The 112,528-nt window shown below is 64.5% G+C and carries 105 protein-coding genes and 1 pseudogene (1 of these 106 running past the window's edge); 44 read left to right on the top strand and 62 right to left on the bottom strand.

The window, feature by feature from the left end; all coding sequences use genetic code 11:
* The 8 genes from scpA to AC0L2J_RS07585 all read right to left on the bottom strand — a co-directional run.
* A protein-coding gene (gene scpA, locus AC0L2J_RS07620; protein WP_473388278.1) for a methylmalonyl-CoA mutase crosses the window boundary here: on the bottom strand, positions 1 to 706 show its 5' end (the start). It extends 1,451 nt beyond the left edge of the window; 706 of the gene's 2,157 nt are visible here — the first part of the coding sequence; its start codon is at positions 704 to 706; its stop codon lies beyond the left edge, outside the window.
* Between the two features lie 23 nt (positions 707 to 729).
* Complete coding sequence (locus tag AC0L2J_RS07615; RefSeq protein ID WP_007608185.1) at positions 730 to 1,194, bottom strand: GFA family protein; 465 nt, start codon at positions 1,192 to 1,194, stop codon at positions 730 to 732.
* Positions 1,191 to 3,062 (bottom strand): methylmalonyl-CoA mutase family protein, encoded by a 1,872-nt coding sequence (locus tag AC0L2J_RS07610; protein ID WP_473388274.1) that lies wholly within the window; start codon positions 3,060 to 3,062, stop codon positions 1,191 to 1,193. Before AC0L2J_RS07610 ends, AC0L2J_RS07615 begins: the two co-directional genes overlap by 4 nt.
* An 81-nt stretch (positions 3,063 to 3,143) precedes the next feature.
* Positions 3,144 to 3,635, bottom strand: coding sequence for a 2-amino-4-hydroxy-6-hydroxymethyldihydropteridine diphosphokinase (gene folK, locus AC0L2J_RS07605; protein WP_473388271.1), 492 nt, complete (start codon positions 3,633 to 3,635; stop codon positions 3,144 to 3,146).
* Position 3,636: 1 nt separating this feature from the next.
* Positions 3,637 to 4,005 (bottom strand): dihydroneopterin aldolase, encoded by a 369-nt coding sequence (gene folB / locus AC0L2J_RS07600; RefSeq protein ID WP_007593547.1) that lies wholly within the window; start codon positions 4,003 to 4,005, stop codon positions 3,637 to 3,639.
* Positions 4,002 to 4,862 carry a dihydropteroate synthase gene (folP, locus tag AC0L2J_RS07595; protein ID WP_473388268.1) on the bottom strand — a complete coding sequence of 287 codons (861 nt, stop codon included), beginning with the start codon at positions 4,860 to 4,862 and terminating at the stop codon, positions 4,002 to 4,004. The genes folB and folP overlap by 4 nt, the downstream gene beginning before the upstream one ends.
* A 274-nt stretch (positions 4,863 to 5,136) precedes the next feature.
* Positions 5,137 to 5,544 carry a DUF4332 domain-containing protein gene (locus tag AC0L2J_RS07590; RefSeq protein ID WP_007608193.1) on the bottom strand — a complete coding sequence of 136 codons (408 nt, stop codon included), beginning with the start codon at positions 5,542 to 5,544 and terminating at the stop codon, positions 5,137 to 5,139.
* A 26-nt stretch (positions 5,545 to 5,570) separates the two neighbouring features.
* The gene (locus tag AC0L2J_RS07585; protein WP_247399217.1) at positions 5,571 to 5,936 is read right to left on the bottom strand and encodes a DUF2267 domain-containing protein; all 366 of its coding nucleotides are present in this window, start codon (positions 5,934 to 5,936) and stop codon (positions 5,571 to 5,573) included.
* A gap of 346 nt (positions 5,937 to 6,282) precedes the next feature.
* On the opposite strand from AC0L2J_RS07585, the gene AC0L2J_RS07580 reads away from it, so the two are divergent.
* The 3 genes from AC0L2J_RS07580 to AC0L2J_RS07570 all read left to right on the top strand — a co-directional run bounded on the left by AC0L2J_RS07580 (position 6,283) and on the right by AC0L2J_RS07570 (position 10,821).
* Complete coding sequence (locus AC0L2J_RS07580) at positions 6,283 to 7,911, top strand: helicase HerA-like domain-containing protein (RefSeq protein ID WP_007608195.1); 1,629 nt, start codon at positions 6,283 to 6,285, stop codon at positions 7,909 to 7,911.
* Between the two features lie 133 nt (positions 7,912 to 8,044).
* Positions 8,045 to 9,373, top strand: coding sequence for a glycosyltransferase family 87 protein (locus AC0L2J_RS07575; protein WP_473247463.1), 1,329 nt, complete (start codon positions 8,045 to 8,047; stop codon positions 9,371 to 9,373).
* Positions 9,374 to 9,426: 53 nt separating this feature from the next.
* Positions 9,427 to 10,821 carry a M20/M25/M40 family metallo-hydrolase gene (locus AC0L2J_RS07570; protein ID WP_473388262.1) on the top strand — a complete coding sequence of 465 codons (1,395 nt, stop codon included), beginning with the start codon at positions 9,427 to 9,429 and terminating at the stop codon, positions 10,819 to 10,821.
* 197 nt (positions 10,822 to 11,018) lie between these two features.
* Here the strand turns inward: AC0L2J_RS07570 and AC0L2J_RS07565 are convergent, their stop codons facing one another.
* Both AC0L2J_RS07565 and AC0L2J_RS07560 read right to left on the bottom strand, forming a co-directional pair.
* The gene (locus AC0L2J_RS07565) at positions 11,019 to 11,798 is read right to left on the bottom strand and encodes a class II aldolase/adducin family protein (protein ID WP_007593534.1); all 780 of its coding nucleotides are present in this window, start codon (positions 11,796 to 11,798) and stop codon (positions 11,019 to 11,021) included.
* Between the two features lie 180 nt (positions 11,799 to 11,978).
* Positions 11,979 to 13,628: an ArnT family glycosyltransferase gene (locus AC0L2J_RS07560; protein WP_473388258.1), complete on the bottom strand. Its 1,650-nt coding sequence runs from the start codon at positions 13,626 to 13,628 to the stop codon at positions 11,979 to 11,981.
* A 313-nt stretch (positions 13,629 to 13,941) separates the two neighbouring features.
* Here AC0L2J_RS07560 and AC0L2J_RS07555 point away from each other — a divergent pair, with 313 nt between their 5' ends.
* A complete protein-coding gene (locus AC0L2J_RS07555; protein WP_473388254.1) occupies positions 13,942 to 14,814 on the top strand; it encodes a DUF308 domain-containing protein in 873 nt (290 codons plus the stop codon).
* Positions 14,815 to 14,973: 159 nt separating this feature from the next.
* Positions 14,974 to 15,390, top strand: a complete 417-nt coding sequence (locus tag AC0L2J_RS07550; protein WP_007608200.1) for a Ros/MucR family transcriptional regulator — start codon at positions 14,974 to 14,976, stop codon at positions 15,388 to 15,390.
* A gap of 5 nt (positions 15,391 to 15,395) precedes the next feature.
* Here the strand turns inward: AC0L2J_RS07550 and AC0L2J_RS07545 are convergent, their stop codons facing one another.
* Both AC0L2J_RS07545 and AC0L2J_RS07540 read right to left on the bottom strand, forming a co-directional pair.
* Positions 15,396 to 15,827: a SufE family protein gene (locus tag AC0L2J_RS07545; RefSeq protein ID WP_007608201.1), complete on the bottom strand. Its 432-nt coding sequence runs from the start codon at positions 15,825 to 15,827 to the stop codon at positions 15,396 to 15,398.
* 68 nt (positions 15,828 to 15,895) lie between these two features.
* Positions 15,896 to 16,321 (bottom strand): DUF5330 domain-containing protein, encoded by a 426-nt coding sequence (locus tag AC0L2J_RS07540; RefSeq protein WP_007608202.1) that lies wholly within the window; start codon positions 16,319 to 16,321, stop codon positions 15,896 to 15,898.
* 384 nt (positions 16,322 to 16,705) lie between these two features.
* On the opposite strand from AC0L2J_RS07540, the gene AC0L2J_RS07535 reads away from it, so the two are divergent.
* From AC0L2J_RS07535 to AC0L2J_RS07525, 3 genes are all read left to right on the top strand, one after another.
* The gene (locus tag AC0L2J_RS07535; protein WP_473388250.1) at positions 16,706 to 18,637 is read left to right on the top strand and encodes a PAS domain-containing sensor histidine kinase; all 1,932 of its coding nucleotides are present in this window, start codon (positions 16,706 to 16,708) and stop codon (positions 18,635 to 18,637) included.
* Positions 18,630 to 19,340 carry a peptidoglycan-binding domain-containing protein gene (locus tag AC0L2J_RS07530; protein ID WP_007608208.1) on the top strand — a complete coding sequence of 237 codons (711 nt, stop codon included), beginning with the start codon at positions 18,630 to 18,632 and terminating at the stop codon, positions 19,338 to 19,340. The genes AC0L2J_RS07535 and AC0L2J_RS07530 overlap by 8 nt, the downstream gene beginning before the upstream one ends.
* A 67-nt stretch (positions 19,341 to 19,407) precedes the next feature.
* On the top strand, positions 19,408 to 19,752 hold the full coding sequence (locus tag AC0L2J_RS07525; RefSeq protein WP_063993082.1) for a DUF1491 family protein: 345 nt from the start codon (positions 19,408 to 19,410) through the stop codon (positions 19,750 to 19,752).
* Here AC0L2J_RS07525 and AC0L2J_RS07520 read toward each other — a convergent pair.
* Positions 19,749 to 20,608: pseudogene (locus tag AC0L2J_RS07520) on the bottom strand (DUF2336 domain-containing protein). The gene AC0L2J_RS07525 and the pseudogene AC0L2J_RS07520 sit on opposite strands and share 4 nt — an antisense overlap.
* A 252-nt stretch (positions 20,609 to 20,860) precedes the next feature.
* Between AC0L2J_RS07520 and AC0L2J_RS07515 the strand changes: the two are divergent.
* From AC0L2J_RS07515 to AC0L2J_RS07495, 5 genes are all read left to right on the top strand, one after another.
* A complete protein-coding gene (locus AC0L2J_RS07515) occupies positions 20,861 to 21,049 on the top strand; it encodes a hypothetical protein (RefSeq protein ID WP_007608215.1) in 189 nt (62 codons plus the stop codon).
* Positions 21,050 to 21,064: 15 nt separating this feature from the next.
* Entirely contained in the window at positions 21,065 to 21,826 is a 762-nt protein-coding gene (locus tag AC0L2J_RS07510; protein ID WP_063993080.1) for a hypothetical protein, read from the top strand.
* A 229-nt stretch (positions 21,827 to 22,055) separates the two neighbouring features.
* Positions 22,056 to 25,466 carry a CHAT domain-containing tetratricopeptide repeat protein gene (locus tag AC0L2J_RS07505; protein ID WP_473388247.1) on the top strand — a complete coding sequence of 1,137 codons (3,411 nt, stop codon included), beginning with the start codon at positions 22,056 to 22,058 and terminating at the stop codon, positions 25,464 to 25,466.
* A 25-nt stretch (positions 25,467 to 25,491) separates the two neighbouring features.
* The gene (locus AC0L2J_RS07500; RefSeq protein ID WP_473251295.1) at positions 25,492 to 25,935 is read left to right on the top strand and encodes an Ig domain-containing protein; all 444 of its coding nucleotides are present in this window, start codon (positions 25,492 to 25,494) and stop codon (positions 25,933 to 25,935) included.
* 196 nt (positions 25,936 to 26,131) lie between these two features.
* Positions 26,132 to 26,896 (top strand): hypothetical protein, encoded by a 765-nt coding sequence (locus tag AC0L2J_RS07495; protein WP_007608222.1) that lies wholly within the window; start codon positions 26,132 to 26,134, stop codon positions 26,894 to 26,896.
* An 8-nt stretch (positions 26,897 to 26,904) separates the two neighbouring features.
* On the opposite strand, the gene AC0L2J_RS07490 is transcribed toward AC0L2J_RS07495, so the two are convergent.
* Positions 26,905 to 27,507, bottom strand: a complete 603-nt coding sequence (locus AC0L2J_RS07490) for a hypothetical protein (protein WP_473388244.1) — start codon at positions 27,505 to 27,507, stop codon at positions 26,905 to 26,907.
* On the opposite strand from AC0L2J_RS07490, the gene AC0L2J_RS07485 reads away from it, so the two are divergent.
* Complete coding sequence (locus AC0L2J_RS07485) at positions 27,491 to 27,739, top strand: hypothetical protein (RefSeq protein WP_473388240.1); 249 nt, start codon at positions 27,491 to 27,493, stop codon at positions 27,737 to 27,739. The two genes, AC0L2J_RS07490 and AC0L2J_RS07485, sit on opposite strands and share 17 nt — an antisense overlap.
* A 9-nt stretch (positions 27,740 to 27,748) precedes the next feature.
* On the opposite strand, the gene AC0L2J_RS07480 is transcribed toward AC0L2J_RS07485, so the two are convergent.
* From AC0L2J_RS07480 to AC0L2J_RS07460, 5 genes are read right to left on the bottom strand one after another with little or no spacing between them, the layout of a single operon-like run.
* On the bottom strand, positions 27,749 to 27,940 hold the full coding sequence (locus AC0L2J_RS07480; protein WP_473388295.1) for an amino acid synthesis family protein: 192 nt from the start codon (positions 27,938 to 27,940) through the stop codon (positions 27,749 to 27,751).
* Between the two features lie 21 nt (positions 27,941 to 27,961).
* Complete coding sequence (arsC, locus tag AC0L2J_RS07475) at positions 27,962 to 28,363, bottom strand: arsenate reductase (glutaredoxin) (protein ID WP_473388239.1); 402 nt, start codon at positions 28,361 to 28,363, stop codon at positions 27,962 to 27,964.
* Complete coding sequence (locus tag AC0L2J_RS07470; protein ID WP_007608225.1) at positions 28,360 to 29,061, bottom strand: aquaporin; 702 nt, start codon at positions 29,059 to 29,061, stop codon at positions 28,360 to 28,362. The genes arsC and AC0L2J_RS07470 overlap by 4 nt, the downstream gene beginning before the upstream one ends.
* Positions 29,061 to 29,588, bottom strand: a complete 528-nt coding sequence (locus tag AC0L2J_RS07465) for an arsenate reductase ArsC (protein ID WP_035973932.1) — start codon at positions 29,586 to 29,588, stop codon at positions 29,061 to 29,063. The genes AC0L2J_RS07470 and AC0L2J_RS07465 overlap by 1 nt, the downstream gene beginning before the upstream one ends.
* Positions 29,569 to 29,943, bottom strand: coding sequence for an ArsR/SmtB family transcription factor (locus AC0L2J_RS07460; RefSeq protein WP_007608231.1), 375 nt, complete (start codon positions 29,941 to 29,943; stop codon positions 29,569 to 29,571). Before AC0L2J_RS07460 ends, AC0L2J_RS07465 begins: the two co-directional genes overlap by 20 nt.
* A 133-nt stretch (positions 29,944 to 30,076) precedes the next feature.
* Between AC0L2J_RS07460 and AC0L2J_RS07455 the strand changes: the two genes are divergently transcribed.
* From AC0L2J_RS07455 to AC0L2J_RS07445, 3 genes are all read left to right on the top strand, one after another.
* Positions 30,077 to 30,394, top strand: coding sequence for an ArsR/SmtB family transcription factor (locus AC0L2J_RS07455; protein ID WP_063993077.1), 318 nt, complete (start codon positions 30,077 to 30,079; stop codon positions 30,392 to 30,394).
* 53 nt (positions 30,395 to 30,447) lie between these two features.
* Positions 30,448 to 31,818 carry an NAD(P)-binding domain-containing protein gene (locus AC0L2J_RS07450; RefSeq protein WP_473388233.1) on the top strand — a complete coding sequence of 457 codons (1,371 nt, stop codon included), beginning with the start codon at positions 30,448 to 30,450 and terminating at the stop codon, positions 31,816 to 31,818.
* A gap of 115 nt (positions 31,819 to 31,933) precedes the next feature.
* Positions 31,934 to 33,127, top strand: coding sequence for an MFS transporter (locus AC0L2J_RS07445; RefSeq protein WP_473388291.1), 1,194 nt, complete (start codon positions 31,934 to 31,936; stop codon positions 33,125 to 33,127).
* Positions 33,128 to 33,163: 36 nt separating this feature from the next.
* Here the strand turns inward: AC0L2J_RS07445 and AC0L2J_RS07440 are convergent, their stop codons facing one another.
* The 5 genes from AC0L2J_RS07440 to AC0L2J_RS07420 all read right to left on the bottom strand — a co-directional run bounded on the left by AC0L2J_RS07440 (position 33,164) and on the right by AC0L2J_RS07420 (position 37,696).
* The gene (locus AC0L2J_RS07440) at positions 33,164 to 34,183 is read right to left on the bottom strand and encodes a DUF1254 domain-containing protein (RefSeq protein WP_473388229.1); all 1,020 of its coding nucleotides are present in this window, start codon (positions 34,181 to 34,183) and stop codon (positions 33,164 to 33,166) included.
* A gap of 10 nt (positions 34,184 to 34,193) precedes the next feature.
* Positions 34,194 to 35,153 (bottom strand): subclass B3 metallo-beta-lactamase, encoded by a 960-nt coding sequence (bla, locus tag AC0L2J_RS07435; protein WP_473388226.1) that lies wholly within the window; start codon positions 35,151 to 35,153, stop codon positions 34,194 to 34,196.
* A 227-nt stretch (positions 35,154 to 35,380) separates the two neighbouring features.
* On the bottom strand, positions 35,381 to 36,412 hold the full coding sequence (locus tag AC0L2J_RS07430; RefSeq protein WP_473388223.1) for a Cj0069 family protein: 1,032 nt from the start codon (positions 36,410 to 36,412) through the stop codon (positions 35,381 to 35,383).
* Between the two features lie 369 nt (positions 36,413 to 36,781).
* Positions 36,782 to 37,195 carry a nucleoside diphosphate kinase regulator gene (gene rnk, locus AC0L2J_RS07425; protein WP_473251303.1) on the bottom strand — a complete coding sequence of 138 codons (414 nt, stop codon included), beginning with the start codon at positions 37,193 to 37,195 and terminating at the stop codon, positions 36,782 to 36,784.
* A gap of 9 nt (positions 37,196 to 37,204) precedes the next feature.
* Positions 37,205 to 37,696, bottom strand: a complete 492-nt coding sequence (locus tag AC0L2J_RS07420; RefSeq protein ID WP_473388221.1) for a GreA/GreB family elongation factor — start codon at positions 37,694 to 37,696, stop codon at positions 37,205 to 37,207.
* A gap of 511 nt (positions 37,697 to 38,207) precedes the next feature.
* Here AC0L2J_RS07420 and AC0L2J_RS07415 point away from each other — a divergent pair.
* From AC0L2J_RS07415 to AC0L2J_RS07405, 3 genes are all read left to right on the top strand, one after another.
* Entirely contained in the window at positions 38,208 to 38,633 is a 426-nt protein-coding gene (locus AC0L2J_RS07415; RefSeq protein ID WP_473388218.1) for a hypothetical protein, read from the top strand.
* Positions 38,634 to 38,945: 312 nt separating this feature from the next.
* Complete coding sequence (locus AC0L2J_RS07410; protein WP_473388216.1) at positions 38,946 to 39,323, top strand: response regulator; 378 nt, start codon at positions 38,946 to 38,948, stop codon at positions 39,321 to 39,323.
* A 33-nt stretch (positions 39,324 to 39,356) separates the two neighbouring features.
* Positions 39,357 to 39,791, top strand: a complete 435-nt coding sequence (locus AC0L2J_RS07405; RefSeq protein WP_473388214.1) for a response regulator transcription factor — start codon at positions 39,357 to 39,359, stop codon at positions 39,789 to 39,791.
* Positions 39,792 to 40,842: 1,051 nt separating this feature from the next.
* Here the strand turns inward: AC0L2J_RS07405 and AC0L2J_RS07400 are convergent.
* Genes AC0L2J_RS07400 through AC0L2J_RS07390 form a run of 3 tightly spaced genes read right to left on the bottom strand, consistent with a single transcriptional unit; the run spans position 40,843 to position 44,316 of the window.
* Positions 40,843 to 41,427 (bottom strand): DUF1254 domain-containing protein, encoded by a 585-nt coding sequence (locus tag AC0L2J_RS07400; protein ID WP_007608261.1) that lies wholly within the window; start codon positions 41,425 to 41,427, stop codon positions 40,843 to 40,845.
* Positions 41,424 to 42,002 carry a DUF1214 domain-containing protein gene (locus AC0L2J_RS07395; protein ID WP_007593444.1) on the bottom strand — a complete coding sequence of 193 codons (579 nt, stop codon included), beginning with the start codon at positions 42,000 to 42,002 and terminating at the stop codon, positions 41,424 to 41,426. Before AC0L2J_RS07395 ends, AC0L2J_RS07400 begins: the two co-directional genes overlap by 4 nt.
* 25 nt (positions 42,003 to 42,027) lie before the next feature.
* Entirely contained in the window at positions 42,028 to 44,316 is a 2,289-nt protein-coding gene (locus AC0L2J_RS07390; protein ID WP_473388212.1) for a transglycosylase domain-containing protein, read from the bottom strand.
* Positions 44,317 to 44,610: 294 nt separating this feature from the next.
* On the opposite strand from AC0L2J_RS07390, the gene AC0L2J_RS07385 reads away from it, so the two are divergent.
* Positions 44,611 to 45,126, top strand: a complete 516-nt coding sequence (locus tag AC0L2J_RS07385) for a YcgN family cysteine cluster protein (protein WP_063993066.1) — start codon at positions 44,611 to 44,613, stop codon at positions 45,124 to 45,126.
* Positions 45,127 to 45,295: 169 nt separating this feature from the next.
* Positions 45,296 to 46,876, top strand: a complete 1,581-nt coding sequence (locus tag AC0L2J_RS07380) for an MDR family MFS transporter (protein ID WP_007608265.1) — start codon at positions 45,296 to 45,298, stop codon at positions 46,874 to 46,876.
* A 6-nt stretch (positions 46,877 to 46,882) separates the two neighbouring features.
* Here AC0L2J_RS07380 and AC0L2J_RS07375 read toward each other — a convergent pair whose 3' ends face one another.
* Both AC0L2J_RS07375 and AC0L2J_RS07370 read right to left on the bottom strand, forming a co-directional pair.
* Positions 46,883 to 49,384, bottom strand: a complete 2,502-nt coding sequence (locus tag AC0L2J_RS07375; RefSeq protein WP_473388210.1) for a GAF domain-containing sensor histidine kinase — start codon at positions 49,382 to 49,384, stop codon at positions 46,883 to 46,885.
* Between the two features lie 114 nt (positions 49,385 to 49,498).
* Entirely contained in the window at positions 49,499 to 51,154 is a 1,656-nt protein-coding gene (locus AC0L2J_RS07370; protein WP_473388290.1) for a thiamine pyrophosphate-requiring protein, read from the bottom strand.
* A gap of 262 nt (positions 51,155 to 51,416) precedes the next feature.
* On the opposite strand from AC0L2J_RS07370, the gene AC0L2J_RS07365 reads away from it, so the two are divergent.
* Entirely contained in the window at positions 51,417 to 53,927 is a 2,511-nt protein-coding gene (locus tag AC0L2J_RS07365; protein ID WP_473388208.1) for a cation-translocating P-type ATPase, read from the top strand.
* 38 nt (positions 53,928 to 53,965) lie between these two features.
* Here AC0L2J_RS07365 and AC0L2J_RS07360 read toward each other — a convergent pair whose 3' ends face one another.
* The 4 genes from AC0L2J_RS07360 to AC0L2J_RS07345 form a co-directional block, all read right to left on the bottom strand.
* Complete coding sequence (locus tag AC0L2J_RS07360; RefSeq protein ID WP_007608273.1) at positions 53,966 to 54,292, bottom strand: hypothetical protein; 327 nt, start codon at positions 54,290 to 54,292, stop codon at positions 53,966 to 53,968.
* A gap of 123 nt (positions 54,293 to 54,415) precedes the next feature.
* Entirely contained in the window at positions 54,416 to 56,011 is a 1,596-nt protein-coding gene (locus tag AC0L2J_RS07355; RefSeq protein ID WP_473388206.1) for an MBL fold metallo-hydrolase, read from the bottom strand.
* Entirely contained in the window at positions 56,008 to 56,943 is a 936-nt protein-coding gene (locus AC0L2J_RS07350) for a ribose-phosphate diphosphokinase (protein ID WP_063993060.1), read from the bottom strand. The genes AC0L2J_RS07355 and AC0L2J_RS07350 overlap by 4 nt, the downstream gene beginning before the upstream one ends.
* The gene (locus AC0L2J_RS07345) at positions 56,925 to 58,466 is read right to left on the bottom strand and encodes a thymidine phosphorylase family protein (protein WP_473388202.1); all 1,542 of its coding nucleotides are present in this window, start codon (positions 58,464 to 58,466) and stop codon (positions 56,925 to 56,927) included. Before AC0L2J_RS07345 ends, AC0L2J_RS07350 begins: the two co-directional genes overlap by 19 nt.
* A gap of 243 nt (positions 58,467 to 58,709) precedes the next feature.
* On the opposite strand from AC0L2J_RS07345, the gene AC0L2J_RS07340 reads away from it, so the two are divergent.
* Entirely contained in the window at positions 58,710 to 60,155 is a 1,446-nt protein-coding gene (locus tag AC0L2J_RS07340) for a hypothetical protein (RefSeq protein ID WP_473388199.1), read from the top strand.
* A gap of 1 nt (position 60,156) precedes the next feature.
* On the opposite strand, the gene AC0L2J_RS07335 is transcribed toward AC0L2J_RS07340, so the two are convergent.
* The 7 genes from AC0L2J_RS07335 to ku all read right to left on the bottom strand — a co-directional run bounded on the left by AC0L2J_RS07335 (position 60,157) and on the right by ku (position 65,733).
* Positions 60,157 to 60,840, bottom strand: coding sequence for a class I SAM-dependent methyltransferase (locus tag AC0L2J_RS07335; RefSeq protein ID WP_473388195.1), 684 nt, complete (start codon positions 60,838 to 60,840; stop codon positions 60,157 to 60,159).
* 8 nt (positions 60,841 to 60,848) lie between these two features.
* Positions 60,849 to 61,844 carry a glycosyltransferase family 2 protein gene (locus AC0L2J_RS07330; protein WP_007608284.1) on the bottom strand — a complete coding sequence of 332 codons (996 nt, stop codon included), beginning with the start codon at positions 61,842 to 61,844 and terminating at the stop codon, positions 60,849 to 60,851.
* A gap of 49 nt (positions 61,845 to 61,893) precedes the next feature.
* Positions 61,894 to 63,567 (bottom strand): hypothetical protein, encoded by a 1,674-nt coding sequence (locus AC0L2J_RS07325; protein WP_473388192.1) that lies wholly within the window; start codon positions 63,565 to 63,567, stop codon positions 61,894 to 61,896.
* 175 nt (positions 63,568 to 63,742) lie between these two features.
* Positions 63,743 to 63,907 carry a Flp family type IVb pilin gene (locus AC0L2J_RS07320; RefSeq protein WP_007608286.1) on the bottom strand — a complete coding sequence of 55 codons (165 nt, stop codon included), beginning with the start codon at positions 63,905 to 63,907 and terminating at the stop codon, positions 63,743 to 63,745.
* Between the two features lie 191 nt (positions 63,908 to 64,098).
* Positions 64,099 to 64,281 (bottom strand): hypothetical protein, encoded by a 183-nt coding sequence (locus tag AC0L2J_RS07315; RefSeq protein ID WP_063993056.1) that lies wholly within the window; start codon positions 64,279 to 64,281, stop codon positions 64,099 to 64,101.
* Positions 64,282 to 64,454: 173 nt separating this feature from the next.
* Positions 64,455 to 64,691: a hypothetical protein gene (locus AC0L2J_RS07310; RefSeq protein WP_007608288.1), complete on the bottom strand. Its 237-nt coding sequence runs from the start codon at positions 64,689 to 64,691 to the stop codon at positions 64,455 to 64,457.
* Positions 64,692 to 64,749: 58 nt separating this feature from the next.
* On the bottom strand, positions 64,750 to 65,733 hold the full coding sequence (gene ku / locus AC0L2J_RS07305; RefSeq protein WP_063993055.1) for a non-homologous end joining protein Ku: 984 nt from the start codon (positions 65,731 to 65,733) through the stop codon (positions 64,750 to 64,752).
* Positions 65,734 to 65,966: 233 nt separating this feature from the next.
* Between ku and AC0L2J_RS07300 the strand changes: the two genes are divergently transcribed.
* The 14 genes from AC0L2J_RS07300 (at position 65,967) to AC0L2J_RS07235 (ending at position 83,444) form a co-directional block, all read left to right on the top strand.
* A complete protein-coding gene (locus tag AC0L2J_RS07300; RefSeq protein ID WP_007593402.1) occupies positions 65,967 to 66,122 on the top strand; it encodes a hypothetical protein in 156 nt (51 codons plus the stop codon).
* Positions 66,123 to 66,353: 231 nt separating this feature from the next.
* Positions 66,354 to 67,025, top strand: coding sequence for a response regulator transcription factor (locus tag AC0L2J_RS07295; RefSeq protein ID WP_007608293.1), 672 nt, complete (start codon positions 66,354 to 66,356; stop codon positions 67,023 to 67,025).
* A gap of 122 nt (positions 67,026 to 67,147) precedes the next feature.
* A complete protein-coding gene (locus AC0L2J_RS07290; protein ID WP_063993054.1) occupies positions 67,148 to 68,524 on the top strand; it encodes a sensor histidine kinase in 1,377 nt (458 codons plus the stop codon).
* A gap of 160 nt (positions 68,525 to 68,684) precedes the next feature.
* Positions 68,685 to 70,085 (top strand): hypothetical protein, encoded by a 1,401-nt coding sequence (locus AC0L2J_RS07285; protein WP_473388186.1) that lies wholly within the window; start codon positions 68,685 to 68,687, stop codon positions 70,083 to 70,085.
* Between the two features lie 101 nt (positions 70,086 to 70,186).
* Positions 70,187 to 70,456 (top strand): hypothetical protein, encoded by a 270-nt coding sequence (locus AC0L2J_RS07280; RefSeq protein ID WP_007593394.1) that lies wholly within the window; start codon positions 70,187 to 70,189, stop codon positions 70,454 to 70,456.
* A 131-nt stretch (positions 70,457 to 70,587) separates the two neighbouring features.
* A complete protein-coding gene (gene ccmI / locus AC0L2J_RS07275) occupies positions 70,588 to 71,703 on the top strand; it encodes a c-type cytochrome biogenesis protein CcmI (protein ID WP_063996588.1) in 1,116 nt (371 codons plus the stop codon).
* Between the two features lie 37 nt (positions 71,704 to 71,740).
* Entirely contained in the window at positions 71,741 to 72,250 is a 510-nt protein-coding gene (ccmE, locus tag AC0L2J_RS07270) for a cytochrome c maturation protein CcmE (RefSeq protein WP_473388181.1), read from the top strand.
* The gene (locus AC0L2J_RS07265; protein ID WP_473388179.1) at positions 72,247 to 74,229 is read left to right on the top strand and encodes a heme lyase CcmF/NrfE family subunit; all 1,983 of its coding nucleotides are present in this window, start codon (positions 72,247 to 72,249) and stop codon (positions 74,227 to 74,229) included. The genes ccmE and AC0L2J_RS07265 overlap by 4 nt, the downstream gene beginning before the upstream one ends.
* A 4-nt stretch (positions 74,230 to 74,233) precedes the next feature.
* A complete protein-coding gene (locus tag AC0L2J_RS07260) occupies positions 74,234 to 74,713 on the top strand; it encodes a cytochrome c-type biogenesis protein (RefSeq protein ID WP_007608308.1) in 480 nt (159 codons plus the stop codon).
* 173 nt (positions 74,714 to 74,886) lie between these two features.
* The gene (locus tag AC0L2J_RS07255) at positions 74,887 to 76,230 is read left to right on the top strand and encodes a methyl-accepting chemotaxis protein (RefSeq protein WP_007608310.1); all 1,344 of its coding nucleotides are present in this window, start codon (positions 74,887 to 74,889) and stop codon (positions 76,228 to 76,230) included.
* A 221-nt stretch (positions 76,231 to 76,451) separates the two neighbouring features.
* Positions 76,452 to 78,035: a Do family serine endopeptidase gene (locus tag AC0L2J_RS07250; RefSeq protein WP_007608315.1), complete on the top strand. Its 1,584-nt coding sequence runs from the start codon at positions 76,452 to 76,454 to the stop codon at positions 78,033 to 78,035.
* Positions 78,036 to 78,341: 306 nt separating this feature from the next.
* On the top strand, positions 78,342 to 79,022 hold the full coding sequence (locus AC0L2J_RS07245; protein WP_035974942.1) for a response regulator transcription factor: 681 nt from the start codon (positions 78,342 to 78,344) through the stop codon (positions 79,020 to 79,022).
* Entirely contained in the window at positions 79,006 to 80,460 is a 1,455-nt protein-coding gene (locus AC0L2J_RS07240) for a sensor histidine kinase (RefSeq protein WP_473249613.1), read from the top strand. The genes AC0L2J_RS07245 and AC0L2J_RS07240 overlap by 17 nt, the downstream gene beginning before the upstream one ends.
* A complete protein-coding gene (locus tag AC0L2J_RS07235; protein WP_473388172.1) occupies positions 80,457 to 83,444 on the top strand; it encodes a bifunctional [glutamine synthetase] adenylyltransferase/[glutamine synthetase]-adenylyl-L-tyrosine phosphorylase in 2,988 nt (995 codons plus the stop codon). Before AC0L2J_RS07240 ends, AC0L2J_RS07235 begins: the two co-directional genes overlap by 4 nt.
* On the opposite strand, the gene AC0L2J_RS07230 is transcribed toward AC0L2J_RS07235, so the two are convergent.
* From AC0L2J_RS07230 to AC0L2J_RS07210, 5 genes are read right to left on the bottom strand one after another with little or no spacing between them, the layout of a single operon-like run.
* On the bottom strand, positions 83,401 to 83,634 hold the full coding sequence (locus AC0L2J_RS07230) for a formate dehydrogenase subunit delta (RefSeq protein ID WP_473388169.1): 234 nt from the start codon (positions 83,632 to 83,634) through the stop codon (positions 83,401 to 83,403). The two genes, AC0L2J_RS07235 and AC0L2J_RS07230, sit on opposite strands and share 44 nt — an antisense overlap.
* Complete coding sequence (fdhD, locus tag AC0L2J_RS07225; protein WP_007608320.1) at positions 83,624 to 84,451, bottom strand: formate dehydrogenase accessory sulfurtransferase FdhD; 828 nt, start codon at positions 84,449 to 84,451, stop codon at positions 83,624 to 83,626. The genes AC0L2J_RS07230 and fdhD overlap by 11 nt, the downstream gene beginning before the upstream one ends.
* A 4-nt stretch (positions 84,452 to 84,455) precedes the next feature.
* Entirely contained in the window at positions 84,456 to 87,341 is a 2,886-nt protein-coding gene (gene fdhF, locus AC0L2J_RS07220) for a formate dehydrogenase subunit alpha (RefSeq protein WP_007608321.1), read from the bottom strand.
* A gap of 10 nt (positions 87,342 to 87,351) precedes the next feature.
* Complete coding sequence (locus AC0L2J_RS07215) at positions 87,352 to 88,908, bottom strand: formate dehydrogenase beta subunit (protein WP_007608322.1); 1,557 nt, start codon at positions 88,906 to 88,908, stop codon at positions 87,352 to 87,354.
* Positions 88,905 to 89,381 carry a formate dehydrogenase subunit gamma gene (locus AC0L2J_RS07210; RefSeq protein WP_007608325.1) on the bottom strand — a complete coding sequence of 159 codons (477 nt, stop codon included), beginning with the start codon at positions 89,379 to 89,381 and terminating at the stop codon, positions 88,905 to 88,907. Before AC0L2J_RS07210 ends, AC0L2J_RS07215 begins: the two co-directional genes overlap by 4 nt.
* Before the next feature lie 224 nt (positions 89,382 to 89,605).
* Here AC0L2J_RS07210 and AC0L2J_RS07205 point away from each other — a divergent pair, with 224 nt between their 5' ends.
* Complete coding sequence (locus AC0L2J_RS07205) at positions 89,606 to 90,499, top strand: LysR family transcriptional regulator (protein ID WP_007608327.1); 894 nt, start codon at positions 89,606 to 89,608, stop codon at positions 90,497 to 90,499.
* A 3-nt stretch (positions 90,500 to 90,502) separates the two neighbouring features.
* On the opposite strand, the gene AC0L2J_RS07200 is transcribed toward AC0L2J_RS07205, so the two are convergent.
* The 7 genes from AC0L2J_RS07200 to AC0L2J_RS07170 form a co-directional block, all read right to left on the bottom strand.
* Complete coding sequence (locus AC0L2J_RS07200; protein ID WP_063993042.1) at positions 90,503 to 92,833, bottom strand: PAS domain-containing sensor histidine kinase; 2,331 nt, start codon at positions 92,831 to 92,833, stop codon at positions 90,503 to 90,505.
* Between the two features lie 227 nt (positions 92,834 to 93,060).
* Complete coding sequence (locus tag AC0L2J_RS07195; RefSeq protein ID WP_063993041.1) at positions 93,061 to 94,434, bottom strand: cation-efflux pump; 1,374 nt, start codon at positions 94,432 to 94,434, stop codon at positions 93,061 to 93,063.
* 287 nt (positions 94,435 to 94,721) lie between these two features.
* Positions 94,722 to 95,690, bottom strand: coding sequence for a quinone oxidoreductase family protein (locus AC0L2J_RS07190; protein WP_473388165.1), 969 nt, complete (start codon positions 95,688 to 95,690; stop codon positions 94,722 to 94,724).
* Positions 95,691 to 95,715: 25 nt separating this feature from the next.
* Complete coding sequence (locus AC0L2J_RS07185; protein WP_007593350.1) at positions 95,716 to 96,711, bottom strand: NAD(P)H-dependent flavin oxidoreductase; 996 nt, start codon at positions 96,709 to 96,711, stop codon at positions 95,716 to 95,718.
* A gap of 918 nt (positions 96,712 to 97,629) precedes the next feature.
* Complete coding sequence (locus AC0L2J_RS07180; RefSeq protein ID WP_473388161.1) at positions 97,630 to 98,277, bottom strand: hypothetical protein; 648 nt, start codon at positions 98,275 to 98,277, stop codon at positions 97,630 to 97,632.
* A gap of 70 nt (positions 98,278 to 98,347) precedes the next feature.
* The gene (locus AC0L2J_RS07175) at positions 98,348 to 98,548 is read right to left on the bottom strand and encodes a hypothetical protein (protein ID WP_007608336.1); all 201 of its coding nucleotides are present in this window, start codon (positions 98,546 to 98,548) and stop codon (positions 98,348 to 98,350) included.
* A 235-nt stretch (positions 98,549 to 98,783) separates the two neighbouring features.
* Positions 98,784 to 100,475 (bottom strand): phospholipase D-like domain-containing protein, encoded by a 1,692-nt coding sequence (locus AC0L2J_RS07170; protein WP_473388157.1) that lies wholly within the window; start codon positions 100,473 to 100,475, stop codon positions 98,784 to 98,786.
* Between AC0L2J_RS07170 and AC0L2J_RS07165 the strand changes: the two genes are divergently transcribed.
* Positions 100,456 to 100,836 carry a hypothetical protein gene (locus AC0L2J_RS07165; protein WP_473388153.1) on the top strand — a complete coding sequence of 127 codons (381 nt, stop codon included), beginning with the start codon at positions 100,456 to 100,458 and terminating at the stop codon, positions 100,834 to 100,836. The two genes, AC0L2J_RS07170 and AC0L2J_RS07165, sit on opposite strands and share 20 nt — an antisense overlap.
* Before the next feature lie 151 nt (positions 100,837 to 100,987).
* Here AC0L2J_RS07165 and AC0L2J_RS07160 read toward each other — a convergent pair whose 3' ends face one another.
* From AC0L2J_RS07160 to AC0L2J_RS07130, 7 genes are all read right to left on the bottom strand, one after another.
* Positions 100,988 to 102,394 (bottom strand): hypothetical protein, encoded by a 1,407-nt coding sequence (locus tag AC0L2J_RS07160; protein ID WP_473388150.1) that lies wholly within the window; start codon positions 102,392 to 102,394, stop codon positions 100,988 to 100,990.
* Between the two features lie 283 nt (positions 102,395 to 102,677).
* The gene (locus tag AC0L2J_RS07155; protein WP_473388147.1) at positions 102,678 to 103,466 is read right to left on the bottom strand and encodes a fumarylacetoacetate hydrolase family protein; all 789 of its coding nucleotides are present in this window, start codon (positions 103,464 to 103,466) and stop codon (positions 102,678 to 102,680) included.
* Entirely contained in the window at positions 103,463 to 104,482 is a 1,020-nt protein-coding gene (locus AC0L2J_RS07150; protein ID WP_473388144.1) for a 2-dehydropantoate 2-reductase, read from the bottom strand. The genes AC0L2J_RS07155 and AC0L2J_RS07150 overlap by 4 nt, the downstream gene beginning before the upstream one ends.
* A gap of 103 nt (positions 104,483 to 104,585) precedes the next feature.
* The gene (locus AC0L2J_RS07145) at positions 104,586 to 105,011 is read right to left on the bottom strand and encodes a CBS domain-containing protein (protein ID WP_063993034.1); all 426 of its coding nucleotides are present in this window, start codon (positions 105,009 to 105,011) and stop codon (positions 104,586 to 104,588) included.
* A gap of 177 nt (positions 105,012 to 105,188) precedes the next feature.
* The gene (gene oxlT / locus AC0L2J_RS07140) at positions 105,189 to 106,511 is read right to left on the bottom strand and encodes an oxalate/formate MFS antiporter (protein WP_007608345.1); all 1,323 of its coding nucleotides are present in this window, start codon (positions 106,509 to 106,511) and stop codon (positions 105,189 to 105,191) included.
* Positions 106,512 to 106,770: 259 nt separating this feature from the next.
* Entirely contained in the window at positions 106,771 to 108,057 is a 1,287-nt protein-coding gene (oxlT, locus tag AC0L2J_RS07135) for an oxalate/formate MFS antiporter (RefSeq protein ID WP_007608346.1), read from the bottom strand.
* A gap of 246 nt (positions 108,058 to 108,303) precedes the next feature.
* Complete coding sequence (locus AC0L2J_RS07130) at positions 108,304 to 108,441, bottom strand: hypothetical protein (protein WP_007608347.1); 138 nt, start codon at positions 108,439 to 108,441, stop codon at positions 108,304 to 108,306.
* A 278-nt stretch (positions 108,442 to 108,719) separates the two neighbouring features.
* Between AC0L2J_RS07130 and AC0L2J_RS07125 the strand changes: the two genes are divergently transcribed.
* Positions 108,720 to 110,051 (top strand): Hsp70 family protein, encoded by a 1,332-nt coding sequence (locus tag AC0L2J_RS07125; protein WP_473388141.1) that lies wholly within the window; start codon positions 108,720 to 108,722, stop codon positions 110,049 to 110,051.
* 227 nt (positions 110,052 to 110,278) lie between these two features.
* Here AC0L2J_RS07125 and AC0L2J_RS07120 read toward each other — a convergent pair whose 3' ends face one another.
* Positions 110,279 to 110,722 carry an SRPBCC family protein gene (locus AC0L2J_RS07120; protein ID WP_473388139.1) on the bottom strand — a complete coding sequence of 148 codons (444 nt, stop codon included), beginning with the start codon at positions 110,720 to 110,722 and terminating at the stop codon, positions 110,279 to 110,281.
* Between the two features lie 2 nt (positions 110,723 to 110,724).
* A complete protein-coding gene (locus AC0L2J_RS07115) occupies positions 110,725 to 111,081 on the bottom strand; it encodes a hypothetical protein (RefSeq protein WP_473388137.1) in 357 nt (118 codons plus the stop codon).
* 34 nt (positions 111,082 to 111,115) lie between these two features.
* On the opposite strand from AC0L2J_RS07115, the gene AC0L2J_RS07110 reads away from it, so the two are divergent.
* From AC0L2J_RS07110 to AC0L2J_RS07100, 3 genes are all read left to right on the top strand, one after another.
* Entirely contained in the window at positions 111,116 to 111,325 is a 210-nt protein-coding gene (locus tag AC0L2J_RS07110; protein ID WP_007593324.1) for a cold-shock protein, read from the top strand.
* 97 nt (positions 111,326 to 111,422) lie between these two features.
* The gene (locus AC0L2J_RS07105; RefSeq protein ID WP_007608356.1) at positions 111,423 to 111,665 is read left to right on the top strand and encodes a hypothetical protein; all 243 of its coding nucleotides are present in this window, start codon (positions 111,423 to 111,425) and stop codon (positions 111,663 to 111,665) included.
* Between the two features lie 51 nt (positions 111,666 to 111,716).
* Positions 111,717 to 111,941 (top strand): hypothetical protein, encoded by a 225-nt coding sequence (locus AC0L2J_RS07100; protein WP_007608359.1) that lies wholly within the window; start codon positions 111,717 to 111,719, stop codon positions 111,939 to 111,941.
* A 67-nt stretch (positions 111,942 to 112,008) separates the two neighbouring features.
* On the opposite strand, the gene AC0L2J_RS07095 is transcribed toward AC0L2J_RS07100, so the two are convergent.
* Positions 112,009 to 112,191 carry a hypothetical protein gene (locus tag AC0L2J_RS07095; protein WP_007608360.1) on the bottom strand — a complete coding sequence of 61 codons (183 nt, stop codon included), beginning with the start codon at positions 112,189 to 112,191 and terminating at the stop codon, positions 112,009 to 112,011.
* Between the last annotated feature and the right edge of the window lie 337 nt (positions 112,192 to 112,528).

Raw genomic sequence — 112,528 nt, 5'->3', positions numbered from 1 at the left:
CCTGCATGTGATAGCCGGAGATCGAGATCGAATTGTATTTCGGCATTTTTTGCGAGGTGTACGCAAAAATGTCCGAGATGATCCGCATCGAGGGCGTGGGCGGATAGATGTAGGTGTTGCGCACCATGAACTCTTTCAGAATGTCGTTCTGAATGGTCCCTGAGAGCTTCTCCGGCGGCACGCCTTGTTCCTCGGCGGCCGCAACGTAGAGCGCCAGGATCGGCAGCACCGCGCCGTTCATGGTCATGGACACGCTCATCTGGTCGAGCGGAATGCCCGCAAACAGCGTGCGCATGTCGTAGATGGAATCGATGGCAACGCCGGCCATGCCGACGTCGCCGCCGACGCGCGGATGATCGCTGTCATAACCGCGATGGGTGGCGAGGTCGAATGCGACCGAAAGGCCCTTCTGTCCGGCCGCGAGATTGCGGCGATAGAATGCGTTGGAGTCCTCCGCCGTGGAGAAGCCGGCATATTGCCGCACAGTCCAGGGCTGGTTGACATACATGGTCGGGTAGGGGCCGCGCAGATAAGGCGCGATGCCCGGATAAGTCTCGAGGAAGTCGAGCCCGGCCAGGTCGGCCTCGCTATAAGCGGGCTTCACCAGAATGCCCTCGGGCGTCAGCCACGGCTCGGCGCTGCCTGATGGCGCGGCGGTGTTGGCGCGCTCGAAGGCGACGTCGGCGAAATCAGGAATGCGGGTCATGGTTTCAACCATATCATAGGCGCTCAATCATGATCGGGATGCTGATGGCTGACGATGGTCGCCATCTTCTCCGGCCCGTAATTCTGCTGCGTGGTCTGGCTCGGCAAATTGGCGATCCCGACCACCCAGCCGAGACGGGACTCGGTGCCGAACTGCCGTGTCGGCACCACGTGGTCAGGACGGTCGAACGCGCCGGTCATGATCTCGATCCGGTCGCCGTCGATACGGCCAAAGCTCAGCGGCGTGCCGCAGGCGGCGCAAAAGCCGCGCTCGGCGATGGAGGAGGAGCGGAAGAACGACGGCTTCCCCTTGGTCCAGGCGAAGTCCGTCTTGTTGATGTCGGCAAAAGAGGCGAACGGCGCCCCGCTGGCCTTCTGGCACATCCGGCAGTGGCAGATCGAAACCCTGTTCGGCGCCGTCATGACTCCAAAGCGCACTGCCCCGCATTGGCAGCCGCCGGTGAGAACGGGTTTGCCTGCTTCCGTCATGGCTGCTCCATCCGTCGATACGTGTCTTGCAGCGTCGCAAGCGCATCGCCACCGGCAAAGACGAAGCCGGTGACGCCGGCTGTACGTAGCGCCGCCTCTGCATCGGTCGGGCGGCCTGCCAGATAGATAAGCCGGGCCCCGGCGGTTTGCAGGGCCTGCGCCGCGGCTTCGGCGTGTTCCGCATACACCTTGTCGCTGGAACAAAGACAGGCGAGCCCGGCGCCGGAGGCCTTGAAGGCGGCAGCCAACTGGGCCGGATCGGCGAAGCCCTCGCTATCGACGGCCTGGATGCCACCGGTCTCGAACAAGCTTTTGGCAAAGGTCGCGCGCGCCGTGAAATCGGCGGGCGTGCCGAGATTGGCCAAAAACACTTTCGGCCGCGCGCCGTGTGCCTTCAACGCCGCATCGGATTTGTCGCGCAGCGCCTCGAACGGTTCCGCAAGCCGGATCGGCGGCAGCGCGTCGAACTTGTATTTTTGCTCGCCATAAGGCGCCAGCGCGATCGGCGTCGCCTTCAGCACCGTAGTCTCGTTCTCGTGCAGGTTCGGAAACTCGCTGGCGCCGGTCAGCACGTCGCGGCGCTTTGCGATGTTGGCGTCGCGGGCTTTTCGCGCGGCCGCGACCTTGCTCTGGAACAGGCCCTGCTGAAGCGCAGCGAAGGCGCCGCCGGCTTTCTCGCTCTCCTGGAATAGTGCCCAGGCCGCGTCGCAGAGCTGGCCGGTCAGCGTCTCGATGCCGCCTGCGCCTGCCGCGGGATCGCTGACCTTGGCGAGATTGCTCTCTTCCAGCAGCACGAGCTGCGTGTTGCGCGCCACGCGCCGCGCGAACGGATCGGGCAGGCCGAGCGCCAGCGTATGCGGCAGCACGGTGATCGCGTTGGCGCCGGCAAGTCCGGCCGCAAACGTCGCCATGGTCGCGCGCAGCATGTTCACATAGGGATCGCGCTGCGTCAGCATGCGCCAGGCGGTATCGCCGGCGAGGAACAGCGGTCTTGGCGTGAGCCCGCACGCCGTTTCGATACGCGCCCACAGCAGTCGCAGGGCGCGGAATTTTGCCATTGTAAGGAACTGATCTGCATCCGCGGCAAGCCGCGCATAGACCATGCCCTGCGCCTGCTCCAGCGGAACGCCCGCGCTCTCGATCGCGCGCAAATAGGCGACGCCGCAGGCGAGCACGAAGGCGAGCTCCTGCACCTCCGAGCCACCGGCATCGTGGATCACGCGTCCGTCGGCCGAGGCAAAGGGACCCTTGAAGCCGAGCGCGGCGAGGCCCTTGATGCCGCCAGTGATGGCCGGAACGATCTCGTCCCAGGTATAGGGGCTATGGCCCCACACCGCGGCTGCTGCGAGCGGGTCGAGCCCGAAGCGGATGTCACATGCCGCGGGATCGATGCCGTTGCTCTTCACATATTCCGCGACGTGGATCGCCGCCATCCGCGATTGGGGACCGATCTCGAGCTCCAGCCCGATGCCGGCATCGAGATGGATATCCTTCAAAATCTTTGCGACTGCGTCTGCGGTCGGTTCCAGCCCCAAACCGTGAGCGGCATTGCCGCCGGCGAACACCAGCGCCAGACCCGTCGCGCCATTTTCGAGATCGGTCAACGCCTGCGCATTCGCCGCACTTGCGTCGGGATGGTCGATCCGCTGCATGATCTGCCAGGGCGCCGCCGCCGGCCGCCCCACCACGGGCGCAACGCCGTTGGCGCGCGGATAAAGCGGATCGATCCTGATGCCGTCATAGGTCTTGCCGACCAGCTTCTCGAACGGCGCGCCCTTCAGCACGCCATCGACCAGCTTGCGCCAGTCGTCGACGGTCGCCTTGGGAAAATCCGCCGCCAGCGGCAGGTCGTCAGTCGCGGAGGTCATGCGGCGAAGGGCTCCCGAAAATCTTGTTGTTCGCAGGCGAAATTGCCACGGCCGGCCGTCCCTGCAAACGGTTGTTTTTGGTTAACCGGTATCCGGAAGCCGCTCAATGCCTTGTGTCGAGACGCTGGCGAGACCGTCACGGACACGAATGCCTGCGATCACGCGGTCGGGCGCGATCTCCGCCAGCGGCACCAGCACAAAGGCGCGCTCGAAGAGGCGCGGATGCGGCAGGGTCAGGTCGGGTTTCTGCATCGACACGTCGTCATAGGCGATCATGTCGAGATCGAGCGTGCGCGGCCCCCAGCGCCGCTCTTTATCGCGCGTGCGGCCGAATTTCTGCTCGACCTTCTGCATCACGAACAGCAACGCATGCGGATCGAGATCGGTCTCGATCTCGATGCAGGCGTTGATGAAGGGAGCCTGGTCCTCGTCGCCCCAAGGCGGCGTCGCATAGTCCGACGAGCGCGCGATCAACCCAGCCTGCGCCATGCCGCAGATATGGGCGATCGCCTTCTGGAAGGTGGCGCGGACATCGCCGACATTGCCGCCGAGCGCAATCAGGACGCTCGCCATGTCAGGGGTGCCGCGAGCGCGTCAGCATGACGCCGACGTCGTCGAAGATCGCGGCGATCGGCGCATGCGGCTTGTGCACGGTGATCTTCACGGCGCGGATACGCGGGAAGTGCGACAGGATGGCGTCGGCGACCGCGCCGGCCGCGCGCTCCAGCAGCTTGTAATTGGTGTTCTTGAAGGCCGCGGTGGTGGTCGCCACGACGTCGGCGTAGGACACGGTGTCGGCGAGCCGGTCGCTGCGGGAAGGTTCCGACAGATCGGTATAGAGTTCGAGATCGATGACAAAACGTTGGCCGACCTCGGTCTCGTGCTCCATCACGCCGTGGCGGGCATGGATCGACAGGCCGCTCACGAAGATCGTATCGGTCATGGCTTGCTCTCGATTGCGTGCGCCACTCGCAGGGCCTGCAAGGTCTCGGCGACGTCATGGGTGCGGATGATTTTCGCGCCGCGCTGCGCGGCGATCAGATGCGCGGCGATCGAGCCGGCGAGCCGCTCTGTCGGCTCCGACGGCGACACCGAGGCGATGAAACGTTTTCGCGAGGCGCCGACGAGGATCGGCAGGCCGAACATGTCGAATTCACGCAGCCGCGCCAGCGCAATCATGCTCTGTTCGGCCGTCTTGCCGAAGCCGATGCCGGGATCGAGCACGATCTTGTCGCGAGCGATGCCGGCTTTGGCCGCGATATCCAGCGAGCGCTGGAAGAACGCCTTCATGTCCGCAATGATGTCGATGGCGGGATCGACGCTGTCGCGGTTGTGCATGACAATGACGGCGACGCCCTTCGCGGCGACCATCGGCGCCATGCCGGCGTCGCGTTGCAGGCCCCAGACGTCGTTGGCGATCACAGCGCCCTGAGCGAGCGCGAAGGCCACCACTTCCGCCTTCATGCTGTCGATCGAGACCGGCACGCCGAGCGCCACGATGTCCGATAGCACCGGCTTGAGCCGAGCCAGTTCGTCTGCCGCGGTGACCGGCCGGGCGCCCTTGTAGGGCCGGGTGGACTCGGCACCGATATCGATGATGTCGACCCCGGCCTCGATCATCGCCCGTGCCCGCGCGAGCGCCTGCTCGGGCGCTATGAATTCGCCGCCGTCGGAGAATGAATCCGGGGTGACGTTGAGCACGCCCATCACCGCCGGGATCGGCCGCTCCAGCAGCGTCCGCAGCACGTCGAGCCCGACTGAACCGGCCGCCGGGACGGATGGGGAGGGCGAGGCATTCATGCGGCCCGCTTTAGCGGTCGGGAAGGGGGGATTCAAGACGGGAAGCGGTGGGTTGCCAGCGTTTCGGCACGGCGTCGCACACCCTCGCTGTCATTGCCCGCGAAAGCGGGCAATCCAGTATTCCAGAGACAGTGCCACGATACGGAGGAGCCGCGGCGTACTGGATACCCGCTTTCGCGGCGTATGACGGCGGAGTTGGGGGATGCATTGTTGCCCATCGGGCAAAACGATGCCGAGAGAGTAGCGCCCACTCCGTATCCGGAGAGCAGCAGCCCTAATACGAAATCTTCGGCGGCAGCTTCTTCGCCTTGGCGATGATGTCGCCGACCGACTTCTCCGAGGGCAGGATGCGGAGCAGCTTTTTCTTCTCGTTGGCGTCCCGCATGCTCTGGGCGAGCCTTGCCGGATTTCTGTAGGCGAGCTCGCGCACGGTGGTGACGCCGGCCGCGCGGACCAGGCCGACCTTGGCCCGGCCCATGCCGGGGATGCGCATGTAGTCGGAGACGTTGGCCCATTCCAGCAGCAACTGCTCGCTGATGCCGGTCTTGGCGGAGAGCGCCTTGCGGCCCTTCACGGTCGAAGCCGCCTCGAGCAGCGCGTCGGTGGTGCGGATACCCTGCGCCTTCAACTTGTTGGCGGCAAAGGCCGACAGGCCCTCAATCTCGGAGATCGGATATGTCATGATACTCGATGTGAAATGCGCAGGCGTCAGGCGAACTGGCTGAGGCCCGGGGTCCCCGCGATGATCTTGCCCATCTGATCCGCTCCGATTTTGTCTCGGCCGAAGCGAAAAAGTTCACGGGCGATGTTCTGAATCTCGGACATCCCAAGTCCCAGGCCCATCAGGCGCGTGCCGACCGCCATCAGGCCGCCGCCCATCAGCCGCGACAGTCCTCCGCCGCTGCGGGACGCCTCGATTGCCGCTTCTGCACCTGGAATTTGGTCGATCAGGACTTGGACGCTGTCGGAAGGACCCTCGTTGCGGAGGAAGCCCAGGATAATGCCGACCGTCTTTTCGGCGACAGCACTATCTATGCTGGCGTTTGTCGCCAGCCGCCCGATTAGCTCGTCCATATGGCCGCCCCTCAGCCGGTTCACATGCCGGAGTATTGCTTTCGAAAATGATCTTGAGCCGGTGTGATGTGAAATACAAGCGATGAACGCCATCAACGTTCCGATTCAGTCTCGAACGCGCGAGAAGTGTTGCAGTGATGCAAGAGCGGAGATGAAATCGGCAGAAAAATGCCGCGATGCGAACGCGTCGTTCCTACTTTCGGCGGATGCCACCCGCATGTTTCCGACGATGTCGCATGCCCGGAGCGCGTTGAATGGTTTCAATCAGCGTGCGACATGCGTTAAACTACGGAACTGGTGCATTCGAGTTTCGATATGCGAAACAGGGCAGAGAGATCAGAGAATAATGACCGCACAGGACAGCAAGCTCGGTGATACCGACGAGAAGATCTTCGTCGGTAAAGGAAACGAGCAGGCATGGCTGACGCTGGCGTTCGCCAATCGCCACGGCCTCGTCACGGGTGCAACCGGAACCGGCAAGACGGTCTCGCTGCAAGTGATGGCGGAAGGATTTGCGCGCGCCGGTGTTCCAGTGTTCGCGGCCGACATCAAGGGCGACCTCTCCGGCATCTCCGAGGTTGGCGAAGCCAAGGATTTCATCGTCAAGCGCGCCACCGAGATGGGCCTGACGTTCGAGCCCGACCAGTTCTCGACGGTGTTCTGGGACGTGTTCGGCGAGCAGGGCCACCCGGTGCGTGCGACCGTCACGGAAATGGGCCCGCTGCTGCTCGCACGTATGCTGGACCTGAACGACGTGCAGGAAGGCGTGCTCAACGTCGCCTTCCGCGTCGCCGACGACAACGGGCTGACGCTGATCGACATGAAGGATCTGCGCGCGCTGCTCGATGCCATCGTGCCCGATGCCGGCAAGAAGGGGACGGATGCCGAGGAGAGTCCGCTTGCCGAGATCAAGAAGGCGGCGCAGGGTTTTGGCAACGTCACCAAGGCCACGGTCGGCACCATCCAGCGCCAGCTTCTGGTGCTGGAGAACCAGGGCGCCACCAAATTCTTCGGCGAGCCGGCGCTGACGCTGAAAGACTTCATGAAGACCGACCGCGACGGCCGCGGCATGGTCAACATCCTCGTCGCCGACAAGCTGCTGCAGAGCCCACGGCTTTACGCGACATTCCTGCTGTGGATGCTGTCGGAATTGTTCGAGGAGCTGCCCGAGGCCGGTGACCTGCCCAAGCCGAAGCTGGTCTTCTTCTTCGACGAGGCGCATCTGTTGTTCAACGACGCGCCCAAGGCGCTGATGGACAAGATCGAGCAGGTGGTGCGCCTGATCCGCTCCAAAGGCGTCGGCGTCTATTTCGTGACGCAAAACCCGGTCGACGTCCCCGACCGGGTGCTCGGACAATTGGGCAACCGGGTGCAGCACGCGCTGCGCGCCTTCACCCCGCGCGACCAGAAGGCGGTCGCCGCCGCGGCCCAGACCTTCCGGCCCAACCCGAAGCTCGACACTGCGAAGGTGATCATGGAGCTCGGCAAGGGCGAGGCGCTGGTCTCGTTTCTCGAAGGCAACGGCACGCCGGCGATGGTCGAGCGGGTGATGATCCGGCCGCCATCGGCCCGGATCGGACCGATCACGCCGGAAGAGCGCAAGGCGATCATGGATGCAAGCCCGGTGAAGGGCAAATACGACACCGCCGTCGATGCAGAGTCCGCCTACGAGATGATTCAGAAGCGCATTGCCGGCACGGCTGCGACTGCCGATCCCGGCGCGGCTGGCGGAAATGGAGGCGGCGGCATCCTCGGCCAGATCGGCTCGATGGTCGGCAGCATCTTCGGTACCAACGTCAAGCGCGGCCGCCTCTCGACCGGCCAGGTCATCGCCCGCGACATGACCCGATCGGTTACCAATCAGGTGATCGGGGGGATGGCCGCCAATATCGGCAAGTCGGTCGCCGGCCAGCTTGGTGGCTCGATCGGCCGCACGCTGGTCCGCGGCGCGCTCGGCGGCTTGCTGCGCAGGTAGGCAGAAAGCCTCGTTTGAGGCAATTCGTCCGCAGACCCGCCGCTTGTGCGCGGCGGGTACAAATTCGGGTGATCAGGACTCTCCAAGCGTCCGTCGGTCTGCTAGGTGCTATGGCCCCTGACTGGACCACATCGTGACCTCACTTAAATCTTTCGTCCGACCCGGCGCATTCCGAAACCTGTCGTTGCGTGCGCCGCTCGACCTGCTCTTCCTGCTCTGCTGCTTCATCCTGGCTGCCGATGTCCTTGGTCCCGAGATCTTCGGCCACGGCAAAACCAAGGACTACGGCCTGTGGTACTGGGCCGGGCAGCAGGTCTTGAACGGTGGGCCGCTCTATCCCGCCGACATCCGCGAGTACTTCGAGTTCATCTACCCACCGCTGCCGGCGATCCTGCTGGCGATCCCGAGCTGGTTCGGCAAGATCGCGCTCTACACCGTGCTGTCGATCCTGAATATTGCGGCGTGGTGGTACACCGGGATGCTCTCCAATGCCATGACCGGTTCGGGCCGCACGCCTGGCCCCTGGCTGGAGGCGCTGCCCGCTCTCGTCACCGTGACCTTCGTGTTCGACATGTTCGATCTTGGCCAGCCGAACCTCGTCCTGCTGGCGATGATTCTCTACGGCTTCTGGAGCTTGCAGCATCAACGCTCCTGGCTCGCAGGCTTCATGTTCGCGCTCGCCACCGCTATCAAGGTGTTTCCCATTGCGGTGCTGCCCTATCTGGTCTGGCGGCGAAAGTGGGGAGCCGCTGTCGCTACGGTCGCCTTCACCGGCATACTTCTCTATATCGTGCCGGCCCCCATTCGCGGCTTCGAGCGCAACGCCGCCGAGGTCAAGACCTGGTATCAGGGCATGGTCGGGTCGAGTTCGGAAAAAGGATTTGGCCAGCGCGACGAGCAGAACTGGTCGTGGGTGAACCAGTCGCTCATTGCTGTCACGCACCGGCTGGTCCGGCCCATCAACTACAATCAGGAGGATCCGAACAAGCCGCCTCGCACAATGAACGTCATCGACGTCGATTACGGGACGGCGAACTGGATCGTGCTGGCGCTGTCGGCGTTGCTCGGATTGGGCTTCGTCGCGGTCATGCCACGGCAAATGCGGCGTACGGCGCGCTCGGACGCCGAGGAGCTCGGCATCCTGTTCTGCCTGATGACGGTGGCCTCGCCCCTGGCGCGGCAATACTACTTCATCTGGCTGTTCTTCCCGATGACGGTGCTGATGCATCGTGCCGCCTTCGACGAGCGGGCGAACGTGCGCCTGGGAACCTGGCTCGCCCTTGGCGCCGCCGGCATCCTCATGCTGCTGGCGCTGCCGTGGTTTCCCAATGTCTTGCAGGCCTGGGGCAATAACCTTGTCGCCACGGCGGTCCTCGCAGCTAGTCTCGCATGGCACATCCGGCATCCGCCGGTTGCGGCTGGCCCCAACGCCGCGGCGGCGCTAAAAGCCGATAGTTCTTGAGAAGACATCTTGAGCCCCGACGTCTTGGGATTCGAACGCAGGGAATACGACCAATGGCAAATGCGCAGCTTCAATCCGTGCTCGACCACATCGACAAGGAGTTCGACAACAGCCTGGAGCGTCTGTTCTCGCTGTTGCGGATCAAGTCGATCTCCGCCGATCCGGCCTTCGCGGCCGATTGCAAGGCGGCGGCCGAGCATCTTGCCAGGGACATCGCGAGCCTCGGCGTTGCGACTGAAGTGAGGCCGACCGCCGGCCATCCCGCGGTCGTCGGCAAGAGCGTCGCGGGCGGCCGGCCACATGTGCTGTTCTACGGCCACTATGATGTGCAGCCGGTCGATCCGCTTGAGCTCTGGCACCGTCCGCCATTCGAGCCTGCTGTGACCGACCATGCCGACGGCCGCAAGATCATCGTGGCGCGCGGCGCCGAGGACGACAAGGGCCAGGTCATGACCTTCGTCGAGGCCTGCCGCGCCTGGAAGAAAGTGACGGGGTCGCTGCCGATCGATGTCACGTTCCTGATCGAAGGCGAGGAAGAAGTCGGCTCGAAGAACTTCGTGCCGTTCATCGAAGCCAACAAGGACGAGTTTAGGGCGGACTACGTGCTGGTCTGCGACACCGGCATGTGGGACCGCGACACGCCGGCGATCACGACCTCGCTGCGCGGCCTGCTCTATGAGGAGCTCAAGATCACCGCCGCCAATCGCGACCTGCATTCCGGCGTGTTCGGCGGCAGCGCGATGAACCCGATCCGGGTGCTGACCAAAATTCTCGGCGGGCTGTTCGACGATGACAACCGTATCACTATTCCCGGCTTCTATGACGGGGTGAAGGACACGCCGCCGGACATTCTCGCGCAGTGGAAGAAGCTCGATTTCACACCGGACACGTTCCTCAAGCCCGTTGGGCTATCGATACCCGCCGGCGAGAAGGGCAGGCTCCTGGTCGAGCAGGCTTCCACGCGTCCGACCTGCGACGTCAACGGCATCTGGGGCGGATATATCGGTGAGGGCTCGAAGACGGTGATCCCGTCGCACGCATCGGCCAAGGTCTCGTTCCGGCTGGTCGAAGGCCAGGATCCCGCGAAGATCAGAAGGGCTTTCCGTGAGTACGTGACGGCGCGCATTCCGGGAGACTGCAAGGTCGAGTTCGGCGACCACTCTGCCGGGCCTGCGATTGCGCTCGACTGGAACATGAAGCCGCTCGCCGCGGCCAAAACCGCGCTGACCGAGGAATGGGGCAAGGAGACCGTACTGATGGGCTCGGGCGCCTCGATCCCGATCGTCGCGGACTTCAAGCGCACGCTGGGGCTGGACTCGCTGCTCGTCGGTTTCGGCCTCGACGACGACAACATCCACTCGCCGAACGAGAAGTACGACCTCCGCAGCTTCCAGAAAGGCATCCGCTCCTGGGCGCGCATCCTCGCGGCGCTGGCGGAGGTGAAGTAGGGCGCTCTGTCCTCGTCGTTGCGAGCGTAGCGAAGCAATCCAGAAATCTCTCGGCGGAGACAGCCTGGAATGCTTCGCCGCTTTGCTCCTCGCAATGACGGGGCCAAATAAAAACGCCGCCCGGAATTGGGCGGCGTTTCATTCCAAAAAGGCGTAGAGGTTCGTTGAACGCTACCCTACACCAAATCCCGAAAATTTCAAGAGCGGTAACCCGGAAGCTCGCGGTCCAGCTTGCGCAGCAGCGGCGGCCATACGAGGTTGGTGGCGCGCAACTCGGCGCGGTCGCGGTTGGCGAGCAGCTCGGTGTTCTTGTCGATCGCGACATCGTCGACCGGGTAGACCGGGGTGCCCAGCGCGCGCGTACGCACCTGCATCGAGCAGGCCCGCTCCAGGTGATACATGCGCTCGAACGCCGAGGCGACCGAGCGGCCGACCGTCATCGTGCCGTGGTTGCGCAGCAGCATGTGGTTGTGGTCGCCAAGGTCCTTCTGCAGCCGCGGCCGCTCGTCGTGGTCGAGCGCGATGCCCTCGTAGTCGTGATAGGCGAGGTCGTGGGTGACGAGCTGGGCGGTCTGGTTCAGCGGCAGCAGGCCTTCGGCGCTGCTCGAAACCGCGGTGCCGTCGAGGGTGTGGAGATGCAGCACGCAGATGGCGTCCTCGCGCACCTCGTGGATCGCCGAGTGGATGGTGAAGCCGGCGGGGTTGATGCTGTACTCGCTCTCGGAGAGCTGGTTGCCGTGCAGATCGACCTTGACCAGACTCGACGCCGTGATCTCGTCGAACATCAGCCCGTAGGGGTTGATGAGGAAATGATGGTCGGGGCCGGGCACGCGCGCGGATATGTGGGTGTCGACCAAATCGTCCCAGCCGTAGAGCGAGACGAGGCGATAGCAGGCGGCGAGATTAACCCGTTGCTGCCACTCGGCCTCCGTCATGTTCGACGGCACTTCCTTCAGGCGCGCTTCCGCTGGCGACATGGCTGATCTCTCCGAACATCGTTGTTGAGGGGAGGGAGCCTAGTCTTGCCGCGACCTGCCAGCAAGGCACACAAAGCGCGGCAGTCCAGCGTAGCCCGCATGAGCGAAGCGACATGCGGGGCTGCCTGATAGGCCCCGGATGTCGCTGCGCTCATCCGGGCTACGGGCCGGAGGAATTTATTATGGCGCCGGGATCGAGAGCAGGCTGGAAATGCTGCTGCCGCGGATGTCGTAGACGCGGGCGAACACCACGTCGTCGCGCTTGATCTCGACCAGCACCGGCGCGGTGAGGCCCTTGCAGTAGAACTCGCCGAGCGTCATGGCGAAATCGGCGGCATTGGAATCCCAGCCGATGGTGAAATCGGGACCGAGCGCGACCTGGGCGGGGCGCTGCGGACCGCACACAGCGACCTTCCATTTGCGGTTGCGCGGCGGCACTTCCTGGCGTTCCACCAGCTGCTCGCGCAATTCGTCGGAGGCCTGCTTCAGCGCCAGACCCCAATAGTCCAGCATGAAGCGGTCGTCGGCACCGCGCACGGTGCCGGCGATGTGGTTGAAGTGGGTGTATTGATAGGGATGCAGCCGGATCATCTCGGCCAGCGAGAGCGCAAGGCCAAAGCAGAAGGTGGCGAGCACGACCGGCTGCCAGGTGCGGTGCTTGGCGCGCAGGCGCTCCATGGCCCAGCCAAAGGCGACGCCACCGAGCACCGCCATCGGCGGGATCACGAAGACGAAATGGCGGATGCCGTTGTACAGCGCCGGCCGCTTCACCATCGCGATCGCGAGCGGCAGCGTCGCGGCGAGCGTGAGCATCAGCAGGATGGTCTTGCGGCGAGCGGGAACCTCACTACGCGGCAGCAGTGCGAAGGTGCCGATCACGGCGCCGAACATCAGCACCAGCATCACCTCGGGCAACTGAAGCGCGAACAGCGTCGGCAGATAGGACCAGGGCATGTCGGGCACGGATACGATCGCGCCGTCGAACATCTCCTTCCAGGGTTTCTCGAAGAAGTGCGAGAAGTAGGTCAGCGCCTCGAAGGGATTGCCGGGCTCCATGATCGACCACGGCCAGATCAGCCCCATCACGAGATAGCCGAGCACGAGGCCGGGCAGCAGCACGTAGACGACATGAGCGAAGCGTCGGAACGACTCGCGCAGGCCCTCGCTGCGCAGTTCCTCCAGGAACAGCGGCATGAAGCCGATCACGGCATAGACCAGCGCAAGGCCACCGAGGATGCGGGTGCCGAGCGAAAGGCCGGCACCAAGGCCGACGATGAGGATCGTGCGCGGCGAAGGTTGCGGATATTCTTCGGCGAGGCGGACGAGGCCCAGCATCAGGATGATCATGGCCACCGCGAAGGGCGCATCCTTCGGGTTCATGAACATGTGGCCGTAGAAGATCGGGCAGAGCGCGAGCAGCAGGAGTGAGGCAAGTCCCGCAAGGGGGCCGCCGACACGGCGGCCGAGCCGCCACGTCACCGCAAGTCCGATCACGCCGACGACGGCGCCGACCAGACGGCGCGTCTCGAACAGCTCGAGCGGAATCACCTTGTGCAGGAGGGCCGCGACCATGTCGAAGCCGCCGCCATACATGTAGAGATTGGCGAAGGAGAGTGCCGCGGTGTCCTTGAAACCGGAACCGAACATGCGCAGCAGCAGGTCGGCATATTCGGCGTGGGTGTAGTCGTCCCAGCCGAGCCCATAGTCGCGGAAAGTCAAGCCTGCAATGACGGCGACCGCAGCCAGCACCAGCATGGCGAGATCGTCGCAAGTCCGTTCAACCGAGCGCCGCAGAGGCGTGTCGATCGCCGAAGTCGTGATGGATGTCATGGCTATTGGTGACCCGGAATCCCCTCTTGGCCCTGCTGGTGCGCGCGGGCCTGCTCCCCGGAATCCCTATAGCGCAGTTCCATTACCAAGTAATTGGGCATTATGGCTAAATTCCTGATGCAACGCAGCAAATCCGACCACATCGAGAGCAGCTTAGAAGTAGCGAGCCGTAGCTGAAGGGAATGTGAATAAGTCCCTGATTTCCTTTCCTTTAGGAACGCAGGCTATAATTCGACGTTGGCGTGGAACACCGGATGACGGTATCGTGGCGTGACGAGTGTCGCGTGTGGATGCGCGGCCGGGGGTGAGTTCGATGACCTTGGCTTTGTTGATCGCTGGGATTTTCGCCGTTTTGGCGGGCCTCCTTGCGATCCTGTTCGGCTTCACCGTCAGGGAATTCAGTCTCGGCAGTACCCTCATAATCTCCGGCACCATCGGCGTCTGCTCCGGACTGTTACTGGCCGGCCTCTACGTCGTGGTCGCGGAACTGAAGGGCATTGCCCGCCGGCTGGCTGGGTCCATCGCACCATCCGACGTTCGGGTCAGGCCCGTGCTGCCGGGTCTCGGGATGGCTGGAACGCCTGCCCCCGCGCCTGAGCCGGGAGCAGAGAAGATCGAGCCCGCGCCGCCGTTGCCGGCCGCAGGACCGCCGCCCTGGCAGAACGAAGCAGCCGCGCGCGAGCGTCCGCGCGCCGAGCCTCCACCAGCGCCCGAAGCTCCGAGCCCGCCGGAGGTTCCGGAACCGCCGCGCCGGCGCAACCTGCTGTTCGCCTCGACCTCGCGCAAGGAGCGCGAGCGCGCGGAGGCGAAGACCGGCGAGGGCTTGCCGCCCCTGCCGCATGCCGAGCCATCCGCGGAGCCTGCCGCTCCGGAGACGCCGCCTGCGAGCTTTGACGACGCCTGGCCGAAGCCGGACCGTGTGAGGCCTCCGGAGCCGCCGCCCGCCTCGCGGCGCCCGCCACCGCGCTCGCCGTCGACCTTCGCGGAGGCTGCTCCGCCGCCCGCACCGGAGCCGGCGGCCGCGGCCGAACAGGCGCCCGTGACCGTGCTCAAATCCGGCATCGTCGACGGCATGGCCTATTCGCTCTACTCCGATGGCTCGATCGAAGCCCAGATGCCGGAGGGGATGATGCGCTTTGCCTCGATCGACGAGCTGCGCTCCCACCTTGACCAGCGCGGGGCTTGAGCGCTGGCGCAGGCAAAGTAAAGCGCTGGCGTTCTTGTTGCTTCGTCAGTAAATCGGCCCATACTCCTCAGTCGTTCCATTCAGCCGAACGTATTGTTGACATGGAATACTCTGACGTCGTCTCTCCCGTGAGACGCAAGGTGGAGAAAGGCGGGGCCGATGTCGGATGCCGGGGCTAAGAATTTCATTGAGCTGACGGCGAGCATCGTGTCGGCCTATCTCAGCAACAATCCGACGCCTGCAACTGAGATTCCGAACCTGATCAGCCAGGTGCACGGCGCGCTGGTGCGCGTTTCGTCGGGCCGCACCGAGACGGCGCCGCTCGAGCCGGCGAAGCCGGCGGTCTCGCTGAAGAAGTCGATCGCGCCCGATTATCTGGTCTGTCTGGAAGACGGCAAGCGCTTCAAGTCGCTGAAGCGCCATCTGCGCACCCAGTACAACATGACGCCGGAGCAATATCGCGAGAAATGGGGACTGCCGGCCGACTATCCCATGGTCGCGCCGAACTATGCGGTGGCCCGCTCGCAGCTTGCGAAGCAGATGGGACTGGGACAGCAGCAGCGGAAGCGGAAGTAGAATTTCTATGACGCTTCCGCGAGCGCCTCTTTCGCGTCGGTTTTGATGCGCTCGACCATCGAGCGCAGACCGTTGGAACGCTGCGGCGTCAGGTGATCGCGAAAGCCGAACTCGTCGAATACGGCAATGGCGTCGGTCGCAAGAATCTCCTGCGGCGTGCGGCCGGAGTAAAGCGACAGCACGATCGCGACCAGCCCGCGCACGATGTGGGCGTCACTGTCGCCGCGATATGTCAGGATCGGCGCGCCGCCATCGCGATGATCGATCAGCTTCTGAAGCCAGACCTGGCTGACACAGCCATTCACCTTGTTCTCGGCCGAATGCTCGGCCTCGGACATCGGTTCCAGGGTGCGGCCGAGCTCGATGACGTACCGATAGCGGTCGTCCCACTCGTCCAGAATCTCGAAATTGTCCCTGATTTCGTCGATCGTCGTCATGCTGGCCCAAAGTTCCCGTTCAGGCCAATATAGGGACGCGAAGCGCCGAAATCGATAGGGTTTGGGCGCTAATTCGCCGTCGCGGGCGCCGGGCCGCGCCATTCCAGCGCGAGGTCGTCCTGGGACAGGGTGTCGCGCGGCGCCTCGCTGGTTGCGGTATCGCCTTCGCCGGCCAGCGCGATCGAGCCGGTGTGGTCGGGCGCCTTCTTGTCGGTCTTCTCGAGCTGCTCTTTCTTGTCGTTGATGATCTGGTAGATCTTCTTCGCACCGTCCTGCGCGCGCTGGCCGATGATGGTCGCGGCCTGTCCGCCGACCTCGCAGGCTGCGGGCTGGCGCTTGCAGAACTGGGTCATGTCGGAGACGGCCGCGGTCGCAGCCTGCACCGCGTCGGCAGCGCCGATCTGCGGCAGCTTGTCCGATTCGGGCGTCTTGTCCCGCGGCAGGAGCACCAGCACCAGCCCGAGCCAGAATGTGATGCGAAGCAGAAAGCGCATCTTGCGACCTGTATGTTAGAGCCCGCCGCGGCGATCTCCGCGGGTGTCGGACCTAGCAACTCTCGATAAATCGCAAGTGATTGCCTTCCGCTTAATTCGCGGAAAATTGACTCAAGAATCTTTGCTATCGACGGCGTCGTAAATTTTCGATTGACGTCCACGCCCGTGATTTTGCCGCCACGCCCGTCCACCATTTCGAAACCATGCGGATCACGGTGAAACCCTGTGTTCACCATCCCCGCTGATGACGTCGTCAAATCGTCTAAAAAGCCCTGCGATGACGCGGTGTCTGGCGGCCCGCCGCGCTGCCTTAGTGTTCGTTTAAGGTCGCTCTGACACGGTGGCTCAACGATAAGGAGGCGTTCCGGCGCGTCTTCCCGACGAATGAGCCGAAGCGCGAGACCCGTGACAGTTTTGAGTATCATCCGCGATTGTCTCGATGCGCTGCTGCATCCCTCCGCGCGTTACGACGCGCTGACGCGAGCGCGCCATCGTGCCTTCATGGCCCCGCGGCTGCTCGGCAGCCTGGCCGCCTTCGCCGCATTCCCGGTCTATCTCGCCATGCGCGGCGCGCCGAGCGCGATCGAGGTCGCAGCCTTCGCCTGGCTGATTGCGCCGATCCTGTTGTCCTGGTTCCTGTCGCGCACCGGCCGTTACGAAGGCGCGCATGTGCTGTCGTCGCTGGCGCTCGCGGGCCTGATCATGGCGGTCGCGGTGACGACCGGCGGCATCGAATCATTCGCCGCGATCTGGCTGGTCGTGGTCCCCCTCGAAGCTGCGCTGTCGGCCTCGCGCCGCGTCGCGGCCTTCGCCTCGCTGCTGGCGCTATCCTGCGCGGGCATCCTGATCCTCGTCAGCCAGCTCGGCTGGCTGTCGATTGGCGACACCAGCGCCGCGGAACGCGGGGTGCTGATGGCGTTCGGCGTCGCCTCGGCGACGCTCTATGCCGCAGGCCTTGCCTTCGGTGCGGAATCGCTCGCGCGCACCAGCGTAGCGCTGCTGTCGCGCGAGGAGGAGCGTTACCGCCTCCTGGCCCGGAACATGAGCGACGTCATCTCGCGGCATCAGCGCAACGGCGCGGTGCAGTTCATTTCACCGGCGGTGGAAGCCATGCTCGGCGTGCCCGTCGCGCAACTGCTCGGCCACGGTCTGTTCGATCGCGTCCATGTCGCCGATCGGCCGGCGTATCTGACGGCGCTGTCCGATGCCGCGCGCGGCGACGTGCGCAGCGTCGAGTTCCGGTTGCGCCGGGAGCGTGCCGGCTCTGAGCGCGGCCAGGTTGATTTCATCTGGGTCGAGATGCGCTGCCGCCCGCTCGATCAGGATATGGGCCGTGATGCCGCGCGAGACGCCGATGTCGTCGCCGTGATGCGCGACGTCACCGACCGCAAGCTCTCCGAGCAGGCGTTCGATCAGGCGCGCAGCGCTGCAGAGGCGGCCGACGCGGCCAAGACGCGCTTCCTCGCCACCATGAGCCATGAGCTGCGCACGCCTCTCAACGCCATCATCGGCTTCTCCGAGATGATCACGCAGGAGCAGACCTTGATGCTGGGCGCGGCCCAGCGGAGGGAATACGCCCAGCTCATCAACGATTCCGGCCAGCATCTGCTTTCGGTCGTCAACGGCATCCTGGACATGTCCAAGATGGAATCGGGCAATTTCGAGATGGCGTCGGAACCGTTCGCGCCGCGTGCATCCTTGATGCATTGCTGCAATCTGCTGGCGCTGAAGGCGCGGGAGAACGGCGTCGATCTCGTCACCGATGCGCCGCAGGACCTGCCTGTCATGACCGGCGATCCGCGTGCCTTCAAGCAGATCGTGCTCAACCTCGTCGCCAACGCGGTCAAGTTCACCGAGCGCGGCGGTCAGGTCACCGTCACGGCAGCGGTCTCGGGCTCGCAGCTTGCGCTGCGCGTCAGCGACACCGGAATCGGCATCGCGCCTGACGATCTCAAGCGCATCGGCGCGCCGTTCTTCCAGGCCGGCAAGACTTATCAGCGCCGTCACGAAGGTACCGGCCTCGGACTTTCGATCGTGAAGAGCCTCGTGGCGTTGCATCTCGGCGAATTGACGGTACAAAGCAGGCTCGGCGAGGGCACTGCCGTCACCGTCAAGCTGCCGCTGGTCTACACGCCGCAGGCCAAAACTTTTGATGCCAAAACCTCTGAGGCCAAGATGTCCGACAGCAAGGCGAGCGAGAGCAAGATCGCGACCTTGACGCCGGTGCTGCGCCAGGAACTTCAGCACCACGAACTTCAGGACCATTCTCACGACCAAGTTCAGGACCAACCCGCTCTGGTGAAGAAAAGTGCCTAAGAAGTCCGCCAAGAACGAAGCCGCTCCGCGCCGCCGTGGCGCCAAGGCTGCGGTGATCGATGTCGAGACCGAGCGCAATCTCGTGCTGCGCGTGCTGCTGCATAGCCCCAAGGATACCCTGGCCGGTCTCGTCGCCGTTGCCGCCATCGGCGCGATCGTTGCCAATGCACTGTTCCTCCAGACCGGCCGGCATCCGGCGCCGATGTTCGGCACCGTGATCAATCTTCCCGCACCGTCGTCCCTGGCGCTGTCGAACCCTTTGCCCCGTTCGCGTCCCGTCGGGGCCGATACCTCGCCGCTCGAGCCGAGAGCGACGGAGTTTCGTGCTGAGTCCAGATCTGCCGAGCCCAGACCTGCGGAAAAGCCGCCGGAGAGGCCCGTCGAGGCGACCGCATCGACGCCGCGCTCGGGCGATCCCATGACCAATCTGGTCAAGCAAACGATTTCGGCGCCGCCCTCCGTCGCGCGTCCGCCGGCGCCGATCCCCGTGCATCAGGGCTCGGCGGCGCGGCGCATCGCCGGCGTGCAGCGCGCGCTGTCCGAATACGGCTACGGGAATTTGAAGATCACAGGCGCGATGGGCGCCGAGACCCAGTCCGCGATCCAGAAATTCGAGCGCGAGCACAAGATGCAGGTCACCGGCCAGCTGTCCGACCGCCTGCTCCGCGAGCTCGGCGCCGCGATCGGCCACCCCGTCGAATAGTCTACGCTTCGCCGAGACCGAAGCCCGAAGGCTGGTGCTCATTGCCGCGCTGGCTTATCGTGCGCGCATGCGTTTGAAATCAAACATCTGGGTCTCAGCCTATCTGCGCCGGTGCCAGACCGAGGGCGTGTACGGCGCGGTGCGTCGTCGCGGCGCGGAGGAGGCGGGTGCGGTGTTCGTGAAGGTCTCGCTGCTTGACGGCAATGCGATGCTCTACGTGCCGGCGCCGCAGACCTCTTATGACGACGGTCGGCCGGTCGATCGCTTCTTCGTGCCGCTTGCGCCGCAGCCGATGCCGGAGCCCGCGGTGGAGGAGCGCCTGAACAAAGAGATCCGCTTCGACTCCGACATCTGGATCGTTGAGACCGAAGACCGCGCCGGGCGGCATTTTCTCGAGCTGGCGAAGACCTAACGATCCGATCCGTCAGTCCCCGTCCGCACCGCGGGCGCGGAGCCGGGCTGTACGCCCGGGCGCGTCTGGCTTGCGCCCGCACGCGCGCGCTGGCGCTCGCTGTCGTGCAGCGATGGCTGGTACTTGGCGCGGGTGACGGCGAGCGTCGAGCCGCGCCAGGCGGCCAGCATCACCAGAGCCGAGCGGTCGCTGAGACGATCGTAAAGACGCGACAGCCGGTATACGTCGGTCACGGAGTTGCCGATCTCCGGCTTGAAGAACAGCAGGATGCGCTGGAACACCGGGCTCGGCATGTCGAGTGCGCGCGCGGCGACCGCGAGCGCTTCGCCGCTTGCATCGTCGACGATCTGGGCTGCGACGCGCGAGGGCAGGATCAGGCTGTCGCCGAGCTCGGAGGTGAAATTCTCGACATCGCCCGCGATCGCCGCCATCTCGAGGATCTGGATCGCGCGCTTGGCGCGCACGGTCGGAATCCGCGGCGCGGCCTTCAGCGGGGTCTGCGCCAGATTGTGCAGGATCAGCGCGCGCTCGGCGGCGCGGGCGCCGGGATTTCCCGCGCGAGCGGAACCCTGCGGCCCTCCTGCGCGGCCGACAGTCCGAGCTTCTGTTTGATCGGGGCCGGCGTCGACGGATAGATCGCAAGCCGCGCCTTGACGGCCGCGCGCGTCGCGTCGTCGACCTGGTCGATCAGTCGCGTGGCGAGCTCGACGAACTGGCGCTGCTCGTCGTCGCTGTGGGTGCTCGACTGGACGTAGAGGTCGGTCAGCACGCGCAGCAGCGTCGGACGAACATCGACGCCTTCGCGACGGGAGAGGGTCATCAGCCCGTCGAATCCTGGAAACAACGACTTGGTCATGGAGATACGCGACCTGGAAAAGATACTCGCCGTCAGCCTATCGCGGGCTCCTTTAAAGGCTCGTTAAGGAAAACGAGGCGTGAAGCCGAACGCATGCTTTGAATCGGTCTCGTGCCGCAACGGGACGCCGGGTCCCGCCCGTGCGGTTACGGTCCCGCCGGCACGTTTACACCCCGTTAACCATGAACTGATCTTAATGATCGCCATGTTGCAGAGGCGCGCCGGGTCGCGTGGCAATTGAAGAGAGCTGATATGGGGACCATCATCGAATTTCCGGCCGGTCGCCGGGTGGGCGCGTCGGGAGACGTGGCTCCGCGCGCGGACATGGGCACGATTTTGATCCTTCCCGTGATCCGCATCGAGCGCGAGAGCGACGAAACCAGCGGCGATCACGGGCCGGAGCAGGGCACAGCGCCGGGGCGCCGTCGTCGTCGCCGCTAGCCTTCGGCCTTTGCAATGCCGGAGAACCTCCGCCAGATCCGGCCCGTCGTAACGGCCATCATGCTCGCATCACTGGGCGCGACGCTTGCCGCCTGTAGCGGCGGTGATTTCGGCCGGACCCGCGCCGACATGCGCAGCGACGACATGCATCGCTGGCTGGGCGCGGAAGTGACCTCCAGCATCGGCCTGAAGCCATCCCAATTCCAGCTCACGGACGAGGAGCGCCAGCTCCGCGACCTCGCCTATCCCCTGATCGAGCCGCCACTGTCGCGGCCAGCCTGGAAGAGCGTGTTCGGCGACTACAAGGCGCTGCCCTCGCCGTGGCGGCAAAAGATCGTGTTCGACCGCACCATGTACGGACGCACGCTGATCGACGAGCCGCACCGTTCGCATTCCTCGCGCTATGCGCAGCTGATGGAGGACGTGCGCAACGACATCACCCGCTTCGAGCCGTTCTTCGCCTCCGCGATCCGCGTCATCGACCTCGACAAGAAGCGCAATGCCAGCATGGCGCGTGTCTCCTCCCTCTCTCCGAAGGAGAAGGAGGACGCAGTCGAGCGCATGCAGGAGAATTCGCTGATCATCCAGTGGGTGCAGCAGTGCCTCGAGCAGCGCGTCTCGTCCTATCGCTGGGGTCTGGAGCGGCTGGTGATCCAGGCGCCCGACGGCATGGCCGCCGATGCCGACCGCCTGATCGGCGAACTCGCCGCCCAGACCGCCAACCCGCCAGTCGCGGCCCAGCCGCCCTACGGCCGCGCGGTGATCTCGAAGGGCTGATCCGCGCAGCCCCGCAGCCTGTCCGAGGGCGGTCATCTTACCCTGCGGCCCATCAATCGCGGTCGGCCTGAAGCCGCCTGTCTGTGCGCGATCCAGGGGACCGTGCCGTCCGTAGCCGTCCAGGCCTGTCGAGGCGATCAGGGAACCGCATGATGGCCCTTGTCCTCCCGGGCCGGCTGGATAGGATAGCCCCGTTTCTTCAAAGTCATTTTTCCGAAGGTCCTTCAAGATGAGCTTAGACGCCGCGCGTCCTTGCAAGAGCCGTCTGGCCGTTTCCCCCCGCCTCCTGCTGGTCCTTGCCGTTCTGCTGGGATCAACCTGCTCCGCCGCCGCACTGACCAAGGAGGCCGCGATTGAGAATTGCCGGATGACCGTCGGCAAGCCGATCGTGCACGCTTGCATGCAGGCCCAAGGGGGCCGCAAAGCCGGCGCCGATCTCGAGGGTTGCCGCGCCAAGGCCTCGCCTCAAGTCAGGGCCTGTGTGATGGCGGCCCTGAACGCCGCCAATGGCCGCGCCAACGTCGCGGTCGAGCTTCCGAAGGAAGCTGCACCCAAGCTCGAACCCGGCACGGCGCTGCCAAAGGATTTCGTCGCGCCGCCCCGCACCATCGCCGACATCACCGCGATCCTCGACAGCGAAAAGCCCGACTCGAAACTCCTCGCGGAGCTGAAGGCGGATGCGGATTCGACACCGACGGGAAAGGAATCCCGCGCGGATCTCGCGCAATTCTATTTCGACCGCGCTAATGCGCGCGCGCAGCTCGGCCGCCTCGCCGAGTCCATCGGCGACGCCGGCAAGGCCGTCGAGATCGGCCGTGGTGCGGTCGAGGCCAACATGATGGGCCGCATGCAGCAGCTTCTCTCGCTGCAATACGCTGCAGCCGGTGATCCAAAACGATCGCTCGAGGTTATCCAGCGCTTGTTGCGTGAGACGGCCACCCAGCCGGGGGCAAAAGGCTACCAATTGAGCGCCAACAGGTCCGTGGCCGGCAACCTCATCCAAATGGGCGATGTCGCCCAGGCAGAAGGCTATCTGCGCCGCACCCAGTCCGCGATCCAGGAAGCGCGTACCAGTGGTCATCCGAACTGGCGCGCCTCCTACGCGCGCCTGGGACAGAACTGGGAAGGGGAGCTCGAGGCCACACGGGCCCTGATCTTCGAAGCGCGCGGGCAGTTTGCGGAGGCCGAGGCCGCCTATCGCGTGTCGGAGCAGCGCAAGCGTGCGGGCATGAAGGGCGTGATGGACTCGGACAATCCCCCGGCGGAAACCGTCATGCTGCAGGCAATCGACAACCTCGTGCTCAGCCAGGCTCGCATGAAGGCGCGGCAGGGCCGGCTGGCCGAAGCCGAGGTCGACGCACGCCGCGCGCTGCTCTCGCGCCTGAAGGATACCGGCAAGTACAATCCGGTGACGCCGCGTTACGTGATGGGACTCGCCGGTATCCTCGTCGAGCAAGGTCGCTACGAGGAAGCCGAGCAATTGGGCCGTGTCGCTCTGGAGATCAACAGGACGGTCGGCGTGCCAGACGATTCCCAGTCGACGGTGCAATTGCTCGCGCAGCTCGCCGGCATTCTGACGCTTGAGCGCAAGAACGCCGAAGGAAACGAGCTGTTCGCGCGCATCGACCGGGCGATCGCCAATTGGGAACCGCAGCGCCGTCAGGTCTTCGAGCTCAATCCGTCTCGCATCCTCTCGCTGTATAATTCCGGGCAGCTGGACGCAGGCATTGCCGCGGCCGAGCAACTCGTCAAGAAGCAGATCGCCCGGGTTGGGGAAAACCATTTCGATGCCGCTTCGGCGCGCGGCACCCTGGCGGTCGGCCTGATGCGCGCGCGACGCGACGCCGACGCGATCCGGGAATTCAAGGCGGCCATTCCGGTCATGATGGCGAACGCCAACGAAAACGCCGATGACGAGAACACGAGTGTGGTGGCGGCGCGCAGCCAGCGGCTGCAGGCAATCGTCGAGAGCTATCTCCTGCTGCTCGCGAGGGCCGAGGGCAACGGCATTGGCGAGGAGACCTTCAGTCTTGCCGACGCCGTTCGTGGTCGTTCGGTGCAGCAGGCGCTCGCGGCCTCCAGTGCGCGCACAGCAGCAAAGGATCCCGCGCTCGCCGAGCTCGTCCGCAAGGAGCAGGACCTGACCAAACAGGTCAACGCCCAGCTCGGCACACTCAACAACGTGCTGGCGCTTCCCTCGGCGGAACGCGACGAAAAGGGCGTTCAGCAGATCCAGGCTTCGATCGCGGCCTTGCGCGGCGAACGCGACAAGGCGCGCCAGCAGATCAAGCAGAAATTTCCTTCTTACGCCGATCTCGTCTCGCCCCGGCCGCCGAGCGTCGCAGAGATCCGCGCGACGCTTGCCGACAACGAGGCAATGCTGTCCTTCTATTTTGGCCAAAACGGCAGCTTCGTCTGGGCCGTGCCGAAGTCGGGGCCGGTGGCGTTCGCCGCCGTGCAAGCCAGGATCGGCGACATCGAGAGCAAGATTCGCAAGCTGCGCGAGGCGCTCGAGCCGCAGGCAGCCATGATCTCGGACATTCCGCCGTTCGACCTCAAGCTCGGCCATGAGCTCTATGAGCTGCTGCTCAAGCCGGTGGAGAGCGGCTGGAAACCGGCCAGAAACCTGATCGTCGTGACCAACGGGGCGCTGGGGTTGCTGCCGTTGTCGTTGTTGCCGACGGCGCCGGCAGAGGTGGCCGCGGACGAGGACCCGCTCTTCATCGGTTACCGAAATGTGCCGTGGCTGGCGCGGACTCATGCCGTATCGACGGTGCCGTCGGCGGCGGCGTTGCGCACGCTACGGCAATTGCCACCGGGCAAGCCCGGTCGCGGGGACCTCGTCGCCTTCGGTGATCCCTATTTCAACAGGGATCAGCAGGCCGAAGCGGACGGCGGGGGGGAGAAGGTTCAGGTCGCCGACGCCAGCGGCAACATCACGCGCGGTGGGCCGCTGAGGCGGCGCAACAGTCCCAAGCTCGAAGGCGTCGACAGCGCGGAACTTGGTATGTTGCCACGACTGCCCGATACCGCCGATGAGTTGAAATCGATTGCGCTGGCGCTGCAGGCAGACCCCTCGAAGGTGCTGTTCCTCGGCAAGAACGCCACCGAGAGCGCGGTGAAGACCATGAATCTTTCCGGTTTCAGGATCGTGGCCTTTGCGACGCATGGCCTCGTCCCGGGCGAGCTGAACGGGCTGACGCAGCCGGCGCTCGCTTTGTCTTCGCCGACGGTGACGGGTGAGGGCGGCGACGGACTTCTGACCATGGAGGAGATCCTCGGCCTCAAGCTGGACGCCGATTGGGTCATTCTGTCGGCCTGCAACACCGGGGCGGGCGCCGGCGCCGGGGCCGAGGCGGCATCCGGGCTCGGCCGCGCATTCTTCTATGCCGGAACGCGCGCGCTGCTGGTGACGAACTGGTCGGTGCATTCGCAGTCGGCGCGGCAATTGGTGACCGACTTGTTCAAGCGGCAGGCCGAAGATCCCAAGCTGTCACGCAGTGAGGCGCTGCGGCAAGCGGCGATGGCCCTCGTCGATGGTCCGGGTTATCTCAACAGCGAAGGCAGGACCGAATTTACTTATGCGCATCCGCTGTTCTGGGCGCCGTATACAATCATCGGCGATGGCGGCTTGCGTTGACAACGGGGGAAGGGGTGCAGCGGAAATGAAGTGGATTGTCTTGCTCGGCTTCGTGGCCGGGGGATTGCTGTTCTCGGGCCCGTCGCGCGCCACGCAATTGATTACGGAAGAGGAAGCGAAGCTGCCGCCTCCGAAAGGCGCCGTTGCGGCCGACCGCCGTGGCATCCTGCGCGGTCCGAAGGTGGAATTCGTCTCCCCTGGCGCTTCCGTCAATTCGCCGATGCAGCTGGTGTTGAAATTCGAGTCGTTCGGCGGCGCAAAGATTGATCCGGATTCGGTCAGGATGATCTTCCTTCGAACGCCGAACGTCGATCTGACGCCCCGAGTCAAACCCTTCGTCAAGCTCGACGGCATCAACATGCAGGACGCAGAACTTCCGCCGGGCGAATACACGGTGCGTGTCGACGTCAAGGACAGTGACGGCCGCCCGGGCACGACCATCTTTACTTTGAAGGTCGCACCTAAGTGACGTGCCTTTACTGCTTGGCGGGAAATGCGAAGGGCGCGCTGGTTTGCGCATCCTGCGGGCGTGACATTGCCGCTCCCGCCACGCTGGTTGCGGAGCGCGACGAACTTCTGCGCAAGCGCGAGCATTTGCGCGACGAGCTAAAGCGGGCCAGAGACGAGATTGAGGCCGTCATGAGACGGAGGCATTCGCGCTAGCGATGGAATGTCCGTTTTGCGCCGAGACCATCAAGGATGAAGCCATCGCCTGCAAGCATTGCTCGCGGGACTTGCGTGCGATACGCCCGATACTGCTCGAGATCGAGGAGATCGTCGCCGATCTGGAAAGGCTCAGGCGCGATCTCGATCGCGTCAATGTCCGGCTCGAGCGCTACAAGAATCCGCTTCGCTATTACGGAACGCATGCGGTGCTCTATCTTGCGATTCCGTCTCTGCTGCTGGTAATCGCCCATGTGCTCGTGACCATCACCTTCAACGTGTCGCCGATCCCGCTGAGGATCGCATCTATCGCCATACCGCTCCTGTTCGGATTCCTCGCCTATCCGCTGCACCGGGTCTCCGCTCTCACGGCATTCGCACTGGCGTTCCTCACCGCAAGCGTCAGCATCATCGCGATGCTGACGGTGACTGGACTTCACGATCATGTCCCGATCCTGCCGGAAGCCTGGATCGAATGGCGGGAAGTGTTCGAGTACGGCGCCAGCATCCTGCTCGCCTTTGTCTCGGGGAACATCCTGAGCGTCGTGATCTTCCAGGTCCTGCCGCGAGTGCTGACGCAGGGCGGCAAGCCCAACGCGTTCGCCTTTCGCATGGCGCGCCTGCTCGGGCAACATGTCGGCGAAGAACAGCTGCGCCGCCGCGCCCGCCTGATACAGGACCTCATGCAGACTGTCGGGCCGCTGGCCGGCGTCGCCGCAACCGGCGTTGGCTCCATCTATGCCGGACTGAAAGGCTTGCTCGGATAGCTCCGCGTTCAAGGCCGGCGCATGCTCCGGGCCGGCTTCTGCTTCTGCTTCTGCTTCTGCAGCTTCCCGACAAGATCTTTCAGCGCATCCGGTAGCGACACGGATGCGCGATAGGCGACCCCGACCTCGCGCCTGACCTTGACCTCGATCTCGCGTCGGGCCTGCGGGTCGCGGCCGAAGAATGCGCTTTGCTCGCAATGGCAGCGGTCGATCAAGGGGACGCCGGCGAGATCGGCAGTGCGAAGCTTCTCCTTCAGTGCCAACGGATGCGACGGCGGCAACGCTGCGACATAACGTTCGCTCCACAGCGCCACGAAATGTTCGTCAGCGCGCAGCATGCTCTTGGCGATGATCCGCGCGTCGGCGCGCTCGTCGCTGTCGACGAGCCGGAGCGTGATGTCGCCGCGCGCCGTCAGCGGCTTGAGCAGTGCGATCGTCCGGGGCACGTCGAGCGTGCGCATCAGGCCGAGCGTCACATTGGTCTTGGTGCTCGGTCTCCTGAACATGCTGCGTGCGGCATCGGCCTCGTCGATGATGCGGCGGGCCAGCGCATGAAACTGCTCCGCCGAGGCGCTCGGCCATTGCGGCATCGCGGTGCGATCAGGCGCCAATTGGCTGCTGCATGCCGGCGACAGCTATTTCCATCACGGCCAGCTCGACGCATCGCCGCGCATGCCGCTGGTGCTCGGCTATTTCCAGCGCCGTGCCGATATGGACCGCAAGATGCGGATCGCCAGCCAGGCCCGGCTGCGCGCGCTGAAGCTGAACCACGGCGACCACGTCACGATCGTCAACAGCCATGATCCCGTCGATTACGAGCGTTGCCGCTGCAACGCGCATTGATCGCGCCCGTCAGCGCTGTCCGTCGTGCACGAAGATCGCGGATGCCGCGAGGCCCCCGATGCGCGCGTGAGGCCGGCCGCCGGTCGCCATCACGAACCCGAAAGCGATCTCGTCGCGCCGTGGTGAATCCCACAGCGTCATCTCGGCGGTGCCGAAATGGCTGCGAACATAGGCGGCGTGGATATGGCCGAGCGGGACCATCAAGACAGGCGCCCCTTAAGCCTATCGCGCTTCGACCACCTCGCCGTCCTCCTTCACGAAGCGGCCGACGGGATGGTCCAGGAGATCGATGACGGCTTCCGAAGGCCGGCACAGGCGCGTGCCCTTGGCCGTCACCACGATCGGACGGTTGATCAGGATGGGGTGCGCGAGCATCTGGTCGACCAGCTCGTCGTCGGACCATTTGGTGTCGTCGAGGCCGAGCTCCTTGTAGGGCGTGCCTTTCTCCCGCAGCAACTCGCGAACGGAGATGCCCATGGCCTTGACCAGCTCGACCAGCTTTTCGCGGGATGGCGGCGTCTTCAGATATTCGATGACGACCGGCTCGGCGCCGCTCTGCCGGATCATCGCCAGCGTGTTGCGCGAGGTGCCGCAGGCGGGGTTATGATAGATCGTGACGCTCATGAGGTAGTCTCCGCGATTGGGATGGGGCCTCGCGCCTGGGGCTGTCCGAGCAGCCAGTTCATCAACAGCATGGCGGCAAAAGCTCCGCAGAGCTCCGCGAGAATAAATCCGGGCAGGTCGGCGGGACGTATGCCCGAGAACGTGTTCGTCAGCGACCTTGCGATGGCTACCGCCGGATTGGCAAACGAGGTTGAGGCCGTGAACCAGTAGGCCGCCGTGATGTACAGGCCGACCAGCCAGGGGACCGCCGTCCGCTGAAACCGGATGCCGGCCAGGATCGTCGCGACCAGGCCGAAGGCGGCGACCGCTTCGGCGAACCATTGCGATCCTCCGGTTCGCATCTTGGTCGAGAGATCGATCAGCGGCAGTCCGAACATCAGATGCGCCGCCATGGTTCCCGCGATGCCGCCGGCGATCTGCGCGGCCACATAAAGCGCAGCCTCGTTCACCGGCAGCTCGCGCTTGCCGGTGAAGACCAGCGTGACCGCCGGATTGAAGTGCGCGCCGGAGATCGGTCCGAGCACGGTGATCAGGACGACCAGAATGGCGCCGGTCGGCAACGTGTTGCAGAGAAGCGCCAGGGCGACGTCTTTGGTCAGCGTCTCCGCCATGATGCCGGAGCCGACCACCGTGGCGACGAGAATACCTGTGCCCAGCGCCTCGGCCGCGAGGCGGCGCGGAAGGTCGAACTGGTCCATCAGCCGGCCTCCGGGGTCGAGCGTGCCGCACCGTCGGAGCGGCCGATCTCGCGCAGCTTGGTGCCGAGCGAGAGCTTGTCGATGCTGCGCAGGGGAAGATTGACGAACGTCCCGATCCGGTTCTTGAGATAGCGGAACGCAGCATTGAACGCCGCCTGTTGTTCCAGCGCCGCGCCTTCCACCGCGGCAGGGTCTTCGATACCCCAGTGCGCGGTCATCGGCTGTCCCGGCCAAAGAGGACAGGCTTCACCGGCCGCGTTGTCACAAACAGTGAAGACGAAATCCATGACAGGTGCATCAGGAGCGGCAAATTCCAGCCAGCTCTTCGAACGCATCCCGTCGATTGGGTAGTCCATGGTTTCGAGCGTGTGCAGGGCCAGCGGGTGTACCGCGCCTTTTGGCGTGCTGCCGGCGGAGAACGCCCGAAAGCGGCCGGCACCGTCCTTCCGGAGGATCGACTCGGCGAGGATTGAGCGCGCCGAGTTGCCGGTACACAGGAACAGGACGTTAAACATGCGATCGGACACGGCTTCGCACCTTTCGTTTTGGCGAGCAGCAGGCCTGAAGGCTATCGACGACCGGCTCGCAAACTTCCGGCCGCCCGCCGCAGCAATCCCGCAGCAGGAAGACCGCAACGTCGCGGAATTCGGCAAGGTTGGCGCGGTAGACGATCGAGCGGCTGTGTCGCTCGGAGGTGACAAGGCGCGCGCGCGTCAGGATCGACAGATGCGCCGACAGCGTATTCGCCGGGACTTCCAGCAGGCGGGCGAGATCGCCGGCCGCAAGGCCGTCGGGCTCGTGCCGGACGAGCGTCCGGAACGCCTCCAGACGGGTCGACTGGGAGAGGGCTGCGAGGGCGAGGACGGCTTCTTCAGTTTCCATATATCCAGACTTATGGAAATATAAAAAGGAAGTCAATCGGGAAATCATGTGGCCCCGCTGGCCGGGATCCATATTTCGAAAATTCTAGAAATAAAGTTGACAGCAATTATCGACCCGGCGCATCTTGGCGGCCATGAAGATCGACGACGCAGCAGCACGCCTCGAAGCCTTGGGCAACCGGACGCGACTCCAGATCTATCGTGCCCTGGTGCGGGCAGGGCACAAGGGCATGCCAGTGGGTCGATTGCAGGACAAGCTGAAAATCCCGGCCTCGACGCTGTCGCATCACATCAAGACCCTGGTCTCGGTCGGGCTCGTCAGTCAGGTCCGGGAATCGACGACGCTGATCTGCCACGCAAACTTCGACGCGATGCGGGGTCTGGTCGATTTCCTGGCGGCGGAGTGCTGCGCAGACGAAGTCGGATGCAAGACGACGCAAACGGCGGCCTGATCATTTTTTCGGGTCTGATTATTCGATGGTTCTAGAACGATGGGAGTAATGGCATGAGCGACGCAAAGACGGTAGCCATCATCGGGGCAGGGCCTGTCGGCCTCGCAGCAGCTGCGCATGTGCTTGAACGCGGCATGTCGCCCATCGTTCTGGAGGCAGGATCCGAAGCGGGGCACGCGGTGCGCCAGTGGCAGCAGGTCCAGCTCTTCTCGCCGTGGGAGTACAACATCGACAAGGCCGCGGCGCGCCTGCTCGCGCCGACGGGATGGAATTCGCCGGACCCGAGCTCCTATCCGACCGGCGGCGAACTACTCGATCGATATCTGACGCCGCTTGCGACGCGAACGCCGTTGCGCGAGGTGGTCCGGACATCCAGTCGCGTCTCGGCCATCAGCCGCGTCGGCTTCGACAAGGCGAAGACGAAGGGGCGTGAGCAGGCGCCGTTCGAAATCCGCTACCAGAACGGCAAAGGTCCTGAAGTGCTGCGCGCGGATGCGGTGATCGATACATCAGGCACATGGTTCTCGCCCAATCCGGCCGGAGCTAATGGTCTGCCCGCGATCGGCGAGCGCGAATGTGCCGGCCACATCGCCTATGGCATGCCCGATGTCCGTGGTGCCGGCCGCGCCCGATATGCCGGGAAGACCGTTGCGGTGCTCGGCGCCGGCCACTCCGCGGTGGGCACGCTGATCGATCTCGTGCATCTCGCGGGTGAGGCGCCGGGGACGCAAGCCATCTGGCTGTTGCGCGGCGCCGATCCCGCCAAGGCGTTTGGCGGCGGCCGGAATGACAAGCTCGCTGCACGTGGAGAGCTCGGCAGCGCCTTCGCTGCGCTCGTTGCCTCCGGGAAGATCAGGGTGGAAACCGAATTCGGCGTCACGCAACTGTCGGACTCCGAAGGCCGTCTCGAGATCGCGGCCGGCTCGGGCTGCGGCGGACGGAGCGTGATCGTAGACGAGCTGATCGTCTCGACCGGCTTTCGTCCCGATTTTTCGTTCCTGTCCGAATTGCGCCTGCGGCTCGATCCTGCCATCGAGGCGCCGGTCGCCCTGGCGCCGCTGATCGATCCCAACGAGCACAGCTGCGGCACGGTGCGCCCGCACGGCGCGCGCGAGCTCGCGCACGACGAGCCGGGCTTCTACATGGCGGGCATGAAGTCGTATGGCCGCGCGCCAACCTTTCTCATGATGACAGGATATGAGCAGGTGCGCTCGATTGCGGCCGATCTCGCCGGCGACAAGAAAGCCGCCGCAAGGGTGGAGCTCGTGCTGCCGGAGACCGGCGTCTGCTCGCGCGGCAGCGTCGAGTCCACTGAAGCCGCATCAGGATGTTGCGGTGGGCCGGCGAAGCAGGAACCGACGGCCTGTTGCGCGGCCGACGAGGCGGCAAAGAAGGCCGGCGCTTCGGGCTGCGGTTGTTCATGAAGTTGGGTCTTGCAGGTAAAGCCGGAGAGTTGCCCATTGTGGTTCGTGCGCCGTTTCGGCGTGGGGGCGGGAGGGCAGCATTCGTAAGTTGAGCGGCCGGTCTCTGATCGCGGTGATGTGTATCGGCCAGGTCGGCAATCTGCTGCCGCATGTGACGCTGTCCGCGAACCTGGCGCAGCATCTGATGCCGGCGTGGGGACTGTCGGCGGCCGAAGGCGGCTTGATGGCGAGCGGTTACGCGTTCGGCTACATGCTCGCCGTGCCCGTGCTGACGACGTTGACCGACCGGATCGATGCGCGCCTCGTCCTGCTCTGGGGCTCAATCGTCAGCGGGCTGGCGACCGCAGCGTTCGGACTCTTCGCGCAAGGGTTTTGGTCCGCGACCGCGATCTGGTCCCTTGCAGGGCTCGGATTTGCCGGCGCCTACATGCCGGGCCTGAAGGCGCTGACGGACCGGCTTCCCGCCGGCGACACCTCGCGCGCCGTCACGCTGTACACGTCGAGCTTCTCGGTCGGCGTCGGCCTCTCGTTCCTGGTCGCGCAGCTGATCGCCGATCGCTGGGGATGGCGGACCGCTTTCCTTGTCACCGGCTTCGGTCCGATCGCAATGGTCGTCGCGTGCCTTCTCATGCAGGAGCAGCGGCCCGCGCCGAAGGCGGGACGACTCTTGAACTTCGCGCCCGTCTTCGCCAACCGCGAGGCGCTCGGATACATCTTCGGCTACGGCGCCCATTGCTTCGAGCTCTACGGCATCCGCACCTGGCTGGTCGGGTTCTGGACCTTCGTCGTCGCGCACCAAGGCGCGCCGTCATGGTTGAGCCCCGTCGTGCTGAGCTTCTGCTTTGCGGTGATCTCGATGCCCGCCAGCATCCTCGGCAACGAGGCCGCGCTGAAATTCGGCCGCCATCGCGCGATCACGGTCGTGATGATCGCGTCGGCTTGCGTCGCACTGATCATCGGCCTCAACACGACGGCGCCGGCATGGGTGCTGGCCCTGCTGCTGCTTGCCTATGGCCTGACGGTGCCGGCGGATTCCGGCGCATTGACCGCCGGCATGTCGGCCGCAGCTGTGTCCGAACATCGCGGCGCGACGCTTGCCCTGCATTCGACGGTCGGCTTCGGCCTGTCGGCACTTGGGGCCTGGGGCACCGGCGCCGCGCTCGACGCGGCCGGTGGTCCGCAGACCGCGACCGGTTGGCTGCTGGCGTTCAGCGTCCTCGCGGCTGGTATCGCGCTGGGGCCGCTGGCGCTGTTGTGGGCGCGGCGGGGACAATTTGGGAGGCCGCGATCTGATCTGAACGCGTCATGATCGGCTTGCCCAGGAGCTTTGGCGCCGGCTCGCAAATCACCGTACGGGTTTGGCTTCCGGAAACGTCCACGTTCCGTTCAAGATCTCATTGCGCGGTCGATACAGGCGCGCTGTGTAGTTCCAGCCCGGCATGATAGGCAGGCAGTTCGGCACATTTCCGTCGCACGCGCCGAACTGAATGGTAACCGAGCCGTCCGGGGCCGGCTTTGCCGTGAGGTTGTTCAACGAGTAGGCGTTAAGTGGATTCTTCTGGAAGAAACCTTTTGCGTCGTAGAGGCTGACCGACCAGAAGCCGTCGACCGGAACGTCCTTGACCGTGAGCCGATGCACCGTCTTGCCGTCATTCTGCGGAGGATAGAAACTTTGGTAGTCCGCTGCGCTGCGCGGATTGCCGCCCCAGCCGATGGCGGTGCCGATCAGGTGGTCGAGCGGATCGACATCCTCCTTCCTGCCGAACCGGTTGACGGTGCCGCCGAGCGCGCCGAGGGCGGAAAGCGCGTCGCGAGCCTTGCCTTGTGACGTCTTGTCCCATTTCGGCACCTCGAACTTGCCCGGACCGATCTGCTCGACCTTGATCGCGTCCTGCACGCCGTTCGCGGCTTTGATGTCCTGCGGATTTTCGGGGTCGGCCAGCGTCCGAATGATGACGTAAACATAGCGCGTGCCGATTTGATCTTTTGCGTAGGTGAAGCTCCCCGGGCCGTATGCGACGTCGATTGTGTAGTGATCCTGCGAGATCACCTGCATCGACATGAAGCGCTTGCCGGCGTCGGGCAGGGCAATCGTAAGTGGGCCGGCGTCCATGTCGAACACGCCCGACGAATACAGCGTGTCCCGGTTCATCCGAACCACGTCCTGCTTCTCGATCGACGCCATATCGCGGCGATGCCTCAGCCTGCCGAAGGCCCCGTCGTCGCGGGCAGCCTTGCTGAAGTAAAGATCGGTTTCGGCGCGAACGAAGTTGTGAACCGTTACGGCAGTCGGTCCTTGCGCGAGTGCGGCCTCGCCGGCCAACAACGTCGCCGCGATAATCGAGAGAAAACAAGGAAACTGCATTGTTGCCTCGCTATTTTGGCGGTGCTTTTGGAACGCCCAGCTCCTCGTCGACCTGGTCCTCGAAATCCCGCTTCTTTTCGGCGATGAAGCGCCGATAGCCTTCGGGATCAATCCACGCCTTGACGCCCTCGGTCTTTGCGCGCTGCTGCTTGCGCTCGAGGCCGTAATATTCGTTGTGCTGGGCCAACCAGATGTCGGGCTTCAGCATCTCGAGAAAATGATGCGTATTGCGATAGTCGTTTTCGATGCCAGGATAGGACGGATCTCTTGCGAGCCGATAGCCCGGATTGAATCCGGCACCGTCGGGAAAGGCGACGACGTATGCCGTGCCGTCCGCGACGATGTTGGCGACCCAGGTGGTCGCACCGCGCGTGTGGCCCGGTGTGTGGTAGGCCGATAGCAGAACGTCTCCCATCCTGATCTGGTCGCCGTCGCGCAAGATCCGGTCGACCTTGACGGCGGGATAGACGAAGTCGTCAGCATATTTGAAGTCGCCGAGATCGCCGCTCTCCATCGCGGCCACATCGTCCTTCATCACGGCGAGTTGCGCGCCGAATTTCTGCTTGAAGAATGCGAAAGCGCCGGCGTGATCGATATGCGCATGGCCGTTGATCATGAGCTTGATGTCTTCGGGCTTGAAGCCCAGTTTCCGGATGGAATCCACGATCATCGGACCGGATGAGGGCATGCCCGTGTTCATGAGGACGTGGCCTTCTGAGGTCGTAAACAGGAACGCACCCAGCCCCTTGGTCCCGACGAAATAGATGGGACCGACGATATGCACCGGGTCGGCCGGCTCTTCCCATTTGAGCACCTTTTTCGCCAGTGAAATGAACAGGTTGTTGTCGCGCGCGAGCTGCTCCTTGGTCGGTGCGGCTTCCGGCCCGGTCTGCGAAGCGGATTGGCTGGCGAAGCCGAAGACGAATGACGTTGCGAGGAGCAGAAGCGCTGCCCGGCGCGGACTACTCATGTCGACCTCCCAAGAACAATCGTTCCAAAAACTACCCCGGGTTGCCGGAAATCGCCAGCCAGGTTTCTGTCGGGTCGTCCACTTGGCTTCGACGGCGACTATCGTGAGCACAGCAGCGCCGGCGAATATCGCGCAACAGCCAGCCGAGAGGGCGCGAAGCTGGTAGCGGAGGTAGCGTGGTGGTCACCCCCACGCTGCCGGAGACCCCAAGTGCGTGAACTGGCCCTCTAAGTCTGCGTCAACCGCTGCTTCACCGTTCGCGAGATCGCAGCCGGGGCCTCCTCGGGAATCGCGAAGCATGAGCTCGCGTTGATCTCGCACAGGACGTAGGTGTCGACACCGTCCGCATCTTTCGGACCATACAGGAAGTCCGCGTCCCAGATGACCGGGAGCGAGCCTTCGTCGATGTCCAGTGTCTTCATCATTCCAGGGGTCCACTCTTCTTCCATCAATCGACGCAGCCGCTGGAAGCGCGGGTCTGCGTTCGAGGTGTAGAGGCGCGGTCCCGCCTCGGAACGGGCGGCCGGCGAGTCGACCAGGGCTTTGACTTTGTGATAGCCGAAGCCGGCACAGCGATCGCCCGACATATAGCAGCGCACCACGCCTTCGCTCAAGCGCGGCTGGAATGGCTGATCGACCACGCTGCCATTTTCGAAATATTCGGCGCAGCGATGGAGAAAATGATCCAGCGTCAGTTCCTCGGAGCCATCCTTGGTCGCGTCCAGCACCTTTATCATCGGGAAACCCGGTAGCTTCTCGACCTTCCACACGCCTTGGCCGCCGTTGCCGCGGCTGCGCTTGACCACGCGCGGACCGGTGGCGAGCCGTGTCGGTAACTCGGCGCGCATGGCCTCGGTGGTTCGATATAAAGCCGTGTCGCATCCCCACCCCATCGAGCGGGTGCGATAGAGTACCTCCTTGGTGCCCATCTTGAGAATGACGTCCGGATGAGCGCTGACCCACACGCCGTGCGCCGCAACGTCGCGCAGCAGGGGATCGAGCTCAACGCGCGTCTTGCCCTGATGGATCGGATCGACCCAGACGAGCACGCCGCTCGCCGCAAGCAACTGCTCGCGGACCTCTTCGGCGAAGCTTTCGTCGTAGATTGCCGGGCGCGCCTCGATGCCGACGGCGACGAGTGCTTCAAAGACACGGATGAAGCGGCTGTTTTGCGCCGTCGCATCGCGGCGCGCGGCAGCGTCGCCTCGCGAGAGGATGGCGACTGTGTGTTGGTGAGAAGGGTGTCGTTCGGTGTCCATGCGCAAGCTCCACAAATGGCGTGCTGCGCAGAGCTTGGACCGAGGCCTCACGGGGAGTCTGCTTGGTCCCCACGCAAAGGAGACTAACGAGGCTGTTCGCGAGTTTCAAGACGTGACTGGCACGGTTCCGCGGAGCGGTGAGCTCTTCGTGACGTTCGCCGGCAGATAGCGTGACGCCGTTCGATGATCTGACATATGTTGAGACCAAATGAGCGTTTCGTCACCTGCCGGAGATTGCCATGAACGTTCGATGCCTGTCGGTCGTGACGGCCCTGCTGATTGCGTCGGGCCAGATCCGGGTGCGATGCCTTTGGAGCGGCGCGCTCACATCGCAAGACGGCGATGCTCAATCTGACCTATCACACGGGCTTATTCGGATACATTGAGAACGGTCAGGCCCCTGGTGCGCTTGTGTGGCGTCTCGAAGTCGATCCGCTGCCCCGGCGATAGGCCGATCAAGGCCGCTCCAACAGGCGTCAGGACCGAGATCCGATTGAGCTCGATGTTTGCCTCGTGCGGATAGACCAGCACGATCTCTCGGCTCGCACCCGTCTCGTCGTCGCGATAGGTCACTTTCGAACCCATCCTGATCACGCCTCGCAAGTTGTTCTCGTCCGTCACCGTGGCACGTTCCATCTCCCGAGCCAGAAAATGGGCCACTCGCGGAAACAGATCCATGCTCGAATTGGCCAAGGAACTGAGGCGCCGCGATTCGTCCTCAGTGATCTTGATCGGCGGCAACGCCGGCTGTTCTCGCCGGCTCTCAGCTTCGAAATTGCGCATTGGTCGCTCCTATGCTGCGGTTGGTCCGGGGTCGTCATCGCACGGGTTGCCTGACCGCCTCGGCCCCCTCCGGAAGAGTGGGACAACCTTCGAATGCGATGGGGTCAGGCTTTGGACCCTGACGACATTCAGACATCCGGCGACGAAGTACGGCATTTGATCGCCGACCTGCAGTCCGATCAAAGCTGTACCCAGCGGGGTCAACACCGAAATGCAGGCGGGATCCGACCAGCACTCCTCAGGCCAGACCAGTTGCACGGTGCGACGCGGAACGCCCCAATTCGTGCAATGGGTGACCCATGATCCGATCGTCACGAAAGGACGGACGGCGTCCGCTTCGTCCGGGACGATATTGGCGCGGTTGATTTCGCGCATGAGGAATATCCCGTCCAAATCTCCTTTTTGGACGGCGAGGCGGGCGAGCTGTTCGAGCCGCGGATAGTCTGATGAGGTCAGTGCGATTTTTGGAAGAGGCAGCACGGCGCACTCCTTCTGCTTCAAGACGACCTCTCGAGTGGAGGTCACGAAAGCTGGAAAAGAGCCCGGACGGCGCGAACACCGTCCGGCTAACTGCCTGCTTGGAGGCGGCCGGCGTGAAGACCAAAGCGCACGGTGCGCGCATCAATGTCGATGACGTAAGCCATGATGCTCTGACTATAGTAGTTCATTTCCCTGGAAACATTGCGACGAAACCGCACAGCACCTCTGCACAGGAAATATCGAGAGGGGACAAAGGAGCGTCGTTGGAGTGAGACGATATTGCTTTTCCGATCACGGCAACCACGCTCCGCCAACAAAAACCCGCGCCGGATCGCTCAGCGCGGGTGAACTTATCGATGATGCCATTGTGCCGGTGTTTTGCCCGACGTGTCAAAGTCTGGCCGATGCTGCGCGAAGGATTCGTATGCCCGTCCGGTTTTCCACAACGCGAGGGGTAGTGGTGTTCGGCCGTTCCAGCCCACCAACAATCGATAATTTGTCAACGCGAGCCGGGCCGTCTTCATAGGAGGACATGGGCACGAAATCACGAGAGATCATCTGGGGCGGCTGGATCATGGGGGCGGAGATTTCCGCCAAGCACGCTCGCGAAGTTGCCACGAAAGCAGTTCGTGAAGCCGATCGGGCGGAAGCCGAAGCCTGCTCGGTGCGGATGGAAGGCTACGGGGGTCCCGCGCAGCCGTCCCCCACAATCGCGCAATGCCTCAATGGCGGCATGCGTTGGCTCGAGGTCGAGTGCAACAGGTGCAAGGCGCGAGCGAGCCTGCCGCTCGATCTGATCCGCCGCCCGCGGGATACGCCGATCTGGAAGCTCGTAGCGTCCCGGAAGTGCCGGTCATGCCGAAAGGGACGTTCCGCGCCGCCTGCCCACATGATCAGGCTGACCGCGACACAAAGCATCACCCCGTACAAATGGGTGCATCCGACTGAAGAGCGGTAGGATCGATGAGCGCGCGCTGAGCGTCGTCTGATGCTTGAGATGGTGCTCCCTGCCATACTCAATTCCTGGGCACTCGACCGAAAACAACATCAGGTTCAGCTCAGAAGCTGTCGTCGTCTCGAGAGCGGCAATCACCGCTGTGGGCCACAACCAGGCTCCTCTCGTTCTTGCAACTGGACGCGTTAACATACCTGGACGGTTAGCAAGGCTGCTGCGCCTTAGGGGGGCCGTCACCGTGGAACAAAATCTCCGAGCACTGATTAGATTTCCGGCCAACCCATTGAACGAGTGGCAAAAGTGAACACAGGCAGGATGCTCGACACCGACCCCAATCCCGCTTCGAAGCGTCCTGTGCTCGTCGTTGAGGACGATGTGCTGGTCCGCATCATGGTCGCGGATGAACTTAGAGAGAACGGTCTCGCGGTGATCGAGTGCGGCGATGCAGACGAAGCGCTGGACGTTCTTCACTCTGGGACTCAGGTTTCGCTGGTCGTGACTGACGTTCGAATGCCAGGGTCAATGGACGGCGCGGAACTCGCAACTTTGATCAAACGCGATTTTCCCACTCTAAAAGTAATACTTACATCATCGGAGGCACCACCCTCCGGCGCCGAATTCGATCTTTTTGTTCCGAAACCGTGGGACCTTCCGAAAGTCGTACAGCGGATCAGAGCGATTGCCGGTTGGTAAGGAACGAAGACTGCCACTCGTCGGTTGTCCGGCATGCAAACGAACCAATCAGCCACCCCCCGTTCCATCGTGCTTGCACAGCAAGACGTGCTGCTCCGCATGGCGCTGGCCGATTTTCTACGCGGCTGCGGTTACAAGGTGTTGGAGGCGCGCTCAGCAGACGAAGCAATCGCGTTGCTTGATGAAGGGACCATTCCGGTGGATCTCGTTGTCAGCAGCGTGGAGTTGGCCGGAGATGGGTTCGGCATCGCAAAATGGCTGAGAGATCATCGGCCCGCTCTTCAGTTGCACCTCACCGCAAGTACCAAGCGAGCCGTCGAGGTCGCGGGGTCGCTTTGCGAGAGCGGTCCGCTTCCGGCTCCTTACAACGCTCAAATTCTCCATCGTCGAATACTTCGGCTCATGGGTGGGCGGCGGCAGCGACCTCATGACGAACACCAGACAGTGGCTAAGGCGTCAGAGAGATAAACCGAATTGGTCAGCGTGTGGGGATTGCCGAGCACCACGAGCGGACGCCGCTGCGCGGCGCCGATAATCCCCATCGACAACAAAGATTCGGCGGGTCATCGTCAGGTGACCGCGACAGTGGTGATACAACAGCTGCGTTGCGCACCGTCTCTCGCTTTCAAGCCAAGCTCTTCATCGCGGGCAGCTGCCGTCGCGCCGGGCTAGCGATAGATCAGGGCTCCGATGCAAAGAACCAGCATCGTCAGGCTAAGCGCAACGGTAACGAGCGCGCGCTCGGCTTTGCTGGTCAGCTCCTCTTCGTTCATGACAACTCTCCCTGCCGCAAGGTCAACCTGCATGCCTTCACCTTGTTCCCCGCGCTAGCGGACGCGATGCTTGGTGGCTCCGACCTGATCCACGTACATGCCGCAGGAGGAAGTGCCGCCAACGTGAACCGCTCTCTGCCGCTTGTGTGCACTAGTGCGCCGACGGAAGCTTCCGCCAATATCTACGTTCCGACGTCACCGCCCGATCAGTGGCTGTTATCGGTGATGAGAACGCTGCTTGCGCTCCCGCCTCCTCCGGAACGGACGTGCAGTGAGCCACCGACGCAAGTTCAACGAATCGCACCAAGAGGGTCTTGCAGAAGAGGCCGTTCGTCTTCGCTCAGCCGCGGAACTGCTCCCGCCAGGGCCGGTGAGAGATGCCGTCCTCAGACGCGCACGCTGGGCTGAAACAAGCTTGTCGTTAGATGATTGGCTCAACTCGCCAGGACTACAGCCACCGACCTGAAGGTGAAGTCGAGCTGCAGGCATTCAAGCCATCTTCGGTTTGAGGCTCCGCCAACAAAAAACCCGCGCCGGATTGCTCCGCGCGGGTGAACTTTCGATGGTGGCATTCTGCCAGTGTTTTGCCCGACGAGTCAAATCCGAACAGCGCGACGGGCAGGGATGTATCGGTCCGGCAAACGCCTATTTGATGCAACAAAAATGGCTAATGATTTCAATGCCAACGCTACTGTGCATGGGGTTGTTTTCGACTTTTTGTTTTTGCGGTCCCGAAGCGGCGCGCGTCAGCGGCGTCCACGCGGCGCTTCCGCCTTGGCCGGCGCCTCGGTCTGCGGTCCGCAGCTCGCGGCCGCGAGCGAGCCTTGCGCCTGCGGCATCAGGCCGGGCTCGGGGGCGAGCGCCTTCATCACGATCAGGCCGGTGGTGCTGGGGGAGTCGATGATCAGGCGGTCGGCCGCGGTGATCTCTTCGTCCTCGGGTAGCTCGTTGTGCTGCGGCTCGGTCATCAGATCGAGCTCGATCACCTTCTTGCCGGCGGAGCGATCGTTGATGGCGTAATAGGCGATCTCGTTGCGGGTGTAGAACGACACCGAGGTGTAGGCCTGGCTGACGGGGACCGTCAGCTTGATCGGCCCGTTCGACAGATCGTAGCGGCAGATCGCGAGCGCAAAGGCCGGGTCCATGAACGGCATCGGCGAGGTCTGCGGATCGGCCAGCGGAAGCTGCGTGACGGCGTTGAGCTTCGTCATCGGCGTCAGCCGCGAATAGGCATCCTGGGTCGCGATCCGCGGCAACGCCAGCACGCTGACGAGATGAACCACGAGGCCCAGCACCACGCCGGCAACGATGGTGAACAACAGCCGGATCATGAGCAGCCCGCCGTCGTGATCGTGGGCATCGGTGCGTCGCGCTGGGTGCGTGTGGCAACGCCGACCGGAGTGTCGTAGAGCCGCAGCATCAGCGCGTAGCGCTCGATGCCACCGGTCGGCAGCCAGTTGCCGGCGCGCGAGCGCGAGGCGATGCGGATCTCGAACGAGCCGTCGGACTGCCGCACGATCTCCTGGCTGGTGAAGCCGTAGCGCTGCAGCGAATTGGGGACGAGATGACCCTTGCGGTCGTAAAGCGTCAGCGTCCAGAACCGCGCCGGCGGCGTCACGCCGGAGACGACGACGTCGCAGCGGCCGTCAAGCACCTTCTTCTTGTCGTCGGCGGTTGCGGTGAAGGCGACGCCGTCGCCGGTTCCGATCGGCAGCTCGCCGTTGCGCACGATGGTGGCGCGCGAATAGGGATCGACGTCGGCGGTGCCGGTGCGCGGACGCGCGGTCCAGGGGCCGATGGTCAGCGCGCCGATCTCGGTGCCGCGCGTTGTCGTCATCCAGGTCGCGCCGACGCCCACCACGGTTGCGAGCAGAAGGGCCGTCAATGTGATCAGGATCAGCCGCACTTGTTTCGATCAGTTCTTGTTTCGATTAGTTCTTGCGCGGGGCGGATGCGTTCGCATTCTCTTCCGCATAGTTCTGCGGGAAGGCGAGCGCGCTCGTGGACGATGCCGGCTTGGCTTGCTTGGGATCGGTGGCGGCCGATTTGGTCGCGATCCTGGCCGCGTCATCCAGCAGCTTTTCGACGCGCACCAAAACGTCGGCGCCGCGCTTGGTCAATACCGGCGGCGGACCGGGCTTGGTCTCCAGCACCTTCGGCGCCGCATTGGCCTGCGCGTTGGCGATCCGCTCGGGAGGCAGCTTCTGGCCCATGCCGATGCCGGCGATCTCCCGCACCTCGACGCCCTGATGCGCCGCGAGCATGATGTCGTGCCAGGTCTGCGCCGGCAGCGAGCCGCCGGTCATGCGGTTGGTGGGCGAATAATCGTCATTGCCGTACCAGACCGCGCAGGTGAAATTGCCGGTGTAGCCGACGAACCAGGCGTCGCGATACGCATTGGTCGTGCCGGTCTTGCCCGCGGTCGGAATGCCGTCGAGCGCTGCGCGGCGCGCGGTGCCTTCGCTGACGACGTGGCTCATCATGCCGGCCATGTCGGCGGCTACCGAGGCGGGAATTGCCTGGCGCGGCTTCGGGCCGTCGCGGTCCCAGCGCCAGACCGGATCGCCCGCGCCGGTGCGCACTTCCAGCACGGAATGCGGCGTCACCGCCTTGCCGCGGTTGGGAAAGGTCGCATACGCCACCGCGTGCTCGAGCACGGTGACTTCGTCCGAGCCGATCGGCAGCGACGGCGTGTCGGGCAGCGGCGCCTTGAGGCCGAAGCGGCGCGCGACCTCGACGATCTTGGCGCGGCCGATCTTGGCCGGGTTCGGCGCCTTCGGCTGCTCCCTCTGGCCGATCGCGATCGACAGCTTGACGGGCACCACGTTGATCGAACGCGTGATCGCCTGCGTCAGGGTCACCGCGCCGGAATAGGAATGGCCATAGTTCTGCGGGCACCAATTGCCGATGCAGACCGGGCCGTCGACCACGATCGAATTCGGCGTGAAGCCGTTGAGGAGCGCGGTGGTGTAGACGTAAGGCTTGAACGAGGAGCCCGGCTGGCGATAGGCGTCGGTGGCGCGGTTGAACTGGCTGGCGCCGTAGTCGCGGCCGCCGACCATGGCGCGGATGCCGCCGTCGAGATCGGACACGACGGTGGCGGCCTGGGTCGCATGATAGTCGCGGCCGAACTGGCGCAGCTGGTTCTCGACCGCGTCTTCCGCCGCCTTCTGCACATTGGTGTCGATCGCGAGCCGGACCACGAAGACGCGCTCGGTGTAGGATTTCGGGAAGGTGTCGACCAGCTTGCGCATCTCGTCGAAGGCGTAGTCGAGATAATAATTCGGCGACGCCTCGTAGCGGCGGTCGACCGCGAAGGCGGGGTTGCGGCGAGCGCCGAACACCTGGCCCTCGGTCATGAAGCCGGCGTCGACGAGATTGTCGAGCACGACGTTGGCGCGGGCGCGGGCGGCGGGCAGGTTGATGTGGGGCGCATATTTGGTCGGCGCCTTGAACAGGCCGGCGAGCATCGCGGCTTCGGCAAGCGTCACGTCACGTGCCGACTTGTTGAAGTAGAAGTGCGCGGCGCCGTCGACGCCGAAGGTGCCGCCGCCCATATAGGCCCGGTCGAGATAAAGCTTGAGGATCTCGTTCTTGGTCAGGCGCCATTCCAGCCAGACCGCGAGGAAGGCTTCGTTGACCTTGCGCTCGATGGTGCGCTCGTTGCTCAGGAACAGGTTCTTGGCGAGCTGCTGGGTGATCGAGGAGCCGCCCTGGCGGACGCCGCCGGCCTGGGCGTTGGTGACGAGCGCGCGCGCGGTGCCGGCGATGTCGATGCCGAAATGCTCGTAGAAGCGGCGGTCCTCGGTGGCGAGCGTCGCCTTGATCAGCACGTCCGGAAAATCTTCCAGCGGGATCGAATCGTTGTGCTTGATGCCGCGGCTGCCGATCGGGTTGCCGTAGCGGTCGAGGAAGGTCACCGCGAGGTCGGACTTCTTCAGCCAGTCCTCGTCCGCGGTCTCGCGGAAGGCGGGGATGGCGAGGGTCAGCATCACCACCAGGCCGCCGAGGCCGAGGGTCGCAGCCTCCGACAGCGGCTCGATGAACACCCAGCGCTTCCACCGCCCGACATAGAAGCGATCCATGAAGGTCGAGTAGCGCTCGTAGAGCTCGCGGATGCCCTTGGCTGAGGAGAACAGCGACGAGTCGATGCGCGCATCGAGATCCAGGAAGAAATTCCGGATCCGGGCCTTCCAATGCGGTGGTATGATCTGGCGCACCTAGAACCCTTGCGGCTTGGTTCGAAAGCGTTCAAGCACCCGGCCGGGGCGGCATCGAGACGTCTTGCGGGAGAGTTGCGGCAAACCCAAGGCGCCCGGCCAGCGACGGTGGGGACTTGCTGTTCCTTCTAGCCGAGCAGGGCCTATAAACCAATGGTCACGCTTGCGATTTTGAACAACAGGCCTAATTGACCCCGGTTCATTACGGGCCTCACGCGGGCGCTGCTTGCAGCCCTAGGTCCGCACGCCCTAGATGGCACCAGTCGTAGCTCTTTCGAACTTTTGTTGAGGCGCATGACCGCAGCTCCCAAACGACCTTCAGGCCAAGAAGGATTCTTCTGGAAAACCAAGACGTTGGAAGAGATGTCGGGGCCCGAATGGGAGAGCCTGTGCGACGGCTGCGGCCGCTGCTGCCTGAACAAGCTCGAGGAAGAGGGCACCGGCGACATCTACTTCACCCATGTCGGCTGCAAGCTGCTCGATGGGGTGACCTGCGGCTGCAAGGACTATGCGAATCGTTCCGACAAGGTTCCGGACTGCGTCCGCCTGACCCCGGCCAATGTCCGCACCCTGAACTGGCTGCCGCCGAGCTGCGGCTACAAGCTCGTCGCGGAAGGGCGCGACCTCTATTGGTGGCATCCGCTGGTGTCAGGTGATCCCGACACCGTGCATGAGGCCGGCGTCTCCGTACGCGGACGGGTCGAAGGCAGCGAGGTGGAGATTCCGGACGACGAGCTCGAGAACCACATTGTGCAGTGGCCGGCGCAGCTGCCGAAACGGGCCCGTCTGAAGCGACGTCCGAAGGACTGATCCGCCAAGGGGTTTGGACAGGGGATTCGGATCACGTGTTCGGGATGGCCGTGGGGTGGGATGCTCCCATGCGCCGCGGTGCCTGCCTGGGAAGAACTTTGCTGTCTACATTGGACTGCATAGAACGAATCCTTCGCGGCGTTGCGCCGCCTCATGGCTTCCGATCGAGATGAACAAGTTCGAGCGGCAGAGCGGTTCTGCCGACCCCCAGACATTGCCTGACGATATCGCCGAAGAGCTGTCGCGCCTTCCGAGCGAGGTCTTGAGCGTCGATGACGCTCCTTCGCTCGCGCCGCCGGCGCCGCTGTCGCAGGACGAGGTCCGCACCATCGTCATCAGCCTGATGCTGACGATGTTCCTGGCCGCACTCGACCAGACCATCGTCGCGACCGCGCTGCCGACCATCGGACGCCAGTTCCACGACGTCTCCAATCTCTCCTGGGTCATTACCGCCTATCTGCTCGCCTCGACCGCGGTCGCGCCGGTTTTCGGCACGCTCAGCGACATCTATGGCCGCCGCGCGATGATCATCATCTCGCTCAGCCTGTTCGTCGCGGGCTCGGTGCTGTGCGCGATCGCTCCGAACCTGCCGATGCTGATTCTTGCACGAGGTCTCCAGGGGCTGGGTGGCGGCGGCATCATGCCGGTGGTGCAGACCGTGATCTCCGACGTCGTGAGCCCACGCGAGCGCGGCCAGTACCAAGCCTATTTTTCCAGCGTCTGGATGGTCGGCGGCATTCTAGGGCCTGTCATCGGCGGCGTGTTCGCCGAGCATCTGCACTGGTCGATGATCTTCTGGATCAATGTGCCGCTCGCGGCCGCGGCGATTGCTCTGCTGTTGCCCAGGATGAAGAAGATCCCGGTGTTCCACCGCAAGCGCAAGGTCGACTGGCTCGGCGGCGTGCTGCTGATGGCCTCGGCGGTCGTCTTCATGCTGGTGCTGACCTGGGGCGGCACGCGCTTCCCGTGGCTCTCGCCGACCGTGCTTGCGATGGTGGGCGGCGCCGTCGCACTCGCGGTCACCTTCGTGTGGCACGCGCGCCGCGCGGACGAGCCGTTCCTTCCGCTGTCGCTGCTCGGAGGATCGGTTGTGCCGTTCGGGCTGACGGCCGGCGGCTGTGCGCTCGGTGCGATCACGGGGCTCACGGTGCAGCTGCCGCTCTATTACGAGGCGGTCTATCATCTCAGCGCCAGCGAAGCGGGCCTCGCGCTGATTCCGCTCGCGGCGGTCTCGACCGTCGGCGCGGCCGTTGCCGGTCGCACCATGGCGCGCGCCAAGCACTACAAGCGGGTCGCCATCGTCGGAACGTCCTGGGCCGCGCTGTGCGGCCTCGCCCTCACGTTGACGACGCTGCCGCTCTGGGCGCTGCTGACGCTGATGGCTGCCTTTGCACTTGGCCTCGGTACCACCTTTCCGGTTTGCGTGGTCTCGGTGCAGAATTCGGTCGCCCGTCCGCAGGTCGGCACCATCACCGGCGCGTTGAACTTCTTCCGCTCGCTGATGTCCTCGTTCACGGTCGCGGCGTTCGCGGCCATCCTGCTCATTGCACTTGGCGCCGACGTTCCGCTCGCCGGCGAGCATCACGGCGCCGTCAATGCGATCCCCGCCGACGACATGCGGCATGCGTTCCGTTATGTCTTCGGCGCCGCCACCGCGCTGATGGCCGGCGCCGCGCTCTGCCTGATCATGATGGAGGAGCGGCCGCTGGCCGGGCCCTCCACGACGCAACCGGTCGAGATGGCGGAGTAGGAACCGCTAGCCGCGGCCTCCGTCCGGAAAGCTGCTGTTTCGCGGCAATCGAATCGTGAACTCGGTGAACGCGCCGGGCTCCGTCGCGACGTCGATCGTGCCGCCATGCTGCTTCACCACGATGTCGTGGCTCATCGACAATCCAAGGCCGGTGCCTTCGCCGGCCGGCTTGGTGGTGAAGAACGGATCGAACATCTTTTCCTTCACCTCGTGCGGAATGCCGGTGCCGTTGTCACGGATGCGGATCTCGATGCTGTCGCCCAGGTCGCGCGTTGCGGCGATCACCACCGGCTCGTAATCGGTGGCGCCGTCATCCGACTTGCGCTTGGCCACCGCGTGGAAGCCGTTCGAGATCAGGTTCAGCAGCACCCGCGTGATCTCCTGCGGAAACACTGCCGCTTGCCCGGCCGCGGGATCGAGCTCGCGCTTCAGCGTCACGTCGAACTGCGGCTTCTCGGCGCGGGCGCCGTGATAGGCGAGGTTGAGGCTCTCCTCGACCAGCGCGTTGATGTCGCTCAGCCGATGCTCGCCGCCGCCCTCGCGGGAATGCAGCAGCATGTTCTTGACGATGGAGTCGGCGCGCCTGCCGTGCTGCACGATTTTCGCGAGATTGTCCTTCAGGAGCCCGGTCAGCTCGTCGACCTCGCTGCGGACGTCGTCCGCAAGCGGGACAGGCGCGAGCGCCTCGTTCAGCTCGTCCGTCAGCTCGGCGGAGAGCGATGCAAAATTGTTGACGAAGTTAAGCGGGTTCTTGATCTCGTGCGCGATGCCGGCGGTGAGCTGGCCGAGCGAGGCCAGCTTCTCGGTCTGGACCAGCCGGTCCTGGGCCGCGCGCAGGCCGTCGAGCGATTTGGCGAGGTCTCTGGTGCGGTCCTGCACCTCGTTGAACAGGCGCGTGTTCTCGATGGCGATCACGGCCTGGTCGGCAAAGGTCTTGAGCAGGGCGATCGCTTTGTCCGGGAAGGGACCGGGCTCCGGCCGCGTCACGCCGATGGTGCCGATCGCGACGCCGTCGCGCAGCATCGGGATCACGAGGATGCTGCGGTAGCCTCGCGTCCGCGCCAGCTCTCTCATGGCGTCCGTGAGGTCGCGCTCGTTCTGCATGTCGCCGCGGAATGCGAATTCTCCACTCGTCGCCACCCGGCTGTGAATGCCGGACGCCGACAGCGGCGCCGGGAACGAGCTGAGCAGCTCTTCGTTGCCGGCTTCGTTGTCGGTGCTGAAGGCGGCCAGGTGCAGCAGGCGGTCAATGACGCGCGTGACGGTGGAGGAATGTCCGCCGACCAGGGTCTTGGCGCTGTCGGAGATCGCCTGGAACACGGGTGTCACATCCGCGGGCGAGGCCGCGATCACCTTGAGGATGTCGGCGGTCGCGGTCTGCCGTTCAAGCGCTTCCCTCGTGGTGTTGAACAGGCTGACATTCTTGATCGCGATCACCGCCTGGTCGGCGAAGGTCTGCAGCAGCCGCACATGATGCTCGCCGAACGCGCCGGTCGCGCGCCGCGTGGCGATGATGATTCCGATGGCCTCGCCGTCGCTCATCAAGGGCGCGAACAGCATGCTGCGGTAGCCGCGGGCGCGCGCGATGTTGCGGGCCGCCGGTTCGACCTCGGTGTCGGGCAATTGCGCCGCCACACCACCGGCCACGAGTTGGTAGGGCGGGAACTGCGCGAATGGCGCCGGGAACGAGGACTGCAGCACGCGATCGCCGGCCGGATCGGTCGGCGTGAACGCCGCAAGGTGCGCGGCGCCGCCGATGTAGCGCAGCACCGCCGTGGAGAAGCCGCCGATCAGCCGGTTGGCGTTGGCGGCGATAGCGTCGAACACCGGCTGTACGTCGGACGGTGAAGCGGCCATCACTTTCAGGATGTCGGCGGTGGCGGTCTGGCGCTCCAGCGTCTCGCGCGTCTCGTTGAACAGCCGCGCATTCTCGATCGCGATTACCGCCTGGTCGGCAAAGGTCTGGAGCAGCTGCACGAGGTCGGCTGCGAACGCGCCGGGCTCGGCGCGCGTGACGCTAATCATGCCGACTGGCGTCCCCCGATTCATCAGCGGCATGAACAACACGCTGCGGAAGCCGCGCAGTCGCGCAAGGTTCCGGTTCAGCTCCGGGACCTCCACGGCTTCACTATCGGGAAACTGGATCGTCTCGCCGCCGCGCACCAGCGCGAAGGTCGGAAAGTCGGCAATCTTGCGCGGGAACGACGTCTTCAGCCCTTCGTCCGCCTCGGGGCTCGTTGGTGTGAACGCCACGAGGTGGAGCTCGTCCTCGATGAACTGAAGCACGGTGGCGGAGAAGCCGCCGAGCAAACGCCGGGAGCTGGACGCAATCGCCTCGAAGACTGGCCGGGCATCGGACGGAGAGGCCGCGATGGTGCGCAGAATCCCGGCGCTGGCGCTCTGACGATCGCGCGCAGTCGCAAGCTCGCTTCGAAGCTGCGCGTTCTCGGCTGCGGCCGACTGCAACAGGCGCTCGAGTTCATCGACATCGTTGGAAGGGGTGGTCATTCGCATTCCGGCTCGATGCCGCGACATGCGCGGCACCAGGGCGGATTATCACATCTTCTGTGGCCGGAGCCAGCTGCCGCGACAGCGAGTTTTGCTGCCGGAATTCGGCCTGCTTCACGTGCCCGGCCGCGACACCTCGGTCTCCTTGCTGGTGATGAACTCCAGCAGCACGGGAACGCCTTCCTGCGTCTTCTGGATGCCGCGCCTGATCGCGGGGATGATGTCCTCAGGTTTCGTCACCCGCTCGCCATAGCCGCCGAAGGCGCGTGCCATCGCGGCGTAGTCGCCGGAAATGTCGGTCGACCGATATTTCTCGGTCGAGACCGGCATCACCTTCAATTCGATCGCCATCGAAAAATTGTTCAACAGGATCGATATGATCGGGATGCGCTCGCGCACCGCGGTCTCGAAATCCATACCGGTGAAGCCGATCGCCGCGTCGCCCCAGACATTGATGCAGAGCTTGTCGGGCCTTGCGAGCTTGGCGCCCATTGCGAGCCCAAGACCGTAGCCGAGTTGCGTCGTCTTGCCCCAGCCGAGATAGGTGAGAGGCTCGACCGACTTCCAGAACGGCGAGAGCTGGTCGCGCGGGCTGCCGGCATCGTGGGTGATGATGGTGTTGCGGATGTCGACGGTATGTTGCAGGTCCCACAGCACGCGATAGGGGCTCAAGGGCGCATCATTGCTGGTGAGCTTCGGCATCCATTTCGCCAGCCACTCCTCGTGCGAGGCCGCGATCTCGGCCGTGACCACCGATGCGTCCCGATCCGCGCTGACGGTCTTGCCGATCTCCTTCAGCAGCGCGTCGAGCACGAGCCCGGCATCGCCGACGAGGCCTATCCTGGCTTCCACGTCTTTGTTGAGATGGTTCGGATCGAGTGTGGAGTGGATGATGGTCTTGTCTTTCGGCATCGCGATGCCGAAGTTTGTTTCGGTGAAGGAGCAGCCGATGCCGAAAATGACGTCGGCCTCAGTCAGGAACTTCGGCACCGCGCGCGGCACCGCAAGGCCGCCGGAGCCGAGCGAGAGCGGATGCGTTTCCGGAAAGGACGATTTGCCTCCAAGGCTGGTTGTCACGGGAATGGCGAGCCGTTCGGCCAGCCGTTTCAGTTGCGGCCAGGCCTGCGCGTAATGCACGCCCTGGCCCGCATAGATCACCGGACGCTTGGCATTGACGAGCAGGTCGGCCGCTTCCCGCACATGAACAGGGTCCGCCCCAGAGCGGGTGCGCAGCACGGGCGTGTAGTTCAGCGGCTCCGGCACCTCCTCGTTCCACATGTCCGCAGGAATCTCGACGATGACAGGCCCGCCGCGGCCGTTTTTCAGCTTGGTGAAGGCGCGGCGAAAAATGTTGGCGACTTCCGCGGCGAGGATGATCGGCTCCGACGATTTCGAAAATGCTTTCATCGCCTCGCTGGAATTGAAGTTCGGCTCGATATGCGCGAGCCGGCGCTGATAGCCCATCGGCAACACCAGCACGGGAACGGATTCGCCGTAGCATTGCGCGACGCCGCCCATCGCATTCTCCGCGCCGGGGCCATGCTGCATGCAGAACGCGCCGATCGAACGTCCCGATGTCACCCGCGAGATCGCATCCGCCATGTGGATGCCGACGCGCTCCTGCCGCACCATCACCGGCCGGATATCGGCCTTGGCCGCATGCTCGATCAGATGGTTGACCGGATAGCCGCAGAGGATCTCGATCCCCTCGCGCTTCATGATTTCCGCAATCGCGGTGCCGAGCTTCATGACGTCTCTCTCCCTGGGCAGGCCGGTTGCTCCGGCTGATTAGGGAAGAGAGGATCAGGAAATTGGCGGAGGGTAAAGCGCGGCTCCATCCCCGCGCACGTAGGTCAGCCATGCAAGGCAGCCGCGCCCTTCTGTCAGGTCGATGCTTGACGCAGGTCAAGCTGGCCGCCGCTTGTCGCATGGCATAATGGCCGTGGTGGTGGTGATCACGACACACCGCATCTTTTCATGAATTCCCGGGGACCAGGATGAGCTTCCAGTATCTGTTGTTTGATCGCAGGCAATGCAGGGGCTGACCGCGTCCGAAGCGCAGGCCCGGCTCAAGGCCGAAGGCTTCAATGAGCTGCCTCGGACGGGCCAGCGTACGATCGTGGGCCTCATGCTCGAGGTTCTGCGCGAGCCCATGCTGCTGTTGCTGCTGGCCGGCGGGGCGATCTATTTTATCCTGGGCGATCTCGGCGAGGCCTTGCTGCTCCTCGTCCTTGCGTCGATCTCGATTGTCATCACCATCGTGCAGGAGGCGCGCACCGAACGCGTGCTCGAATCCTTGCGTGATCTGACCAGCCCCCGCGCGCTTGTGATCCGCGCAGGCGAACGCATCCGTATTCCCGGCCGCGAGGTCGTTCGCGGCGACCTGATCGTGCTCTCCGAGGGGGACCGCGTGGCTGCCGACGCCAGCGTCGTCCAATGCGACGACCTGCTGCTGGATGAATCGCTGCTGACGGGGGAGTCCGTTCCGGTCCGAAAGCAGGCAAGTCCCGCTCTCGAACAGCCGCGTGCGCCGCATGCCGGCGGTGACGACCAGCCGTTTGTGTTCTCCGGAACGCTGGTGGTGCGGGGCAGCGGCGTGGCCGAAGTCCTGTCGACCGGAATCCGGAGCGAGATCGGCAAGATCGGACAATCGCTCAGTGCCTTGGTGACGGAAACGCCACGCCTGCAGCAGCAGACCACGCGGCTGGTGACGATGTTTGCCATTGCCAGCGCCATCGTCATCGCGTTGACCGTACTCCTCTATGGAATCTACCGCGGCGGCTGGCTGGAGGGCGTGCTGGCAGGCATTGCGCTTGGTATGTCGATGCTTCCCGAGGAGTTTCCCGTCGTCCTGACGGTGTTCCTCGCCATGGGCGCCTGGCGCATCTCGCAGGCTCGCGTGTTGACGCGGCGCGCCTCGGCGATCGAATCGCTGGGCGCGGCGACCGTGCTCTGCACGGACAAGACGGGCACGTTGACGGAAAACCGCATGACGGTCGCGCGCCTGGTGCTGCCCGGTGGCGCGCAATACACGCCTGGCGCCGCGGCGCGCCCTGAGCCTGGGTTCGATCCGCTGATCGAAACCGGGGTTCTGGCCTGCGTCCCGGAGCCGTTCGATCCCATGGAGAAAGCGTTGCATTCGCTCGGACCCGGCACCGCGACCGGCCGACGCCTCGTGCAGAGCTACGGGTTGCGTCACGACCTCCTCGCGATGTCGAACGTATGGCGGGGAAACGGTGACGAATGCGTCGTCGCAGCAAAGGGGGCACCGGAAGCGATCGGCTCGCTGTGTGGAATGAGCGCGGAAGAGCTGTCTGAGTTGCGGGCACGCGTCGATGCGCTCGCGCGGGAAGGGCTTCGCGTGCTCGGCGTGGCGCGGGCGACTTGCGCGGAGACGTCTCTTCCCGAGACGCAGCGCGGATTTGCTTTCCGCTTCTGCGGCCTGACCGGTTTTGCGGATCCCCTGCGGCCAGAAGTCGAGGGCGCCGTCGCCGAATGCCGTTCTGCAGGCATCCGTGTCGTCATGATCACCGGCGACTATCCGGCGACCGCATCTGCGATCGCAACGCGGGCGGGCCTCGATCCCGAGCGCGTCTTGACCGGGGCGGACGTCGATGGCACGGCCGATGCCGAACTCGCCCGGGCGGCGCGGGGACAAACCGTCTTTGCCCGAATTGCGCCGGCCCAGAAACTGCGCATCGTCAGTGCGCTCAAGGGCGCCGGCGAGATCGTCGCCATGACGGGCGACGGCGTCAACGACGCTCCCTCGCTGAAGGCTGCCCATATCGGCATAGCCATGGGCGGGCGCGGCACCGACGTGGCGCGCGAAGCGTCTTCGATCGTTCTGCTCGACGACGATTTCGGCTCGATCGTGAAGGCGATTCGGCTCGGCCGCCGGATCTATGACAACCTTCGCAAGGCGATGAGCTTCATCCTAGCGGTCCATGTTCCGATCGCGGGGCTTGCGCTGTTGCCGCTGCTGACCGGGATGCCGCTGCTGTTCGGGCCGGTCCACATTGCGTTTCTCGAAATGATCATCGATCCTGTCTGCTCACTGGTTTTCGAGGCCGAGACCGAAGAGCGCGACGTGATGCGGCGGCCGCCACGCGCGCCGGACGAGCCGCTGCTGCCAAGGTCCCTGCTGGTCTGGTCGGCGCTGCAAGGCGGTCTTGCGCTGGCCTTGACCGGCGGCATGATGGTGACGGCGAATACCTACGGCATGCCGGAAAACGAGGTGCGGGCGTTGACGTTCTTCTCGCTGGTGCTGGTGATCGTGAGCCTGATCTTCGTCAATCGCTCGTTCTCGACATCGCTTCTCGAAGCCTTCACCAGGCCGAACCGGACACTGGCCGTCATCGTCGTGTTCGTGACCGCCGTGCTCGCCCTGAGCCTCGCTTGGCCACCCGCAGCGGAGCTGTTTCGCTTCGGTCCGCTGCATGCCGACGATCTCGCGATCACGGTGGCGGCAGCTGTGGTTTCCCTGGTGTTGCTGGAACTGTCGAAATACCCGTTGCGCCATCGCTGGCCTGCCCGAGCTCCGTAGCCGCATGGGAGTCTGCCCTGAGAACGGCAGATAGACGTCTATTTGCAGTTCTTGCAGATCGTCAGCTTTCTCTTCACCACGTCGTCTTCCTGATCGATCGATGACTGGCTGGCGCCATCCGGATTGGACCGGGAGCTCTTTGCTGCGCGTGACCTCGCGGACGGCATCCCCTGATTTGACGTGTCATTGTCGTCGCCGACGCCTGCGCTGAAGCCGTCGTAATCGGCGGCCGGATTGGGTGCCGGCGATGCATTGGGCGGAGCAATTGAAACTGGCGGCCTGATCGAAGTCTGTCCTGTCGCGCCGCCGTGCGGCCAGGTGCCGGCAAGCATGAGGCCGAGAGCCAAAAGCGTCGCGCTTCTCATCCGCATCCTTCAAACAGCTCTGGTTCATCGATTGGCAGGTTGGCTCATCGAGCCACGGTATGCTGAAGACTATCAGGACTCGCACGGCCGTCAAAGCGCCCGGCTATTCGTCCCCGCGCCCCGCTATCCATTCTCCTGCAGCGCCCGCCGCAGCCTTCGGATGATGACGCCGCGGGCGCGGTCGTCGGCGGCGGCGGCGACGCGGTCGTTGATGTCGAGCATGAGTTCAGACATCTCGTTGTGCCAGTCGAGACGGGTTACGGCTTCCGGCGCGAGCCTGCGTCGATGGTCGACATCGAGCACGCGCGGCTCGGGGGTCGAGAGCTCATAGGCGTCGTCCAGCATCGGCTGATAAATCTTCGCCGCCGGGAGGATACGTTCGGCGACGCGGTCGGCAAGACCCGCGATCGCATTCTCTTCGCCATGGGTCAGGAACAGCCCGCGCGCGATCGGGCGGCGCGCGGCGATCCAGCGGGCGATGCCGGCGCCGTCGGCATGTCCGGAATATTCGTCGATCATCCGGATCCGCGCCGCGACCCGGATCTCCTCGCCCTGGATCCGTACCGCCTTGGTGCCGTTCTGGAGGAAGCGGCCGAGCGTGCCGTTAGCCTGGAAACCGGTGAGCAGCACGGTCGCATGCGCGTTCCACAGCCAGTGCTTCAGATGATGGCGGATCCGTCCGGCATCGCACATGCCGCTGGCCGCGATGATGATGTGAAAGCCGGAGAGCCGCATGATCGCCTTGCTCTCGGCCACCGTCTCGGTGAACTTGAGATGCGGCGAGTTGAGCAGACGGCTGACATCGACAGTCTGATCGAGGCTCGTCGCGTTCTGCCGGAACACCTCCGTTGCATGGATCGCGAGTGGGGAATCCAGGAAGATCGGCGCTGCAGGAATCTCGCCGCGCTCCATCAGGTCGACGAGGTCGACGATCAGTTCCTGGGTGCGCTCGACCGCGAAGGCAGGGATGAGCAGGGCGCCCTTGGCGGCCGCGGCATCGCGGACCTCTGTCGCAAGATGCTGCCGGCGCTGCTCCGGCGTCGTGACGGCACGCACGCGGTCGCCATAGGTCGACTCGGAAATGACGTAGTCGAGGTCCGACGGCGCCTGCGGGTCGGGCTGGAGCAGCTTCGCCTCGGGGCCGACGTCGCCGGAGAGCAGCACGCGCAACGGGCGCGTTGCACCCGCATCGGCAAATTCGAGCTCGATCGAGGCAGACCCGAGCAGATGGCCCGCGTTCCAGTAACGCGCGCGGACGCCGGACATCACGTCGATCCACCGTTCATAGTCGACGGGACGGAACGATTGCAGCGTTGCGAGCGCATCTGCTTGCGTGTAGATCGGCTCGACCTCCTTCCGGCCACGCGCCGCGTTGCGCCGGTTGAGTTGTGCAACTTCGGACTCCTGGATGTTGCCGGCGTCAGGTAGCATCCAGGAGCAAAGGTCGATCGTGCCCCGCGTCGCCAGGATCGGCCCGCCAAATCCCTCGCGCACGAGCTTTGGCAGCAATCCGCTGTGGTCGATATGGGCGTGCGTGAGAAGCACCGCATCGATATCGGCGGGCCGGAAGGGAAAACCGCCGTAGTTAAGCTCCTTGAGCGTCTTCTGCCCCTGGAACAGGCCGCAATCGACCAGGAAGCGGCCAGAGGCGGTCTGGAAAAGATAGCTCGAGCCAGTCACGGTGCGGGCGGCGCCGCAAAATCGAACGGTGATGCTCATGTCGTCGTCTCCGGCGAAGGTGTCTTGCTCAGTTCGGGCCGCAGGGCAGCCGCGAGAATCTCGCTGAGCGCGATCGCGTTGGTCGGATGCGGCACGCTGTCGGTCGAGCGGACGGAGCGGATGCCGGCGTCACTGAGCGCAGCGACCATTTCGGGCGGAAACAGGGCGTGCGTCACGATGGCGTCTATGCAGCTCGCACCCGCGGCTTCGAGGGCCTTCGCCGCAACCATCAACGTGGCTCCGGAAGAGATGATATCGTCGACCAGCAGGGCCGGGCGCCCGGAAAGCAGGCCGGGATCGGCAAACTCGATTTGTACGGAACGATCGCCGTGGCGCATCTTCCGGGCGACCGTATGCTCCAATTGGAGCCGCCGGGCGAGATCACTCACCCATGGCTCGGATTCGGAATCGGGGCCGATCACGACGGTGGCCGGATCGACTCCAGTCTTTGCGAGGGTGTTCGCAATCGCCGGCATAGCGGACAGATTGTCCGCCTCGATGCCGGGAAACACGAGCTCGATCCTGGCCGTGCGGTGCAGGTGCGCATCAACGGTGACGACACGATCGACGATTCCTGCAAGGAGTCGGCCGACGGCGTGCTGGCTGATCGCTTCGCCGGGATGAAACGCCGCGTCCTGCCGCATGTAACATAGATACGGTGCCACCAGGACCAAACGCTGTGCGCCGGCGCGTCGCAGTGCTTCACTGGCCAACACCAGCGCGATCAGCTTCTCGTTGGGCTGGTCCAGCGCGGCGTAGAGGATCACCGTGTCCGCGACCGGGCCGATCGTGATACGCAGTTCGCCGTCCGGGAAATGGTGAAGATCAATGTCCTCGCAGGCAAGTCCGAGCTTCGTCGCCAGTCGCGCTGCCGAACCCGTGGCTGAGGACAGGTTCTGGAAGATGACGGTGCTCACGGCGTGCTCCCGCATTGAAGGGTACCCCGATCTTTGATGGCGTACCCGGCGTCGGCAGCGGTTGCAGTCGCCGCGAGATCGTACTCCGGCTGGTCGAAGGTGTAGACGCGGTAAAGCGGCTCGCCCTGCTCGACCGGGTCGCCGATCTTCTTGAACACCCGGATGCCGGCGCCCTTGTCGAGCGGCGCGCCGGCGGTGCGTGCCAGGCGATTGAGCCGCAGGCAGTCGATTGCGGAGACGACGCCGTCATCCGCGGCCTTGACGTCGAACGAAAGATGGCCGAGCTCGGTACTGCAATTCGACGGACCCTGGGCGTCGATGATCCTCTGCATCTGCTTCAGCGCCGCCCCGCTATCGAGCAGCTCGCGGGCGCGCGCATAGCCTGCGCCGCCGCGCAGCTTCGGGTCGTGTTCCAGGAGATGCGCGGCGAGCCGCAGCGATTTCTCGCGCAGATCGCGCGGCGCATCCGGCTCGTTGCCAAGCACTGCCATCACGTCGTTGGCCTCGAGCACCGGCCCGATGCCGTTGCCGATCGGCTGGCGGCCATCGGTTGTGATCACCTCGATCGTGCGGGCGAAGCGATCGCCGACGAACTCGAACATTTTTCGCAGGCGCATCGCCTCGACGGCGCTGGTGACCTTTGCCGTCGGCCCGACCGGAATGTCGATCAACAGGTGCGTCGAGCCAGCCGCGATCTTCTTGGACATGATGGAGGCGACCATCTGCTCGCGGGTATCGAGACTGAGCGGGCGTTCGACCGAGATCAGGATGTCGTCGGCGGGCGACAGATTCACGTGCCCGCCCCAGATCAGGCATCCATTGCAGGTCGCGACGATCGTCTTCATCTCCTCGACCCCGACATTGACCCGCGCCAGCACCTCCATCGTGTCGGCGGTGCCCGCCGGCGAGGTGATGGCGCGCGAGGACGTCTTGGGGATCGGCAGGCCGTGCGCGGCGACGATGGGTACCACGACCATCGAGGTGCGATTGCCGGGGATGCCGCCGATGCAATGCTTGTCGACGACGATCGGGGTCGGCCACAGCAGTTGCGTGCCGGCCTCGGCCATCGCAGCGGTAAGAGACAGGAGTTCATCACTGGTGATGAAGCTCGCCGAACCGATCAGGAATGCGGCGATTTCCATGTCGGAGTAGCGATAATGTGCGAGATCATCGATGATCGCGCCGATTTCCGCCCGAGTCAGCGTTCGTCCGCGAATTTTGGCGCGGACCGCCTCCAGGCTCTCCGGAGGGGAGGCGGGCGTTACCGTGACCCGCGTGCCGGCGGCTTGCGCGAAACGCCGGAACGCAGGCTCGGAGAGGCCGATCTCGTCGGGGGTGGCCAGTGCGTCGTCGTCAGTGATCAGGAGCGTCGCGAGCAGCACCTTGCCGTCGAGTCGAAGCTCGACGCGGCTGAAGCCGCGAAAGATGTCCGCACGTAGCGCCTTCGACCGCCTGGAAATGACGACGACGTTCTCGCGGCCGGTATCGAGATTGACACGGCGGATCTTGAGTTGGGGACGGGAGGGATCTGGATGCATGAAGGTGCCGGCAGGGAGGCTGGGCCTCCATATTTACCTGCCGCAATCTTCATGCACTTGACGCAGATCACGTCCGACGCCCTGGCCCAGCATGGAGCTCGGGTCGCTTGCGGTGACGAGCAGCAGGATCTCGAACGCACGCCAGGAATATGGTTCATAAACAGTAACCGTCCGCCGCGCACTCCCCAACGGCCGTGAACGTCAAAGAGGAATTTAACGGTTGCGCCCTAACTTGCGCTCGCCATGAGTGACCAGGCCGTCCACAGCGAGGTTCAACCGTTTTCGGCGCGTGCTGCGCTTCCCTGGCTGGTGAGCCTTGGCGTTTATGCCCTGCTGCTGATCCTTGGACCGCGGCTGCTCAATGATCCCGACAGCTATTCGCACATCGAGGTGGGGCGCTGGATCATCGCGCACGGCACGCTGCCGGCGACCGACCCATTTTCTTTTTCGAGGCACGGCGCCCCCTGGATCACCTTCGAATGGCTCTCGGAGATCATCTACGCTGGAGCCTACGCGCTTGCCGGCTGGCAGGGCGTCCTCGTCGTCGCCGCCGCGGCGATAGCGCTCGCCTTTGGCCTGTTCACGTTCTTCCTGCTGCGCGAGCTTTCGCCGACCCAGACGCTGCTCATGGTGATCGCGGCCGTCATCCTGTTGGCGCCGCATATGCTGGCGCGGCCACACGTGCTGGTGCTGCCGCTGATGGTGACCTGGGCGGCTGCCCTGGTACGCTGCATGGATCGTGGAGGCCCCCCGCCGTACTGGGCCCTTCCGCTGCTGGTCGTGTGGGCCAATCTGCACGGCAGCGTGGTGCTGGCGCTTGGACTGATCGGCCCTGCGGGGCTCGAGGCCCTGCTGCGCGAAAAGCGCAGCGAATGGCCACGCGTATTGCTGCGTTGGCTCCCGTTCACGGCGCTCGCGGTCGCGGCGTCCTGCCTGACCCCCTATGGGCCCGAACCGCTGATGATGCCGCTGACCACACTCGGCCTCGGCCCCGCGCTCGGTTGGATCGCGGAATGGCGGCCGCAGGATTTCAGCCACATAGGTTTCTTCGAGTTGCTCTTGCTGGCCGGCATCTTCGCGCTCTCGCGCGGCGTGACGCTGCCGGTCGTGCGGGCCCTGGTCGTGATCGGCTTGCTGCATTTCGCGCTGGCCCAGATCCGCAATGCGGACCTGCTGGCCATGCTGGCGCCGCTCTATCTGGCGGCTCCGCTGGGGCGGAAGTTCGGCGGACCGATTGGGGAAGATGAGGCCGGCTCGTCACGCGGCCTGAACCTGGTCGCGCTCGGTGTGTTGATCGTGGTGAGCGGGGCGACGCTGGCCCGCGATATGCGGCCAGCTCCGGCCATTACCCCTCGGGCTGCCATCGCTGAAGCCAAACTCGCCACGGCGGGGCACGTGCTCAACGATTATTCGTTCGGCGGCTATTTGATCTTTGCCGGCATTCCCACCTTTATCGACGGTCGCGGTGAACTGTACGGGGGAGCGTTCATCAACCGCTACAATCGCGCCCTGGCGCTGGTCGATCTGGGCGACTTTCTCAAATTGCTCGACGAATACAACATCGGCGCGACGCTGCTCGCGCCGGGGACGCCGGCGATAGCGATGCTGGACCGGCTGCCCCAATGGCAGCACGTCTACAGCGACGACGTGGCGGTCGTGCACAAGCGGCGAGATATGCCGCAAAGATAGATCAAGCGGTCCCGTAGGCGGCGTATTGGCCGCCGAGCGGCACGCCGCTCAGGGTCGCTTCGAGGCGCCGCGCCGGCCTGGTGTCCCAAGGCAGCAGCAGGAAATGGCGCGCACCGATCTCGCGCAAGCCGCCGGCAGCCATCAATTTTCGGGTTGTGCCAGCCCCGAGCAAGACGGCGTCCCGGTCGAACTCACAACGCGCGACGGCAAGGCGGGTCAGCGGGTTGTACGGATTGTGCTCGATGACGCAGACGAGTCCCCCGGGGCGCGTCACACGCCGCATCTCCGCGATGAATTGCGCCCATTCGGCCGGTACGACGTGGTGCATCACGCAGACGGCCGTGACCAGATCGAAGCTGGCATCGTCGAAAGGAAACGTGCGGCCGTCAAACTCACGGTAGTCGACCCCGCCATTGTCAGCGCATGCCTGCGCCAGGCTGGCCGAAGAAACGTCGATACCGCTCAAGCGCCCAACCATGCCGTGCAGCAGGGGATGAAGGCGGCCGACGCCGCAGCCGACGTCCAGCATGTCGGGCCTGTTCGTGTCGAGCCGCTGCGCGATCAGGATGCCGAGCAGATCGGCCTTGGCGCGCATGAAGAAGTGATGCGGCAAACCGGAGAAGTCGATCGAGGATTGGACCACGTCACGGTAGTTGTCGTGATAACCGTCGAAGAGCTCGGTCATGCGCCGGGTCATTCGTTGACGGCGTGGATCGCGGGTGCGGCCGCCGCCTCGTTGCGGTCGAAGCCAGCGCGCGTCTGCACCACATAGAGCGGGCGACGTTTCACCTCGGCATGGATGCGGCCGACGTAAAGCCCCACGATGCCCGTCATCAGCATGTTCATTCCGCACAGCAGGGACACGACAACGATCGTCGAGGACCAGCCGGTCACGAGATGACTATCGTTGCTGAGCCACAACAGGATCACCCAGCCGCCATAGAGCAGTGCCAGACCCGAGACCGTCAATCCGCACCAGATCGCGAGCCGCAAGGGCAGATCGGAAAAGCCGAGCGCGGCGTTCATCGCGAGCCGCACCATCTTGAACAGCGGATATTTGGTCTCGCCCGCTGCACGCTCGAGGCGGTGGAACGCGACCTCGGCTTGCCGGAAGCCGAGCCAGGCGATCATGCCGCGTACGAAGCGGTCCTGCTCCGGCATCTGCCGAAGCGCGTCGAGCACCTTGCGATCGATCAGGCGGAAGTCGCCGACATCGGCGGGGATGCCGACCGAGGACATCCTGCCGAGAAGCCGGTAGAACAGATGCGCGGTCGCGCGCTTGAACCGGCTTTCGCCGTCGCGCGACAGGCGGCGGGCGTGGACGATGTCGTTGCCTTCCTGCCATTTTGCGATCAATTGCTCGATCACTTCGGGCGGATCCTGCAAGTCGGCATCCATGACGATGATCGCTTCACCTTGCGCGGCGTCCATGCCGGCGGTGATGGCGATCTGATGCCCGAAATTTCGCGACAGGCCGATATAGCGGAAGCGCGGGTCGCGCGTGGCGAGCGCCTGTAGCACGATCGAGCTGGAGTCCCTGCTGCCGTCGTCGACGAAGATCGCCTCTGCCGGCCCGTCGAGCCGGGACAAGACCAGGTCGAGCCTGCGCAGCAGCACCGGCAGCACGGCTTCCTCGTTGAACACGGGGATGACGAGGCTGTAGCGGATCGACTGGAAATTGGCCGCCATGCGAGAGAGTCCAACTCGTTGCAGGAGCGGAAGTCTATGCCGGCGGTGGTTAAGGTCGCCTTGCCACAACCATTAAGGATATGGGACGCCCGGGGGCTTCCAATGAAGCGGGTGAAGATGGTGATGCCCGATTAACCACGCTGGCGGCCGCGGCTTCGGCGTAGGACTTGCGGCGGATCTTGTAGAGAACAAATCGCTCCGAGGTGTCCAGCGCTTCCAGCAGATCCGGCAGCGGGTTTGCGACCCCCGGCCCGAGGACGTAGAGATAGTCGAAGTCCTGGTGCCAGGTGCGGACGAACGGCGGAACGCCAGCTGGCGGCCGGCTTGCCGCAATCGCGGTCAGCACGCCCAGCGGCACCGGCCCCCCGTAGGGAATGGCAAGACGGCGCACGTCCTCGCGTGGCCGCACGGGCTGCTTGCCCGCTTCCGTGAATAGATTGGGCACGAACGCGTTGGCATAGTGCACGGCGAGCGTAGGCGCATAATACATCGGATATGAGGTGAGGTCGGCGAAGGGCGGGTCTCCATTGTCGTCCGTGCTGGCGACGAGGATGCGCGAGCCGCGATCGATCTTGTTGAACGACGCGACGATGGCCGCATAGTCGGTGCGGTAAGGCAGCCATACCGCGAGCACGACGGCGAGATTGATCAGTATGACGCCACTGATCGCGGCGAGCGCCGCCATTCTCCATGCCCGGCTGGGCAGCGTCAGCGAGCAGAAGGCCGGCAGGATCAGAGCCGCAGCGGGAATCACGCGAAGGTCGACGAACGAGGTTCCGAACAGCTTCGAGGGAATGACGACGTACAGCACCGCGAAGCCGATCGCGAGCCAGATCCCGGCTGCCTCGAGCTTGAGGACGCCGCGTCTTGCGGCAAAAAAGAGCGAGATCATCAGCGCAAGCCCGGTTGCCGCCGCGACCGTCAGATTGTAACCGTTCATGATGCGCAACGGCCAGATCGGCTTGAATTCGAGGAACCAGTTCGTTCCTTCGCTTCCGATCGATCCCGCGGTCATGCGCATGATCCCAAACAGGGCAAGCGCCGGTATGGCCAACGCGCCGAGCCGCGCGGCGGCGACCCCGTGCGATTTTCGCCCATGACGGATGCGCGAGAGCTCGTAAAGGCCAAGCGCCGCGCCGTAGATGCCGAGGGAGAAGAAATGTGCCGCAAACAGCGCAGCGACGAAGACCATGTTGACGACGAAACGCAGGGGCCATGGGCGTTCCGCCAGCATCAGATAGACGGCGATGCCGCAGACAGCGAGGCCCAGTCCGAACTCGAAATTCACGAAGCCCCAGCTGAACGGCAGACAGTAAAGGAAAGCGAGGGCCGCAAAGCCGGCGAGATGGATCCGTCCCTTCCGCGCCCATTCGAGCGAAAGCGCGCCCCCGACGATCAGCAATTGGCTCAGGAGCAGAAACAGCCGTGTGGCATTCTCGACGCTGATCAGCCGGGCCATTTGCGGGACCAGCAGATCCATTCCAAGGTTGGGGTAGAATGCCCAAGCCACTTCGTAGTGCGGATTGGCGTTGGGGGTGCCGTTCTGGCTCAGAATATACATCCGGGCGAGGTGATTGGGATAGTCGACCATCGCGGGGATAGGGGTCAGCAGCACCGGAAGAAACGACACGGCCGCCAGTACAGCGAGAACGGTGATCACCACCGACCGGTCCGAGCCAAGACGAGCCCGGATTGTCGAAATCGGCTTGTCGGAAGGAATCATGTCATCGGGCCGCTGGAGTTCGAGGTTACGCTCTACGATGGCGCAACCGCCCGACACAACGCCATAATGCGAACTTCGTGAGAATTAAGCTGGGCTCGCCGCCGCATCGGAAGGAGGAGCCCGTCATCCGACGCGCTGCATGCGGACTTGTGCTGATGAGATTGCGGCGCGCCGGCTACTTCATCGCCGCGCTGATCGAGTTGAATTTGCCGCTCAGGAGTGCGCTGCCGGTGTTGTTCACGGCCACGATGATCGCGAACGCGATGCCGGTGGCGATCAGACAATACTCGATGGCGGTGGCACCATTTTCATCGGCAAGAAATGACTTGAGCAAAGTCATCGTCAACTCCTGTTCATCCGTCCAACCTAGGCTGGTGCCGTTTTCGGAATGGTAAATTGATTCACTGATTTTTTGTGGGCGCGTCAAAATGCAGGTGGATGGTCCTCACCTGCCGTTTGATATGGTGTCGTCGATTGACTTAAGGTTTCGTCACCCAATTCGGACGCATTTGGCGATGTCGTCGTCGCGTCTCAGGACGATATCTGGCGTTCCGGCGCGGCCTTGCCCGGGCGTTTCAGTACTATCGCCAGACGTCCGACCAGATAGCTGATCACGGACGGCTGCGCCCGCGCGGAGCTGCCGGCGAGGCTTTCTTCCTCGGCCGCGTCGTTGACGATGCCGATGTAGTTCCTTCTGGCGTCCTGCTGCTGCACGAGCCTGCAAACCCCGAGTTTAATCGAGGGGCGACCATGCTGCGCTGAGCGGGAAGCGTCGGTTAATTTTGTCTTCCGTAGGATTACGTACCGCCGCCGGCCGCAGGTAGACGCCGAAAGCAGGGGATTGGCTTAACGGATTGTTGAGCCTGTTATCGAGCGGGGTGCCGGGCTCACTCGCGCCGACCGTCCGCATTCAGCGCCCGTAACACCGCGATGCGGGCGAACATCATCCAGCCGCCGCCGGTCTCGGCTGCGTTGATCAGGGTTTCGATCGCGGTCTGCCAGTGGCTCGCATGCTGCGTATCCTCGGGCAGTCGCATGATGTGATCGGCCGCTTCTTGCAGCGTCCGCAGCTTGCGCCCGCCACGTAACGAAATGGGGTCGTCGAACGCGGTCGACCAAGGCATGTCAGGTCGGCCGATCGGCGAGAGGAGGCATCACGGCGTAGCCGCTGGTGCGATGCTGCTAGCCGGCCTTCTTCGCCCGCGCCTGCGCGCGCACCGGCTTGTCGGCTTTTTTGGGAGCCGCTTTCGCAGCAGCGTCCTTGCCGCCCTTGCCGGCAATCGGCAGCAGCATCTCGCGCTGGCCTTCGACGCGCTTCTTCGGCTTCTTGCCCTTGGCGGCGTCCTTGGTCACATCCTTGGCCACCTTCGCCGCGGGGCCTGCGTCCTTCTCGTTGGCGATACTCTTCTTCAGCGCGTCCATGAGGTTGATGACGTTGCCGCCGGTCTTGGGCGCGGCCTTCGCGGTGATGGGCGCGCCGCTGCGCTTCTTGTTGATGAGGTCGATCAGCGCGGTCTCGTAATGGTCCTCGAACAGCTCGGGCTCGAACGCGCCGGACTTCTTCTCGACGATGTGCTTTGCGAGGTCGAGCATGTCCTTGGTCAGCTTCACTTCCTGGATGTCGTCGAAATAGTCCTTCTCGCCGCGCACCTCATAGGGGTAGCGCAGCAGCGTCCCCATCAAGCCGCTCCCGAGCGGCTCCAGCGCGATGATGTGCTCGCGGTTGGTCAGCACCACGCGGCCGATCGCGACCTTGTCCATGCTCCGGATCGTCTCGCGGATCACCGCAAAGGCGTCGTGGCCGACCTTGCCATCGGGCACGAGATAATAGGGGCGGATCAGATAGCGGCTGTCGATATCGGTCTTCGGTACGAACTCGTCGATCTCGATCGTGTGGGTGGACTCCAGCGCGATGTCGTCGAGCTCGTCCTTGGTGACCTCGATATACGTGTCTGTGTCCACCTTGTAACCCTTGACGATGTCCTCCGAAGTCACCTCGTCACCGGTCTCGGCGTCGACCTTGAGGTACTTGATCCGGTGGCCGGTCTTGCGGTTGATCTGGTTGAACGAGACCTTCTCGGTATCCGAAGTGGCCGGATAGAGCGCGACCGGGCAGGTCACGAGGGACAAACGCAGAAAACCCTTCCAATTGGCGCGGGGGGCCATGGGCTACTCCAAACGCAACGGGGACAGAAGACGAAGATACCATCGAGGAACAACGAATCATAGCAAGGCGGATCGCTGAATCTTGCAACTGCGTTAACCGGCCGCCCGGCGCGCGGTTGCAACCTGACCCGGCCGCAAAGGCCGGAACATCATATCCCATCATGCGTTGCCACGAGACATTCCGCCGCGAGGAGTCGCGGCCATCCGACGCGACAGCCAGAATTGAGGTCACCATGGCAACCACGCGAGACCAACGTCAGATCGTGGAAACTCCAACCGAGGCGCGCCAGGGCGAGCCCGGGCCGTCGGTGGCGGCGCTGCTCGCCATATCCACCGGGCTCGCGATCCTGATCCTCGCCGTCATCTGGTTCGTGTTCTTCCGGACCTGATCGGCAGATCGACCGGACGGTTCGCACCTTCCGACCCGCCGCGTAACGCGGCACATTGCGCCCGCCATGCCGCCGGTTCGTCCGATGGCCTGGCGGGCGCAGTGCGTTGACCGCGAACAGGGTCGGATATGACCAAAAAGTAACGCGGCCGGTTCCCCGTGTTCATATTCAGTTCACGCCGGAATTGCTCATCTGTGCGGGTGTTCATACGGCCCAGTTCTGGAGAGAAGCGTGCGCCTGCTCGTCGTTGAGGACGACCCCGATCTCAATCGCCAGCTTACCAAGGCGCTGACCGACGCCGGCTATGTCGTCGATCGCGCCTTCGACGGGGAGGAGGGGCATTATCTCGGTGACACCGAGCCCTACGACGCCGTGGTGCTCGACATAGGCCTGCCGAAGAAGGACGGCATCTCGGTGCTGGAAGCCTGGCGGCGTAACGGCCGCACCATGCCGGTCCTGATCCTCACCGCGCGCGACCGCTGGAGCGACAAGGTCCAGGGCTTCGATGCCGGCGCCGACGACTATGTCGCAAAGCCGTTCCACCTGGAGGAGGTGCTGGCGCGGATCCGCGCGCTGCTGCGCCGCTCCACCGGCCACGCCCAGAGCGAGCTGAGCTGCGGCCCCGTCACGCTCGACACCAGGACCGGACGGGTCAGCGTGTCGGGTAATCCCATCAAGATGACGTCGCACGAATATCGGCTTCTGGCCTACCTGATGCACCATTCGGGCCGCGTCGTATCCCGCACCGAGCTGGTCGAGCATCTCTACGACCAGGACTTCGACCGCGACTCCAACACCATCGAGGTCTTCGTCGGCCGCATCCGCAAGAAGCTCGACGTCGACATCATCCAAACCGTCCGTGGCCTCGGCTATCTCCTGACCCCGCCGGCCCCCGGCGCCTGAAGCGTGGTGTCTCGAACTATCTTGTCTAGACGTATCTTGGCTTGACGGGCGGCCCCGACAGGGGCCTTGGTCGGGTCATGAGTTCCGACGCTATGCCACCCCGCGCCTCCGGGATCATTCCGATGCCCGCCAGCTCGCTTGCGAACCGCCTGTTCCTGTCGGCGACCGCGTGGCTCGTGGTGATCCTGGCCATCACCGGCGTGGTGCTGTCGTCGGTCTACAAGAACGCCACCGAGCGCGCCTTCGACCGCCGGCTCAATCTCTATCTCCGCACGCTGATCGCCGAGGTCGCCACCCCCGACGAGCCGCCGGACCGCCAGTTCCAGTCGCTCGGCGAGCCTCTGTTCGAGCTGCCGTTGTCCGGCTGGTACTGGCAGATCACCCGGACCGACACCGAAAAGCCGGAGGTGCGGTCCTCGCGCTCGCTCTGGGACAAGAAGCTGCCGAAGCTGGAAGAGCAGGGCACCGAGCTCACCGCCGCCGGCATCCGGATCGCTTACGTCGACGGTCCCGAGGGACAGAACCTGCGGATGGTGGAGCGGCCGGTCGATCTCGGCGCGGACGGCAAATTTCTCGTCAGTGTCGCCGGCGACGATACCGAGATTTTCGACGAGACGCGCAGTTTCGATTACTACCTCGGCGGCACCTTCACCGCTCTCGGCATCGTATTGCTGCTGACCACCGTGTTTCAGGTGCGCTTCGGTCTTGCGCCGCTCAAGCGCATCTCCGAATCCATCGCCGACATCCGGTCCGGGCGGGCGGAGCGGCTCGAGGGCGAGTTCCCGGTCGAGATCGCGCCGCTGGCGCGCGAGACCAACGCGCTGATCGATGCCAATCGCGAGATCGTCGAGCGCGCACGCACCCACGTCGGCAATCTCGCCCACGCCATCAAGACGCCGCTCTCGGTCATCGTGAACGAGGCCGGCGCGCATGCCGCCGATCCGTTCGCGGCCAAGGTGATGGAGCAGGCCGACGTGATGCGCGACCAGGTCGCCCATCATCTCGAGCGCGCGCGCATCGCGGCGCGGGTCTCGGTCGTCGCGACGGTGACGGAGGTTGCACCGGCCATCGAGGCATTGCGGCGGACCATGGAGAAGATCCACCGCGGCCGCGGCATCGCGGTCGAGGCCGAGGCCGATCCGTCGGCGAAATTTCGCGGCGAGCGGCAGGATCTGGAGGAGATGGTCGGCAATCTCGTCGACAACGCCTGCAAATGGGCGGCCTCGCGGGTCTTCATCGAAGTTCTGGTGGAAGCGCCGCATCAGGCGAGCACCGGTCCGCGGCTGCATATCATCGTCGACGACGACGGCCGCGGCCTGTCGGAGGCCGAGCGCTCGCAGGTCTCACGGCGCGGCCAGCGGCTCGACGAGTCCAAGCCCGGATCGGGGCTTGGACTGTCGATCGTGACCGAGCTCGCTGCGCTCTACGGCGGCAGCCTCTCACTCGGCCGCGCACCGACCGGGGGCCTGCGGTCGGAGCTGGTCCTGCCCGGAATATAATCCCTTGTTCCGATATGACTATTTGGCCTGCGGCACGTCGATCCCGACGAAACCAGGGGTATTCGGAACGACTTCCTAAACGGCTTCTTAAGTGGGGCCCATCTATGATCGAGCAGGACGGATCCCACGTCCGCCATTTTACCGTTCACTACCCGGGCGCATGAGCCAGACATCGATCGAGCGGCTGAGGGACTATCTCGCGCAGCTCCCGCCGCAGGCGCAGGCACTGCTGATGCGGGAGTTCGAGCGTGCGCTCGAGCGCGGCCAGGACACGGCCGTGGCAACCCTCGTGCTCGACCAGCTGCGCAAGATCGTCCGCAAGACGGAAGCCGACGCGGCCCCACCGCCGCGTACGGACGATCTGTCGCGGCTACTGTTCCAGGTGCTGGAACCATTCCTGGTCGAAGCGGGCGCCCCGATCCGGGCCGGGCAGATCCGCCGCTCTTCCCTGACTCCGATCTGGCAATGGCTCGGCCGCGACGGTGCTCCGGCCAAGCTGAGCGAATTCGAGGCGGCGCTGGCGCGCATGCCGGCCGACAGTGCAGGGCAGGTCGAAGCGCTGGCCTCGAAGCTCCAGGCGGTCGCCGCGGATGCCATCTTCGAACTGACCGGGCCGGGCGGGGGTGACAAATCGCGTGCGCTCGCCCGCGTCGGTCCGCCCAACGTGATCGAGGATCTCTATTCGACCGGGGCGGTGCTCGCGGTCCGCGACGCCATCGCCACCTTGAACGAGAAGCTGCCGCGCTCCCTGCGCGCCTTCGGCGATGCCCAGATCGCCTCGGTGACTGCAGCGCTCAACATTCCCGTCCTCCAAACGCCGCAAATGCTGCCCTTCGCGCTCTCGATCGTCGTGCAGCGGATGACCGCGCCGTGGCAGATCATCCGCCTCGCCATCAAGATTGCCGCGTCCGACGATGAGATCCGTGTGGCGGCAACGCCCTATGGCGTCGCCGTCACGATGGCGCTGCATGATCTGTCCTGCGTGGCCGCCATCCTGCGCATGGACATCAAGCGCGGCCATTTCGACAATGTCGCCGACAATCTCAAGACGCTGCACGACGGCGTCCGAGGCCTGCGTACCGAGCTCGACCTGCGCAACGATTCCGCCTGGGGCAAGCAGTTGACCTCGATCCGGGCCGACATCTCCAACGCGCTGCAATCCGAGATCGACAGTGTTCCCGGCCGCGTCCGCCGCATCCTGCGCCAGCGCGCCGAGAAGGACATTCCGCCGGGCGCGCGGATCGACAGCACCGAGGTCGAGGAAACCGTCGCGCTGATCGATTTCGTCGCGACCTGCCGCAATTATGCGAGCGAGCTTGCGATCAATGAGGTGACACTGCGCACCTATTCCGACCTCCAGCAATATGTCGAGCGTTCGACCGAGCAGCTCGTGCAGTCGCTGCGCGGCGCCGATCACAAGGTCCGCACCTATCGGCAGCAGCAGGTGCAGGCCGCGATCCGCTTCTGCCAGGTGCTGTTCGGCGATGATTATGCCTCGCTGATGAGCCGCGCCGCGGAGAATGCGGCCACGGGCGAGCGCAAATCGTCGCGCGCGAGCTGACTCAAGGCGCATATTTCAGTAGTCACAATTTCAGGTTGACGGTGTCGGTGGCTGGCCCTACGGTCGCCGTGCAACTTTTTGATATTTCTATCTGTGGGCGCATGAAATCCGTTATCAGTTCCATCGAAATCGAGAATCGCGTCGTCGTTGCCAAATATCAAAGGCTGATGGTCGGCGCGAAGGTGGTGCTGGTCGAGAAGGCAAGCGGTCGGCAGCTTCCTGAGACCGTCACCAGGGTTGCATCGCCCGTTCCCGTCGGGGCGTTGCGCATCAGATTGCCCGACGCTATCGAGCCGGGAACATACTTCCTGAAGGCCTTCAACGGGCATGGCGAGGACGCCGCTCAAAGCGCGGACTTCGAGATAGGCTAAGCCGTTGGATTTTCACCATTTCGGGACTGTGCGCGGTCGCGCCGAATTGACAATTGTCAATTGCCGCATCGTCCGGCCGTGGTGTAAAGCGACCTGTGGGCGCGGCTTGCGCGCTGCCGGAAGCTTGCCAGATGATGCTATGGTTCGTGTTCGCGCTGATGACGGTCGCGGCGATCTTCGCCGTGCTTTTGCCGCTCGGCCGTAGCGGACGCGCCCATAACCAGGGCAGCGAGGTCGCGGTCTACAAGGACCAACTCGCCGAGATCGAGCGTGATCTTGCCGCAGGGCTAATCGCGGCGCCCGAAGCCGAGGCCGCGCGCGTCGAGGTCAGTCGCAGGCTGCTCGCCGCGGCCGGCAGCGAGCCCGCAATCGCACCGAAATCCAGCCTCAAATGGCGCCGCGCGGCGGCCGTGCTTGCGCTTGCCGGTTTGCCGCTGGTTGCGATCGGCGTCTATGTGCCGCTCGGCTCGCCCAGGCTTCAGGACTTTCCGCTGGCGCAGCGGGAGCGCGGATCCGGGTCCGGCATGGCGCAGTCGCTCGAGAATCTGGTCGTACAGGTCGAGCAACATCTGGAAAAGAATCCGACCGACGGGCGCGGCTGGAACGTGATCGCGCCCGTGCTGGAGCGGCTTGGTCGCTTCGACGACGCCGTGCGCGCCTATCGCAACTCGCTCGCCTACAATGGCGAGAGCGCGGAGCGCCGGTCCGATCTCGGCGAAGCGATCTCGGCCGCCGCCGGTGGCGTCGTGACCGCCGAAGCCAAGACCGAGTTCGAGCGCGCGCGCGCGCTCAGCGCCGATGATCCGAAAGCGAACTACTTCCTCGGTCTCGCCGCCGAGCAGGACGGCCGCAAGGACGATGCCGCCAATATCTGGCGCGCGCTGCTGGCGAAAGCGCCGGCGGATGCGCCGTGGCGCCCTCTCGTGCAGACCTCGCTCGCGCGCGTCGGTGGTGGTGGCGTGACGATGCCGGCGCTGTCGGATGAGACCCTCGCAGCTTCCAAGGACATGAAAGAGGGCGATCGCAACGCGATGGTTCGCGGTATGGTCGAACGGCTCGCCACGCGCCTCAAGCAGAACGGCGACGACGTCGAGGGTTGGCTGCGCCTGGTGCGCGCCTATCTCGTGATGGGTGATCGCGACAAGGCGGTGGGGGCATCGACCGATGCCCGCCAGGCGGTTGCCAACGACGCAGCGCGGCTGCGCCAGCTCGATGAAGGCCTCAAGACACTCGGGCTCGACGGATGATGATGTCAGGACGAGACGGGCAGGGAATGGATACGCCATGACGCGCAAGCAGCGACGTATGACCATCATCGGCGGCTCGCTCGCCGTGCTCGCGCTCGCGGCCGCGCTGGTGCTCAACGCGCTGCGCGACTCCATCGTGTTCTTCTCGACGCCGACCATGGTCGCCGAGAAGCACGTTGCGCCCGGCAAGCGGTTTCGCCTCGGCGGCCTGGTGCAGCCCGGCTCGCTCCGGCGCGGCGACAATCTCGCGGTGACCTTCGAGGTCGCCGACGGCGGCGCAAAGCTTCCGGTCGCCTTCAAGGGCATTTTGCCTGATCTGTTCCGGGAAGGGCAGGGCGTCGTCGCCGAAGGCGCGCTCAACGCCGATGGCGTGTTCAAGGCCGACACCGTGCTCGCCAAGCACGACGAAACCTACATGCCCAAGGACGTTGCCGACGCCCTGAAGAAGCAGGGGCACTGGAAGGATGACTACGGCGCCAAGGCTTCCGATAGCGTCAAGCCCGCGGCCACGACCGCGCAGGGCAATCCGCAGGGAGCAGTTCGGTGATCGCAGAGTCAGGACATTACGCGCTGGTGCTGGCGCTCGGACTGGCACTGATCCAGTCCATCGTGCCCCTGATCGGCGCGCGGCTGCGCGATGACGCGCTGATGAATGTGGCACGCTCCACTGCGCTGGCGCAGCTCCTGTTCGTCGGTGCGTCGTTCATCGCGCTTGTGATGCTGCACGTGGACTCGGACTTCTCCGTCGTCAACGTCTACGAGAATTCCCACTCCATGAAGCCGCTGCTCTACAAGATCACCGGCGTGTGGGGAAACCATGAAGGCTCGATGCTGTTGTGGGTGTCGATCCTCGCGCTTTTCGGCGGATTGGTCGCGGCCTTCGGCAACAATCTGCCGCTGTCGCTGCGCGCGCATGTGCTGGCCGTCCAGGCGTGGATCGCCAGCGCCTTCTATCTCTTCATCCTGGTGACCTCCAACCCGTTCCTGCGCATCGCCAACCCGCCGATCGAGGGACGCGATCTCAATCCGGTGCTTCAGGACATCGGTCTCGCCGTGCATCCGCCAATGCTCTATCTCGGCTATGTCGGCTTCTCGATCTCGTTCTCCTTCGCGATCGCGGCGCTGCTGGAGGGGCGGATCGACGCCGCCTGGGCGCGTTGGGTGCGGCCGTGGACGCTGGTCGCCTGGATCTTCCTGACGCTCGGTATCGCCATGGGCTCGTACTGGGCCTATTACGAACTGGGTTGGGGCGGCTGGTGGTTCTGGGACCCGGTCGAGAACGCTTCGCTGATGCCGTGGCTTGCCGGCACCGCGCTGCTGCATTCCGCTCTGGTGATGGAGAAGCGCAACGCGCTGAAGGTCTGGACCATCCTCTTGTCGATCCTGACCTTCTCGCTGTCGCTGCTCGGCACCTTCCTGGTGCGCTCGGGGGTCATCACCTCGGTGCATGCCTTCGCGACCGATCCAACCCGCGGCGTGTTCATTCTCCTGATTCTCTGTCTGTTCATCGGGGGCAGCCTGTCGCTGTTCGCGGGGCGCGCGACGTCGTTGAAGCAGGGCGGCCTGTTTGCGCCGATCTCGCGCGAGGGCGCGCTGGTGCTGAACAATTTGCTGCTCACGGTCGCCTGCGCGGTGGTGCTGTTCGGCACACTCTATCCATTGGCGATGGAAATGCTTGTCGATTTCAAGATGTCGGTCGGTGCTCCCTTCTACAACCTCACCTTCGCTCCGCTGTTCACGCTGCTGCTGCTCGTCGTGCCGTTCGGGCCGTTACTGGCATGGAAGCGCGGCGATCTGCTCGGCGTGACGCAACGCCTGCTGGCGGCTGGCGTCGCCGGGCTTGTTGTCGCCGCTCTGGTCTGGGGCTGGGCGCGCGGTGGCAGCGCGCTGGCGCCGCTCGCGATCGGGCTTGGCATCTTCGTGATCGCCGGTGCCGTCACTGACATCGTCGAGCGCACCGGCCTCGTGCGGCTACCGTTCGCAACGGCGCTGCACCGGGCCCGCGGCCTGCCGCGCTCGGCCTGGGGCTCCGCGTTTGCGCATGCCGGCCTCGGCATCGCGCTGATCGGGATCGTCTGCGAGACCACCTGGAACAGCGAATATATCGCGACCATGAAACAGAACGACGTCGCCCATGTTGCCGGTTACGACGTGAAGCTCGATGGTTTGTTTCAGCGCCAAGGCCCGAACTTCCGCGAGATGATCGCCGAATTCAATGTCAGCCAGGACGGCGAGAAGCTCAGCGTGATGACGCCGTCCAAGCGCAGCTTCACCACCCGCGGCTCCTCGACCACCGAGGCCGCGCTGCTGACGCGCGGCGCAAGCCAGCTCTACATCTCTCTCGGGGACGCCACCGGCGAGGGTGCCATCGCCGTGCGCATCTATCACAAGCCGCTGGTGCTGCTGATCTGGTGGGGACCGGTGCTGATGGCATTCGGCGGCGTGCTGTCGCTGTCGGACCGGCGCCTCCGGGTGGGCGCGCCGAAACCGGCGCGGGCCAAGCAGCGCCTGCAGCCGGCGGAGTGATCCAATGCGTCGAATGATGGCCGCGTTCGTCGCGCTGCTGCTGCTGGCCTTGCCTGCGGCGCATGCCGTGCAGCCCGACGAGATCATGTCGGATCCGGTGAAGGAGTCGCGCGCACGCGACTTGTCGCGCGAGCTGCGCTGCATGGTCTGCCAGAACCAGTCGATCGACGATTCCGATGCGCCACTGGCGCGCGATTTGCGGCTCCTGGTGCGCGAGCGCATCGCGGCCGGCGACAGCAATTCGCAAGTGCTCGATTTCCTGGTCGCGCGCTACGGCGAGTTCGTGCTGCTCAAGCCACGCTTCGAGCGCCAGAACATGCTGTTGTGGCTGCTCGCGCCGCTGCTGCTGATTGGCGGCGGCCTGGCGCTATGGCTGCAAATCCGCCGGCGCTCGCGAAATGGTGCAGACGTACCGGCTCCGCCGCTCACGCCCGACGAGGAAGCGCGGCTCGCCGCATTGATGGCGGATGAAGCCAAATCTTAAGCTGCTTCCAGCCTTAGCTGTTTCAAACCTTAGTTGTTTCAAACCTTGGCCACTTCAAATTGTTCTGGTTACGCAATGATACGTAGCTCCTTGCCACAGCATGTTTCATGCTCTGTTGACCTTTGTCTGAAAGCTTGTCGCGAAATTCGATTCCAGGCTTTGAGTCCTCAATTATGTTCGCGAACAGCAATCTGACGATCCGCTTCCTGGTCGGCGCCGTCGTCGCTGCATTATTGTTCCTGCTGGGCATCGGAGGCGGCACCGGCTTCGTCGCGGTGCTCTATCTCAACAACGAGATCACCAGCCTTTCGTCGGACTTCGCCGCGCTGAGTGGCCCCGCGCACGACCACGCGATGCAGATCTACCAGCAGGCGCAGACCGCGTTCTCCTATTTTCTCGTCGCTTGCGGCGTGATCGCCGTTGTAGCCATCGCGATCTGCCTCATCACCTGGTTTGCCGTGCGCAACGGCATCCTCAATCCGCTGGCGGCGATCGTTCATGCTATGCGCGAGGTCGCCGACCAAAGGTTCGAGACTCCGGTTCCGGGTCTCGGCGGCACCAACGAGATCGGCCTGCTCGCTGGCGCTTTGGAGGTGTTCAAGACCAATGGTGTGGAGCGGCGCCGCCTCGCCGAGCTGCAGCTCCACGAGGCGCAGCATCAGGCCGAGCGATCGAAATTCCTGGACGCGCGGATCAGGCGCTTCAACGATCTCGTCGCCAGTGTCGTCGACAGCGTGGCGTCGTCGGCCGTGCATCTCGAGAGCAACGCCCAGACGTTGTCGCGGACGGCCAACGATACCACCACCAAGGCCAACGCCGTGGCAAGCGCAGCGAGCCAGGCCAGCGGCAGCGTGCAGACCGTCGCGGGCTCGGCGGAGGAGATGACGAATTCGATCGGCACGATCAGCCGTCGCGTCACGGACGCGACCCAGCGTGCCGAGGGCGCGGCGACGCAGGTCGAGAAGAGCCGCGACACCATCCACACGCTGTCGGACGCGGCCGACAAGATCGGCGAGGTCGTGCAGCTCGTGCAGGCGATCGCGTCGCAGACCAATTTGCTCGCGCTCAACGCCACCATCGAGGCGGCGCGGGCTGGCGAGGCCGGCAAGGGATTTGCCGTGGTCGCCTCCGAGGTGAAGAATCTGGCGCACCAGACCAGCAAGGCGACGGAGGAGATCACGTCCCACGTCGCCAGCATCCAGGGCATCACCGCACAGACGCGCGGCGCGATCGACGGCGTCTCGCAGACGTTGTCGGAGATCTCGTCCATCATGTCCGGCATCGAGATCGACACCGCCCAGCAGCGCACCGCCACGCAGGAGATCACGCGCAGTGCCAAGGACGCCGCGCGCGGTACGCTCGACGTCTCCAATCACATCGTCCAGATCACCTCGACGTCCGCCGAGACCGGCCGAATGGCCGCCGAGGCGCGCGATTCCGCGGTCGACCTGTCGCAGCAGGCCGAGACTTTGAAGCGCGAGGTCGACGAATTCATCGTCAGTGTGAGAGCGAGCTGAGAGCCCTGAAAAAGGCGCTTCCGCGCCGCCACCGGAACTCGATTAAGTTCCTGTAAGACAAAGACTTTCTCTCTGCGATAAACTGCCGCATCCGCATTCCCCTTCATTACAAAAGTTTAACCCCGCCGCCAGCCCACGGTAAGGCGGCAGCCCCCATCTTCAGGTTCGTAAGGTGCCGCCGTCAGGTACCAAATGGATTTCAAGGCCCTGGAGATCTCTGCATGACCGACCGTTCCGACCTCTCGAACCTTCCGTCCTACCGGCAGCCCCGCCGGTCGATTTTCTCGGCCCGCAAGTTCGCGCTGATGGCCTCGGTCGTCGCCGGCCTCGGTGCCGCCGTCTACGGCTTCGGCACGTCGACCTCGCCGGCCGACCTGTTCTCGAGCCCGGCGCACGCACAGGTCAACAACGAGGTCCGCAAGGTTGAACGCCCGATTGGTTTCGCCGACATCGTCGAGCGCGTGAAACCGTCGGTGATCTCGGTGAAGGTCAACATCAAGGAAAAGACCGCGAGCAATGATGACGGCGATGACGCGCAGTCGCCGTTCCAGCCGGGCTCGCCGATGGAGCGGTTCTTCCGCCGCTTCGGCGGTCCGGATGGCATCCCGGGCCTGAAGGGTGGTGGCGGTCGAGGCCGTGTCGTGCAGGGCCAGGGCTCCGGCTTCTTCATCTCGGCTGATGGCTTTGCCGTGACCAACAACCACGTGGTCGACGGCGCCGACAAGGTCGAGGTCACGACCGACGACGGCAAGACCTACACCGCCAAGGTGATCGGCACCGACCAGCGCACCGACCTCGCCTTGATCAAGGTCGAGGGCAGCTCGAGCTTCCCGTTCGCGAAGCTTGCCGACGGCAAGCCGCGGATCGGCGACTGGGTGCTCGCGGTCGGCAACCCGTTCGGCCTCGGCGGCACCGTGACTGCCGGCATCGTTTCGGCCAGCGGCCGCGACATCGGCAACGGCCCCTACGACGATTTCATCCAGATCGACGCGCCCGTGAACAAGGGCAATTCCGGCGGTCCGGCCTTCGACACCAACGGTGAGGTGATGGGCGTCAACACCGCGATCTACTCGCCTTCCGGCGGCAGCGTCGGCATCGCGTTCTCGATCCCCGCCAGCACCGTGAAGAGCGTGGTGGCGCAGCTCAAGGACAAGGGCTCGGTCAGCCGCGGCTGGATTGGCGTGCAGATTCAGCCGGTGACATCGGACATCGCCGACAGCCTCGGCATGAAGAAGGCCGAAGGCGCGCTGGTTGCCGAGCCGCAGGCGAATGGTCCGGCGGCGAAGGCCGGCATCGAGTCCGGTGACGTGATCACGTCGGTCAACGGCGAAGCGGTCAAGGACGCCCGCGAGCTCGCCCGTACCATTGGCGGCCTGGCGCCCGGCGCGACCGTGAAGCTCAACGTGCTGCACAAGGGCCAGGACAAGGTCGTGAACCTCACCCTCGGCCAGCTGCCGAACACGATCGAGGCCAAGGCCGACCTCGACAAGGACAGCGGCAAGGGCGCGAGCCGCGGCACCGATGTGCCTAAGCTCGGCATGACCGTCGCGCCCGCCGATTCCGTGGCCGGCGCCGGCAAGGAAGGCGTCGTGGTCACCGAGGTCGATCCGAAGAGCGCCGCAGCCGAACGCGGCTTCAAGGAAGGTGACGTGATTCTCGAAGTCGGCGGCAAGAGCGTGAGCACCGCCGGCGAAGTCCGCGACGCCATCAACACGGCGCGGACCGACAACAAGAACAGCGTCCTGATGCGGGTGAAGAGCGGCGGCCAGTCGCGCTTCGTCGCCGTGCCCATCGCCAAGGGCTAACGAAGGGCTAACGAAGGGCTAACCAAGGGCTCGGCCTGAGGAGGCCTCCGAGATGAAGGGTGTCGCCGGCATCAGTCGCCCCCGCCGATGGCGCCCTTCGGGGGAGCAGCGCAACGTTTGCTTCCCCTGTCTACCTTCCGGTGGAATACGCCCCCCTCCGTCGGAAGGCCTAGGGCGGTGAAGTCCCCCCAGCTTCACCGCCCGCCTTTTTTCTCGATGCCAGAGTCTCTCACTCGGCTTGCATGCGATTGCCGCTCGCGCCATGTTTAGAGAAGGTTCACTCCCTTGACCGTTGCCGAACGCACGATGCGCCTCCTCATCATCGAAGACGACCGCGAATCCGCCGACTACCTCGTGAAGGCGTTTCGCGAGGTCGGGCACATTGCCGACCACGCCGCCGACGGCGAGGAAGGCCTCGCCATGGCCGAGAACGGCGATTACGACGTGCTGGTGGTCGACCGCATGCTGCCTAAGCGCGACGGCCTGTCGGTGATCGGCGCGCTCCGCGAGAAGGACGATTCGACGCCGGTGCTGATTCTCTCCGCGCTCGGCCAGGTCGACGACCGCATCAAGGGCCTGCGCGCCGGCGGCGACGACTATCTGCCGAAACCCTATTCCTTCGCCGAGCTGTTGGCCCGGGTCGAGGTGCTGTCACGTCGCCGCGGCGGTCCGGCCGAGGACACGCTGTACCGCGTCGGCGATCTCGAGCTCGACCGACTCTCCCACCGCGTCGCTCGCGGCAAGGACGAGCTGACGCTGCAGCCGCGCGAATTCCGCCTGCTCGAATATTTGATGAAGCATGCGGGCCAGGTGGTGACCCGCACCATGCTGCTGGAGAATGTCTGGGACTATCATTTCGATCCGCAGACCAACGTCATCGACGTGCACATTTCGCGGCTGCGCTCCAAGATCGACAAGGGTTTTGAGCGGCCGCTGCTGCACACGATCCGCGGCGCGGGATACATGATCCGTGACGGCATTCGGTAAACTCGTCCGCACCACGGCATTCCGGCTGACGCTGGTCTATTTGCTGTTGTTCGCGATGTTCGCGGCCTCGCTGCTGGCCTATTTCGCCTGGAATACGCGGCGGCTGATCACCGAGGAAATCACGCAGACGGTCAATGCCGAGACGTCGGAAATCAACGAGATCTACGACCGCCGCGGCTTGCGGAGTCTCGTGCTCGCGATCGAGTACCGCGCGCTGCGGCCGGGCGCCAACCTCTATCTCGTGACCACGCCGACCGGGCAGGCGATCGCCGGCAATGTCGGCTCGCTGGCGCCCGGCGTGATGGCGACGCGCGGCTGGTCGGAGACGGCGTATCGGCGCATCGAGGATGCGGACGAGCGCGACCATCGCGCCCTGGTGCGCGTCACCGAGCTCGAGAATGGCTTCCGGCTTCTGATCGGCCGCGATCTCGCCGAGCGGCGGCGCCTGTTCGGCATCGTTGCCAAGGCCGCGCAATGGTCGGTGCTGATCGTCGTGGTGCTTGGCCTGGGCGGCGGGATCTTCGTCGCGCGCAGGGTGCTCAGGCGCATCGACGCCATGTCCGGGACGGCCCATCGCATCATGATAGGCGATCTCAGCGAGCGTCTGCCGGTAGGACGCAGCGGTGACGAGCTGGACCGCCTCGCTGAAAACCTCAATGCGATGCTGGAGCGCATCGAGGCGCTGATGGCGGGGCTGAAGGAGGTCTCCGACAACATCGCCCACGATCTCAAGACGCCGCTGACACGCTTGCGCAACCGCGCCGAGGAGGCGCTGGCGAAATCAGGCAGCGAGGCCGATTACCGCGCCGCGCTGGAGCGGACCATCGAGGAATCCGACGGCCTGATCCGTACATTCAACGCGCTGCTGATGATCGCGCGCGCCGAGTCCGGTCAGGCGCGTGGCAACATGAACGATTTCGACGCGGCCGATGTCGCACATGGCATCCACGAGCTCTACGAGCCGCTGGCTGAAGACGACGGCATGACGCTGAAGGTCAAGGCCGATCCGACGCCGGTGCACGCCAACCGCGAACTGATCAGCCAGGCGCTCGCCAATCTGGTCGAGAATGCGATCAAATACGGCAAGCCGGTCGCGCTAACGGGTGGAACCGTGGTCAGCCTGGATTCAAGGCAGATCACGATCGAGGCGAAACGCGAGGGCGATCAGGTGCTGCTCAGCGTCACCGATCGCGGCCCCGGTATACCCGAGGCCGACCGCAAGCATGCTGTCGAGCGATTCGTGCGGCTTGAAGCCAGCCGCACGCTGCCGGGCTCCGGCCTCGGCCTCAGTCTTGCTTCTGCGGTTGCAACGCTGCATGGCGGCGAATTGCGGCTGGGCGATGCCCATCCGGGCCTCGTCGCCACCCTGGTGCTACCGGCGCGCGCGGGCGACAGGGTTGCTCCTCCAATACCGGATGTGCCACAGAAGGTGGCATGAACAACTCCGCGCCGGGAAACGCGGACAAGCATGGTGAGAGACTTGCCGCACGCTTCGCGGAGGCTCCCCATATTGCCGCTTCCGTCACCGACCAAGGACGTTTTGAAAGCTGGCTGGCCGAGCTCGAGCCCGCGCAATCTGCCCGTCTTGAAGCTCTGCTGGCTCATCCCTTCGCGCGGGACACACTGGCCGGCATCGCGGAATTCTCGCCTTATCTGTTCGAACTGGTGCGGGCTGATTCGCAGCGCCTGATCCGACTGCTGGAATGCGATCCGGATGCGCATCTCGCCACGCTGATCGCGGAGGCGAACGGCGCCGTGCTCGCGGCATCCGACGAAGCCGAGGTGATGCGGCTGCTTCGCCGCATGAAGGCGGCGGCCGCGCTCCTGATCGCACTGTGCGACATCGGCGGGGTCTGGCCGGTGATGCGGGTGACCGCAGCGCTCACCGATGTCGCGGTGTCCTCGGTGCGGGCGGCGCTTCAGTACCTCCTGCGGCAGGAAGCCGCACGGGGCAAGCTCTTGCCGCCCAATCCCGAGGCGCCGGAGGAGGGCTGCGGGCTGATCGTGCTTGCGATGGGCAAAATGGGCGCAGGCGAGCTGAACTATTCCAGCGACATCGATCTCATCGTGTTCTTCGATCCCGACAATACGACGCTGGCCGCGGATATCGAACCCCAGCCATTCTTCGTGAGGGTAACGCAGGGGATGGCACGCATTCTCCAGCAGCGCACCTATGACGGCTACGTCTTCCGCGTCGATCTGCGCCTGCGTCCCGATCCATCTTCGACGCAGGTGGCGATTTCGCGTGATGCCGCGCTGAACTATTACGAGCGGGAAGGGCGTACCTGGGAGCGCGCCGCGATGATCAAGGCGCGCGCCTGCGCCGGCGATCCCAGGGCGGGCGAGGCGCTGCTCGCGGAAATCGCGCCCTTCGTCTGGCGCAAGCATCTCGACTTTGCCGCGCTTGCCGACGTTCACGACATGAAGCGGCAGATGCAGACCTATCGCGGCCAGAGCGAGGTTGCTGTCGAAGGGCACAACGTGAAGGTCGGGCGCGGCGGAATCCGCGAGATCGAGTTCTTCGCCCAGACCCAGCAATTGATCGCCGGTGGCCGCCATCCTGAGCTGCGCGTGCGGCCGACGCTCGCCGCGCTTGGCGTGCTCGCTTCCAGCAATTGGATCACGTTTGCGGCGCGCGACGAGCTGACCACGGCGTACCAATTCCTGCGTCGGGTCGAGCATCGCCTCCAGATGATCGCAGACGAGCAGACCCACACGCTGCCCGAGGACAAGGAGGCGGTCGAGCGTTTCGCCTGGTTCTTCGGCTATCCGGATCGCGAGGCCTTTGCCCGCCACCTCTTGCGCCAGCTCGAGATCGTCCAGGGCCACTACGAAAAACTGTTCGAGGGCGACGATCCGACCGGCACGGCCAAGCTGCCGGCGCTCGACTACAGTGCGGGTCCCGACGATCCGCGGCTGCTTCAGTACCTGGCGACGCTCGGTTTCAAGAAGCCCGCCGCCGTCGCGCAGACCGTGCGTGACTGGATCACCGGCGACTACCGCGTGTTCCGCAATGAGGCGACGCGCAATGCCTTCATCGAATTCGTGCCGGCCCTGATCGACGGTCTCGCTCATGCCGAGGAGCCGGATCGGGCCGTCGTGGCGTTCGACCATTTCCTTGGGGCGCTTCAGCGGGGCGGTCGACTGATCACGCTGCTCGGGCAGAACCGCGATCTCGTTGCGCTGGTCGCCCTGGTGCTGGGCGCGGCGCCCCGGCTCGGCGAGATGCTGGCGCGGCAGCCGCAACTCATGGACGGCCTGATTGATCCGCGCTTCTTCGGCGCTATGCCCGACAGGCAGGAATTGTCGGGGCGGCTCGCGAGCACGGTGCAGGATGCCGGCTCTTACGAAGAGTTCCTCGACCGCCTGCGCCTGTTCGGACAGGAGAGCCTGTTCCTGATCGGAACGCGCATTCTCTCAGGCACGGTCTCGGCACAGCAAGCGAGCACGGCCTTTGCCGACGTCGCCGAGGGCATCGTGCATACCGTGCATGGCCTCGTCGCCGATCGCTTCGCCGCCCAGCATGGCCGGATCAAGGGGCAGGAGACCGCGATCATCGCGATGGGCCGGCTCGGTAGCCGCGAGATGACAGCGTCGTCCGATCTCGACCTGATCCTGCTTTACGATTTCGACAGCGACAATCCGGACTCCGACGGTGCGAAGTCATTGCAAGGTGCGCATTACTTCGCCCGCTTCACCCAGCGCCTGATCAGCGCGTTCACGACGCGCACCAATTACGGGGTGCTTTACGAGATCGACATGCGGCTGCGCCCCTCGGGGCGCGCCGGCCCTGTGGCCTCGAGCCTCGTCTCGTTCGCGGACTACCAAGCCAACGAGGCCTGGACCTGGGAGCACATGGCGCTGACCCGTGCGCGCGTCGTGTCGGCTTCGCCCGAATTCCGGGAACGGATCGAGCGCGTCATCCGCGATGTCCTGACCCGTCGCCGCGATCCCGCAATCACCGCCAACGACGTCGCCGACATGCGGCGTGCGATCGCCCAGGAGAAGGGCGAGGCCGATTGCTGGGATCTCAAATATGCCGCCGGCGGCATGGTCGACATCGATTTCATCGCGCAATATCTTCAGCTCGTGCATGCGCACGAGAAGCCGGAGATTCTCGACGTCGCCAGCATGCAGGTGCTGGAAAATGCATGCAGGCTCGGCGTGCTCGCGCAATCGGAGACCGAGATATTGCGGGCCGCGGCGCGGCTGTATCACGATCTGACGCAGATCCTGCGGCTCTGCGTCAACGACCGGTTCAAGCCGGAGACCGCCGGCACCGACCTCCTGCGCGTGATGGCACGCGCCGGCGATGCGCCGCATTTCTCCTCGCTGGAGGCGCGCGTGAAGGAGACGCAGAGCGAGGTGCGCCGTGTCTTCAGGGCGCTGCTGGAAGGGACGTCGCCTGCTGCAGCGAGGTGAGCGCGTCCCGCACGTTCGGCTCCAGGCCCGCGCCGCCGGCATCGAGATGGGCGAAGATCGCGCGCTTCATCCGCGGATCCCAGAACTTCTTGATGTGGTCGGCGATCCCCTGCACGGCCTTGTCGTGGCCCTGGCTCCGGAAGAACGTGCCGATCTGGTTGGCCATGTAGATCAGGCGGTCAGGCGACATCGAGAACCTCCGTGGCATGACGGGCGACAACCCGGCCGCCATGCGAAAACACTTCGAACCCGTCCTGGCGGGCAATGGCAATCAGCGTGATGCCGGCGGCCTCCGCGGTGCGCACCGCGAGCGCGGTCGGCGCAGAGACGGCCACCATCACCGGCGCGCCGATGGCGGCGGTCTTCTGCACCATCTCGACCGAGACGCGGCTCGTCAGCAGCACGATGCCGCCGCTTGCAGCCGTGCGGCTGCGCGCCAGCGAACCGGCGAGCTTGTCGAGCGCGTTGTGGCGACCGACATCCTCACGCAGCGCAACGATACCGCCGGCAGGCGACCAGAACGCGGCCGCGTGAACGGCGCGGGTTTGCAGATTGATCGATTGCAGTGGTGCGATGGTCTGCATCGCCGCCATGATCTGCTCGGGCGCAAACGTCTGTCCCTGCGGCACGATGGCCGCAGGCCGCACGGCTTCGGCAATCGAGTCGATGCCGCAAATGCCGCAGCCGGTCGGGCCGGCGATGTGGCGGCGGCGCTCGCCGATGCGCGCGGCATCTTCCGAAGCCAGCCACATGCGCAGCTCGATGCCGTCGTCGAGGCGGACCATTTCGAGCGACTTGATGTCATCGACGGATTTGATGATGCCTTCGTCCAGGCTGAAGCCGACGGCAAAATCCTCGAGGTTCTGCGGCGTCCCCATCATGACGGCGTAGGTGCCGCCATTGTAGGTCAGTGCCAGCGGCGTCTCCTCCGGAATCAGCCGCGCTCCTTCAGACGCGGCACCGTCGCGCCAGATCTCGCGGTCGATGGCCTGGACCGGCACGTGCATGCCGCTACTCCGCAGCCTCGGCCGGCGCGATGCGGCGGGAATGCCGCGCCTGCGCGCCGTAGGCCTTCTGCCAGTCGGACGGGCCGTTCGACGGCGATATCTGCACCGCCGTGACCTTGTATTCGGGGCAGTTGGTCGCCCAGTCCGAATAGTCGGTCGTGATGACGTTGGCCTGGGTGTCCGGATGGTGGAAGGTGGTGTAGACGACGCCCGGCGCGACGCGATCGGTGATCTCCGCACGCAGCGTGGTCTCGCCGGCGCGGCTCTTCAGCCGCACCCAGTCCCCATCGCGCACGCCGCGCTGTTCGGCATCGTGCGGATGGATCTCCAGCCGATCCTCGGCATGCCAGACCACGTTCTCGGTGCGCCGGGTCTGTGCGCCGACATTGTACTGGCTGAGGATGCGGCCTGTGGTGAGCAGCAGCGGATAGCGCGGGCCGGTGCGTTCGTCGGTCGCGACATATTCGGTGACGACGAACTTGCCCTTGCCGCGGACGAAGCCGTCGATATGCATCACCGGCGTGCCCTCGGGCGCCTTGTCGTTGCAGGGCCACTGCACCGAGCCGAGCTCGTCGAGCTTGGCATAGGAGACGCCGGCGAAGGTCGGGGTCAGCGCCGCGATCTCGTCCATGATCTCGGAAGGATGGCTGTAAGTCATCTCGAAGCCCATGGCCCTGGCGAGGCCGATGGTGACTTCCCAGTCGGCGAGGCCGTTCTTCGGCGTCATCAACTTGCGGACGCGCTGGATGCGGCGCTCGGCGTTGGTGAAGGTGCCGTCCTTCTCGAGGAAGCTGGAGCCCGGCAGGAACACATGGGCGTAGTTCGCGGTCTCGTTCAGGAAGAGGTCGTGGACGATGACGCATTCCATCGCCGCTAGTGCTGCTACCACATGCTTGGTGTTGGGATCGGATTGCAGGATGTCCTCGCCCTGCACGTAGATCCCCATGAACGTGCCGTCCACCGCGGCGTCGAACATGTTGGGAATGCGCAGGCCCGGCTCGGGGTTGAGCTTGACGTTCCACAGCGCCTCGAACTGGTCCCGCACGGCATCGCCCGAGATGTGGCGGTAGCCGGGGAGCTCGTGCGGGAACGAGCCCATGTCGCAGGAGCCCTGCACGTTGTTCTGGCCGCGTAGCGGGTTCACGCCGACACCGGGACGACCGATATTGCCCGTGGCCATCGCGAGGTTGGCGATCGCGATCACGGTGGTCGAGCCCTGGCTGTGCTCGGTGACGCCGAGACCATAATAGATCGCGCCGTTGCCGCCGGTGGCGTAGACGCGCGCTGCTTCGCGCAGATCGTTCGGATCGACGCCGGTGAGGATGGCGGTGGATTCCGGGCTGTTGTTTGGTTGGGCGACGAACGCCGCCCATTCCTCGAATTCGCTCCAGTCGCAGCGCTCGCGTACGAAAGCTTCGTTGGCAAGGCCTTCGGTGACGATCACATGCGCCAGTGCCGTCATGACCGCGACGTTGGTGCCGGGCATCAGCGGCAGGTGGAGCGCCTTCACATGCGGCGATTCGACCATCTCGGTGCGGCGCGGATCGATCACGATCAGCTTGGCGCCTTGGCGCAGCCGCTTCTTCAGGCGGGAGGCGAACACCGGGTGGGCCGAAGCGGGGTTGGCACCGATGATGACGACGACGTCGGTGTGCTCGACCGAGTCGAAATCCTGCGTGCCGGCAGAGGTACCGAACGTGGTCGAGAGGCCATAGCCGGTCGGGGAGTGGCAGACGCGCGCGCAGGTGTCGACATTGTTGTTGCCGAAGCCGGCGCGGATCAGCTTCTGCACCAGATAGGTCTCTTCATTGGTGCAGCGGGACGACGTGATGCCACCGATGGCATCGCGGCCGTATTTCTTCTGGATGCCGCGCATCCTGTCGGCGGCAAACGAGAATGCCTCGTCCCATGACACTTCGCGCCAGGGATCCTCGATCCGCTCGCGGATCATCGGGTTGAGGATGCGTTCCCTGTGGTTGGTGTAGCCCCAGGCGAAGCGGCCCTTGACGCAGGAATGGCCGCGATTGGCCTTGCCGTCCTTGTACGGCACCATGCGGACGACTTCCTCGCCGCGCATCTCAGCCTTGAAGGCGCAGCCGACGCCGCAATAGGCGCAGGTGGTGACGACCGAGTGTTCGGGCTGGCCGATCTCGATCACGGATTTCTCGGTCAGTGTGGCGGTCGGGCAGGCCTGCACGCAGGCGCCGCAGGAGACGCATTCGGAGCCGAGGAAGCTCTCGCTCATGCCGGGCGAGACGCGGCTGTCGAAGCCGCGGCCGGAGATCGTGAGCGCGAAGGTGCCTTGCACCTCCTCGCAGGCGCGGACGCAGCGCGAGCAGACAATGCACTTGGAGGGATCGTAGGTGAAGTACGGGTTGGAATCGTCCTTCGGCATCCAGGCGGCGTTGATCTCGCCATTGGACTTGCCAGGCGTCTTGGCGAAGACGTGGTTCTCGCCTTCATAGCCGTAACGCACGTCGCGCAGGCCCACGGCGCCGGCCATGTCCTGCAACTCGCAATCGCCGTTGGCACCGCAGGTGAGGCAGTCGAGCGGATGGTCGGAGATGTAGAGCTCCATCACGCCCTTGCGCAGCTTCTTGAGCCGTTCGCTCTGGGTGTGCACGATCAGGCCGGACATGACAGGCGTGGTACAGGAGGCCGGCGTGCCGGCGCGGCCCTCGATTTCGACGACGCAAAGCCTGCACGAGCCGAATGCGTCGACCATGTCGGTCGCGCAGAGTTTCGGTATCTGATGGCCGGCGTCCATCGCCGCCCGCATGATCGAGGTGCCCTCGGGCACCGTGACCTGGTTGCCGTCGATGGTCAGCGTCACCATCGTTTCCGATTTCGAGCGCGGCGTACCGAAGTCGATTTCTTCGATCAGAGACATTGTCGTTCTCCTATTCCGCGGCCTGAAGCGTGGTCGGGGCCGGGACGAAATCCTCCCGGAAGTGCTTCAATGCGCTGAGCACGGGGTAGGGCGTGAAGCCGCCGAGCGCGCAGAGCGAGCCGAATTTCATGGTGTTGCAGAGGTCTTCGACGAGTGCGAGATTTTCGTTCACGCGTTCGCCGTTGATGATCTTCTCGATGGTCTCGACGCCGCGGGTCGAACCGATCCGGCACGGCGTGCACTTGCCGCAGGATTCGATGGCGCAGAATTCCATGGCGAAACGCGCCTGCTTGCGCATGTCGACGCTGTCGTCGAACACGACGATGCCGCCATGGCCGATCAGGCCGTCGCGCGCGGCGAAGGCCTCGTAGTCGAACGGCGTGTCGAACAGCGCGCGCGGGAAGTAGGCGCCCAAGGGGCCGCCGACCTGCACCGCGCGGATCGGACGGCCCGTGAACGTGCCGCCGCCGATGTCGTCGACGAGCTCGCCGAGCGTGACGCCAAACGCGGTCTCGAACAGCCCGCCGCGGCGGATGTTGCCGGCGAGCTGAATCGGCATCGTACCGCGCGAGCGACCCATGCCGAAATCGGCATAGGCCTTGGCGCCTTCGGCCAGGATGAAGGGGATTGCGGCGAACGACAGCACGTTGTTGATGACGGTCGGCTTGCCGAACAGGCCGTGATGCGCGGGCAGTGGCGGCTTTGCGCGCACGAGGCCGCGGCGGCCTTCGAGGCTTTCCAGCAGCGAGGTCTCTTCGCCGCAAACGTAAGCGCCGGCGCCGACGCGGACCTCGAGATCGAAGCTGTGCGTGGAGCCGCCGATGTTCGCGCCGAGATAGTCGTCGCGCTTCGCAGCCTGGATGGCCGCGTTCATCGCCTCGACCGCGTGCGGATATTCGCTGCGGATGTAGATGTAGCCCTTGGTCGCGCCGACGGTGATGCCGGCGGTCGTCATGCCCTCGATGACGAGGAAGGGATCGCCTTCCATGATCATGCGGTCGGCGAAGGTGCCGCTGTCGCCTTCGTCGGCGTTGCAGACGATGAACTTGCGATCCGCTTTCGCCTGCGCGACCGTCTTCCACTTGATGCCGGTCGGGAAGCCGGCGCCGCCGCGGCCGCGCAGGCCGGACGCCGTCACTTCATTGAGGATGGCTTCCGAGCCGAGCGACAGCGCGCGTTCGAGGCCCTTGTAGCCGCCATGGGTGCGGTAGTCGTCGAGCGAGCGCGGGTCGATCACGCCGCAGCGCGCGAAGGTGAGGCGGGTCTGGCGCTTGAGCCAGGGGATCTCGTCCGTGGCCCCGAGCCGCAGCAGATGCTGCGTATTGCTCGCGAGCGCGTCGAGCAGGGAGGGCACATCGGTCTCGGTCACAGGGCCGAACGCGATCCGGCCCTGCGGCGTCGCGACCTCGACCAGCGGCTCGAGCCAGTACAGGCCGCGCGAGCCGGTCCTGACGATCTCGACGGCAATGCCACGCTTGGCTGCAGCCTGCTCCAGTGCCAGCGCGACCTCGTCGGCGCCGACCGCAAGCGCACCCGCATCGCGAGAGACATATAGACGGATGCTCATCGCTGCACCTGCGCAACGAGAGCATCGATGCGCTTTTCGTCGAGCCGGCCGATAAGCCGGCCGTCGAGCATCGCGGACGGCGCTGTTGCGCACAGTCCGAGGCAGTAGATCGGCTCCAGGGTGACGCGGTCATCGGCGGTGGTGTGGCCGAGCGACACGCCGAGCTTCGCCTCCGCACGCGCAGCCAGCGCGTCACCGCCCGCCGCCTGACAGGCCTCCGCGCGGCAGAGTTTCAGCACATGGCGGCCGGCCGGCTTGTGGCGGAAATCATGGTAGAACGTGAACACGCCATGCACTTCGGCGCGGGACAGATTGAGCGCTTGCGCCACCATGGGAATGGCTGCCACCGGCACGTAGCCGAACGCCTCCTGGAGCGCGTGCAGGATGACCAGCGTCGCGCCTTCCTGCTTGCTGTGTTCGGCGATAATCTCGGCCCCGCGCGTTTCGTCCCAAGGCTCGTAAACCGTTGTCATTCTTCGTTCTCGACCAGAGCGTCTGCTGATCGCAAACTATTTGGAATCGTTCGAAGATCAATAAAGCTGTCTCATGCTGCGATTGCGGATTCAGATCGATTTGCGATGGCAATCACTCGATTTGAAATTGCGATTGGAGCCGTCCGCCATGCGGTTTTTGCGTGTTGGAAGGGGGAAGGCCATGCTAGCTTGTATGCCACCACACGATCCGAGGGGATGAACGGTTGCTCGATAAGCTTGAACTGCTGCTGGCGCTGGCGAAGGAGCGGCATTTCGGCCGGGCCGCCGAGGTGTGCGGTGTGACGCAGCCGACAATGTCGACCGGGCTGAAGCAGCTCGAGGAGATCCTCGGCGTCATGCTGGTCCAGCGCGGCTCCCGCTTCCAGGGTTTTACGCCGGAAGGCGAGCGGGCGCTCGATTGGGCGCGGCGGATCGTGGGTGATGCGCGCGCGATGCGTGACGAGATCAACGGGCTGAAGCATCAGCTCTCCGGCGAGATCCGTATTGCCGCGATCCCGACCGTGCTCGGCATGGTCGCCGCGCTGACGACGCCGTTCCGCGCCAGGCATCCCGAGGTGCGCTTCCGCATCCAGTCCACCACCTCGTCCGAGGTGCTGGGGCTGCTCGAGAATCTCGAGGTGGATGCAGGGCTGACCTATATCGAGAACGAGCCGATCGGCAAGGTGCGCACCATCCCGCTCTACAGCGAGAGCTATCGTCTGCTCACCTCGCCGGATGGAATGTTCGGTGATCGCGAGACGGTGACCTGGAAGGAGGTAGGGCAGGTGCCGCTGTGCCTGCTGACGCCCGACATGCAGAACCGTCGCATCATCGACCGCGCGTTACGTTCGGTCGGCGCCGAGGCGACGCCGACCTTGACCTCGAATTCGCTGCTCGTGCTGTTCACGCATGTGAAGACGGGACGCTGGGCCAGCGTGATGCCGGCCAAGCTCGCCGAGACGCTCGGCCTTTCCGATACTGTGCGCTCGATCCCGATCACCGATCCCGATGTCAATTACAGCATCGGCATGGTGATCCCGCAGCGTGATCCGATGACGCCGCTGATCGCGGCGCTGGTCAATGTCGCGCGGGAAGTCGCGCCGTCGCTGCAATCGTAGCCATCAGGCCGCGGCCGATATTCCGGACGCCGCCTTGATCGCGTCGCGGGGCAGGGTGACGCGCACGACGGTGCCGACCTCCAGCTTGGAGCGCAGCCGCATCGAGCCGCCATGGAGCTGCGCCAGCGAGCGGGCGATCGCCAGCCCCAGTCCCGAGCCGTGATAGGTCTTGGTGAGCTGGCTCTCGACCTGCTCGAACGGGCGGCCGAGCCGCGCCAGCGAATGCGGCGCGATGCCGATGCCGGTGTCGGCGATCATCAGCACGATCCTGTCGTCGAGCTGTCGGCTGCGCACCACGATGCGTCCGCCGTCGGGCGTGAACTTCACGGCGTTGGAGAGCAAATTGACGATGATCTGCTTGGTGGCGCGGCGGTCGGCGACGACGGAGATCGATTTTGCGATGTCGGCGTCGAGCGTCAGGTGCTTGTCCTGTGCCCGGCCGGTGACGACCCGCAGGGATTCGGCCAGCGTCTGCGCCAGGTCGAGCTCTTCCATGTCGAGCTTCATGCGGCCAGCCTCGATCTTGGACATGTCGAGGATGTCGTTGATGACTTCGAGCAGGTAATGCCCGCTGGTCAGGATGTCGTGGCAGTATTCCTGGTACTTCTCCGAGCCGAGTTCGCCGAACATGCCCGAGCCCATGATCTCGGAGAAGCCGATGATCGCGTTCAGCGGCGTGCGCAGCTCGTGGCTCATATTGGCGAGGAATTTCGACTTGGTCTGGTTGGCTTCCTCGGCGCGGGTCTTCTCGCGCTGGTACTTCTCGGCGAGATCGGCGAGTTCGCCCGCCTGGCGCTCCAGGGCTGCCTGCGAGCGCTTGAGGTCGATGACGGTAGCGCGCAGGCGTAGATCGTTGTCGACCAGCTTCTGCTCGTGCTCCTTGATGCGGGTGATATCGGTGCCGACCGAGACGTAGCCGCCGTCCTTGGTGCGGCGCTCGCTGATGTGCAGCCAGCTGCCGTCGTCGAGCTGCGCCTCGAAGGTGCGCGCGCCGGGGCCCTGGCTCGCAGTCTCGTTGTGCCGGGTGCGGACCTCGGGCATGCGGCCGACCTCGAGCACGGTCTCGTAGGAGGTGCCGGGGATGACGGCGCTGTCGGGCAGTTTGTGCAGGCGCTGGAAGTGCGAATTGCAGAGCACCAGGCGGTCGCTCGCGTCCCACAGCACGAAGGCTTCGGGAATGGTCTCGATCGCGTCGCGCAGGCGCAAATCGGCTTCCACGGTCCGCTCGGCGAGGCTCTTCTGCTCGGTGATGTCGACGGCGATCCCGATCAGGTGAACGCTGGAGTCGGTCGCGCCACTGGTCTTTTCGCAGCGGACGCGGAGCCAGATCCAGTGGCCGTCGACATGCTGCATGCGGAAGGTCTGGTCGATGTGGTCGATCTTCTCGGAGATGAGCTGGTCGGCGATCTCGAACAGGTCGATGTCGTCGGACTTCACCAGCGCGTTGACCTCGCCGAAGGTGAGGAGCTCGTTGCGGCCGTCGAGGCCGAGCATCGAAAACATCGACTGTGACCAGAAGATGCGGCCGCGTGACAGGTCCCAGTCCCACAGCCCGCAGCGGCCGCGGTTGAGCGCGGTGTCGATGCGGCCGCGCACGGCGTCGTTGATCAAATCGCCCTCGCGGGCACGGGTGGACTGCCAATGGAAGGCGAAGCCGAGGATCAGGACCACGAAGCCGGTAGTGGCCGACAGCGTCACTGACAACGCGGCGTCCGAACCCCAGATCGGCTCGTTACGCTCCTGGATCACGGTCACGAAGCCGGGCAGCGACTTGATCTGCCGCGAGGTCGCCATTGCGGCGTTGCCGTTCGGCAGGGTCATGTCGGAGATATTGTCGTCGCGCGGCGGCGCCGCCAGCAGTTGCGCCGTCGTGATTGCGTCGAGCAGGCGGTCGTTGCCCGAGGGATCGCTGTCGATCGGGATGCGGGCGAGGATGCGGCGGTCGAGTCCGGCCGACGTGACGATGACGTGGCGGCCCGAGGCGGTGCCCCAGGATGGAATGAGATCGGGCAGCAGCGCCGGCAGGCTCTCGATGTTCTTCAGCCGCTCCTGTCGCCCGGAGGTGAGGCGGTCGATACGCTCGGCGAGCAGGTCGGCGAGCGCCGAGATGTCGTGTCGGATGACCAGCCGCTTCTGGCGTGTCTGGTCGACGACCTGCACGAACGCGCCGAGGCAGATCGTGATCAGGAACGCGATGATGAGCGTCGGCACGGCACGGCGCAGCGCTGGCTCCGCGATCAGGAGCCGATGATAGGCAGGTTTCGCGATCGATTGCGCCAATCCCTTGATCGAATCGGATTGGACGCACGCGTTCGCGGCGTCTGCACGCGACATGCCTAAAGCCCCCTGGAAACCTGCTTGCAACTTGAGTTCGGAAGCAGCCCCACATCGCTTCCGAATCATGATCGATTTGAATCCAGATTTCGCGGGCTGTCGAGAGTCAACGAATCGTTAACGCGAATTTATTCTTATCCAACGCGCAGTTTGCGCGTCGCGCGTCCGCAAACCTACGTGCGCGGCGAGTCCGAAACGAGAACGTGTGACTCCTCGCACATTCTCTGTCACGCGCGCGGCGGTTCGGCGTGACTAATGACGCGCTTCACGCTCGGGAACGCGCGCCGCAATGCGCGCTCGATCGCGTCGACATGCTCGTGCACCTTGATCACGCTCATCGAAGGCTCGGCGCGGCAGTGGAAGTTGACGATCTCGCCGGCATCGGTGTTGCGGACGCGGACATTGTGGATGTCGTGGATCTCGCTGCCGGCGGCATATTCCGTCAGCGCGGCGGCAATGGCCCGCACCCGTTCCGACGCGGCGTCGACCCCGAACGGCAGTTCCGGTTCCAGCGGCTCGATGTGGACGTCGACTTCGACGTCCGCGCCGAACTCTTCCTGGATGTTGCGTTCCAGCGTGTTGGCGACGTCATGGGCGGCGTCGAGCTGCATCCCGGCGTCGACCTCGAGGTCGATGCTGACGATCAGCTTGGCGCCGAGATCGTGCACCGTGACGTGGTGGACGGCGAGGCCCGAATTGTGGGCGATGACCATGATGCGGTCGCGCACGGTCTCGTTGTCGCGCGCCACGGGGACCGCGGTGAAGGTGAGGTCGGCATCGCCGAAGGCCTTCTCGACGGCTGCTTGCGCATTGCGCTTGATGTCCTCGACCCGGTCGATGGGATAAGTCCGGGGCACCTTTGCGATCGTGTCGATAAATGTGGTTGCCCCGACCATGCGCACGCGGAGTCGCTCGACGTCGATCACACCCGGCACGCTGCGGATCGCGGCCGTGGCCGTCTCATGCGCGCCTTCCGGGGCGCGGTCGACCAGCGTCTGCACCGTCGAGCCGGCCATGCGCAGACCGAGCAGGGCGATCATCACGGCCACCGCGGCGGCGGCCGCCGCGTCGCCCCACCAGAAGCCGAGGCCGGCGAGGATCAGGCCTATGATAACGGCGAACGAGCCCATCACGTCGGAGGCGAAATGCAGCGCGTCGGCGGCGAGCGCCTGGCTCCTGGTCTCCCGGGCGGCACGGTGCAGGGCACGGGCGCGCCAGAGATTGACGACGATGTCGATCACCAGCACCACGAAAGGCACGGCCGAAATAGTCGGCGGCGCGGTTCCCTCCCGCAGCCGGCTGTAGGACTCGACCAGGATGCCGCCGGCGAGCACATAGAGCAGGGCGGTGACGCCCAGTGCCGAGACGCTTTCGAGCTTGCCGTGGCCGTAATGATGCTCCTCGTCCGCCGGCTTGTCGGACACCCGCACCACCGCCCAAGTGATGATGGTGGCGACGAGGTCGATCGAGGAATGCAGCGCCTCGGAGATCAGCGCCAGCGAGCCGATCGCTATCCCGACCGCGAACTTGGCCGCCGCCATGCCGCCACTGGCGAAGATCGAGATCGCTGCGACCGAGGTCTTGTTGTGTTGGGAGCTCATGGCGGGGGATTTAGCAGCCCAGGGGCGAACATCAAGCAACGATCCACAGCTGTAGACGCTAGTGAGTTGCAGGAGCGGGGGCCTCCAACTCCGTCATGCCCGGGCTCGCCGTCTTCGCTGAAGCTTCGCCGGCTCAAGATCGAGTGCCCGGCGAAGCCTTGGCGTAGTCGGGTCCCGGGCATCCACGATCTTTCTCAATCGCGGGAACGACGTGGATGGCCGGGTCAAGCCCGGCCATGACGAGCGGAGGGAGTGGGACCTACAGCTCTTGCTCCGCTGCCGCCCCCTCACACCGTCACAACGATCTTCCCGAGGTGCTTGTTCGCCTCCATGTGCTCGAATGCCTTGTCGATATCGTCGAAGGCAAACACCTTGTCGATCGGCAGCTGCAGTTTTCGCGACTCGACCGCGCCCCAGATGTCCTTCTTGACCTCGTCGAAGATCTCACGGACCTCCGCGATGGTGCGGGTGCGGAAGGTGACGCCGACATAGTCGATGCGGCGCGCCGCGTGCAGGTCGAAGTTGAAATCGGCATGGGTGCCGCCGAGCCGGCCGACATTGACGATACGACCCTTGACCTTGGTCGCCGCGAGGTTCTGGTTGGCGACTTGGCCCGAGACCTGGTCGACGATGAGGTCGACACCTTCGCCGTTCGTCGCCTTCAGCACCTCGTCGACCCATTTCGGATCGGAGGAGTCGACCGCGAGGTCGGCGCCATACTCCTTCAGCCGGCCGCGGCGAGTGGCATCGGTCGAGGAGCCGATCACGAGTCTCGCGCCCTTGAGCTTCGCAATCTGCATCGCCATCAGGCCGACGCCGGAGCTTGCGCCCTGGATCAGCACGGCCTGCCCGGGCTGCACGCCGCCGATGGTGACGACGGCGTTGTGCATGGTCGCGAGCGCGACGGGCAGGGTGGCGGCATCCTCGAAGTTCATGTTCGAGGGCGCGCGGAACAGCCGGCCGTGATCGGCCAGCGTGTATTCGGCAAACGCCGCGCTGCCCGAACCCATGATGCGGTCACCGACCTTGACGCCCTTGGCATCCGGTCCGAGCTCGGCGACCTCGCCGGCCCATTCCATGCCGAGCACGGTGCCGGCGCCGCCGGCCGCGCCATGGGCGTGGCCCTTGCGCATGCCGGTGTCGGCGCGATTGAGGCCGCAGGCGCGGACCCGGACCAGCACCTGCGTGCCTTCAGGCTTTGGTTGAGCGACGTCGGAAATTACAGCGCCGCCAGGGCCGTAGACATAAGCCTTCATGTATTGCTCTCGCTTCTTGCAGTGATTATTCCGCAGCCTGCGCTGTCGGATGAACGATCATGCCTTCGAGCCGGCTGCGGATGATGGCCTCCGCTTCGCGCACGATGCGGGAGATCAGTTCGGCGCAGGTCGGGATGTCCTGGATCAGGCCCTGGACCTGGCCCGCCGACCAGATGCCTTCGTCCGAGTTGCCGGTCGCGTAGACCATCTTGCCGCGGGCGCCCGCGACGAGCTCGCGGATGTCCTCGAACTTGGCGCCTTCCTTCTCCATCGCGACGACCTTGGTCGAGATCTCGTTCCTGGCGACACGGGAGGTGTTGCGCATGGTGCGGAAGATCAGCTCGGTCTCGCGCTCGTCATTGGCGACGATCTTCTCCTTGATGAGCTGATGAATGGGGCTCTCCTTGGTCGCCATGAAGCGGGTGCCCATGTTGATGCCTTCGGCGCCCAGCGCCAGTGCGGCGACGAGGCCGCGGGCGTCGGCAAAGCCGCCGGAGGCGATCATCGGAATCTTGATCTTGTTGGCGGCGGCCGGGATCAGGATCAGGCCGGGGGTGTCGTCCTCGCCTGGATGGCCGGCGCATTCGAACCCGTCGATCGAGATGGCGTCGACGCCCATGCGCTCGGCCGAGAGCCCGTGACGGACGCTGGTGCATTTGTGCACAACCTTGACGCCGTGCTTCCTGAACTCGTCGACATGCTCCTGCGGCTTGTTGCCGGCGGTTTCGACCACCTTGATGCCGCTCTCGATGATGGCGGCGCGATATTCGGCGTAAGGCGGCGGCTTGATCGCGGGCAGGATGGTGAGGTTGACCCCAAACGGCTTGTCGGTGAGATCGCGGCAGCGGGCGATCTCCTTCCTGAGGTCTTCCGGTGTCGGCTGGGTCAGCGCCGTGATGAAGCCGAGCGCTCCGGCATTGGCGACGGCGGCGACCAGCTCGGCGCGCCCGACCCATTGCATGCCGCCCTGGACGATCGGGTGCTCGACACCGACGAGCTTGGTGAACCGGGTCTGCAGCATGATCTGTTTCCTCCGCCTGTGTGGCGCTCTGTTATCGTTTGATGGCGGCAGGATGCCGCCCGGGTCGGGAAAAGTCTATTGCGCCGGCGTGCGGTGGAGGCGGGGCGATCATGCGGGGAGTGGGGGGATTCCGCAGGGCGGATAATTGAGGTGGTAGCACCGGGATGGCGCGAGGGTTTTTGTGCGCCGCTGCTTCAACACCGGCGGAGGATGAGAGCTTTCGGACCATCAACTTGCATTTCCGTCACAAGGCGCGCCTTCGCATCCCCGCGGCGCATTCCGCCCGAGCTTTGCCTGGTCGTATCACCCTCGTCGTGACAAGGGCGCAGGGAAGGCCGGGCGCCGGCTGACACCCGCAAGTCCGTGCGCCAAAGGAATGCACACGGGGTGGACCACAGGTTCGCCGGATCGCCCGGCCTTCCCTGCGCGATGGTTTTAACGTGTCCTTCGTGCTCTCCTCGGGGAGCGATGCACTATTGCCCCCGTCGTCCTGCAGATGACTGATGCGCGCGCCCGGTTGGGCCGCCACATCACTGCAGGACTTGACGCACAGACCCCGGGCGTCAGGACCACACGACTTGTTCGTCCGCGCACGTCTTCGCATGTCGCTTCGAGTGCTGGCGTGTGCTCACACCCGAAGCCATGCGAAGACGCTGTCGGCGCCGTGTCGTAGGCGAGAAAGCCTGTGCTCACGGTTTCCCGCCCTGCAAGGCTCGCCGCGCCCGGCGCCGTCGCGTCCATCGCTGCCCAACCCGCGGTTCGTGACGATCGCGATCCGCCCCTTGTCCCGGGTCAGGGTATCGCGTACGTACGACAAATCCGAATTTCGGTAAAGCGGAATATTTTGACGGGCGGGGATTGACAGGCGGGGTGGGAAGTTTGTGCGGGTGTTTTGCCCGACGGGCAAGAGGACTTCAGCTACTCCGTCGACAGCCGCACCATCTGGCGGCCGCCGTTCATTTCCTTGAGGCTGTTGACGAAGTTTTCCGGGCGCTGCCAGCGGTAGGGGACCTTCAATCCCATGTACTCCGCGATGTCGCCGATGAAGCCGGTGCAATTGGTGGTCTCGGCGTTCCAGACCGGCGAGTTCGCCTGCAATTTCTTGATATAGGCAAACACGCGCTTGGCGTCGGCTTCGTTCAAATAGACGCGGTAGCTCGCGGTCAGATAGTCCGGGTCGAGATCGCCGTAGCTCGCACCGGTCTCCGCCGGCACCCAGGTGAGATGACCGAGCACATAGGCCCAGGTGTCGCCGGCGGGCGTGAGCCCTGCCACCTCGACGGCGCGCTCGCTGGTCTTGCCGTACCAGACGAAAGCGTGGCCCCAGCTCGCTGCCGTGCGGGCGCGGAAATCGACGTAGTACGGACCTTTCTCCGCGCGCGCGACCGCGCGCCGTGTCGATGGCGTCGGCCGTGATACGGTGTCGGCCGTGGCAAGCGCGTTTGCGTCGGCAACGCGCTTGTTCGCTTCGTGGGCAGAGGCCGAAGGTGTCGTACACGCGAGCATGGCCGCGAGCGCAAATCCCGCAAGGATGCAGGGTCCCGATCGATCAGGTTTGTTCGTCACGCTATGCCCCTCGACTGTCGGCCACTCACGCAGAGTCTACGCTTGCTTCTGCGCGTATTTCGCTGGCGCGTCAGTAGCGCGCCGCGACCGGGCCGGGCGCCTTGCCGATCGGGGCCTTTCCAACCGGGCTCTTGCCAATCGGCATCTTGCCGATCGGCGCCTGCTCCGAATAGACGGGAACCGGCTGGCGGCGCGGCAGATCCGCAGCATTCGCAACCGTCACCAGAGCAAGCGTAGCACCCACGACAAATACAATCTTCTTCACAGTCATACCCCTAGAAGGTTTGGTCCAAACACGGCACCGCCGTGCCCCCAGACACGCCTCACAGAAGGGCGGCCGAATGCGACCACAGTGCGGCATCCGCGAGACATGTTGGCGGCATCTGCCGGGCGCGCGGAGATGTGATGTGTACTGGATGGTCGGCGGTGCGCGATACCAGCGGCGCCGCAGACCTTGCCCGGACGGGTTTCGCTTCGCTTGACCCATCCGGCGACGTCCACACCGCTCAGGAGAATAGCAGCCGATCCTTGATCTTGTACCCGACGGCGAAGTCGTCTTCAAACCACGGCTTTTCGTCTTGGGCCGGTGGCCGCGCCAGATGCAGCTTCTTCCCCTTTTCGTTGGCCTTCTTTACAGCCACCCGGAATGAGTAATGGTCGAACAGGCTGAGCGCCTCGATCATGTAGGACACGGCGATGCGCCGGTCCCTGATGACCAGGAGATTCTCGCCGTTCTGGCGATCGGCGGGTTTGGAGAAATTGTAGGATCCCAGATAGACCCGTGCTGCCGGCTTGTCGAAGTCGATCACGGTGAACTTGTGGTGCATGCGCGTGCCGGTGCCGCCGGTCGGCTCCGACTTGAAGGGCTCCGGCACGTTGTGGCTGAGCTCGGCGGCAAACACTGGCGTGACGTTTCCGTCCGGGTTCTGCACCTCGATGCCGCCAACTTCCTTGTCGGATATGCCGTAGACAAAGATCGTGCTGTCGGCCGTAAGGTCGGCGATGGCGTCGGTCACGGCGCCACCCGTCTGGGCCAGGAAGGCAAGCGAATACAGCACGGACGATGTCGCGCTCTTGAGATCGGCTCCGATCTTGTCGAGCTTGGCGTTGGCAGCGCTGTGCGGCGAGAACGCCACCTTGGCATCGATGCCGGCAAGGCCGAGATCTTGCCAATCGGCGGAGGGCGTTGCGCCGAAGCTCGCGACGGCGTTGTTGCTGGCAAGGTAGCTGTCGAATGCCGCGAAGGCGAGGTCGACCGGCTTCTGACCGGTCACCACCAGAGCATTGTTGGCCTGAACGTAGAAGCCGCGCCAGGACAGGTTGGTCGAGCCGAACACCACTTTCTTCACGTTGGGACCGTTCACCGCGATCGTCTTGTTGTGCTGGAGGTTGCCCATATGCTGGCGCCGCACGTTCGTGCGCCCGGCCGAGGCAACCAGGAGGCTCTCCGCAGCGGTCTCCGCGGAATCGTCATCGCCATGCGGGTCGCTGTCGTCGATGATGATCTTGAGCGATGGGCCGAGCTGCACGAGGCGGTCAAGTATCTCCGGCAGATTGAAGTCGTAGGCGACGATGCGGACCTCGGCATCGTCGGCGATAGCCTGATCGAGGGTTTCCAGGATTGCAGCGCGCGCCTCAAAACCCATCCAGGCCAGCGCGGCCTGCGCATCGGGATGCGTCGGCTTGAAGTTGAGCCCGCCGGCAGCGACGGGCGCCACCAGCGTATTGATCGGGCCGTGCTTCAGATAACGATCGACGAATGCCTGCGAGGAGACGAAGCCGCGGGTGAACGTGACGTTGGCGACGCCGGGATAGGTTTCGCGCGCGAGCTGGATCGCCGCCTGTTGTGCCTCGCCCTTGCTAAGTTTGCCCTGGGCGTCCATCGACATAGGTGTGATGCGGTAGATGAAGTCTCCGACCAGCTCGGCATTACGGGGGAAATGCACCCAGCGGAATTTCTGGATTGGCGATTGCAGGGTCGAAAGCTTCTTGGGGTTGACGTTGCCGGAGGCGTCGAGAAAACCGAGCCGGTTGTTCAGCGCAAAAAACCGCTTGCCGCCGGGCTCCTGGTACTCGATCGCAAAGCCGACGAAATCTTGCGGCGGCTGGCCGGCCTTCCAATTCATTGCGATCAGCGTCTTGCCGTCTCCACGATGCAGCTTCAGCGAGAACGGCGCATTGACGTTGGTGCCAACCACCTGGAAGCCCGACGTCGCGCCCGGTGCCGCGGTTGACGGAGCGGCCGAAGTCACAACGGGCGGCAAGCTCGGGGCCGGCGGTTTGGGCGGTTTCGGTTTGGACGTGCCGGTCTTCTTGCTGGTCTTGGACGAACCAGCCTTGGGTTTCTTGGTCTTGCTTGTCTTCTTGGTCGTCTTTGACTTGTTGCTGGTTTTGGACTTGCCCGTCTTGGACTTGCCCGTCTTGGACCTCGCTGACTTCGACTTGCTGGACTTGGCGGCGGCCTTCCTGACCTTTACTGCCGATTTTGCCTTTCTGGCTTTCGATGTCTTCGCTTTGTGTTTCCTGGCGACCATGGAGTCTTCCTCCGATTATGAATGACGCCGCGTCGCCTTTTTGGCGCCGGCGATGGAAATGAGGGTCGAAAAAACGGAAGCCGAAATATTCCCGCCAAGATTGTATCACGAGCCGTGCAACACGGAAATGCCCTCGTGCTCCATTCGTCTCGAAGCACGGGCAAGTGGGGAGCTTCTCACCCGATCCGGTTCAGGCTGTTCCGGATCGTCGAGAAGATGCCGCCGATGTCTTTTCGCAAGCCGTCGAGCGCGTTGAAATTGTCGAAGATGCGGGCGATGCGGTCTTCGACCTCGCGCTTGCTCCTGGTCAGCGCGTCGACGCGCGAGGCGAGGGTGACGTCGCCGTTCGCCTCGATCTCGCCGACGGTTTTGGCGAGGAGATCGCGCGTGGTCCCGACATCCGCGATCAGGGCCTCGATGCCGAACACGGGGGCCTTCAGCGGGACGAGGTCGGCCTGCGACTTCGACAGCTCCGTCTTGAAGGCGTTCAGCGTCGCCAGCGTCTCCTGTAACGCGCCGAGGCGCTGGCGTGACTGGAGAACAAAATCGTTCAGCGCATTCTGGCGGTCGACAAGCGTCTTGCCGTCGGCGTCGGTCTCGACACCGGCGAGCGAACGGTCGAGCTGAGCCTGGCGCTGGCCGAGCTCTTCGAAGTCGAGCCCGATGCCTTTCAGGATGTGGAAGCTGTCGTCGATGCGGGCCAGGCGCTGCTCGATCTCGATCTTGTTCTTCGACAGGGTCTCGACGCGGGCGCCGAGAGGGACTTCGCCGCCGGTTTCGAGCTCGTCGACGCTCTTGGCGAGGCGCTCATGACCGAGGCTCAGCTCGCCGATCAAGGCATTGAGGCCGGCATCCGACGCGCGCAGTGGCACCAGCTCGGCGTGGGACTTCGCCAGATCTTCCTTGTACTGGTTCAGGGTCGCAAAGGTGTTCTGGACCGTGCCGACCCGCGACAGCAGCATCGACACGTCGCGCGCGATATCCTTCAGCCTGTCGGCGAGGTTGTTCTTGCGGTCGTCAGTCTCGAGGTCGTGCAGCGAGCGTTCGAGCTGGTTCTGGCGGTCGCGAATCTCGGTGAAAACCGGCTCGACGGCGCGACGCTGCTCGGCGACCTTGCCGACCATGTCGCGCAGCTCCTGCTGGCGGCGGCGGATTTCGGCGAGCTGGTCGTGCATGTCGGTGGATTCGTTGCGGCCCCGCTGGAGCAGGGCGCGCTGCTCGGTCTCGCCCAGCTTGTCGTGGAGAGCGGAGACGGCCTCCCGGGGATCGCTCTCGATCAGGTGCTGGACGGTGGCGTCGAGGTGGTTCTGCAGGGCGTGGGCGACGACGACGTCCTCGCGGGTCTTCTTGAGGCGGTCGCGCAATGTGTCGAGGCGCCGGTCCTGGCGCGAGAGCCGCCAGGCGGAGGCGCCGATCAGTGCCAGCGCCAGCGCCAGGATCGCGCCGGTCGCAAACCGCTGCGGGACAGGCAGGCCTCCGAACCAGGCGGGCAGGTGGCCGATATCGTAACCGAGCGCCTGTTGGGCGAAGATCGCGACGGCGGTGAGCAGAACCAACCAGGCAACCAGGAAAAACAGCCACATCGTGACTTCCTCACGCCGGCACACATTATCGCCATAATTGCTATTGGAGAGCGGAACCGAGATCAAGGGCGGCGGGGGCTTGCCGGAGAGGTCCGGTCCCACGATCCACGGCTGAATGCGTCAGCCGATCGGTGGAGGGGAAGTGGGTCGCCGGGGTTTTCAAAGGTTGGACGGAGTGTTCCGTAGCCTGGATGGAGCGAAGCGCAATCCGGGTTCTGCTAGCCTTGAGAGCCGGCCCCGGATTTCGCTTCGCTCCATCCGGGCTACCGCACCGCGTTGGTGGCTACAGCCGAAACTCATTGGTCAGCTCGCCGATGCCGTCGATCGCGACGGTTACCGTGTTCACCGGCTCTTTCATCACGCCGACGCCGACCGAGGTGCCGACGGCAATGAGGTCGCCGGGGAGCAGGGTCATGTCGTGGGAGATCCTGCTGACCAGCTCCTGCGCGGTGAAGATCATGTCCGATATCGGATAGTTCTGCCGCTCCGCGCCGTTGAGGATGGTGCGCACCACCAGCCTGGCCGGATCGAGACCGGTGGCGATGACGGGGCCGAACGGGCCATAATCGTCGATGCCCTTGGCCCGCGCCCATTGCGGGAAAGTGGGATCGCTGGTCAGGATGTCGTTGGCGGTGATGTCGTTGACGCAGGTGTAGCCGAAGATGAAGCTGCCCGCTTCCGCCGGCGACACCCGGGCGCACGTCTTGCCGATGACGATGCCGAGCTCGCCTTCATAGGTGGTCTTGCCGTCGTAGTAAGAGGGGCGGCGGATCACCGCGCCGGGTGTCGTGATGCTGGTGGTGGCCTTCAGGAGGTAGAGCGGCTCCGGCGGCTCGGGCTGGTTGAGCTTGGCCGCGAGCGCATGAAAATTGTTCCAGAGCGCGACGATCTTGCTGGGCACGCAGGGCGCGAGCAGTTCGACCTCCGACAGCGCCAGCGTCTTGCCGGTGGCTGCATGGCGGCCGAACATCTCGCCCTCATGCACGCTGATGCCTGACGAATTCAGCGTGCCGAAGCCGGTCGCACCGCTCTTGCGGAAGCGAAGCCATTGTTTGATCTCGCCAGCCATCATGCCACCGCCAGCGCGCGCGGATCTGATGGCGTCGAGATGCCATCGTAGAGACCGGCAATGCGGGCGCGCTGGGTCACCATCGCCAGCACGGAATCGAGCGCGGGGGTGGCGACGCCGGTGAGGCGGCCCATCTCCTGCACGACGGTGACGAGCGGGTCGATCTCCATCGGGCGGCCGCGCTCCAGATCCTGGAGCATCGAGGTCTTGTGCGCGCCGACCTTGCGGGCGCCTTCGATGCGGCGCTCGACGTCGACGCGGAATCTGACGCCGAACGTCTCGGCGATGCCTTGCGTCTCCATCATGATCGCGCGCGACAGCGCGCGGGTGGCCGGATCGGTGCAGATCACGTCGAGTGTTGCATGGGTGAGTGCGCTGATCGGGTTGAAGCAGACATTGCCCCACAGCTTGAGCCAGATCTCGTCGCGGATGCGGTCGAGCACCGGCGCTTTCAGCCCGGCGGCGACGAAGAGATCGGCGAGGCGCTGCACGTCCGGGGTGGTCTCGCCCGAGGGCTCGCCGAGCGGAAAGTTGTTGCCGTAGACGTGACGGATCACGCCGGGCGCTTCGATCTCGGTGGCGGGATAGACGATGCAGCCGATGGCGCGCGCGGCGCCTATTTCGCGCCACTGCCGTCCGCCGGGGTCGATGCTCTCCAGCGTCGAATTCTCGTATTGGCCGCCGTGCTTGTAGAAGTACCAATAGGGGATGCCGTTGACGGCGGTGACGATGCGGGTGTGGGGTCCGAGCAGCGGCTGCATCGTCTCGATCACGCCGGTGATCGAGTGCGCCTTCAGCGTGATGATGATGTAGTCCTGCACGCCGAGCTCGGCCGGATCGTCGGTGCAGCGGGGATGCACGGTGTGCTTCTCCTCGCCCGCGAGCAGGGTCAGGCCGCGCTCGCGCATCGCGGCAAGGTGCGCGCCACGTGCGACCAGGCTGACGTCGGCGCCCGCGCGCGCGAGCTGAACCCCGAGATATCCGCCGATTGCGCCGGCGCCGTAGATGCAGATCTTCATGGAATCCTCGCGAAGCAGCGGAAGCCGGATTTCGGGACGAAAGATCCGGTCCGGCTCGGAAGGTCCGAGCCGGGGACGGTAGTCGCAGGGGAAGTGAGACGCTTTAAGCTGCTTGCGGCGTGCCGTTGATCGCTTCGTCCATGAAGGATGCGATGTCGCGCATGCTGATGACCGAGACGAGACTGTAGTCGTCGATGACGGGCAGGTGCCGGATGTGATTCCGGTTCATGAGATGGCGGACGTGCTCGATCGTGTCGCCCGACGTGCAGGACACGAGCTGCTGCACCGAGACGAGCTGCGAGACCTTGACGTTGACGGCATTGGCGCCGTGCTCGGCGACGGCGCGCACGACGTCGCGCTCGGTGAACATGCCGACCGCGGTGTTACCCTCGGAGCGGACCACGTCCTTCACCACCAGTGCGCTGATATTGTTGGCGCGCATCAGCTTGGCGGCGATACCCACCGTTTCGTTCATTCGCACCGTGACAACGCGCGGTGTCTTCTTGCGCAGAATGTCTCCGACCAGCATTGCAACCTCCCTGGGTGAATGATGCGGCAAGTGTGGTATACATAATGCCAATCGTCAAGCCTTCGATTTGGCTGATCCGAAAAATCTTGCGGCAGTAATGCTGACGTTTGCCGTGAGCCAAAAACAAAAGGGGCGCATCGCTGCGCCCCTGTCTCACCCGTGCGAGGTGCGTGTTCGTTATGCCGTCTCGGTCTTGGCGTTTCCCGTCGCGGCGTTGGCGCTCTCGGCTTCCTTGCCGAGGATGAAGGAGCGGCGCATCGGCTTGATCACGAACAGCGCCATCAGGGCCGCCGTCGCGTTCAAGGCCACCGCGACCACGAACACGGCCTTCCAGCCATACGTGGCCGAGATCACGCTGGCGAGCGGAACGAGCAGGGACGCCGTCCCCTTCGCCGTGTAGAGCATCCCGTTGTTGGTGGTTGCGAACTTCGAGCCGAAGGTGTCGCCGCAGGTCGCCGGGAACAGCGAGTAGATCTCGCCGAACACGCCGAAATAGACCGCGGTGGCGAGCACGAAGACGACCGGCACGTGGCCATAGGCCGACAGCGTCAGCAGCATCAGCGCGGCGGTGCCGAAGGCGATGAACATGGTGTGCTCGCGGCCGATCGTGTCGGAGACGAAGCCGAAGAAGGGCCGTCCGAAACCGTCGAAGATGCGGTCGAGCGAGATCGCGAACGTCAATGCCGCCATCTGGAAGCCGGCGAGCGTGACCGGCGTGTCGGCGATCTTGAAGTCGTGCGCGATCGGGGCGATCTGCGCCGCGGTCATCAGGCCGCCCGAGGCGACCATGACGAAAACGAGATACATCACCCAGAAAATAGGGGCGCGCAGCACCTGGGGCGGGGTGAAGTCGATCTTGGTTTGCGGCAGATTGAGCTGCTTCTTCTTCGGCGGGATCGAGATCCGCGGCGGCTGGATGAAGAAGGCGAGCACGAAGACGATCACGCCCTGGCCGATGCCGAAGGTGAGGAACGCGTGCTGATAGCCGCTCGTTGCGATCATGGTCGCGATCGGCACGACGGTGAGCGCGGCGCCCGCCCCGAAGCCGGCGGCGGTCGCACCGGCGGCAAGGCCCCGGCGATCGGGAAACCATTTCAGCGCGTTGCCGACGCAGGTGCCGTACACCGCGCCCGCGCCCATGCCGCCGATGATCGCGGCCGCGTAGAGCAAAGTGAGGCTATCGGCATAGGAGTTGAGAATCCACGACAGCGCGATCATGACGCCGCCGAACATGATGACGATGCGCGGGCCGTATTTGTCGACGAACCAGGCCTCGATCGGCACCAGCCAGGTTTCGGTGACGACGAAGATGGTGAAAGCGAGCTGGATCGCGGCGCGTCCCCAGTGGTGCGCGTGATCGATCGGATCGACGAACAGCGTCCAGCCATATTGCAGATTGGCGATCATCGCCATGCAGACGATGCCCATGACCAGCTGGAGCCAACGGAAACCTGTGCGGAGAGGCGCGGCCGTGACAGCGCCATCGGTGCTGGAAATCATCAAAAACCTCCCGAGCGCCTGTCTGGTTCGACACCGGTCGCAAGATGACCTGATGTCGCAATATTGTGGCTTATCGTCGCAAGCGCGATCGCAAGCTTGGTATACCATATCCCAGATTGCAAGCCCTAACTTGACGCGCCGCTGACAAAATATGCGGAGTTCCGTTCGGAACGGCGGGTTCATGAAAAACATCGCGCACAACGAAAACGCCCGGCCGCGAAGGCCGGGCGTTTTGCGCGAGAAGCGCTCTTGGAGTGCTTCAGACGGTCGATTGCGCGACCACGACCTTGCGCCAGGGCTTGAGCACCGCGATCGCCAGCGCCGAGGCCAGGATATTGGCACCGGCCGCGATGATGAACACGTTGTCCCAACTGCCTGACGACTGCTGCATGTAGTTGCCGATCGGGACCAGCAGCGCGGCCGTACCCTTCGCGGTGTAGAGCAGGCCGGCATTGGTGGTCGCGAACTTGGCGCCGAACGTGTCGGTGCAGGTCGACGGGAACAGCGAGTAGATCTCACCCCAGGCGAAGAACACGAAGCCCGAGAGAAGCACGAACCAGAGCGGATCGTGGCCCCAGAGGTAGAGCATCCAGATGCCGATACCTTCCATGCCGAAGGCGATGAACATCGTGTTCTCGCGGCCGATCATGTCGGAGATCCAGCCGAAGAACGGACGCGTCAGCCCGTTGAGCACGCGGTCGATCGTGGCCGCGAAGGTCACCGCGGTCATCGTCACCGCCATCAGCGTGACCGGCACGTTGTCGACCTTCCAGTCGGCCGCGATCGGCTTCAGATTGGCCGTCACCATCAGGCCGCCGGCGCCGACGATCACAAACATGAAGTACATCAGCCAGAAGATGGGCTGACGCAGCACCTCGGTCGGCTGGTAGTTGCGGCGGGTCTGCAGCAGATTGGCGTTCGCCACGATGTTCGGCACCTGGCCCGCCTTCGGCGCCAGCAGGAAGAAGGCGAGGATGCAGATGATGATGCCTTGTCCGAGGCCGAAATAGAGGAAGGTGGTCTGGAAACCGCTGTCCTTGATCATGGCCTGGATCGGCGCGACGGTCAGCGCAGAGCCTGCACCGAAGCCAGCGGCCGTGATGCCCGCGGCAAGACCGCGCTTGTCCGGAAACCACTTCAAGGCGTTGCCGACGCAGGTGCCGTAGACGCCGCCGGCGCCGATGCCTGCGATGATCATGCCGAGATAGTAGCCGTTGAGCGTGGTCGCCTGCGCGTTGATGGCCCAGCCGATGGCGCAGAGCACGCCGCCGACCAGCACGACGAGGCGCGGGCCGTATTTGTCGACGAACCATCCTTCGATCGGGACGAGCCAGGTCTCGAACAGTACGAACAGCGTAAAGGCCCATTGGATCGACGCACGATCCCAGCCGAATTTCTTCTGGATGTCGGGGACGAAGAACGTCCAGCCGTATTGGTAGTTGGCGATCATCACCATCGCCGCGACACCGACTGCCAATTGCGCCCAGCGATACGTGTCGCTAACGCGCGCGGCTGTCGGGGCGGTTGCTTGCACCATGTCCGTCATAAAGCCTCCCGTGGCGCCTCTCATTTTTCTGCGAGCGCTGGAACGGCATTCTTGTATGCATTATGCCAAGCTTCAAGCGCTGGTCCGGCCACCGTGCGCAAATGCCGCAGGACCTTGCCCGGTTGCGGCTGTGACTCAGGACAGCACAAGTAGAAATGGCCCCGTCATCCGGGGCCATTCATCAAAAGTAGTATGCGAACCGATCTAAAACCGTGCCGGTGCGCGGCGGCGCGGGAGGGGGCCGGCTTAGAGGCCGAAGCGCGGCAGGTCGCCGTTGTGATTCGAGATCTTGGCGCTCGCCATCAGGAGGCGGTCGATCGTGGCCATCAGGCGGGCGAACAGCGAGGAGGAGGGCGCGAGAGCGACGGAAGCGGTCTTGGACATCGGAAATCCCTTTCTTGAGACGGTCAGCAGTGCTGTCTCATTTCGAAGGGCAATCTATGTATACCAGATGCCAATGTCTATGCATGTCATTGCATAGCAGTATTTAGCTCTTCGCATTGCAGCATAATAATCCGTTAAATCGGCCGATTTGAGCGGGATGTGCCCAAACCCCGCCGAAACTGAACCATTGGCCGCCGATCTCCAAAAACGGAGCCTTGGCAGCGGCGTACGGAGCCGCTAGTGGTCTGCCCCCTTCCAATCATCTGTCAGAGTGGTTCATGTCGAGCGCCTCGCCCGCCGTCTCGATCGGCATCGATTTTGGGACCAGCAACACGGTCGTAGCCCTTGCGGCGGACGACCGCCGGGTCGAGGCCATCCGCTTCGACCATGGCGGACAACGCCACAGCGTCTTCGTGTCGGCGCTGTGCTTCTGGGAGGACCGGCCGGGAGCCGGCGCCCAGGCCGAAGGCGGCCCGTGGGCGATCGAGCAGTTCCTCGAAGGCCGCCATGTCTACCGCTTTCTCCAGTCGTTCAAGACCTTCGCGGCGAGCTCCAGCTTCAACACCACCCAGGTGTTCCGGCAGCGCTACAAGTTCGAGGATATTCTGGCGGCGTTCCTGCGGACCTTGGCGCGCCATAGCGGCGACAAATTCGGCTTCGAGACGTCCACCATCACGGTCGGCCGCCCCGTCCGCTTCGCCGGCGGCAATCCCGACGAGGCGCTGGCGATGCAGCGTTACCGGGCCGCGTTCGAGCGCCTTGGCGCCGGCCATGCGCGCTATGTCTACGAACCCGTGGGCGCCGCGTTCTCCTTCGCCCGCCGGCTGGAGCGCGACGCGACCGTGCTGGTCGCGGATTTTGGCGGCGGCACCAGCGATTTCTCGGTGATGCGGTTCTCACGTGCCGGCGGCGCCTTGCGCGCCGAGCCGCTCGGCCATGCCGGCATCGGGATTGCGGGCGACACGTTCGATTACCGCATCGTCGATCACGTCGTCTCGCCGCGGCTAGGCAAGGGCTCGAGCTTCCGGTCGTTCGACAAGGTGCTGCCGATCCCCACCGGCCACTACACCAATCTCGCGCGCTGGCATCAGCTCGCGATGATGAAGAGCAACGGCGACCTGCGCGAGCTCCGGGAGCTTGCGCGCACCGCGGTGAAGCCGACTCTGCTCGAGGATTTCATCACCATCGTCGATCTCGACCTCGGTTTTTCGTTGTACCGCGCGGTGTCCGACGCCAAGGTCGCGCTGTCGGCGCAGGACCAGGTGGAGTTCCGTTTCAAAGGCGGCGGGGTGGACATCGGCTCGACCATCACACGGAAGAATTTCGAAGCCTGGATCGCCGACGATATCGCGAGGCTCGGCGCCACCGTCGACAAGGTGCTGGGCGAAGCCGGCATCACCGCGCGCGAGGTCGAGAAGGTGTTTTTGACCGGCGGCACGTCCTTCGTGCCGGCCGTTCGAAAACTGTTCGCCGAGCGGTTCGGCAACGAACGGCTGATGTCGGGCGATCAGTTCGAGTCGATCGCCTACGGCCTTGCTTTGATCGGGCATAGCCCGGACCCCGATCGCTGGACCGCAAGCGGCGGCATTGCGCCGAGGGCGGGCGCGTAGGCTCGCTGAGATGACACTTTATCGCTGGTCCCGTTCGTGAGCTGGCCATCGCACTTGGTGACCGTTTCGGCGGCCCATCCTTCGAGACGCCCGCCTTTGGCGGGCCCTCAGGATGAGGTCGGAATATGTGGCCGCAGTCTTGACGAACGCTGTTGCCGCTAGCCTCGTCCTGAGGAGACCGCGGAGCGGTCGTCTCGAAGGACGAGGCGCTCGCTCCGCTTCAGACGCTATTGCTTGATCTCAGGCTCGACGAGCTTCGCCAGATTGCGCAGCGATTCCTGCCAGCCGAGATAGCAAGCCTCCGGCGGGATGACGTCGGGGATGCCGGCCTGCGTGATATCCACCTCGGTGCCGACGGATACTTTCTTCAGAATCACGGTGACCTGGATCTCGCCCGGCAGATTGGGGTCGTCGAACCTGTCGGTGTAGCGGAGACGTTCGCCGGGGACGAGCTCGAGATATTCGCCGCCGAAGGCGTGGCTGTTGCCTGTCGTGAAGTTGCGGTACGACATCTTGAACGTGCCCCCGACCTTCGGCTCGAAATGATGGACAGTGCAGGTGAAGCCGTTCGGCGGAAGCCATTTTGCCAGCGCATCCGCCTCCAGGAAGGCGCGATAGACTTTCTCAGGGCTGGTCGTCAAAACACGGTGCAGGCGGACAGTGCTGGGCATGATCATTCTTCCTCGTAATTGCCGGGCTCGACGTCGGCGTATATTGCCCGTTCATGTCCAAGATGACGAAGGAGGTGCTGCCGATCCGACGCGGCGTCTCGAATTTTTGCGGGATCCGCGCATGTGGCGCTCGGCAGCTTTCGAAAGCAGCCCGCCGAGGGGCGATGAGCGCTGGATAGCGCGGCTTCCTGTATCCACCGCAGGGCTCCCGAGGCGTTAAATTCGGTCAAGCCTTGCAAATGGCGAGGATGAGGTATACGTTGAGGCTGTTCGTTCAGCCGCTGTGCCTTGTTGAATGTGCCCGCGGGCTCCTTTTCCATAGACATCGACGAATAGAATTTGTTCTGCGTGACGATCACGCGGAACCTGCGCGTATGCGCTTTGGAGAAGAAAATGACGACAGGTACTGTGAAGTGGTTTAACGGCCAGAAGGGCTTTGGATTCATTCAGCCGAACGACGGCGGCAACGATGTGTTCGTTCACATCAGCGCGGTCGAGCGGGCTGGTCTTGCAGGTCTCGCTGAAGGCCAAAAGGTCAACTTCGAGCTCAAGACCGACAAGATGCGGGGCAAGGTCAGCGCTGAGAATCTCTCGCTGGCCTAAGCCTTGGTGCCGTTTCACGGATGTACTGAAACGGCCATGCCACCCGCTCGATCCCAGGATTGAGCGGGTTTTTGTCCGTTGCAGAGCAGGGTGAATAATGAGCGCCAAGAGACCGGCCGAACCGTCACCCGAAAGCATCGCGCGTTCTAACCGTCAGCGTTTGGCCGCTGAGGAGGGCGCCCGGGCGATGGTGGATGTTGGAAAGCAAGCCGTCGATGTTCGCAAGAACATGGCGCGGCTTCGAGAGCTGCGCGAAGCCAAGGAAGCGGCAGACGCCGCCCTTCAGGCATCCTTGCCTCCGGTCACCCCGACGAAGCGCAAGAAGAAGGTGACGCCATAGCCGCCTTTTGCGCCGACGACAACTCGGAGAGGGCCGATCACATGCCAAAGAGTGCGGGTCGTGCCTAGAATCAAGTTGGATGGCGGTGGCACCATCACCTTCTTTCTCGCGCTTGGCGCGGGACGACAGATGTGCCGTCTTGCGACGACCTTCCTGACGCAGAAGCAGGCTTTCAGTTATCTTCGCAAGAACCGGACCGAGTTCGAGCGCATGGCGCGGGCGCAGCTCGCTTCTGGTGCAGTCGAAGACGGAATCGTCGTGCTCTCGATGCTGTAGGGACGGGCGCGGATTTCGGCGCCGCGCCCTAAGGGCAATCCGCGGTCGCAGTCTGGGACCGACGCTCTTATTCGGAGCCGCTTCCCGGCTTCGCCTCCCGGGCCAATCGCTCCGCCTTCAGCCGTTCGCGATTCTCGTTGAAGGAGTTCTGGTCCTTCGCATAGTCATTGATCGGCTTCTGCGTTGTCGCCGGCTTGAACGCCTTGTTGGCTTCACGCTTGGCGCGATCAGAGGATTGATCTTTCGACATTTGAGCTCTCAAATTTGATCAACGAGCGTGGTCCTGGCGAGCGCCGGATGCGACGCCGCCCGTGCCTGAACTGAAGGGCCGACTTGCCACCCTCGGAAGCGAAGGCAACCAGTTCTTCTGCGTGGGGCAGGTTCTTTGCGAGGCGTGCTGCACTCGCTGTGGAGATGGCATGCTGACATTTCGGGCATGCTCGCATTTCCGGGAGCACGCCGGTCGAGGGGGTAACGGCCGGCCACCGCATCTGTTCCTCGCGAACCAATCTTTAATCCAGCCTTGGCGGCGCGGCAAGCGCGCCGATCGTGCGATGCAGCCTTTGCGCGGCAACAAAAAGGCCGCC

The organism is Bradyrhizobium sp. MV1.5 (assembly GCF_055807615.1).
This window is presented reverse-complemented; position numbering and strand designations above follow the sequence as displayed.

Excerpts from the sequence above, each read along its gene's own strand:
- AC0L2J_RS07480 (WP_473388295.1), bottom strand. The coding sequence starts at position 27,940 with ATGGTCCCGCTCGGCCATATCCACGCCGCCTATGTTCGCAGCCATTTC.
- AC0L2J_RS07405 (WP_473388214.1), top strand. The coding sequence starts at position 39,357 with ATGCAAACGAACCAATCAGCCACCCCCCGTTCCATCGTGCTTGCACAG.
- AC0L2J_RS07340 (WP_473388199.1), top strand. The coding sequence starts at position 58,710 with ATGAGTGACCAGGCCGTCCACAGCGAGGTTCAACCGTTTTCGGCGCGT.
- folP (WP_473388268.1), bottom strand. The coding sequence starts at position 4,862 with ATGAATGCCTCGCCCTCCCCATCCGTCCCGGCGGCCGGTTCAGTCGGG.
- AC0L2J_RS07325 (WP_473388192.1), bottom strand. The coding sequence starts at position 63,567 with ATGATTCCTTCCGACAAGCCGATTTCGACAATCCGGGCTCGTCTTGGC.
- AC0L2J_RS07190 (WP_473388165.1), bottom strand. The coding sequence starts at position 95,690 with ATGAAGGCTTATGTCTACGGCCCTGGCGGCGCTGTAATTTCCGACGTC.
- AC0L2J_RS07255 (WP_007608310.1), top strand. The coding sequence starts at position 74,887 with ATGTTCGCGAACAGCAATCTGACGATCCGCTTCCTGGTCGGCGCCGTC.
- AC0L2J_RS07350 (WP_063993060.1), bottom strand. The coding sequence starts at position 56,943 with ATGCGGGAGCACGCCGTGAGCACCGTCATCTTCCAGAACCTGTCCTCA.
- AC0L2J_RS07385 (WP_063993066.1), top strand. The coding sequence starts at position 44,611 with ATGACCGCAGCTCCCAAACGACCTTCAGGCCAAGAAGGATTCTTCTGG.
- AC0L2J_RS07215 (WP_007608322.1), bottom strand. The coding sequence starts at position 88,908 with ATGAGCATCCGTCTATATGTCTCTCGCGATGCGGGTGCGCTTGCGGTC.
- AC0L2J_RS07125 (WP_473388141.1), top strand. The coding sequence starts at position 108,720 with ATGTCGAGCGCCTCGCCCGCCGTCTCGATCGGCATCGATTTTGGGACC.
- oxlT (WP_007608345.1), bottom strand. The coding sequence starts at position 106,511 with ATGATTTCCAGCACCGATGGCGCTGTCACGGCCGCGCCTCTCCGCACA.
- AC0L2J_RS07335 (WP_473388195.1), bottom strand. The coding sequence starts at position 60,840 with ATGACCGAGCTCTTCGACGGTTATCACGACAACTACCGTGACGTGGTC.
- AC0L2J_RS07355 (WP_473388206.1), bottom strand. The coding sequence starts at position 56,011 with ATGAGCATCACCGTTCGATTTTGCGGCGCCGCCCGCACCGTGACTGGC.
- AC0L2J_RS07345 (WP_473388202.1), bottom strand. The coding sequence starts at position 58,466 with ATGCATCCAGATCCCTCCCGTCCCCAACTCAAGATCCGCCGTGTCAAT.
- AC0L2J_RS07500 (WP_473251295.1), top strand. The coding sequence starts at position 25,492 with ATGAAGTGGATTGTCTTGCTCGGCTTCGTGGCCGGGGGATTGCTGTTC.
- AC0L2J_RS07540 (WP_007608202.1), bottom strand. The coding sequence starts at position 16,321 with ATGCGCTTTCTGCTTCGCATCACATTCTGGCTCGGGCTGGTGCTGGTG.
- ccmE (WP_473388181.1), top strand. The coding sequence starts at position 71,741 with ATGACGCGCAAGCAGCGACGTATGACCATCATCGGCGGCTCGCTCGCC.
- AC0L2J_RS07330 (WP_007608284.1), bottom strand. The coding sequence starts at position 61,844 with ATGGCGGCCAATTTCCAGTCGATCCGCTACAGCCTCGTCATCCCCGTG.
- AC0L2J_RS07250 (WP_007608315.1), top strand. The coding sequence starts at position 76,452 with ATGACCGACCGTTCCGACCTCTCGAACCTTCCGTCCTACCGGCAGCCC.
- AC0L2J_RS07535 (WP_473388250.1), top strand. The coding sequence starts at position 16,706 with ATGAGCCGAAGCGCGAGACCCGTGACAGTTTTGAGTATCATCCGCGAT.
- AC0L2J_RS07185 (WP_007593350.1), bottom strand. The coding sequence starts at position 96,711 with ATGCTGCAGACCCGGTTCACCAAGCTCGTCGGTGTCGAGCACCCGATC.
- AC0L2J_RS07360 (WP_007608273.1), bottom strand. The coding sequence starts at position 54,292 with ATGAGAAGCGCGACGCTTTTGGCTCTCGGCCTCATGCTTGCCGGCACC.
- AC0L2J_RS07280 (WP_007593394.1), top strand. The coding sequence starts at position 70,187 with ATGAAATCCGTTATCAGTTCCATCGAAATCGAGAATCGCGTCGTCGTT.
- AC0L2J_RS07130 (WP_007608347.1), bottom strand. The coding sequence starts at position 108,441 with ATGTCCAAGACCGCTTCCGTCGCTCTCGCGCCCTCCTCCTCGCTGTTC.
- bla (WP_473388226.1), bottom strand. The coding sequence starts at position 35,153 with ATGAGTAGTCCGCGCCGGGCAGCGCTTCTGCTCCTCGCAACGTCATTC.
- AC0L2J_RS07515 (WP_007608215.1), top strand. The coding sequence starts at position 20,861 with ATGGGGACCATCATCGAATTTCCGGCCGGTCGCCGGGTGGGCGCGTCG.
- ku (WP_063993055.1), bottom strand. The coding sequence starts at position 65,733 with ATGGCCCCCCGCGCCAATTGGAAGGGTTTTCTGCGTTTGTCCCTCGTG.
- AC0L2J_RS07615 (WP_007608185.1), bottom strand. The coding sequence starts at position 1,194 with ATGACGGAAGCAGGCAAACCCGTTCTCACCGGCGGCTGCCAATGCGGG.
- AC0L2J_RS07290 (WP_063993054.1), top strand. The coding sequence starts at position 67,148 with ATGCCCGCCAGCTCGCTTGCGAACCGCCTGTTCCTGTCGGCGACCGCG.
- AC0L2J_RS07375 (WP_473388210.1), bottom strand. The coding sequence starts at position 49,384 with ATGACCACCCCTTCCAACGATGTCGATGAACTCGAGCGCCTGTTGCAG.
- AC0L2J_RS07245 (WP_035974942.1), top strand. The coding sequence starts at position 78,342 with ATGCGCCTCCTCATCATCGAAGACGACCGCGAATCCGCCGACTACCTC.
- AC0L2J_RS07105 (WP_007608356.1), top strand. The coding sequence starts at position 111,423 with ATGAGCGCCAAGAGACCGGCCGAACCGTCACCCGAAAGCATCGCGCGT.
- AC0L2J_RS07235 (WP_473388172.1), top strand. The coding sequence starts at position 80,457 with ATGAACAACTCCGCGCCGGGAAACGCGGACAAGCATGGTGAGAGACTT.
- AC0L2J_RS07555 (WP_473388254.1), top strand. The coding sequence starts at position 13,942 with ATGACCTTGGCTTTGTTGATCGCTGGGATTTTCGCCGTTTTGGCGGGC.
- AC0L2J_RS07590 (WP_007608193.1), bottom strand. The coding sequence starts at position 5,544 with ATGACATATCCGATCTCCGAGATTGAGGGCCTGTCGGCCTTTGCCGCC.
- AC0L2J_RS07610 (WP_473388274.1), bottom strand. The coding sequence starts at position 3,062 with ATGACCTCCGCGACTGACGACCTGCCGCTGGCGGCGGATTTTCCCAAG.
- AC0L2J_RS07365 (WP_473388208.1), top strand. The coding sequence starts at position 51,417 with ATGCAGGGGCTGACCGCGTCCGAAGCGCAGGCCCGGCTCAAGGCCGAA.
- AC0L2J_RS07505 (WP_473388247.1), top strand. The coding sequence starts at position 22,056 with ATGAGCTTAGACGCCGCGCGTCCTTGCAAGAGCCGTCTGGCCGTTTCC.
- AC0L2J_RS07300 (WP_007593402.1), top strand. The coding sequence starts at position 65,967 with ATGGCAACCACGCGAGACCAACGTCAGATCGTGGAAACTCCAACCGAG.
- AC0L2J_RS07260 (WP_007608308.1), top strand. The coding sequence starts at position 74,234 with ATGCGTCGAATGATGGCCGCGTTCGTCGCGCTGCTGCTGCTGGCCTTG.
- ccmI (WP_063996588.1), top strand. The coding sequence starts at position 70,588 with ATGATGCTATGGTTCGTGTTCGCGCTGATGACGGTCGCGGCGATCTTC.
- AC0L2J_RS07400 (WP_007608261.1), bottom strand. The coding sequence starts at position 41,427 with ATGATCCGGCTGTTGTTCACCATCGTTGCCGGCGTGGTGCTGGGCCTC.
- AC0L2J_RS07210 (WP_007608325.1), bottom strand. The coding sequence starts at position 89,381 with ATGACAACGGTTTACGAGCCTTGGGACGAAACGCGCGGGGCCGAGATT.
- AC0L2J_RS07150 (WP_473388144.1), bottom strand. The coding sequence starts at position 104,482 with ATGAAGATCTGCATCTACGGCGCCGGCGCAATCGGCGGATATCTCGGG.
- AC0L2J_RS07460 (WP_007608231.1), bottom strand. The coding sequence starts at position 29,943 with ATGGAAACTGAAGAAGCCGTCCTCGCCCTCGCAGCCCTCTCCCAGTCG.
- AC0L2J_RS07550 (WP_007608200.1), top strand. The coding sequence starts at position 14,974 with ATGTCGGATGCCGGGGCTAAGAATTTCATTGAGCTGACGGCGAGCATC.
- AC0L2J_RS07145 (WP_063993034.1), bottom strand. The coding sequence starts at position 105,011 with ATGCTGGTCGGAGACATTCTGCGCAAGAAGACACCGCGCGTTGTCACG.
- AC0L2J_RS07310 (WP_007608288.1), bottom strand. The coding sequence starts at position 64,691 with ATGCCTTGGTCGACCGCGTTCGACGACCCCATTTCGTTACGTGGCGGG.
- AC0L2J_RS07285 (WP_473388186.1), top strand. The coding sequence starts at position 68,685 with ATGAGCCAGACATCGATCGAGCGGCTGAGGGACTATCTCGCGCAGCTC.
- rnk (WP_473251303.1), bottom strand. The coding sequence starts at position 37,195 with ATGCGCAATTTCGAAGCTGAGAGCCGGCGAGAACAGCCGGCGTTGCCG.
- AC0L2J_RS07470 (WP_007608225.1), bottom strand. The coding sequence starts at position 29,061 with ATGGACCAGTTCGACCTTCCGCGCCGCCTCGCGGCCGAGGCGCTGGGC.
- AC0L2J_RS07155 (WP_473388147.1), bottom strand. The coding sequence starts at position 103,466 with ATGATGGCTGGCGAGATCAAACAATGGCTTCGCTTCCGCAAGAGCGGT.
- AC0L2J_RS07525 (WP_063993082.1), top strand. The coding sequence starts at position 19,408 with ATGCGTTTGAAATCAAACATCTGGGTCTCAGCCTATCTGCGCCGGTGC.
- AC0L2J_RS07320 (WP_007608286.1), bottom strand. The coding sequence starts at position 63,907 with ATGACTTTGCTCAAGTCATTTCTTGCCGATGAAAATGGTGCCACCGCC.
- AC0L2J_RS07545 (WP_007608201.1), bottom strand. The coding sequence starts at position 15,827 with ATGACGACGATCGACGAAATCAGGGACAATTTCGAGATTCTGGACGAG.
- AC0L2J_RS07570 (WP_473388262.1), top strand. The coding sequence starts at position 9,427 with ATGGCAAATGCGCAGCTTCAATCCGTGCTCGACCACATCGACAAGGAG.
- fdhD (WP_007608320.1), bottom strand. The coding sequence starts at position 84,451 with ATGCACGTGCCGGTCCAGGCCATCGACCGCGAGATCTGGCGCGACGGT.
- AC0L2J_RS07230 (WP_473388169.1), bottom strand. The coding sequence starts at position 83,634 with ATGTCGCCTGACCGCCTGATCTACATGGCCAACCAGATCGGCACGTTC.
- AC0L2J_RS07440 (WP_473388229.1), bottom strand. The coding sequence starts at position 34,183 with ATGCAGTTTCCTTGTTTTCTCTCGATTATCGCGGCGACGTTGTTGGCC.
- AC0L2J_RS07455 (WP_063993077.1), top strand. The coding sequence starts at position 30,077 with ATGAAGATCGACGACGCAGCAGCACGCCTCGAAGCCTTGGGCAACCGG.
- folK (WP_473388271.1), bottom strand. The coding sequence starts at position 3,635 with ATGGCGAGCGTCCTGATTGCGCTCGGCGGCAATGTCGGCGATGTCCGC.
- AC0L2J_RS07415 (WP_473388218.1), top strand. The coding sequence starts at position 38,208 with ATGGGCACGAAATCACGAGAGATCATCTGGGGCGGCTGGATCATGGGG.
- AC0L2J_RS07160 (WP_473388150.1), bottom strand. The coding sequence starts at position 102,394 with ATGTGGCTGTTTTTCCTGGTTGCCTGGTTGGTTCTGCTCACCGCCGTC.
- AC0L2J_RS07560 (WP_473388258.1), bottom strand. The coding sequence starts at position 13,628 with ATGACATCCATCACGACTTCGGCGATCGACACGCCTCTGCGGCGCTCG.
- AC0L2J_RS07410 (WP_473388216.1), top strand. The coding sequence starts at position 38,946 with ATGCTCGACACCGACCCCAATCCCGCTTCGAAGCGTCCTGTGCTCGTC.
- AC0L2J_RS07510 (WP_063993080.1), top strand. The coding sequence starts at position 21,065 with ATGCCGGAGAACCTCCGCCAGATCCGGCCCGTCGTAACGGCCATCATG.
- AC0L2J_RS07195 (WP_063993041.1), bottom strand. The coding sequence starts at position 94,434 with ATGAGCTCCCAACACAACAAGACCTCGGTCGCAGCGATCTCGATCTTC.
- AC0L2J_RS07200 (WP_063993042.1), bottom strand. The coding sequence starts at position 92,833 with ATGTCGCGTGCAGACGCCGCGAACGCGTGCGTCCAATCCGATTCGATC.
- AC0L2J_RS07585 (WP_247399217.1), bottom strand. The coding sequence starts at position 5,936 with ATGGACGAGCTAATCGGGCGGCTGGCGACAAACGCCAGCATAGATAGT.
- AC0L2J_RS07380 (WP_007608265.1), top strand. The coding sequence starts at position 45,296 with ATGAACAAGTTCGAGCGGCAGAGCGGTTCTGCCGACCCCCAGACATTG.
- AC0L2J_RS07175 (WP_007608336.1), bottom strand. The coding sequence starts at position 98,548 with ATGACTGTGAAGAAGATTGTATTTGTCGTGGGTGCTACGCTTGCTCTG.
- AC0L2J_RS07445 (WP_473388291.1), top strand. The coding sequence starts at position 31,934 with ATGTGTATCGGCCAGGTCGGCAATCTGCTGCCGCATGTGACGCTGTCC.
- AC0L2J_RS07120 (WP_473388139.1), bottom strand. The coding sequence starts at position 110,722 with ATGCCCAGCACTGTCCGCCTGCACCGTGTTTTGACGACCAGCCCTGAG.
- oxlT (WP_007608346.1), bottom strand. The coding sequence starts at position 108,057 with ATGACGGACATGGTGCAAGCAACCGCCCCGACAGCCGCGCGCGTTAGC.
- AC0L2J_RS07495 (WP_007608222.1), top strand. The coding sequence starts at position 26,132 with ATGGAATGTCCGTTTTGCGCCGAGACCATCAAGGATGAAGCCATCGCC.
- folB (WP_007593547.1), bottom strand. The coding sequence starts at position 4,005 with ATGACCGATACGATCTTCGTGAGCGGCCTGTCGATCCATGCCCGCCAC.
- AC0L2J_RS07110 (WP_007593324.1), top strand. The coding sequence starts at position 111,116 with ATGACGACAGGTACTGTGAAGTGGTTTAACGGCCAGAAGGGCTTTGGA.
- AC0L2J_RS07095 (WP_007608360.1), bottom strand. The coding sequence starts at position 112,191 with ATGTCGAAAGATCAATCCTCTGATCGCGCCAAGCGTGAAGCCAACAAG.
- AC0L2J_RS07565 (WP_007593534.1), bottom strand. The coding sequence starts at position 11,798 with ATGTCGCCAGCGGAAGCGCGCCTGAAGGAAGTGCCGTCGAACATGACG.
- fdhF (WP_007608321.1), bottom strand. The coding sequence starts at position 87,341 with ATGTCTCTGATCGAAGAAATCGACTTCGGTACGCCGCGCTCGAAATCG.
- arsC (WP_473388239.1), bottom strand. The coding sequence starts at position 28,363 with ATGAGCGTCACGATCTATCATAACCCCGCCTGCGGCACCTCGCGCAAC.
- AC0L2J_RS07430 (WP_473388223.1), bottom strand. The coding sequence starts at position 36,412 with ATGGACACCGAACGACACCCTTCTCACCAACACACAGTCGCCATCCTC.
- AC0L2J_RS07450 (WP_473388233.1), top strand. The coding sequence starts at position 30,448 with ATGAGCGACGCAAAGACGGTAGCCATCATCGGGGCAGGGCCTGTCGGC.
- AC0L2J_RS07580 (WP_007608195.1), top strand. The coding sequence starts at position 6,283 with ATGACCGCACAGGACAGCAAGCTCGGTGATACCGACGAGAAGATCTTC.